Origin of the sequence: Sphingobium chungbukense (assembly GCF_001005725.1) — a bacterium.
GTDB classification, from domain to species: domain Bacteria; phylum Pseudomonadota; class Alphaproteobacteria; order Sphingomonadales; family Sphingomonadaceae; genus Sphingobium; species Sphingobium chungbukense.
This window is the reverse complement of the sequence record NZ_LBIC01000010.1, coordinates 108,664-221,761: the sequence shown is the minus strand read 5'-3', so window position 1 is coordinate 221,761 and position 113,098 is coordinate 108,664. Positions and strand designations below refer to the sequence as shown.

Below are 113,098 nucleotides of genomic sequence, written 5' to 3'. Positions count from 1 at the left end.
GACGGGGCGTCGCTTGCCGATCGCGCTGCGCAGGTCTGCCATCGCGCCCTCGATCCGCGCCATCAATGCCGTATTGCGCGACGCGAGCACGGCTTCGACGGGCTCGAATTCGTCGAGATAGGCCGATAGCGCGAGATCGGCTGCGGCCTTCCGGTCGCCCGCGGCATAGGCGCGGAGGCTGGCATCGAGCCGTGCCCGCGCGGCGAGCAGCGAACCCGACGGCGCCGCGGCGAGCGCCTCGGGGTGGCGGCGGAGATGGGCTGTCAGCGCCGCGGCCCTGTCCTCGCCGAGTTCGGCCGCGAGTGCGGCGGGGGTCATTGCGGTGAGCGCCGCCAGATCGGGCAGCTCGGCCCGCAGACCGGCGTCGTCCCGCCAGCGCTCCGCGCCATCGGCGGCGGTCGCGGGATAGGCGAGGCTCCCGACATGGAAGGCCAGCGCCCAGCGATCGCCGTCGGGCAGCGCGGCGTAGCCCGCCATCGACGTGCCTTCGAGTCCCTGGGTGATGACCTGATACAGGCCGAACAGGCTGCGCTGGTCGGCGCGCGCCGCATCGGTGAAGGCGATCGGCGGCGGATCGAGGCCGGCGGCGAGCGGGCCTTTGCCGTCGCCGGCCGCACCATGGCATGATGCGCAGTTTTGCGCATAAAGCGCGGCGCCGCGCGCGAGGTCCGGCGGCGCTGAGGGCGCGAGCGGCACCGGATAGGCGGCGAGCAGCGCCTTGGCGAGATCGCGCGCCTGCGCGGCGACCGCCGCTACGTCTGACTTTGCGCCGATGGCGCGGCGGAGCGCTGCGGCGCGCCCGACAAGCGCGGGACGAGCATCGCTCGGCGGCAGGGCCGCGACGCGCTTTTCGACCTCGGCGGCGAACTCGACCATTTCGGCATATTCGGGAGCGCTGACGATTTTTCCGTCGGCGACCGCCCCGGCATAGTCGACCGCGATATAATCGAGCAGCCGCCAGCTCGTCTGCACCGCCGCGCTGTCGGCGCGCGCGGGCACAGCCTGGAGGATCATGAGCAAGAGCAGAAGCAGCCCGCCGAGGCGCAGGCGTTTTCCCTTCTGGCGCCGATGGCGGGCACCGCCGGAGGAAAGGGTCGTCGTCATGGGTCTGGCTCCGCCTGCTTCGGGAGTGGACCGGGGCGGCGCGATACCGCCCCGGCCTGCGATCGTCAGTGTTTCGCGAACAGGGCCTGCCGCCCGGCGCCGAACGCCACGACCGAATAGCGATCGGGCTTGCGGCCCGGGGCTTCCATGCCGGGAGTGCCGAGCGGCATGCCCGCGACCGCTATGCCCTTCATCCCTTTCGGGCGCGCCGCGAGGAAGCGCTTGATGTCAGCGGCGGGCGCATGTCCCTCGACGACGGCGCCGTCGATGATCGTGGTATGGCAGGATCGCAGCGCGTCGGGCACGCCCGAACGCTTGACCAGCACGGCGCGCGCCGGATTGTCGACCAGCTTGTATTTGCGGCCAAGTTGCCCCGCGACCTGCTTCGCCCAGACCCCGCAGCAACCGCAGCCTGGGTCGCGATGCACGGTCATTTCGCCGGCGGCCTGCGCGGCGGCGGGCGTCGTCACGGTCACCGCGAGCGCGGCAAAGACGAGACGGAGTTTCTTCGATGTCATGAGATATTCCTTCCTGTGTTGTTCAGAACCAGCTGCGCAGGCCGACAAGGAGATTCCATCCGCCGGCCTTCTCTCCGGCTGCGCGGGCGTAATCGGCGGTGCCGCCAAAGGCGCGTTCGTAGGTCACGCCGACATAGGGCGCGAATTCGGGCACGATCTGGTAGCGCAGCCGCAGCCCCGCCTCGGCCGAGGTCAGCCCCGCTCCGAGCCCCAGTTCGGGGACATCCTGCGCCGACAGTTCGAACTCGACGGTCGGTTGCAGGATCAGTTTCTGGGTGATGCGCTGGTCATATTCGGCCTCGAAGCGCGCGGTGACTTCGCCCTTGTCCGAGAGGAAAAGCGCGCCGTCGACTTCGAACCAGTAGGGCGCGAGCCCCTGGATGCCGAGCACGGCATGCGTCCGCTCGGGCCCCGCGCGGAAATCGTGGCGGACACCGGCCTGGAGATTGAACCAGGGATCGAGCGCGCGGCTGTAGAGCGCCTGGACCTCGACATCCTCGGGGCCGCCCTCGTTGAAGCGGCCCTCGCCTTCCGACTTCAGCCATACCCGGTCGAGATCGCCGCCGTACCAGAGCTGCGCATCCCAGGCGTAACCTTCATTCCCCTTGCGAAAGGCGGTTTCGAGCTTGTCGATGAGGATCTGCCCCGCGGTGAGCGCACCATTCTCCTTGAGGAGGAGGCGCCGCGACCGCGCCATTTCCTCCGCGCCGTAAAAGGCGTCGGCGGCATGCGCGGGGCCGCTTCGCGCCGCGGCCGACGGACCCGCAACGGGCGGGTCGGACCTTTCGTCGCCCGGCATCGCGTGACCGGCGTGCGGATCGTCAGGGGCGGGCATGTCATGCCCCGTATGCGGATCGCCCGGGGGCGGCATGACGTGCCCGGCGTGCGGATCGATTGCTGGCGGCGTTTCGGGAGCGGCCTCGCTATGCCCCGCATGTCCGGCACGTCCGGTCTCCTGCGCGGCGAGCGCCGGAACCGGAAGTGCGGCGAGCATCAGGATCGAAAGATATTTCATGCGCCTTCTCCTCCATGCGGCCGAACGGTGACGACGCGGAACATCCCCGCGTGCATGTGAAGCAGCAGATGGCAGTGGAAGGCCCAGTCGCCCGGGGCATCGGCGGTCAGGTCGAAACTCGCCTTGCCGCCGGGAAGCACATTGATCGTGTGCTTGAGCGGCTGGCGCCCGGTGTGACCATTCACCACCTCGAAGAAATGGCCGTGCAGGTGGATCGGGTGCGTCATCATCGTGTGATTGATCAGCGTGATGCGCGCGCGCTCGTTGCGCTCGAAGCGGATCGGCTCGACACCGTCGCTGAACTTCTTGCCGTCGAACGACCACATGAAGCGTTCCATGTTGCCGGTCAGGTGGATTTCGATCGTCCGCGCGGGCGGGCGCGGATCGGGATTGGGCGTCAGCGACACCAGGTCGCGATAGGTGAGCACCTTGTGCCCGACATTGTCGAGGCCGACCCCGGGGTCGCCGGTGCGGTCGACCGGAGAGAAGGCGATCGCATCGACTCCGACCCCGACCGCGACGCTGTCAGGAACCTTCGACTTGTCGCGCATGCTCATCGCGCCATGATCCATCGCCGCAGCACCCGCCGCGGCGCCATGCGCGCCATGGTCCATGCCGCCCATGCCCATATCCTTCATGGTCAGCGTCGGTCGCTCGCGTAAGGGCGGCACCGCCGCGACCATACCCGGGCGCGGTGCCAGCGTTGCGCGGCCCATGCCCGACCGGTCGATCGATTCGGCGACGAAAGTGTAGGCCCGGTCCTCGTCGGGGCGGACGATGACATCATAGGTTTCGGCGGTCCCGATCTGGAATTCGTCGACCGCCACCGGCCGGACATTCTGCCCGTCGGTCCCGACGACGCTCATCTTGAGCCCCGGGATGCGGATGTTGAAGATCGACATCGACGAGGCATTGATGATGCGCAGCCGAACGCGCTCGCCGGGACGAAACAGGCCCGTCCAATTCTCCTGCGGGCCGTGGCCGTTGATCAGATAGGTGTAGGTCGTCGCCGATATGTCGGCGATGTCGGCGGGGTCCATCCGCATCTTGCCCCATTTGAGTCGTTCGGACGCGCTCATCGTCTCGCCGGGACCGCCCGCGATCAGGCCGGACAGCGTCTGTTTCTGGCGGTTGAAATAGCCGCCTTCCTGCTTGAGCTTGTTGAACAGCTGGTGCGGGTCGAGGAAGGTCCAGTCGGACAGCACGACGACATGCTCACGGTCATAGCCGATCGGGTCGGCGCCCGCGGGGTCGATCACGATCGGCCCATAATGGCCGAGCTGTTCCTGCAAGCCCGAGTGGCTGTGATACCAATAGGTCCCGCTTTGTTTGACCGGGAATTCATAGGTGAAGAGCGAACGTGCCTTGATCCCGGGAAAGCTGATCCCGGGAACCCCGTCCATCTGGAAGGGCAGGATCAGTCCGTGCCAGTGGATCGAGGTTTCCTCGTCGAGGGTGTTTTCGACATGGAGGCGCACATTCTGGCCCTCGCGGAGCCGGACCAGCGGCGCCGGCAATACGCCGTTGAGCGTGATTGCCCGGCCTGCGCGGCCGCCGACGGTGAAGCGGCTGTGCGCGATCTTGAGGTGGATATCCTCGCCGGTCAGCGTCGGGAGGGTGGAAAGGGTGCCGGGGGTTCCGCTTTGCGCCCAGGCAGGAAACAGCCCCGCGATCGAGAGGCCCGCGGCGCCGACGGCGCCGGCGCGGAGCAGCATCCGCCGTTCCATTGTGTGTGTCATGTCTGTCTGTCCTTTGCACGGCATCGCAAAGGGTACCGCCAAGGAGGCGGCAACCGTGCCGTTTTCATTCGGGAGAAGTAGTCCGGGGCGGCATATGCCGCCCCGGAACCGGCGCTATTTCGCTTTGGGGGCGCCGTCGGCCTTCGCGACCATGGCCGCGTGCATCTTCTTGCAGCGCTCCATCATGTCGGCGTCGGGCTTCATCTTGCCGTCCGCCATCATCGCGTCATGCGCCGGCATCGGCTTGTCCATCGGCGCCGAAGCGCCGTGGCCGGCATGAGGATCGGTCGCTTGGGCGGCCGCAGGGGTTGCGACCGTCAGGGCGGTCGCCATCAAAAACATGTTCATCGTCAAAACTCCGAAAAAATAGTGTGGGACTATGTCTCGGAGTGTTTGCGGGGAGGCCGGGGTTCAGCTTCGGGGGTCAGGCCCGAAAGCTCGTGAAGGGCGAGGCCGATGGCCTTTGCCGCGGCATCCGGATACGGCCGGTCGCCGAGGACCGGCAAGAACGGCAAGAAGCAAACCGATGCACAGACGTTGACGCAGGCTGCGGGCGCGCAGGGCTTTTCGCTGCGGCTCTTCTCGGGACAGCTCGACGCCGACCCCATCGACGCGCAGCTCGTCATCTGGTCCATGGCCGCGGCGTTCGACGTCGCCAGCGGCGACACGAACAAGGCAAGCGCGACGAGCAGCGAAGCGATCAGCCGCGTCATGGCTTCGCATCCGCGACTATGACGGCGCGGACATGCGGCAGGGATGGAAAATTATGCCTGGTCTTGCTCATCGCTCTTGTCCGTGCGCCCGGGCCAAGCCTTCCGGCTTGACCCCGCGCATCTATTGATACGCATGCCAAGGCGCCATCCCTCATGTTCGCCGCAGCGGCTCGCATTTTTCGGGCGCCGATCATCTCAGTGCCCGCGCACGCGCGAACCGGCGACCGGCCGCCGCGCGAGCTGCTCGCCAGCCGTGCCGAAGCGTCGCGGCGCGCGCGGCTCGACCGCCGCGGGCGCGCCATCGCCCTCCGCCAGCCCCTCGATAATCGGGCAATCGGGGCGGTCGTCGCCGTGGCAATGATCGGCCAGCGTCTCGAGGGTGCGAACCATGGCTTCGATCTCGGCCATTTTTTCCCGGAGCCGTTCGATATGCTCCAGCGCGAACGCCTTGACGTCGGCGCTGGCGCGGCTCCGGTCGGACCATAGCCCGAGCAGTCCGCCGATCTGCTCGACGGTGAAACCGAGATCGCGCGCGCGGCGAACGAAGCGCAGCCGGTGCACGTCGGCCTCGTCATAATCGCGGTACCCCGAGTCATGGCGCGCGGCCTTGGGGATGAGGCCCGTTTGCTCATAATATCGGATCATCTTGGTCGAGACGCCCGACATTCTGGAAGCCTGGCCGATATTCATGCTGGCGTTCCTCCCGTGCTTCTGTCGGACGCGATCACAGGCCGGAAGGCCTTGAGACGCAGCGCATTGCTTAGCACGAAGACGCTCGACAGCGCCATCGCGCCCGCCGCGAAGATCGGCGAAAGCAGCGTGCCGTTCAGCGGATAGAGCGCGCCCGCGGCGACCGGGATCAGCGCGGCATTATAGCCGAACGCCCAGAACAGATTCTCCTGGATGTTGCGGATGGTCGCCTTCGACAGCGCGATCGCGTTGACCACGCCGCGCAGGTCACCCGACATCAGCACGACGTCGGCGGATTCGATCGCGACATCGGTGCCGGTGCCGATCGCGAGGCCGACATCGGCCTCGGCGAGCGCGGGTGCGTCGTTGATGCCGTCGCCGACGAAGGCGACCTTGCGCCCGCCCGCGCGCAGCCGGTGGAGCGCATCGACCTTTCCGCCCGGAAGCACTTCGCCCACCACTTCGTCGATCCCGAGCGTGCGCGCGACGGCATCGGCGGTCGCCTGATTGTCGCCGGTGATCATTGCGACCTTCAGACCGAGATTGTGGAGCGCGCGGATCGCCTCCGGCGTCGTATCCTTGATCGGGTCGGCGACCGCGATCACTGCCGCGAGCTTGCCATCGATCGCAGCGTAGAGCGGCGACCGGCCAAGCGCGCCGAGTTCGGCCGCCTTCGCAGCGAAGGCCGATACATCATGCCCGAGCTTCGTCATGAAGCGGTCGGCGCCGACCTCGACATCATGCTCGCCGACCCGCGCCGACACGCCATAACCGGGCGTAGCCTCGAACGTGGTGGGCGATGCCAGGATCAGGTTCCGCGCCTTCGCCGCCGCGACGATCGCTTCGGCGATCGGATGCTCGGACCGGGTCTCGACGCTCGCGACGAGTGCCAGCACCTCATCATATTCGAATTCGCTCGCTGGTTCGAGGTCGGTCAGTTCGGGGCGGCCCTTGGTGAGGGTGCCGGTCTTGTCGAGCGCCACGACGCGAACATCGCGCAGCGTTTGCAGGGCCTCGCCCTTGCGGAACAGCACACCGAGTTCGGCGGCGCGCCCGGTGCCGACCATGATCGACGTCGGCGTGGCGAGCCCCATCGCGCACGGGCAAGCGATGATCAGTACCGCGACGGCGTTGATCAGCGCGAAGGTCAGCGCCGGGTCGGGCCCGAAGACGAGCCAGATCAGGAAGGTCAGCGCGGCGATTCCCATCACCGCGGGGACGAACCAGGCGGTCACCTTGTCGACCATCGCCTGGATGGGGAGCTTCGAACCCTGCGCCTGCTCGACCATCCGGATAATCTGCGCGAGCAATGTGTCGGCACCGACCTTGGTCGCGCGGAAGGTAAAGGCACCGGTCGTGTTGATCGTGCCGCCGACAACCTCGGCGCCCGCAGCCTTGGCGACCGGCACGGGCTCGCCGGTGATCATCGCTTCATCGACCCAGGACTGGCCGTCGACGACCTCGCCATCGACCGGTACGCGCTCGCCGGGACGCACGTCGACGATATCCCCGCTGACGACGTCGGCGAGCGCGACGTCGACAACCGCCCCGTCGCGTATGACGCGTGCGGTCTTGGCCTGCAATCCGATAAGCCGCTTGATCGCTTCGGACGTCCGCCCCTTGGCCTTGGCTTCCAGATAGCGGCCGAGCAGGATCAGCGCGACGATTACCGCCGCCGCTTCATAATAGACATTGGCGGTGCCGGGAGGAAGCACGCCGGGGGTGAAGGTCGCAACGAGCGAGTAACCCCAGGCGGCGCTGGTTCCGAGTGCGACGAGCGAGTTCATGTCGGGCGTCCCGCGCAGGATCGCGGGAATGCCCTTCCGGAAAAAGCGCAGGCCGGGACCGAACAGCACCAGCGTCGTCAGCGCGAACTGGATCAGCCAGCTCGTCTGCATGCCAATCGTGGCCATGACAAAATCATGCACGGCCGGCACGAGGTGCGATCCCATTTCGAGCAGAAACACCGGCAGCGCCAGCACCGCGGCAAGTTGCAGCGAGCGACGAAGGCCCGTGAGTTCGGCCTCGCGCGCCGCGGCCTCGCGGTCGGGCGCGGCGGCATCGGCTTCGAGCCGGCGCGGCGTATAGCCGGCGCGGCGGATCGCGGCTTCGAGATCCGCCGGCGCGACAAGCCCGCTGCGATACCGGATGCTGGCGCGTTCGGTCGCGAGATTGACGCTTGCGGCGGCAACGCCGGGAACCGCCCTCAGCGCCTTTTCGACATGGCCGACGCACGAGGCGCAGGTCATGCCCTCGACCCCGAGCTCGACCTCGATTTCGGGCACCGCATAACCGGCCTCTTCGATTGCCTGCACCACCGCCAGCGGATCGGGCGTGCCCGCAAAGGTCACATCGGCGCGTTCGGTCGCGAGATTGACGCTGACGCCGGCGACCGCGGGGAGCTTGCCGATCGCCTTTTCGATATGCCCGACGCATGAGGCGCAGGTCATCCCGGCGACCGCAACGCTCAGTTTCTCTTGCTCCGCGGCGGGCGCATCGCCACCCGTGCTCTGTTTCAACTCCATCACATCGGACATCGAAAATTCTCCGGTTTCATTCGTTGAGACAGAATGTGGGGTTTCCAACGATGGGAAGGTCAAGCGGTAAAAAACGCGCGTCCGACCCATTGACCTTGCCATCGTTGGAAACCCCATATCCGGATCATCAGCAGAAACCGGAGGTTCCAAGATGATCCAATTCGACATTCCCGGCATGACGTGCGGCGGTTGCGCGCGGTCGGTCACGAAGGCCATCCACAGCATCGATGCCGACGCCCGCGTGGTGCCCGATATTCCGGCGCGCCGGGTTACGATCGAGAGCAGCCACGACCGCGCCAAATTCGTCGAGGCGATCCGCGCGGCCGGCTATGATATGCAGCCGGCATAAGTGAGAAAGGTCCGGGTCACCTCGGGGTGGCCCGGGCAATGGCCCCGGCCTAAAGATCGCCCGCGCTGAAATAGGCTCGCAGCCGCTGCATGAGCGGGGGATCCAGCCGGATGTAGCATCGGCGTCCGTCGACCGGGTCGGGGATGCGCGAGACAAGCCCGGCGTCGCACAGTTTCTGGATCAGCCGAAGCGCACTGCTCATCGGCAATCCGGCCGTCACGCACACGGCGCTGATCGAAAGCGGCTTGCGCTCGCATTCGTGAATGAAGAGATCGATCAGCATTTCCCATGCCGGCTCTCCGAAGAGATCGTGCGCCCCGACCAACTGCTTGCGAAGCGTACGCCGGCGAAGGAGCCGTTTTGCATTGTCGCGGGCATGTTCGGTATCCCGATCCATCATGACGAATGTCGACGTGCCCGATCCGCGCGCTGTGCCGGCAATCAGGACGCGTATCGTTCAACGCCGCCGGAGCGCCGGCAGCCGGCAGACGCCAATTGGAAAGGCCGGGTCATTTTCTCGCGAGAATCGATTTCATCTGGTCGATTTCCGCCGTCTGCGACCGGATGATCTCACCGCACAATTTGAGGATCTCGGCATCGGACAGCGAGGCCTGCTCGCACATCAGGATGGCACCCGAATGATGCGGAATCATCGAGCGCAGAAAGGCGGTATCGTCGATCGTCGTCTGGGTCCGGATGAGTCCGAAGCTCCCGAAGAAGGCGACCGCCGATCCGAGGAGCAGCAGCATATTGAGACGCCTGGACGGAAACATGTCGGGCATCGCGACGATCATCATCACCACCATCGGCGATGCCATCATGAGCGTCATGTAGAGCATGTTGAGATTATTGTAGAAGCTCGAGAGGCGGTCGATCATCACGAACATGACCAGGGGCTCTGTTGCAAAAATCGTGAAGCTTGAGCATGCTTGGCGGAGATTGGACGGACGGAACGATGACGGATTTCAAGTGGCGCCATTTCCAGGGTGATGTGATCCTGTGGGCGGTGCGCTGGTATTGTCGCTATCCGATCAGCTATCGCGACCTTGAGGAAATGCTGGCGGAACGCGGCATTTCGGTCGACCATACGACGATCTATCGCTGGGTCCAGTGCTACGCCCCGGAGATGGAGAAGCGGCTGCGCTGGTTCTGGCGGCGTGGCTTTGATCCGAGCTGGCGCCTGGATGAAACCTACGTCAAGGTGCGGGGCAAGTGGACCTACCTGTACCGGGCAGTCGACAAGCGGGGCGACACGATCGATTTCTACCTGTCGCCGACCCGCAGCGCCAAGGCAGCGAAGCGGTTCCTGGGCAAGGCCCTGCGAGGCCTGAAGCACTGGGAAAAGCCTGCCACGCTCAATACCGACAAAGCGCCGAGCTATGGTGCAGCGATCACCGAATTGAAGCGCGAAGGAAAGCTGGACCGGGAGACGGCCCACCGGCAGGTGAAGTATCTCAATAACGTGATCGAGGCCGATCACGGAAAGCTCAAGATACTGATCAAGCCGGTGCGCGGTTTCAAATCGATCCCCACGGCCTATGCCACGATCAAGGGATTCGAAGTCATGCGAGCCCTGCGCAAAGGACAGGCTCGCCCCTGGTGCCTGCAGCCCGGCATCAGGGGCGAGGTGCGCCTTGTGGAGAGAGCTTTTGGCATTGGGCCCTCGGCGCTGACGGAGGCCATGGGCATGCTCAACCACCATTTCGCAGCAGCCGCCGCGAGCGCACCATGGCTGGCCTGGCCGCTGCCCGCGCGCGGGGACGCAAGGGTGGCCGCAAGTTCGCCCTCTCCAAGGCCCAGGTGCGGCTCGCTCAGGCTGCTATGGCCCAACGCGACACGTCCGTTTCCGACCTCTGCAAGGAACTCGGGATCGAGCGCGTCACTCTCTACCGCTATGTCGGTCCCAACGGGGAACTCCGGGATTACGGTCAGCGCGTGCTTGCTGCCAAAACGCGATGATGATGACGGGAGCCCCGATCAAACTTACCCAAGCGGACGCCGCAGACGTTGCAGACCTGTACAACCGTTGCAGCGACTATTTCCTGTTGCAGGACGGGGCCGCGCCCACGCTGGACGATGCTCGCGAGCTTTTCTCCGATGTGCCGCCCGAAAAGAGCGCCCACAATCAAGCTGTCCTGGGATGGAAGGGGCCTGGCGGCCTATATGCAATCGCGGCCATCCTCCGCGATTATCCGCGTGATGGCACATGGTATCTCGGCTTCATGATCGTAGATGCCGCACAGCGTGGTCGTGGCGTCGGACGCTCAATTTACTCGACGGTCGAAAGCTGGGCCGCTGCGAGAGGTGCCACAGAGATTCGGTTGGCCGTGCTGGAAGCGAATGAAGCGGCAGAGCGATTTTGGCGTTCTCTCGGCTTCATTGAGTATCGGCGCGTTGGGCCAGACACCTTCAAAATGCGTAGCCATCGCCGGATAGAACTGAGCCGTCGCCTTTCTGGCGCGACCGTAGAAGGCAGCAACAAGTAAGATCTCGCGCCGGCTATCTGGGCGAGCTTGGCGTAGGATTCCGCCCCCTCCCGCAAACGCCCCCTCTTTGCCCTTTGCCATCTTCTCGGCTTCCGGTTCGTGCCCCGTCTGCGCGACATCGCCGACCGGAAACTCGGCTCGATCGCCGCGCCTTCGACCTACAAAGGCATCGAAAGCCTCATGGGCCGCACGATCAAGACGGCGGCGATCGAAGCCGATTGGGATGACATCGTCAGGATCGTCGCCTCCATTAAGGAAGGAGCCGTTGCGCCCTCCGCGATCCTGCGCAAGCTGGCCGCCTACAAGCGCCAGAACAGGCTGGATTTTGCGCTGGCCGAACTCGGCCGCATCGAGCGGACGTTATTTGCGCTCGACTGGCTTGAACAGCCCGACGTGCGTCGCGCCTGCCAGGCCGGCCTCAATAAAGGCGAAGCACGTCATACCCTTGCCGCCGCGATCTACACCAACCGACAGGGGCGGTTCACCGATCGCTCGATCGAGAATCAGGAATATCGGGCATCGGGCCTCAATCTGCTGATCGCGGCGATTTCTTACTGGAACACCGTCTATATGGACAGGGCCGCCCAGCATCTCCAATCATCCGGCGGCACCTTCGATGATGCGCTGCTTGCCCATCTCTCGCCGATGGGCTGGGTGCATATCAGTTTGACCGGCGACTATCTGTGGCAAAGGGCAAACCGGCTCTCCCCTGGCGAGTTCCGCACCCTCAACGATCCCATGGCCCGCCTCAAACTCGTGGCATAGCCAGTGTTCTCATTATGTCCGCCAAATCGTTGTCTGGCGCACAAACCTTGAGGTGACGCCTATTTGGCGAGCAGGGTTCTACCTCGATCGTTGGTCAATCGGATTGCCGCCCTCCCATATCGGCGCCCGTAGGGCGGCACCACATAAAAGGGGCAGGAAAGCCTGCGAATAGCATCTGCTGGCATCGTACCGGATTTGTTCGCCCTTAGCGTGCAGATACGTCACTTTCGTGTAGTCACCCCTAGCGGTCGTTTGACATAGCCTCATAGTATCGCATAGGAAAAAAAGAAATCACTATAGGACACGTTCCGCATGTCGGAGCGCATAGCGCCGGCGGAGAGGCGCCGATACGGCGACATTCCGGTTGGCAAGAAAAGGCGAGGCGCTTCGTTGCCGTGACTATCAACTCAACCTCCGTCCGGCGCTCGTGATGGCGCCAGCCCTGAACCACCATCTCACCGTTCATCGGGGTACCTACAAGGACAGCGTCCGGCAGATGGCAGCCACGCGCGCGATGCTGGAGGCGGGCGGCGTGGAGTGGGCTGGGGTGTTCATGGCTACGCCGGCTAATCTCCGGCAATTGGAGGCGGAGGGTTTCGCGGTCGCCGACCTTGATGCACGAGCCAATGACCTTATCCTGGCCGTTCGGGCCGAAGATGGGCCTGGGGCGCAGCGAGCCCTGACGCGAGCCGAGGCCAGCCTGTTCGCTGTCAATCAACAGGAAGTCGGCGCATCCGGCACGGCCGCGAAGGATCTCAGGACGGCATTGCGTGAGGATCCGGCTGCCAATGTTGCGCTGATCTCCGTTCCGGGTCCCTATGCGGCGCTCGAGGCGCACAAGGCCTTGTCGGCTGGGCTACATGTGGTGCTGTTCAGCGATGGCGTCTCGCTTGCCGAGGAGCGCCAGCTCAAGGAGCGCGGGCAGGCACTTGGTCTGATCGTCATGGGGCCGAGCGCAGGAACTGCCCAGCTCCGCGGTGTCGGCTTGGGGTTCGCCAATCATGTCCGATCGGGGCCCGTCGGCATCGTTGCGGCATCCGGAACGGGCACTCAGGAACTCATGTGCCTTCTCGACCAGATGGGGATCGGGACGTCGAGCGCCATCGGCGTCGGCGGCAATGACCTGACCGCCGAGATCGGGGGTCTGTCGGCCGCCATGGCCCTCGATGCGTTCGAGGATGACGAGGCGACCACCGCGATCGCTCTCGTCTCGAAGCACGCGGATCCGGACCTGGCGGCGTCGCTTCTCGATCGAGCGCGCAAGCCGATCGTGGCCGTCCTCCTGGGAATGCAGGATACGCCCCTGCTGTCCCATGACCGGGTCTATACGACGTTTGAGCAGGCAGCGGTCGCGCTTGCCGATCTGCTTGGAGCAGCGCTCTCAGAGCTGGCCGATGGCGAATTGATGGCGCAGGTCGAGGGGGCGATCACTCGATTGTCTGACCATCGCACCCGTCTGGTTGGATTGTTCAGCGGCGGCACGCTCTGCGAAGAGGCGGCCTTCATCGCGTCGCGTTACCTGACGCCGATCGAGCACAGGCAGGCGGAGCTATCGGATCGGCAGGCCCATGTGTTTCTCGATCTGGGGGACGAGGAGCACACCCGAGGGCGGCCTCATCCGATGATCGATGTTGCCGCCCGCTCGGCGCTGTTGCTCGAGCAGGCCCGCGATCGTTCGGTCGCTGTCGTCCTGTTCGACGTCGTGATCGGCGAAGGAGCGCATCCGGACCCCGCAAGTATATTGGCGCCCGCTGCCGCCAGGATCGTCGAATCCGGGGCCATGGTCGTGGTTCGTATCGTCGGCACGCCGGCGGATCCGCAGGACGTGATGAAACAGCGCCGTCAGTTGGAACTCGCGGGATGCATTATCGCGCCGAGCAACGCGCGTGCGGCCTATATCGCGACTGCCATCGTCCTTCGCAATCCAGCCGTCGCGTTCCAGACGCGCGCCGCGATTTCCTGACCCCATCCTTCAAACGGACCCTATCACCATGTCCCCAGCCTCCCCCCAATCGCCCGCATCCACTCCGCGCGTGGCACTCACCACTTATTCGACCAAGCCGCGCGGAGGCGTGGTGCATACGCTGGAGCTGGCTGAGTCGTTGCAGGCGCAAGGTGTCGATGTAACGGTGGTGGCGATGGGGGAGGCCGGTTCGCTGTTTCGGGAGGTTAGCGTTCCGGTCGAATATATCCGGCCGCCCGAGGTGAAGGATACGCTCGAAGCGCGGGTGTTCAGCTGGATCGATACGTTGGAGCGCGGTCTGGAGCAGATGCGCGACCGCTTCGACATCGTTCACAGCCAGGACTGTATCTCCGCGCGCGCGGCCGCCCGAATTCGCGACGCCGGCGCTCCCTTCCGGCTGGTCCGCACGGTGCATCATGTCGATGATTTCACGACCGAAGCCCTGATCGAATGCCAGCGCCAAGCGATCCTCGAGCCAGACCATGTGCTGGTGGTGAGCAAGCTCTGGCAGGATAATTTGCGGGTCGACTATGGCGTGGAGGCGGATATCGTCACGAACGGAGTCTGGCCGGACAATTTTCGCTGCAAGCTCGATGCTGACCGGCAGAGGGAGTTGCGGCGAAAGGTGGGGGCAGAGGATCGTTTCCTGTTCCTCACCATCGGCGGCATTGAGCCTCGCAAGGGCAGCATGTTTCTCGTCGAGGCGTTGGCAAAACTTAAGGCGAGCCGTCGGGTCGCACCCGTGCTCGCGATCATCGGGGGGCATAGCTTTCAGGACTATTCCGCCTATCGCGAAGAGGTGATTGCGGCTTTGCCGGGGCTCGGACTTGAGCTCGAGCGCGATGTTGTCCAGTTGCGGACGGTGGCCCAGACCGAGCTGGTCGAATGGCTGGCCGTCGCTGACAGTTTCGTCTTCCCTTCGGTGAACGAGGGCTGGGGGCTGGTGATCATGGAGGCGGCCAGCGCGGGGTTGCCCGTCGTGGCATCGGACATTGAAGTGTTTCGCGAATTCCTGACCGATGGCGAGAATGCGCTGCTCACCCGAGCCGGTGATAGCGATGCACTCGCAAGCGGTATGGCGCGCATGATGGATGAGCCCGATATGCGCAACCGGCTCGGCGCTGCGGGGGCGTCGCTGGTGGCCGGCTATGGGTGGGACCGGACCGCGCGTCAGCATATTGAGCACTATGAGGCGATATGGAGCGCGATGCAGGCAGGATCGCCGCGGAGTCTTCCCGAAAGCGCGGAGCTCTGAAGAGGGCCCTATGAGTTTCGGGTACGGACGTCGCGCGTGAGGTTTATGCCGCCCAGGATTGGGCGGCGATGCCCAGACCGGTCATCAGCGCCGCTCCTGACCGGTGTCCCACCTGGCACACGATCTTTGCAGCGCGATTGAAGCGTTCGCTGCGTTCCGCACTCGACGAGGAGGAGATAATGAGCGCGTGGATCGGCGCTATGCTTTGACCCCGCGCCGCCCACCGCAGGAAAGCCCGGCTAAGGTCGGAGGTTTCGGCGCGCTCCGCGATCGGGGTGAGCACGGCCTGTGGCACGCCGCTCCATCGGGCGAATAGCAGGAGGCCCGCGAGCACGTCATCTCCCGATGGCGTCAAGCCGATCCCGCGACCTTGGAGAATCAGAGCGGCGCCGGCGATGTCTTCGTTGTCGATAGCGGCCAGGACCGGCTCCCAACACGTTGCGAGATCCTCGGGCGGCCCCGCCATGTCGGCCCATTGTACGAGGAGGGGCGCTGCGGCGCGTAATTGCTCAGCGGTAGGGATCGCCGGGGTGTAGGGAGCAGCCGAGGCGATATCGACCGTTCCTCCGGGATAGTGCAGGCGTGTGGCTGTCAGCCATACTTCCCCGGCCTCCGCTGCGAGCTCGGGCACCTGCTCGGCGATCAAATGGATCGGACCCGGCCAGATAAGCGGCCCGGCGGCCGCGAAGATCTGATCGCGAATGCGCGCGTAAAAGCCGCTAGTAAACCGCCCGATGATCCTGCCTCGTAACGGATCTACGGCGGCTTGGTGGCGCAGCTCGCTCAACGCCTGGCCCTCGTGGATCGCGCGGACCAAGGTCGGCACTCAGGCGGTCCTCTCGTCCAGTTCAAGGGTGGCCTGGACGAAGCAGGCAAGAGGAGCGCGCGCCAAGCCCGCGCCGATCTGGCCGATGCCGTCGGTTGCGTGCACGATTCCCGTGCTGATGACGGGCGTGATCGAAAGTTCCGCGATACGGCGCACATCGAGCCCCATCGGGGCTCGTCGATCCCCTAGATAGGGCATTCGGAAGCGTTCGCTCTCACCGGCGCTGATGCATCGCATGTCCTCAGTGATCTCGAGGGCTGCTGCTGGGCCGCCGACGAATGTCGCGGCTGCGGGTGTGTTCCCGGCGACCGCTGCGCCGAGCCCGATGAGTTCGAGCACCGCGCTGTCGCCGATATCGGGTGCGGCCACGTCCGGGCCAAAGCCTGGCCGGAACAGCGCGCTCTTGATCGGTTGCGCCTCGCTGACGACCCAGGGCTGGTTGCCGAGCTTGATCCCGAAGCCGGTACCATTTCGAGCCATCGTGGTCACGATGCTGGCACCTTCGACCTGCGCAGCCGCGTCCACCAGCGTTTTTGCTGCTGCCATTGCCATCGTCAGTGTCGTCAGTGGATTGCCGGAGAGGAAATCGGCGGCGACCGCCGTCAAGGGGTGGCTCGACCGCACCAGAGCCGGCAGGAGATCGCGCAGCAGGAGATTGGTGGTGGCTTGGATGCGCATGTGCACATCGTCGGCCATGGTGACGCCCTGTGCCGCTAGAGAGAGGATGTCGATTCCTCCGTGCCGGGCCAGCGCATGGGCCAGCACGGGCGCGACGGCGTCGCGTATCAGGTTCAGGCGTTCGATCGCCGCGTCGTTGTTGACGCCGAACCACGGGGCATCGCCGGCACCCTGATTGATGCTGGAGAAGGCGGTCGTGCCGCCGGTCGGATTCTCGACGACATAGACAGGAGCGGAAGGACCCAGGATCGTGGCCATTGGTACGACCGTCCGGTGCTCGTTCGCCGGCTTGAACGTGACTTCTCCCGAGCTGGCAAGCATCGCTGCCGCCTCGACGTCATCGGCCCAGCCTTCGGAGACGATCGCCGCTGTCGCCGAACGCCGCAGCGGATCGATCATGTCGTCCCATGTGATCGGCGGGCCGCAATGCAAGAGGCTGCGTTCGTCCAGTCCTTCGATGACGTCGCCCGCGCGTTCCACTGTCCTGACGATCGGACTGGCGTTAAGGCGGTTGAGAACCCGTGCGTTTGCCGCATCGATGCGGGCAGCCTTGGGTCCCAGCAATCGGGTGAGCGCGGCAACCAGCTGCTCATCGCCGCCGGCCGGGATGCGCCAGTCGACATCGGTGACAGGGGTGTGTTGATTGCGCAGTGCATCTGCGAAGAGGGGGAGCCCGACGTTGATCACGCGAACTTCATTCGGCAGGCGGATTGCGGGAGCCTGGTCTGGTCTTGTCATTACTCGGGCGTCTTACGAATGGGCGCGGCTATGCGCGCGGAACCACGATTCCGCTTATAATAGCCTCCGCCATCCAAATAAAAAGCAGCAAGCCTGGTGGGGCTTGCTGCTCCAGAACGTATGAACGCTGAGTGGGATCAGACCGTCCAGGTCGAGAATACCAGCGCGCGATCGCGCCACGCCTGGATGTTGATGTCGAGGACGTCGAGCGGATTGATCGGGATGACGCCCGGGATCAGATCGTCCTCGCGCATGCCGTAGAGCGCGCCCATGGCGAAGCGGCAGGCATAGATCTTCGCGCCTTCGTCCATCAGCGTCTTGAGCTGGCGATTATACTGGAGATTGCCGGGGAAAGCTTCGGTGCCGACCGCCGGATAGCCGCGCGTCGCCGCCGCCATCAGCACGCCGGGGCCGTAGAGCACGAACGACAGCTCGAAACCCTTCCGCTGCAGGCGCGTGGCCGTCAGCATGTTCACGAAGCCGACCGAGCCTTCGAACGGCACGGTGTGCATGAAGACCACGGCCTTATCGCCTTCGTTGGCCTTCAGGTCCGGAAAGACCTTCTCCTCGACGTTGAAGAGGACGTCGCCTTCCTTGGCAGCAGGAATCGTAACTGTTTTCGGCATTGGGCTCTCCTTACGAAAGTGGTTCGGGCATTGCCCGAAGGGGGCAATTCAGCGGCTTATTTCCTGGGGGCTTGGCCCTGTCCGTTGATCTTCACGAACGGATGTGGCGGACGCGGGCGAGGGCTTGCCTTTGGCCATGCCCGACGATGACTGCCTGGCATCGCGTGGATCAGGCTCTCCCGGAGACCGTTCGGCAGCATCTTGTAGGTCGGCACGAAAATGTAGCGCCAGAACCGGTCCTTCAGCGTGCGCGGCTTGCCATAGACGGTGACACCGTTCTTCCGGCCGATGCGCTGCTGTGCATCGGCCAGGAGATATTGCTGCGAGTTGGTGCGCAGCCACTGCGTGAATGACATGCTTACCTCCGGAAATTCTGCTGCACGGCGAGAGCGGCCATCTGGATCGGCTCGTTGAGCGCGCCGATGGCGGGCGAATAGACATTCTCCATGGTCGCCAGATCGTCGATCGTGATGCCGGCCCGAACCGCGACCGCGAGGAAGTCGGCCCGCTCCTTCACGCCTTCGCCGCCCACGATCTGCGCGCCGATCAGGCAGCGGCTGTCCGGGTCCGCGAGCAGCTTCACCGTGATTGGCTTCACGCCCGGATAGTAGCGCGCTCGGGTGATTCCTTTGGCGGTGCCGGCGACATAATTCATGCCCACTGCGCTGGCGGTGGTCTCGCCGAAGGACACGCCGCCGATCATCCATTCGCCGGCGAGCATCGCCCAGGGCACATAGACCGGCTGATATTCGCGGACGGCGCCGGCGGCGTTGATGCCGGCGGTCTTGCCCTGGGCATAGGCATGGCTACCGGAGAGCCCCTGCAGCGGCACGCCGGACACGCCGTGGGGAATCTCCGTGCAGTCGCCTGCGGCATAGACGTCAGGGGCAGAGGTCTGCATCCGGGCATCGACCACGATGCCACCAGTGCCGCCCAGCGCGATCCCGGCGGCACGCGCCAGATCGCTGTTGGGCACCTTGCGGGTGCCGATGATCGCCAGTTCAGCCTCGATACGGCCAGCCGTGGTCTCGACATAGGAAAGGGTGCCGTTGCCGCCGAACGCGGTCACCTGCTCGCCCCAGAGCGTGGTGACGCCCGCTTCCGCCCAGCCGGCGCGAACCGGATCGACGATATCCGGATCGACGACTTCCGCCATCGGCCAGGGGCCGGGATCGACCACCGTCACCTTGATGCCGCGATGGACCAGGGCAGTGACCATCTCGACTGCGATCAGGCCGCATTCGACCACGACCGCCGACTTCACGGTGTCGAGGAACGAGTCCCATTCCCGAGCGCGCTGGATGTTCTTGACCCGGTAGATGCCCTTCAGGTCGCCGCCGGGGAGATTGGGATCGCGGTAATTCCAGCCGGTGGCGAGGACCAGCTTGTCGTACCGAACTTCACCTTCGCCCTGGACCTTGATCACATGGCGCTTGGTATCGATGCTCTCGACCGTGGTCTCATAGTGAACGTCGATACCCTGGTCTTTATACTGCTGCTTGGTGGCGAGGAACAGGCGATCGAACGACTCGATTTCCTTGCCGTGGACGAAAGGAATGCCGCAAGGACTGTAAGCGACATCCTCGAATTGGGTGTAAACGACCATTTCGGCTGAAGGATCGACACCTAACGCTGCACCCGCAGCACCCAAACCCGCAGCACCACCACCAATTACAACAATTTTCATACCGCGATCCTCGCCTCGGCCTATGCCATATATCGTATAAGGAATGAATTTTTCCGATGGTAGATATGGCGCCAAATCGCGTCAAGCGGAATGCAACGGATCGGAGGCGCCGGGGCAGCGCGGCCGGCGCCTGGGATCTTGCCCGATCGCCTTGGATCCAGGGCAAATTGCGGGAAGATCCGGGTCCCGAATAGGCATCGCCAACGGAGTGGCCCGTCGGCCTTCCGCCGCTTTTCGGACTGGCGTTGAGGCGCCGCAGTCCCGGGCGAGCAATTTGGGACGTCTATCCGCCGAAGAAGACGCTTTCTCCGAAAGTCCGCGTCTTTCTCGACTTCATGGGCGAGCACCTGCGCGCACTTGCCTGACGGGCGGGGACTCCGCGTGCCCACTCATCATGACGATCCCCCCCCTCCGCGGTCGGCTAAGGGGAGGGACCAATTCTAGAAGCTGTATCCCACACCTAGAAAGGCCGCGTGGCGCATTCCGCCTTCCGACAATTCTCCCGAATATGCGACGGAGAGGCCGATGCCCGAGCTTCGCTTCATCGTTACGCCCAGATCGACCGACAGGATGTCCTTGCCGGCGGCCTGCGAGCGAATGTCGAACGGCAGCTCGGGCTCGCCGGCGAAATTCGCAACGCCTGTCACGGCTTCGTCCCCGACCTCACGCTGATACAGCAGGCGCGCGTGAGCCGAAGTCGTGCTCCTGCTATCGGCGGCCGTCCATGTCCGCCGCAGGTCGGCGCCGCCGCCAATGCGTACGCTGTGGTATTTTTGGATTTCGGCATCCAGGGCGACGGGTACCGCGCGCTCGCCGATGCTGTATCCGTTCAGCCCGACATAATCGATGACCGGCGCCAGCAGACGAACCTGCGCCTCGCCCTTCACCGGCAATCGATAGGCATGTCCGGCATGGAGCGAGAACGCGTCGTTGTCGAAATGGGCACGTCCCGGGGCTTCCAGTCCGGCGATGTCGCGGACGGTGGCAGCATAATGATAATCAGTGGCTTCCCCTTGGTGTTTACGCGGCTGTTTCGCTCGAGGACGCCCGGCGGCTATGCGGTCACGATCTTCCGGTTCGATCGCGCGCTGGAGCATGCGACGCCGATCCTCACATTCGCCGCGCCGACATTCGCGCGTTCCTTCGCTATCTTCCGTGGGCAATTCTATTTTGGGCTTGGAACGGAAACCGGAAAGGATGTGAAGCTGTCCGAGGCCGCGGGGACGGTGCTTCGGACTCCTCGCGTCCACTGATCGCCCGCGAAGCGCTCCGGTCTGGACATTCCGCCGAAGACAGCAAGTCGCCAGGTCGATAGAACGGCCTTGGTTCTGTAACGGGCGCATCCCTATGTTCATGAGACAGCTCACCTACCTGGTGGCGTTGGATAAACATCGTCACTTCGGGCGGGCCGCTGAAAATTGCCATGTGTCGCAGCCGGCCCTCTCGAACGGCATAAGCGAGCTGGAGCGAGAACTCGGCCTCGTGATCGTGAAGCGCAACCGGACGTTTCAGGGCATCACGCCGGAGGGCGAGCGCGTGATCGCCTGGGCGCGCAAGGTCCTCGCGTCGCTCGAGGGGCTTCGGCAAGAAGCCGAACTCGTTCGAAACATCCCGGGAGGACATCTCGCAATCGGCGCGATTCCTTCGGCGATCCATCCGGTCACGCTGCTCAGCGCGGAATGCCGGGACATCATCAATAGCCTGACCTTGGATATCCAGTCCTTGAGTACGCAGGACATCCTTCGCAAGCTCAGGGAGCAGGACATCCATCTTGGCCTGACTTACGACAGAGCCGTGGTCGACGAGGCGTTCGACGTCATGCCGCTTTTCACCGAGCGTTACGTGCTCGTGGCAGACGAGCAGGCGACGCTTCCACGCGAGCTGAGCTGGACGGATGTTGCGGGCTATCCGCTGTGCCTGTTGAGCCAGGACATGCAGAACCGCCGGATCCTGGACGAAATGTTCCGGCAGGCAGGCGCGACGCCGAACGCGGTCATTGAGACGAACGCCATCCCGATCCTGCTGGCCGAAGCCCAGTCGGGCCGCGCCTTCAGCATCATGCCGCTCAGCGCGCTGCCGGCGCTCTACGCGGTGCGCCTCCGCGTCCACACGATCATGCCCGAGCATTCGGCCGACGTCTGTCTGGTTCGGCTGAAGCGTGAGCCCCAGCCCCCGCTTTGCGACGCGGTCTGGCGGCTCGCGGCGAACATGGATTTTCAGAAGATCCTGGACAGGCCGCTCGCCGACCTTCTTTGATAGCTGCTGCTTATCAGAAGATTTGAACAGTGAATTAGCGCTGGGCGCCGCGATATGAGAGCCGCGCCGACAGCCATGCGAGCGCGGCTTCTCGAAACGTGCTCGCACTTGGGAAACGGCCCCTAAAGCTGAAGCCCGAGCCGTGGGAGCCGAAACAGTGCCAGCCTATAGTGATTTGCAGCCGCCGCGCAGCGTGCGGATATGGGAGGTTTTCTTCGCCTTCCAGGGATCGATTGTCAGCGTGATCGCCTGGAGGGTCGCCATATTGACCATGCTCGCCTGCGGCATCGTCTATTGGACCCGGCACAACCATGTGAACCCGATCGCCAATTTCGGCCCCGAGCCCTTCACCTTCATCGGCATCTCGATTTCTGTCTTCATGAGCTTTCGGAACAGCGCCTGCTACGATCGATGGTGGGAGGCCCGCAAGCAATGGGGCCGGCTGATCGTGTCCGCGCGTTCGCTGGCGCGAGAATTGAGAGGGGTCGTTCCCGCACCGGACAGGGACCGAATATTGCTGGGGGTCTGCGCCTATGCGAGATCGCTGCGGGCGCGCCTGAGAGGGCTGGACGAGGCTCGGGCCGCCAGCGAATGGATCGGCCAGGATACGGATGTCTTGGCCTTGCCGAACCCCACGAACCAGATACTCGATCGGATCGGTGAGCATTGCTCCCGCCTGGCCGTGCAGGGAATCGTCAGCGAATGGCGCTATATGCTGCTCGAAAACCGGCTTACCGAACTGTGCGACGTGCAGGCTTCATGCGAGCGCATCCGCAACACGCCGCTGCCTTTCGCGTACACGCTCCTGATCCATCGGACGACCTACCTCTTCTGCTGTTTGCTGCCCTTCGGGCTTGCGACACATCTCGGGTGGGGGACGCCGATACTCGTGACGGTGGTCAGCTACACGTTCTTCGGCATCGACGCGATTGGAGATGCGATTGAGGATCCTTTCGGCGAGACGGCGAACGACCTTCCGCTCGACGACATCGTGAAGACCATCGAGCGCGAGTTGAGCCCGACCGTCACGGCTGTCTAAACGCATTGCGCGCGCTGAATCTTGCCTGCTCCTGACGATCCAGGCGCGGCACGTCGCATCCGATTTTCGCTCACCTTGATAATCTCCGTTTATCAATAGTTCTGAGCAAACGATTGGATGCGCGCAGGCCATGAGCGCAGCTTTCGGGGGTCATCAACATGTGACGTCCCGAGAGGAGACCCTCAATGGCCAAGGTACTTTGCGTCCTCTATCCTGATCCCACGACTGGCTATCCGCCCAAATATGCGCGTGACGACCTGCCGGTGATCAATTCCTATCCCAACGGGCAGACCCTGCCCACGCCGCGCGGTGAGCTGGGCTTCAAGCCCGGCGAGCTGGTGGGCTGCGTATCGGGCGAACTTGGCTTGCGTCCCTGGCTGGAGGCCAACGGCCACACGCTGGTCATCACCAGCGACAAGGAGGGACCGAATTCCGAGTTCGACCGCCATCTGGTCGATGCGGATGTCGTCATATCGCAGCCTTTCTGGCCCGCCTATCTGACGCCGGAGCGCATCGCCAAGGCGAAGAAGCTGAAGCTCGCGCTGACCGCCGGCATCGGCTCCGATCACGTCGATCTGAAAGCAGCCGCCGAGCACGGCATCACGGTCGCCGAAGAGACCTTTTCCAACAGCATCAGCGTCGCCGAACATGTCGTGATGATGGTGCTCTCGCTCGTCCGCAACTACCTCCCGTCGCATGAGATCGCCAGGGAGGGCGGCTGGAACATCGCCGACTGTGTCGCTCGCAGCTATGATGTCGAGGGCATGCAGTTTGGCACGCTGGCCGCGGGCCGCATCGGCCTTGCCGTGCTGCGCCGCCTGAAGCCGTTCGACGTGAAGCTGCATTACTATGATCCGCACCGTCTCTCGGCGGATCTGGAAGCGGAGCTGGGCCTTACCTATCACGACACGCCGCAGTCGCTCATCAAGGTCTGCGACATCGTGAACCTGCAGATGCCGCTCTATCCCTCGACCCAAGGCATGTTCAACGACGAGATGTTCGCGCAGATGAAGCGCGGGGCCTATCTCATCAACACCGCGCGAGGCGCGCTGTGCGATCGTGATGCTGTCGTTCGCGCCCTCGAGAGTGGTCAGCTCGCGGGCTATGCCGGGGACGTATGGTTCCCCCAGCCGGCACCGGCCGATCATCCGTGGCGCACAATGCCCAACAACGGCATGACACCGCATATCTCCGGATCGTCGCTCTCGGCCCAGGCCCGCTATGCCGCCGGCACGCTCGAAATCCTGCAGGATTTCTTCGAGGGGCGCCCGATCCGCCGCGAATATCTCATCGTCGATGCGGGCAACCTCGCCGGCACCGGCGCCAATTCCTACAAGCTCACCTGATTGGTCCCAAGGCGGGGCGGCGCCATATTCCGCCGCCCCGCTTGCCCTTGCCGACCCGCTCATCCGGCGGGTTGGCACGGGATTCCCAGCCCAGCGATGATGAGGAATGTGCGGTGCTCGAAGTCGCCCCCCAATTCGATCCTCCCTACTTCACTAGCGATACGTTCGACCGGGCGGCGGCCCTGCGCACCGACCAGGCGCGTATTGAGACGCTTTTGACCGCCCCGGAAGCTCGTTTCATTGCACTTTGGCGCCGCAAATATCTGACATACGTGGAAAGCGGCCCCGATCGTGTTGTGCGGATCGCGCGCCTCGACCTTCGCGACCTCGGCATGGGCATCGCGTCGCTCCTCGATCATTATACGGTCTTACTCGGCTTCGACGGTGGTCACCCGTTGTTCGGGATCGACCTCAGTCCGTTGGACGGGCTTCCACCCTCGCTGCTCTCCGGGAACCGGACGCTGGTCGAATTCCGTCCCTATGAATTCCTGCTGTCTGCGGATGACGCTGCCTTCACCGCCCAGTTTCATGCGATGGCGAATTGGCGCGCGGCTAATCGCTTCTGCGGCCGGTGCGGTGCTCCGAGCGAGCCGGATGAAGCTGGCTATCGTCTGCTGTGCATCAACGGCCACATGCAGTTTCCGCGCACCGATCCCGTCACCGTGATCCTGATCTGTCACGGCGAGCATGCCCTTCTCGCACGGGGAACGACATTTCCCAACAAGCGGCTGTTCTCGGCATTGTCGGGATTTGTCGAGGCAGGAGAAACCGCCGAACAGACGGCCAAACGCGAAGCTTTCGAGGAAGTCGGCGTGCGGGCCCGCGCGCTTCGCTATCATTCGAGTCAGCCCTGGCCGTTTCCCGGGCTCATCATGATGGGCTTCTTTCTCGAAACGACGACGACCGACCTCACACTCGATGTGGAGGAGATCGCCGAAGCGCGCTGGTTCACGCGCGACGAAATCGCCCGGCATGAGGCGCTCGGCTTCGATCCTCCCAGCCCCAACATGCTGGCCGGCCGCTTGCTCCAGCATTGGGTTGGCCACGGCACAGGCCTCTAAATCGGGCCGGATGAGCAGACAGAGTGCCCCAACTTTGCTTCATGGGGTGGTGCCGCGTCCACTCCGCGGGCTACTTCATCTCCCCTTTGATGACTTTTTCGCCGATTTCGAGCGACTTAGCTGCGGCAAGGACCGGGTATTAAGCCATCGTTGGATTCAGGCATAATGTTCGATTGGCGCGCGACCGTAGAAATATTGCTCAAGCTGGATCTCCAGCTCGGCCAGAAGGCTGATTGGAAGGTCAGCCGTTCTCGGTGTGCTTTCCATGATTTCCCCGTTGAAGCCGACGTTCGGGAAAACCAAGGTTCGCCGCAAAGCGCTCACCGGGCTGTCGTTGGCGGTCGTGCAGCCAACCATGAACCATTCGGCGTCAATGCCTCGCTCGGCGAGAAGCTCGATGATTTTTCCCTCGACCTGAACAAGAAGGAGAAGCAGTGACTTATATTTGAGATCGTAATAGTCAAAAACGGGTCTCAATAGATCAATCTGGAGGCAATCGAGAAGTTTTCCATGAATACCCTCGAACGTCGTGAATGAGTGTTCGCCAGGAATAAAATATTCCCCATCGCCAGGTAATGCGCGAAAATTGAAGTAGAGAAATCCATTATCAATATCGACCGATGCCCGATCGTCGCACTCCTTAGCTGACAAAAAATGCCAACTCAGTGAAACTAATCGCTTGGAATAGTCTATTCTCGGCAACTCCTCTCCGTTATCCTTCACACCATCTCTCCTTGAGAAACGCCTTTTTAATATTCGTAGATGTCACAATTCGGCTTGGAAAGGCACTAAGTGCGAGAAGGGTGCGCGGCTGAGCTGGGCAGGGCGATGCGGGGCCTTCGAGATGGCACCCAAGGATTGATCTTTTTGATCTGGTTGAGAGACCAGCATCGCTATCGCTTTGTGCATTGCGCGGGGCGGCTATCATTGGTTGCCGTCGGGGAAGCGAAACTTCGGATGGCTATCGCGCGGGCTCGAGCAAGATGTGCGAGCGGCTTGGGCTTCGCCTGAAGCCCAAGCCGCCGGGTAATGGTCAAAGCTTTCCGTAGATCGGGAACCGCTCACAGAGAGTACGGACGCGCTCGCGGACGCTGCCTTCCACTTCCGTATCGCCTCGCTCGCCCTTATCGCGAAGGCCATCGAGGACATCCGCGACCATATTCCCAATCTCGCGGAACTCGGTTACGCCAAAGCCGCGAGCGGTGCCCGCTGGTGAGCCGACGCGAATGCCGCTGGTCTTGACCGGAGGCAGCGGGTCGAACGGGATGCCATTCTTGTTGCAGGTGATAGCCGAGCGTTCGAGAGCTTCGTCGGCATCCTTGCCGGTGATTCCGAGCGGCGTCAGGTCGACGAGCGCGAGGTGGGTATCCGTGCCGCCGGAGACGAGATTGGCGCCGCGTTCCTTCAGTGTGGCGGCCAGCACCTGCGAATTTTCGAGCACCGCGGCGGCATAAGTCTTGAATTCGGGCTGGAGTGCTTCGCCGAAAGCGACCGCCTTCGCGGCGATGACGTGCATCAGCGGGCCGCCTTGCAGCCCAGGGAACACCGCGGAGTTGATCTTTTTGGCGATCGCCTCATCGTCGGTAAAGATCGCGCCGCCACGAGGGCCGCGCAGCGTCTTGTGGGTAGTCGTGGTGACGACATGAGCATGGCCGAAAGGCGTCGGATGCACGCCGCCTGCAACGAGGCCGGCGAAGTGGGCCATATCGACCATGAAGAAGGCGCCGACTTCGTCCGCGATGGCCCGAAGCCTCGCGAAGTCAATGATGCGCGGATAGGCCGAGCCGCCAGCGATGATGACCCTGGGCTTGTGCTCCTTGGCAAGCCGTTCGACCTGATCGAAGTCGATCAGATGCGATTCCCGATCCACGCCATAGGAGACGGCATTGAACCACTTGCCGCTCTGGGCCGCCTTGGCGCCATGCGTCAGGTGGCCGCCGGCATCGAGGCTGAGGCCCATGATCGTATCGCCGGGCTGGGCAAGCGCGAGGAGCACGGCGCCGTTCGCCTGGGCGCCCGAATGTGGCTGGACGTTGGCGAACGCACACCCGAATATCTGCTTGGCGCGGTCGATCGCGAGCTGCTCGACTTCGTCCGATGGGTGGCAGCCCTGATAATAGCGCTTGCCCGGATAACCCTCCGCATATTTGTTGGTGAAGACGCTGCCCTGCGCCTCCAGCACGGCGTTGGAAACGATGTTCTCCGAGGCGATCAACTCGATCTGGTGGCGTTCGCGTTCAAGTTCCTGGCGTACACCCGCAAATACGGCCGGGTCTGCATCAGCGAGCGAACGGGTAAAATAGCGCTGGTCGGGGATATAGGTGGATCTGATACTCATGGATTTCCTCGGAAGAGCAGGCGCGGAAGCGCAACCGGGTGGTGCCGATATTGGCGGGGACGTCGACGATTGCCTGGCATCAGACGATCGCTTTCGTGGCGAGGGAGGGTTGGGCCATCAATCCGACCAGCAGGGCGAGGCCATCTTTCAGGGTGTCGTGATTGGGTGCCGACCCGAGCGAGACGCGCACGGCCTCGACGCGTTCCAGCGTGACCGAGAAGGTCGCGCCTGGCACAACAGCGACGCCACTGCGCTCGGCATGGTCGGCGAACTCAAGCGCATGCCAGTGGGGCGGCATGCGCAGCCAGAGATGATGCCCGTGCGGGTCGGCCGCGTAAGAATCGGGGTCGAGAATTGTTGCCGCCAGGCGTTGTCGTTCGACGTTTTCCGCCCGGATCGCCGCAACGATCTCGGCCAGCGTGCCGTCCCGTATCCACCGGGAGGCAAGCGCTGACAGCAAAGGGGAAGCCATCAGCGTGGTGGTCCTGAGCGTCTTGGCGAGCCGGCTGGCGTGATCTTCGCTTGGTGCAACGACATAGGCAACGCGCAGCGATGGCGTCGCACATTTGGAGAGGGTGCTCACATGCCAGGTGATGTCGCCGGCGAGCTTGGCGAACGCGGGTAATATCTCGTCTCTGAGGGGCGTGTAGGGATCGTCTTCGATGATCCCTACATCGTGTCGGCGCGCGATATTCGCGAGCTTTTCGCGACGCTCAACGGACAGAGTAGCCGTGGTCGGGCTGTCGATGGTGGGTACCACATAAAGAGCCGATGGCCTTTGACTGCGGCAGACCTCCTCGAACGCCTCGGGAATGATTCCGCCTTCATCCATAGAGACGGGCGCGGCGATCAGGCCATTCTGAGCGATCACCGACTTCAGGCCGGGATAGGTGAGCGTGCCGGTCGCGATGATGCTACCCGTGTGCAACAGTGTCTCGCAGATGGCGAAGAGGGCGCTTTGAGCTCCGCCTGCGACCAGGAGCCGTTCTATGGAGACGCTTCCGAGGCGCGGGGCGAGCCAGGCCGCCGCCGCGAGCCGATGGCGCACATTGCCGTTGCTTTCCTGATATTGGAGATAGTCGAGGCCGCGCGGGCTGGCGAGGACGCTGCCAAAGCCGCTCTTGATGGCCTTCTGCATGTCGATGGTCGAAGGCGGGGGCGGCACGTTCATGCTGAGGTCGACCAGCGCTAGGCCTGCGCGGCGCGCCGGCTGCCAATCCTTGGCGTCGTCTGCGCGGACATAGGTGCCACGCCCCGCCCATGCGTCCACCAATCCGCGGCGCCGCGCCTCATTGAAGGCGCGGGTGACGGTGGTGAGATCGACGCGCAATGTGCTGGCGATGCTTCTTTGCGGCGGAAGCCGGTCGCCTGTCCGGATCCGACCGGACCGGATGTCCGCCTCCAAGGCTTCGACAATGCCTAGATATTTCATCCGGGCGTTATCCGCGATCCTGGGATGCCAGATGGTCATCTCAACCGCTCCGGGCACGGACCGCCGCGCAGGCCAAAGGTGATCGGCGCCATTGATGAAGATGGAACTGCAAGACGCTGTCTACTCAGCGCGCTTTGCGGATGGCGAGGATCGCCTCCGCGAAATCGTCGATCCTGGAGGTAGGCAGACCGGCGACGTTGATCCGGCCGTCCTCGACAATGTAGATTCCGAACGCCGACCGTGCGTGTTCGATCTGCGCCGGCGACAGCGTCAGCAGTGAGAACATCCCGAAACCATGCGCCAGATAGCCGAATTCATCGGTCCCGGATGCCTGGCGAAAGGCTTTGGCGAGGTGGAGGCGCTTGCCGTTCATATCCTCGCGGATTGCTTCCAGCTCGCTGTGCCAGTCGGTCAGCAGCGCATCGTCCTCCAAAATGGTGCGGACGATCGCGGCCCCATGATCGGGTGGCATCGAATAGAGGGTGCGCGCATGGACTGTCATGCGCGCGGTCGCGATCTCCGCTTCGCGTGGGTTGCGGGCCAGCACCATCGCGCAGCCGACGCGCTCGGAATAGAGTCCGAAATTCTTCGAGCACGACGATGCGGCGAGCAGTTCGGGAAGCTGTTCGGCCAGGATGCGCAGCCCGAGCGCGTCCTCGTCGAGCCCGCGCCCGAAGCCCTGATAGGCGATATCGACGAAGGGGATCAGGTCGCGTTCGAGCAGCAGGCCGGCGAGGGTGCGCCATTGGGCCTCATCGAGATCCGCGCCGCTCGGATTGTGGCAGCAGCCGTGCAGCAGCACGATATCGCCGGGCGCCGCGCTGCGCAGGCGCTCGCACAGCGCATCGAACCGAAGTTCTGATCGCTCCCGGTCATAATAAGGGTAATAGGCCGTCTTCAGCCCGACCGCGGCAAAGATAGCCTCATGATTGAGCCAGGTCGGATCGGGCAGCCAGACGGTCGCCTCGGGTCGAACTGCCGCGAGGAACTGCGCCAGGACGCGCAAGGCGCCGGTTCCACCCGGGGCCTGCAGGGAAGCGACCCGTCCTGAGTCGGTCGCGGTACCGAACACCAGGTCGATCATCGCCGCGGCAAACTGGCGGTCGCCGCGCGCGCCGACATAGCGCTTGGTCGTGCGGGTATCGAGCAGTCGATGCTCCGCCGCCTTCACGCTACGCATGATGGGCGTCGCGCCAGCTTCATCCTTGTAGATGCCGATGCCGAGGTCGATCCTGCCCGGGCGGGGGTCGGCGGCGAACAGACCGCCGAGCGCCAGGATAGGATCGGCCGGGGGCGGCTGCAACGCCGCCAATAGAGCTTGGGACATGGGGAGCCTTCTTATGCGGCGATGTCGGCAGGATTGGAGAGCGCGATGGCTGCCAGACGCAGGCGCTCCACCAACTCGTCCGCTTCCGGGATCGAGAGGGTGAGCGGGGGCAGGAGTCGCAGGACATCGTTGCCGGCGGCGACGCCGAGGACGCCTTTGACACGCAGCGTCTGCAGGACGTCGCGGACCGGGCGGCGACATTTGAGGCCGAGCAGCAGCCCTTCGCCGCGCGCGTCCTCGAACAACTCGGGGTGTTCGGCGACAAACGCCTCGAGCCGCGCGCGAAGATGCTCGCCGGTGCCGCGAACGGAATCGAGGAAACCCGGCTCAAGCATGATATCGAGCACTTCGCTCGCGACTACCATGGCGAGGGGATTTCCGCCGAATGTGCTGCCGTGCGTGCCCGGCGTCATGCCGGCGGCCGCCGCTTCCGTCGCCAGGCAGGCGGCAACAGGGAAACCGTTGCCGAGTCCCTTGGCGCTGGCGAGGATGTCGGGAGCGATGTCTGATGCCTGATAGGCGAACAGATGCCCCGCGCGGCCGACTCCCGTCTGGACCTCGTCGAGGACCAGCAGGAGGCCATGCCGGTCGCATAGCGCGCGAATATGGGCGAGCGCGCCCTCCGGCAGCGATCGCACGCCGCTCTCGCCCTGGACCGGCTCGATGAGGACGCCAGCCGTCTCGGGGCCGATGGCGGCTTCAAGGGCATCGAGGTCGCCGAACGACACCTGGTCGAAGCCCTCGACAGGCGCGCCGAAGCCTTCCAGATATTTCGGCTGGCCTCCTGCCGCGACCGTCGCGAGCGTTCGGCCATGAAAGGCGCCCTCGAAGGTGATCAGGCGCCAGCGTTCGGGCCGGCCGTTGACGTGATGGTAGCGACGCGCCGTCTTGATCGCGGTTTCGACGGCTTCCGCTCCCGAATTGCTGAAGAAGACGCGATCGGCGAAGGTGGCGGTACACAGCTTTTCGGCGAGTTGCTCTTGCTCGGGGATGCGGACCGCATTCGAGACATGCCAGAGCCGTTCGGCCTGCCGCTTCAGCACATCGACCAACCGCGGGTGCGAATGGCCGAGACCGGTCACAGCGATGCCGGTCGCGCAGTCTAGATAGCGCTTCCCGTCGGTGCCGAAGAGCCACGCGCCTTCGCCGCGTTCGAACGCGACGTCCGCACGCGCGAAGCAAGGATATAGCGGGTCCGTCATTCCGTTTCCTTTCCGCCAGCGATCTGCCGGTACGCGAAGGTTAGCCATTCCAGCGCGGCGGCGAGGTCGGTTGTCTCCACGGTCGCGCCCGCCCAGAAGCGGAAGCCCGGAGGCGCGGTGCGATAGGCGCCGATGTCGAATGCGATTCCTTCCTGGTCGAGGAACGTCACGATCGAGGCGGCGGTGCGCGCCTGCAGCTCCGTATCGGAGGCAAGCGCCGGGTCGACGATCTTGAGGCAGATCGAGCTGGGCGAGCGGATCTCCGGTCGTTCGGCGAGGAAACCACACCAGGGATTGCGGGCCACCCATTCGGCGATGCAGGCGGCATTGGCTTCGCAGCGTCGGATCAGCTCCGGTAGGCCTCCGATCGACTGCGCCCAGCGCAGGCCATCGATCGCATCCTCGACCGCGAGCAGCGAGGGCGTGTTGATCGTGCTGCCCTGGAAGAAGGACTCGTTGACCTTGCCGCCCTGCTTCATGCGGAACAGCTTGGGCATGGGCCATGCCGGATCGTAGCTTTCGAGGCGCTCGATCGCGCGCGGCCCCATCACGATGATGCCGTGCGCGCCCTCGCCGCCGAGAATCTTCTGCCAGGACCAGGTCGTCACATCGAGCTTGTCCCACGGCAAATCCATCGCGAACGCCGCCGAGGTCGCGTCGCAGATGGTGAGCCCTGCACGATCGTCGGGGATCCAGTCGCCGTTGGGCACGCGCACGCCGGAGGTCGTGCCGTTCCAGGTGAAGACGATGTCCCGCTGCGGATCCCATTGGCCGAGATCGGGCAACTCACCGTAAGGCGCCACGAAGGACCGGCAATCGGAGAGCTTGAGCTGCTTGATGGCATCTGTCACCCAGTCCTGGCCGAAGCTCTCCCAGGCTGCGACGTCGACGCCGCGCGGTCCGAGCAGGCTCCACATCGCCATTTCGACGGCTCCGGTGTCCGAGCCCGGCGTGATTGCGATCCGGTGGGTGTCGGGAATGCCGAGCACGGCGCGGGTGAGGTCGATCGCCTCGCGTAGCTTCGCGAGGCCCGGCTTCGAGCGGTGCGATCGTCCGGTGAGCGCATCATCGAGCGCGTTCAGTGTCCAGCCGGGACGCTTCGCACAGGGGCCGGACGAGAAATGGGGTTTTGCGGGGCGGGTCGCCGGGGCGGTCGCAGTCATGATGAACATCTCCTCGCGGGATCAGGGTGCGGTGAAGCCGAGGGCTGCCTCGGAAGCGGCGTTCAACCTGCGTCCGAGGGTTTCGGCATAGTTGGCAAGATCAAGGATTGGCCGTGTCGCCACGCCGCACTCCGCGGCGGCGCGGGCGACGGCGGGTGCGATGCGAACGATCAGTCTTGGATCGAACGGGGATGGGATGAGCGGCGCTTCCCCGAGGCTTGCGGGATCGTCGAGCGTCTCGCGAGTAAGCGCGGCCAGGGCGTGGACGGCTGCGAGTTCCATCTCCTCGGTAATCGCGGTGGCGCCGCAATCGAGCGCACCACGGAAGATATGGGGGAAGCAGAGGACGTTGTTGACCTGGTTGGGAAAGTCGGAACGGCCCGTGCAGATCATCGCGTCGGTCCGGACGCCCTTCACGACGTCGGGCATGATTTCCGGAACCGGATTGGCGAGGGCCATGATCAGGGGATCGCGCGCCATACGCGCCACCATGTCGGGCTTGAGGACGCCGCCGGCAGAAAGGCCGAGAAAAATGTCCGCGCCGTCGATGGCTTCGCTGAGCGTCCGCAGGTCCGTTTCACGCGCATGGGCGCGCTTCCAGGGATCCATCAGCGCAGGGCGGCCAGCATAGACGACACCCATCAGGTCGGTGACGATGATGTTTTCCCGGCGGGCGCCGAGCGCGATCAGCAGGTCCAGGCAGGCGAGCGCCGCCGCACCGGCACCGGAGGTCACGATTCTGGCCGTTTCGATGATCTTGCCGGCGCGGCCGAGCGCATTCAGCACCGCCGCGGCGACGATGATGGCGGTGCCGTGCTGGTCGTCATGGAAGACCGGAATCGTCATGCGCTCGCGCAGGCGTCGTTCCACCTCGAAGCATTCCGGCGCCTTGATGTCTTCCAGGTTGATCCCGCCAAACGTCGGCTCGAGTGCCGCGATGACAGCGACGATCTCGTCCACGGTGCGCGCCGATATTTCCAGGTCGAAGACGTCGATGTCCGCGAACTTCTTGAAGAGGACGGCCTTGCCTTCCATCACCGGCTTGGAGGCGAGGGGGCCGATGCTTCCAAGACCCAGCACTGCCGTTCCATTGGAGATCACGGCCACGAGATTGTTGCGCCCCGTCAGGTGAACTGCCTGCGCTTCGTCTGCGTGGATCGCGAGGCATGCCGCAGCGACACCCGGCGAATAGGCGAAGGAAAGATCGTCGAGGCCATCAAGCGGCTTGGTCGGCTGGATCTGGAGCTTACCCGGGCGGGGAAAGCGGTGATAGTCGAGCGCCCCGGCGAGTAGGGTTTCTGAGAGCGCATCGTCACGATCGAAGGCAGCAAGAGTATTGTTCGTCGTCTGGGGCATGGAATCCACCTCCTGGGGGCGATGCAGCCAAAGGCCGCATCGCCGGTTCTGTTCGTTTCAAGGTGCGTCCAGTTGCCCCCAGTGGACGTGGTTCGAGATGTGTCAGTCCTTTGCTCTGGCGCGCTCGATGCTCATGTGTGTCGGCATCATGTTGGTGTTGGCGTTGTGCATGACCCACAGCGAACCGGCGACGATGATCGCGATCAACATGCCCGTGAGCACGAAGATCACCGTATTGTTGCGCTGCTCTGGCGCGGTGCCGAGGTGCAGGAAGAGGATGAGCTGCACGAGCAACTGAGCCACGGCCAGCCCGACGATCGTCGGGAAGATGCGATCGTGCGGGATCATCCCGCTCATCACCGCTCCGAAGGACAGGCCGGTGAGGACCAGACAGATACCGAAGCCGGCGAGGTAGGAAGTGAAGGTTCCGTGAGCCGCCTCACGGTGCGCGATGCGCGTGGGAGAGTGGGCCATCAGAGAACTCCGTGCAGGTAGACGAAGGTGAAGACGCAGATCCAGATCAGGTCTAGGAAGTGCCAGAACAGGCTGAGGCAGGCGAGGCGGCGGCGGACCACCGCGTCGAGCCCGAAGCGCCGGGTCTGATCGATCATCACCGCGAGCCAGATCAGGCCGGAGGTGACGTGCAGCCCATGGGTTCCGACCAACGTGAAATAGGCCGACAGGAACGCGCTGCGCCCTGGTCCCGCGCCCTCGGCGACGAGGTGCGCGAACTCGTTGATCTCCATGCCGATGAACGCGGCGCCGAACAGGAAGGTGATCGCCAGCCAGCGGATCACCTTGCGGGTCCGCGCGGCGTTCATGTTCAGATTGGCCATGCCGAAGGTGAAGCTGCTGATCAGCAGCAACACCGTCTCGGCGCCGACATAGGGCAGGTCGAACAACTCGCGACCGGTCGGGCCGCCAGCATAGCTTTCTGCCAGCACGCCGAAGGTGGCGAACAGACTGCAGAAGATGAGGCAGTCGCTCATCAGGTAGATCCAGAAACCGAGCACGGTCGTGGATCCGCTGTCGTGCCCATGGTCGTGGTCGCGCGGGTGGTGCCCACCGGACACTGCGGGAGAGTGCATGTTCATGGTTATGCGGCCTCCTTCATCGAGGCGTGCCAGGCGCCTTCGATGCGGGCGACCTCGTCCGCGGGGACCCAATAGTCTGTGTCGCGGTCATAGGTGCGCAGGATGAAAGTGATGATGGTCGCGACGAGGCTTGCTCCGGCGATCAGCCACATGTGCCAAACAAGCGCGAAGCACAGGATGAAACTCCAGACCGAGATAAGGAAGCCGGCTCCCGTGTTTTTCGGCATGTGGATGTCCTCGTAGCGGCGCACTTCGACACGGCCTTTTTCCTTGTTCTCCCAATGCTGCTCGAGCGAGGTGATCTCGGGTACATGAGCGAAGTTGTAGAAGGGCACGGGCGAGGGGCGCGACCATTCGAGGCTGCGCGCGTCCCAGGGATCGCCGGTCACGTCGCGGTTCTGTTCGCGGTCGCGGATGCTGACATAGAGCTGGATCAGGATCGCGAGGATGCCGAGGCCGACGATGATGGCGCCGACGAGCGCGACCTGCAGCCAAGGCTGCCACTCCGGCATGTCGTAATGGTTCATGCGGCGCGTCATGCCCATGAAGCCGAGGACATAGAGCGGCGTGAAGGCGAGCCAGTAGCCGATCAGCCAGCACCAGAAGCTGACCTTCCCCCAGAATTCGTTCAGCGTGAAGCCGAACACCTTGGGGAACCAGAAGCTCATGCCGGCAAGGCAGCCATAGACCACGCCGCCGATGATGACGTTATGGAAGTGCGCGACCAGGAACAGCGAGTTGTGCAGCACGAAGTCCGCGCCGGGCACGGCGAGCAGCACGCCGGTCATCCCGCCGACCGCGAAAGTGACCATGAAGCCAATCGTCCACAGCGTCGCCGAGTGGAAGCGGATGCGGCCGCGATACATGGTGAACAGCCAGTTGAAGAGCTTCACGCCGGTCGGGATCGAGATGATCGTCGTCATGATGCCGAAAAAGGCATTGACGTTGGCGCCTGAGCCCATGGTGAAGAAGTGGTGCAGCCAGACCATGAAGCTGAGCACGCCGATTGACGAGGTGGCGTAGACCATCGACTTGTAGCCGAACAACGGCTTGCCAGAGAAAGTGGCGATGACTTCGGAATAGACGCCGAAGCAGGGCAGGATCAGGACATAGACTTCCGGGTGGCCCCAGATCCAAATCAGGTTGATGTACATCATCGCATTCCCACCAAGCTCGTTGGTGAAGAAATGCATGCCGAGGTAACGGTCGGCTGCGAGCATCGCGAGCGTGGCGGTGAGCACCGGGAAGATCGCGACGATCAGGATGTTGGTGATGAGCGCGGTCCAGCAGAAGACTGGCATCTTCATCAGGTTCATGCCCGGCGCGCGCATCTTGAAGATGGTCGCGACGAAGTTGACGCCGGCCAATGTCGTTCCAAGGCCCGATATCTGGAGCGACCATATGAAATAGTCGACGCCTGTGGTTGGACTATATCCCAGCTCCGATAGCGGTGGATAAGCAACCCAGCCGGTGGCGGCGAAATCACCCACCCACATCGAGATCATGACGAGTATCGCGCCCATCGCCGACAGCCAGAAGCCCAGCGAGTTGACGAACGGGAACGCGACGTCGCGGGCGCCGAGTTGCAGCGGCACGACGACGTTCATGAGGCCGAGGATGAAGGGCGTCGCCACGAAGAAGATCATGATCACGCCGTGGGCGGTGAAGATCTGGTCGTAATGGTGCGGCGGCAGATAGCCTTCGGCGCCGCCTGCGGCCATCGCCTGCTGGGTGCGCATCATGATCGCGTCGGCGAAGCCGCGCAGCAGCATGACGAGGCCGAGGATGAAATACATCACGCCGATCTTCTTGTGATCGACCGAGGTGATCCATTCCTTCCAGAGATAGCCCCAGAGGCGATAACGGGTGAGAAGGGCGAGGACCACGAGGCCCCCCAGTGCGACGACGACGCCCGTCCCCATGATGATAGGCTCATGGAGCGGGATCGCGTCCAGGCTCAGCTTTCCGAGCATGGCAATTACTCCGCAGACTTGGCGCGCTGCGGGCCGCACATCGGCCCCTCGACCATGGCCATCTTGGCCATGTCGTGGGTCGGATGCGTCATCGCAGGCATATATTGGTTCACGATGTCGTCGAACAGCTTCGGATCGACGCGGGCGTAGGTGGTGGGCGCATTCTTGATGCTGGGCTTGGCAAGCTCGGTGTAGCTCGCCTTGTCGAGAACCAGCTGCGAATGCTGCACCTTGCGAACCCAGGCGTCGAAGGTCGCGCGGTCGGTAGCGACGGCCTTGAAGTGCATGTCCGAGAAGCCGGAACCGCTATAGGCGGAGGAGCGACCGGGATAGATGCCGGGCTGGTCCGCGATCAGGTGAAGTTGCGTTTGCATCCCGCCCATCGCGTAGACCTGACTGCCCAGGTGCGGGATGAAGAAGCTGTTCATAATCGAATCAGCGGTGAGCTTGAAGTTGATCGGCGTGCCGGCAGGGATCGGCAGCTCGTTCACCGTGGCGATCCCATAGTCGGGGTAGATGAAGAGCCACTTCCAGTTGAGCGCGACGACCTCGACCCGGACCGGAGGAACTTTGGATTCCAGTGGCTGATAGGGATCGAGCTTGTGCGTCGTCTGCCAGATCATCACTGCGAGGAACAGGACGATGAGGCAGGGGATCGTCCAGATGACGAACTCGATCCCGTTGGAGTGCGCCCATTTCGGCGCATAGGTCGCGTTGGTGTTGGAGGCGCGATAGCGCCAGGCGAACACCAGGGTCAGGATGATGACCGGAATCACTACCGCGAGCATGATGCCGAGGGCGATCAGGATCAGGCTGCGCTCTTGGAGCCCGATATCGCCCTTGGGAAACAGCAGCGCATAGTCGTCGCACCCGGCAAGCAGGAAGAGCGCTGCGAGGGGCGCGAGCGTTCGCGCCGATGACAAAAGTCGGTTCATGCTCAGAGCTCCCCACTGGGAGCGCCGGCATCCGGCACAAGGCCCATCCGCCAGGCAAGATGCCCGGCGCCGGGCATGAAAATCCCAACCGTCAACGCTGCGCTCCTTTCGATCACGCCTTTTCGTTCGGGGCGCGTCGAACCGTCCCGCTACGCAGGTACGGCAGATCCGACTCGGCAAAGACGAGTGCGCTCCTTGTGTATGCCTAATAGCCATACGATATGGCTTGCATCAACCCCTACTTAGTGCAATTTTATGGGCGGCCACCATGCTGCAACGGTTAATTCTGTCAGAAGAAGGCCGAAATCAGGCAGCCATACACTGCGTAGCCCAGCTTGGGTTTGAAGCATACACGTTGTTCATAGCCATACATTGAAGGAAGCGCTCATGACCGATCTGACCCCCAAGACCGTCCTCGCGGGCGCGCTCAAGAGCATGCCGCTGGTCGCTGTGCTGCGCTGGATCACGCCGGATGAGGCAGAGCCGGTGGGCGAGGTTCTGGTCGAGGCCGGGTTCAAACTGATCGAAGTGCCGCTTAATTCGCCCGACCCCTACGAAAGCATTCGCCGCCTCACGCGCCGCTTCGGCAGCGACGCTCTGATCGGTGCCGGCACGGTCCTGAACCCGCTGGATGTGAAGAAGGTGCAGGATGCGGGCGGCGGCCTCATCGTGATGCCGCACGCCGACCTCGAGGTGGTGCGCGCGGCGCACTGGGCCGGCCTTGTCTGCTTCCCGGGCGTCGCGACGCCGACCGAGGCATTCGCCTCGCTTGCGGCGGGCGCAGATGGTCTGAAGGTTTTTCCTGCGGACACCTTCCCTCCTGCCGCGCTCAAGGCATGGCGCGCGGTCTTCGCGAAGGAGATTCCGCTTTTCCCGACCGGCGGCATCGAGCCGGAGACGATGGCCGACTATGTCGCGGCCGGCGCGAGCGGGTTCGGGACTGGCGGCAAGCTCTATGCGCCGGGACGGAGCCTCGATGAGGTGCGCGAGCGCGCGCATGCCTATGTGGCTGCCTGGCGTGCCACACAGGCCGGATAGGAGATCGACGATGGATGGAAGTGCGAGAGTCCTCCCGGTCGATGGGCGTTCCGCCCTGCCTTCGGGTAGTATTCCAGCCCTGGCGACGCCGCTCCACGCGGACGGCAGTCTGGACTGGGAGTCGTTCCGATCGTTGATCGACTGGCATATCGAGGAGGGGACGGACGCCCTTGTTGTCATGGGATCGACCGGCGAGGCCGCGACCATGACGATGGACGAGCATATGGCCGTCATCCGCGCGGCGGTCGTCCATGCCGCAGGCCGTATCCCGATCATCGGCGGGGTTGGCTCCAACGCGACTGCGGCGGCGATCGAGCTGGCGGAAGCCGCGAAGGAGGCTGGCGTCGACGCCGCGCTTTCCGTCGTGCCTTATTACAACAAGCCGACGCAAGACGGACTATACGCGCATTTCCGTGCCATTGCCGAGGCGGTCGATCTTCCGTTCATTCTCTATAACGTGCCCGGCCGCACCATCACCGACCTTGCCGACGAGACGGTGTTGAGGCTGGCCGAGATCCCCAATATCGCCGGTCTCAAAGATGCGACCGGCGATATTGGCCGCGGCATCGCGCTGCTCAGGCGTGTTCCCGAGACATTCGTGATCTACAGCGGCGATGATGAAACCGCTGCGGCTCTGATGCTGCACGGCGCGCATGGCAATATCTCGGTCACGGCCAATGTCATTCCGGCGACCATGCGCAGGCTCTGCGCAGCAGCGCGCATCGGCGATGCTGCAACCGTGCGTTGGATCAGCCGCGTGATCGCGCCGCTCAACAAGGCGCTGTTCGTCGAATCCAATCCCATTCCCGTCAAATGGGCGCTGGGCGAGCTGGGCCGCCTCTCGCCGCACCACCGCCTGCCGCTCACGCCGCTCAGCATCGCGAACCGCGCCCATGTCGGGGCGGCGCTCCGTCTTGCGATCGAGGGAATGGAGGAGGAAGCGCTGGACTATGTCGTATGACGGCTGACGAGCCCATCGGGCCGCTGGACGGCACTAGTTTTGGCGAACCGGCCTGTCGGTTTCGGATGCGGACGGTCGTCTTCGATCTCGACGGCACGCTTGCCGACACGGCGCCGGATCTCACCGATGCGGTCAACGTCATGCTGCGCGCACTCGGGCGACGGGCGCTGACGGTCGGTGACGTCCGCGCGATGCTCGGCGATGGTCTTGGGATGCTGACCCGGCGGGCGTTGGGAATGACCGGCCCGATCAGCGAGGCGATCTTCGATGAAGGGTTCGCGCTATTCGTCGCTCATTACGAGGTGCATTTTGCCGATCGCAGTCGGCCCTGGCCGGGCGTGGACAGGGCGCTCTCGATACTCGAGGCCGATGGCGTTCGCCTCGCCATCTGCACCAACAAGCTCGAATATCTGACCCATCCGTTCCTTGCGGCGATGGGGTGGGAGGGCCGGTTCGCCCCCGTGATCTGCGGCGATATGCTTCCCGTGCGCAAGCCCGACCCCGCGCCCTTGCTGGAAGCCATTCGCCAGGCGGGTGGAGGTTCGGCGGCCTTCGTCGGCGACACGAAGGTCGATCTGATGACCGCGCGCGCGGCCGGCGTGCCCTGTCTCCTGATGAACATGGAGGAGGGAGGCCAGGCTTTAGCGGACGCGGCGCCAGCACAGGTGCTCAAGGCCTTTTCGGATTTGCCCGATGCGCTGGCAGCGCTCTGAGGCCGCCGGTGCCATACCAATGGACAGACAGCCGCCATGTACACGGTAGCGAACCCACCGTTCGACCCTATCGCCTTCCACACGGGAATCTACCGCGGCGAGATCTTCAAGTTCGAACGCCTCGCCGCAGCATCCACCTTGATTGCCTTCACGCGCGAGCTGCTTGAGGCGGAGCTTCACCCGTTCGAGCCGCCGCTTATCCATCGTCATTTCGATCAGGCCGGTCAGGTAGAGATGCTCGCCCGATGCGAAAAGGCCTTCAGCGGCTCGCGCGAGGTCCGCGATCTATGGCGCGACCTGTTCGAGGCGGCGGGTTGCGCTCCGGATCGCCTCGCGCGCGACCGTCTCCACCTGCGATTCCAGCCCCATCATGACGCACCGGTCGAAGCGCCCCGCGAGCGCACCACGGCGACGATCGCGTTCCATCGCGACACATGGGGCTCGAACCTCTATGCACAGACCAACTGGTGGGCGCCGGTCTATCCGATCACCGCCGGCCGCACCTTCGCCTTCTTCCCGGAACTCTGGGATCGGCCGGTCCGCAACACGAGCGCGGATTTCGACCTGAAGGCGGTGCTGGAGCGTTCTCACGCGCTCGGCCGCAACGCGGTCGATGCCGACCAGGCGATCCCTCATCTCGCGGAGGAGATGTTGGGTTGGAAAGCCGCTCCTGTCGTCATCGAGCCTGGCACCGTGATCGCCTTTTCCAGTGCCCATGCCCATGCGGGCGTGGGCAACAGGACCGGCTTGACGCGGATCTCGCTTGAAACCCGCACGATCTGGATCGACGACCTGCTGGCGGGCAGGGGAGCGCCCAATGTCGATGGCCATGCCCGCTGGCAGTCTCCCGGACTGTTTCGGCGCGTCAGCGACGACATGCCGCTCCATCACCTTCTCGGATGCGATCCGGTCATGCGGTTCGACGGCGCTCGGCCGCCAGCGATTTCCATGAAAGACACCGACATATGATCCAGGCCGCAATGGGCTCCCCGTCCGATCATGGGCGCGAACGACTGCTGCGCCTTCTGGCCTTGGCGACGTTCATCATTTTCTTCCAGGCCTATATGGTCGCGCCGATCATCCCGACGCTGTCGGTTCGATTTCATGCGCCGGTAGCGGCGACAGGGCTGATCGTCCCCGCCTACCTGATCCCTTACGGGATCGCGACGCTCGCTTACGGCCTGCTCGCGGACCGGATCGGAATCCACAAGGTGATGTATGCGTCGCTCGCCGCGTTCGCGGTCCTGACGATCGCGACCGCATCGGCGCGGTCGATCGAGCAGCTGGCGTTGTGGCGGCTGCTCACGGGCATCGGCGCGAGCGGGGTCGTACCGCTGGCTCTGGCGCTGGTCGGTCGGCTCTATCCCTATGAGCAGCGCGGAAGGGCACTGGGGTGGATATTCGGCGCGATGGCGGGCGGCATGGCGTTCGGGGCACCGCTCGGGGCGTTGGTGGTGCCGGCGCTCGGTTGGCAGGGGCTGTTCCTGCTGGTGGGGCTTGCCGGGGTGGCGATCCTGTTCGTCCTCTGGCCGAGCCGTCCGTTGATTGCCGGCGCCGCGCAGCCGGTGATGGGGGGTCTTGGCGATGTGCTGCGTGGTTACAAGGCGCTGGTCGGCACAGCGCGCGGAAGCCGTACCTATGGCTATGTCTTCCTCAACTCGATGTTCCATTCCGGCGTTTTCACCTGGCTCGGCGTCTATCTGGAGCAGCATTACGCGATCAGTCCCACGACGGTCGGGCTTGCGCTGCTCGGTTATGGCATTCCCGGTTTCCTTTTCGGTCCCGCCATCGGGCGGGCGGCCGACCGGTGGGGGCGCGCGCGCCTGATTCCGATCGGGCTGCTCGCGGGCGGGTTAGCGGTCGCACTGTTGCTGGCGGAGCCGCCGCTGATCGCCGTGCCGTTGGTGACGATGTTGCTGTCGCTTGGCTATGATATGACGCAGCCCTTGTTCGGCGGGATCGTGACGGCGCTCGGAGGTCCTCGTGCCGGTCAGGCGATGGGTCTCAACGTCTTCACGCTCTTTATCGGTTTCGGTCTCGGGAGCCTGTTGTTCGGCGCGCTTATTCCGGCCGGCTTCAATCTTGCCTTCGGCTTGTTCCTGGCGGTCGAGCTCATCATCGGGCTGTTGGCATTCCCCGCATTTCGGTCGGAAGTTGCGCTTGGCCGATAAGGATGGCGGTTATGATGCCGCCATTAAAGCGGCACCAGTGACACTTTACCGCCGGGTAAAGTGTCATAGCCGACAAATGGGGACTCCGGGTGAATTGGGGGATTCACTTTTCGTTCCGCTTGTGCATGATTCTGGACATGCTCCAAACCCGCTTCACGACCGAAAGTGACGCACGGCCGCTCGACATGCCGGGCCTCGTCGAGTTGCTCTCGCAAAGTTCGTCGCGGCCGCGCTACGCATATATGATCCTCGACCTTATCGCGAAGATTGCCGGGCCCAATGGCAGTGCCGGACCACTCGTTGTTCACGGCGGAAGTGCCACGCCCATTCGCGAGTGGTTGTGCGATGCGCTCGCTCCCATGGGCAGCAGCTATCCTCGCCGCCTGGCTCTGGCCGCGCGCGTGCGCGAGGAGATGGAGACGGCGGGCATCCTTCCGCAGGATCCGGTAGAAGCGGAAAGGATCGTTGACGTCGAGGTACGGGAACGAGTGCGGGCTTCCGGAAAGACCAATGTGAGCCGGGCGGTGTCGGACCTCGTCCGGGCGGGTATTCTGCGCCGCCACTATCAAGGCTATCGGGTCGATCATCACAATCGCGGCGCTCAGCGCCAAGCGGTCTACACGCTCTCGCCGCTGGCGCAGAAGCTGCTGCAGGTAAACCGCCCAGCAGGAATGGCATCGCCGCGCCAGGGTTCGCTGGGCTTCTAATTTTGCCTGCACAGGCGATGCACGTTTGGTATTATCCTTGAGAAGGCGCCGCCCATTTGGTGCTCCGATTGCCTGGGCGATGTTGCAGCGCTAGGTTTAGCGCGAACTAGGCTCCCCATGTGATGGAACCGATATGGGTCAACTCACGCCAGTCGAAGCCGCCAACTGGATGGCATTATATCTCGCGACGGGGATCTGCTGCGTAATGGCGTTTGCGCTCTCAAGCGGGATGGTGCTGTGCGCGGTTTACCGCGAGCGTAGCTGGGTTGCGGTGACGTCCTTGAAGGCGGCAGTTCTGTTCGTCCCGCGAACCTGGTGGCGTTGGCAGAAACTCTATTTGACCTCTATGCCCGTGACTCTCGCGATCGTCATCCTGTTCGCTGGCTCGATGAACTGGCGCTAGAGTCCGAACCCGCGCAGGGCCATCGATGCGATGCGGCCATGCTCGAGATCAAGCGGTGACACGCAGACCAGCGGACCGAGCTGTTCCATTCTCGGGTGTGTGACGGCCTTCGAGAGGAGGTAGGCCTCGTCATCCGATCCCATCGCTTCGATCACGAGCTGTCGGATTTCGCCCGTGGATCTCGACCGGGCTTCGAGAAGGAAATCAGGTCGGCAGGGGCCGATCGGCGTCAGCATGTCGAACACGGGCTTCTCGATCGCAAGGTCGATGCCATAGCTGTCGAATGCTGCGCGGAGCTTGATCAGGTCGCGCAGCACAGCGCGTTCGAATTCGGAATCAACGGGAATGAACCGCCGGCCCGACAGGATCGGCTGCGCATAGGCCCGAAGTGGCGCGTATCCATGCGCCTCGGGATATTGCCCGGCCACGATAAGGACCAGATAGGGGCCTTTAATGATGTTGCCGCGCACCGAAGGCGATTGCACACGGTTGGCGATCACGACCGGCTCGGCACCGGCGACCTCGATTGTCGCACCGCGGAACTGCTGCGCGAAAAGGGCCAGGAATGCCTGAGGTGCATGGCCCCGCGGCCAGCGGCGGGCAATCTCGCGGAGGCTGGCATAGACCCGTTTGCTGTGGAGCGCCTGTGCATGGGTCCAGAAGGCTCGGCCGAGCTCGATCCCTGGCGCGATTTCGACCTTTGCCGCCGTGGCCGACAATATCCGGAATTCATCGCTGATCGAATGATCCATATGGTCTTCGCTCAGCGGCGGGCACCGGTTGAGGCCGGAGATTGAGAGCAAACGCCAGAGCAGTCGCGCGAGGCGAGGGACGGAGCCCTGGCGCGTCCGGTCATCGCTGCTGTCCTCTTCCGGCATCTGGGCCAGCTTCTCCGGCGCTGGGCGCAGCACCTCGAAATAGCCCATCGGCGGTTCTGCAGGTGTGCTGTGCGATCGAACCTCGCTCAATCGGTTGGTCGCCTGCTCGCGGCAGAAAGGGCAGCTTGGATGATGTTCGGGGCGGCTGGCACTGGTGAGCCGGCGAAGATAATAGGTTTCCGCCTCCGACAGGAATGCCGGTGTCAGGATCGGAGGTGGCTCGTCCGGTCCGAGGCAATCGCATGCGAGCCATTTCTCGCCGATACGGGCCTGCTGGACGAGCATGATGCCGGCCTCTTCGTCTCCGCGGCTGCCAAGACCGACATACCAGCGAACCAGAGCTTCGCGCACCGGAAGTGGGAGGGGGATGCGGCCGGATCCGAGCCCGTTGGTGTGGCGCGCAATCAACCACATGGGCAGGGCTCAGGAGAGGCCGGAACACGTCCTTCGCGGTCCGGCGGCCGGATTGACAACCTTGGATGGCATGCACTCCACTTATCCCGTCCTGGATTTGGGAGGTGCTTATGCGGGCAGGTTTGATCGCGGTCGCGGTGGTAGCGACCAGTTGGGCGGGTAACGGAGAAGCTGCCGGGCCGACCCGGCTCGCGCGCAGCGTCGAGTTGATCTCGATGGGCGGTTCTTCCGCACCGAGAGAAGCGACGAGCGTCGAGGACAGCGCCCCGCCGGTATCGGGGACGCCGGATCGAGCGATACCACCGGACTTTCGCGTTCATGATCTCAGCCGGCGCTGGGTCGAATTTCAGATGGCCGACAGCTTCAGGGCACTGCCGGAGAATGGAGGGGATTCCGGCGATGCGCCGCTCTCTGCCGCGCCGATCGACGGTACGGTTCCCGCAATGACCGCGATTCCCGTGCCTCTGTGGATGCGTGGCGGCGCCATGGTTTCCGCTGCCGCGCCGCGCTTCGTTCCGGGCTGCGCGGCTGTGCCTTATAGGCCCACCGGCTTCCTCGAGCCCGACGCAGAAGATCGGCGGGCCGGATATTATGCTCTGATGAGCAACATTGCGTGCGAGCATGGCATCCCGGTCGGTCTGTTCGATGCGATGATCATTCGGGAAAGCCGCTATCGGGCCAACGTCTTCTCGCCAAGGAACGCCTTCGGGTTGACCCAATTGATGGCGGGCACAGCGGCCGGGCTGGGAGTGAACCGCTACCAGGTGGAGGAAAATCTTTGGGGCGGAGCGAAATATCTGCGCCAGCAACTCGACCATTTCGGCCAGTACCACCTTGCGCTGGCAGCCTATAATGCGGGGCCTGGCAGGGTTCGGAACGGCCTTGTGCCGCAGATCTCCCAGACGCGCGACTATGTCGACAATGTGCTGTTCAACTGGTCGCGATTGAGCGGATTTCAGCGGCGCGCGATCGTCCTGCCGCAGGTCGCGACACCTCCTCGGGGACCGGCGCGCCCGACAGGGCGGATGGCTACCGTGTCGGCGTTCTAGGACTGGATGGCCGCCGGCCGACGATATTCTGGCGATAGCCTGACCGCGCCTAAATCTGGAATTCATCGCCGTCGGTGATCCTGGCGCGTCGCTCGCGGATTTTCACGACTTCCTCCGCCACGCGCTTCACGACGGCCTTCTGCAAGGGCACGCCCCAGTCTCGTTTTACTTCGGAGCCGTCGATGCCGTTGATCTCGTCGAGGGCCTCGATGATCTTGCGCGGCAGGCCGACGAACATTTCGCAGAGCATGGCGATGACCGTGGCATAACGGTCCTTTTCGGGCGGTTCAAAGCCTTTGAAGGTTTCGATGCAGATGTAGGCCTGCAGGATGTTGGTGCCGAGCGCGCGAAGGATCTTCTCAAGCTCCGGCTGCGTCATGATCGACCGCTTGTTCGGGTCGCTATGAAGGAGGAGGCCAAGCCGGGATTTGTTGATGCCTGTCAGGAGCGCAAGCTTACGCTGGGCGGTGTCTCGCGCCGCCATGGTTTGCAGGATCAGGGGTATATAGTCCCGCTCGAGCTCGTCTCCTTCGACGGCCTCCACGAATCACTCCCCCACCTTGGCAAGAGATGACATTTCAATCTCCCAGTGCCGAACGGATTGGGAGAGACAATCATAGGCGATTCGGCAATGCAAGCCCGGTCTGCACCAGACAGGATCATGATGCGGTCGCTAAGACATTGTAGAGAAAGCCGCTTAATTCCACCCGCCGTTTGTGAATCCATTCTGCCCGCTCGAGACCGATTCGTGAGAATCGAGCTTTTCCATGACGCGCGCGGTCTTTTGTTCGACCACATAATCGAACAAGAGCAACGATATAGCGTCAGCGACAGTTAGTTCTGAATCCAGGCGCCTGCTAAGCAAATTCTTCACTTCATCAAGGCCCTGAGCGCTGGTCTTTGAGATATTGAGGGTCAAGCGAATGCTCCCGCCTGATGGGATGGAGTGAAGATGCTCCTTTAGTGTCCCGGAATCATGGCCACTGATCTTTGGACCCCGCGAGCTTCTATGATCAATCAAACTCGAAAGGGTTTGATGCCGTAGGGTTTCGTTTGAATGCAGACGGATACTTTCGGAGGTCAGCCGAAATAGGGGCTCGGAGATGTCGAGGGTAACGTCTCGTGAGTCTGCGGCGCCCATAGTGCCCACGTCCTGCAATTGCGATCCATAACAAGCCCGATCGAAAGCCTGGTCCTGCTACTGCGGTTATGAACCGAGAAGGCATTAATATCCGACAAATTTGCGTCCGACTCAATCAGGATTGCGGTGTGTCCCCAATTGCGGGGCGGCATGCCCCGTGATCACGGTCGTTCTGCCCTTCCTGTACGGGCGCAACACCCCCTTTTTCGGGGCACCGCGCCCCGGTTGCAGCAACGAAAAAGGAGAATCACGAAAAAAGATCGCCGCTTTGACGGGAGTTGAACAGCGCCCCGTTGCGAGCGCTGGGGACGTCCGACCACCCTTTGCTTGGGCGCGGATCCGTCGCGTCTCATGTGAAGGAAACCCCACCATGCAGTCAGTCCTCAAAAAGAGTGGGCGCACGGAGCTGGCGATCATCGCCATCGTCGCGCTCGTGTTCGCCTTCTTCTGGTTCGCGGGCCCGGCCTTCGCCGGCACCGACAACACCTTCGATACCGCGCTCACCAAGTTCACCGACTTCCTCGAGGGATCGGGCGGAAAGATCATCACGGTGCTGTCCCTCGCCGGCGGCATCGTGGCCTTGGCATCGGGCCGCTTCTCCATGGGGCAGATCGCCATCCCGGTCGGGGTCGGTGTCGGCGCCGGAACCGGCATTCCGATCGTCACGTCCACGGTGACGGCGACGATCTGAGCAATCCCGCGATCGGACGAAGTAGCAGCTTCGGCCGATCCAAGGAGAGGGTGGTGCAATGGCGGACAAATACGTCATCCCAACTCATCTGGATGATCCCGAGCTGATCGGGCTGTGGACCCTGGATGAGTTCCTGGCGATGGTCATTCCCTTCGCATGGGGGATCCTGTCTCAGCATATCCTCATTGGCGTAGCGCTTTCGGGTGCGGGCTGGTGGGGTCTCAGAAAAGCTAAGGCGGGCCGGGCCATGTCGTGGCTGCTCCATCTGGCCTATTGGCATCTTCCGGCCGGCTTCACCGGCTTGAGAGCCACGCCACCCTCGTACCTTCGGTTGATGGCGGGCTGAGATGGAACTTTCCTATAGCCATTCGCACAGCCAGCGCGTGCTCCGACAGCGGAATATCCTGGCGGTCGTCGCAGCCGCACTTTCCGCGCTTTCCATATTGCTGCTCACCTTCACGGTGTCGCGCGATCGGGAAGTCGTGTTGCAACCGATCCTGCGCTCGCCCATCACGGTGAGCTCGGCGGGAGTGAGCCGCGAATATCTCGAGATGGTGACGCGCGATACGGTCGTGCTCACACTCAATCGCAGCCCGCAGAATCTCGAATACTGGATGAACTCGGTACTCGATATCGCCGCCCCCGAAGCCCAGGGCAGGATCAAGGGCGATCTGCTCAAGATCGTGAATGAGCAGCGCGGGTCGTCGATCTCCCAGTTTTTCACCATCGAGAAGATGGAACTCGACACCAAGGGTCTTCACTCGGAGGTCTCCGGCAATCTGCACACCGTGGTCGGCAACAAGGTTGTTTCGAACGAGAGCCGGACCTTTCGCTACGATTGGAAATATTCCGGCCTGTCCCTGAAGCTGATCGGCTTCGGCATGGTGACGGCTGAAAAGGGGAAGGGAGAGTGATGTCGGTCTATGTCATCGGCTGTGCCGCCACGGGCACGGCTTTCCTCTCGCGCATCCAGTGCCATGTGAGCCGCGGTCTGGGCGCGGGACTGATCGCCGCGGCTGTCTTTCTCGCGGCGGGGCCCGCCTGGGCGGACCAGACGCTCATGGCATCCGACAGCAGCCAAGTGGATTGCACGGCTTCCGCAAAGGATCTCACGCGCATCAGCCTTGTCGAGGATGAGTTCGCGTCGGTGTCGAAAATCTCGACCGGCAATCCGACGGACGATTTTTCCGTCGTCAACGAGCCCGTCCGAGGCGACATCTACCTTTCGGTCCCGGACGGGTTCACGAAGCCGGCACTGTCGTTCTTCGCCACCAGCAAGCGCGGCTACGTCTACAAATTCGTGTGTCGGATCAGCGGGGATCAGGCTGCTCAGGTTTTCGTGTCGAACCCCGCGATCGCGAATGAACGCGCCGCGGAGAATGCCCCCGCCGAAAGGCCGGGCCCGCAGGACGCTGCGATCGACCTGGTGCAGGCCATGTATTCGAACGGCGTCGTCGACGGATACGAGATGCGCCAGCGCGCTTTGCGGCCCGTCTATGTAGGCACCCTCAAGGTGCAGATGATCGCGGAATACCGGGGAGCGGAACTCAACGGCAAGGTTCTGCGGATCGAGAACAAGGGCCCCGCCGACGTCGAGCTGACCGAAGCTACGGTCGCGCCCGCGAGCGCGCTGGCCGTGTCGATCGCCGAGCGCAAGCTCGCACCGGGCAGGGTCACGACTGCCTACCTCGTTTCCCGGAACACAAGGTGAGGACATGGCCCTTTTCGATATCCTGAAGCGTAAGCGTCCCGCCCTCGATGGTGGCTCGGACGAAGATGTCTCCCCCTTGTCCGGCGACCTGGCCGGTAATGAAGCGGTCCGGCGCAAGCAGCGGCTGCTTCTGGCGGGTGCGGCGGGCACAGGGCTGATCCTGTCGTCGTTCTGGATATTCGGCGGCGAGGACAAGGGCGCCAAGTCCGGTGAGGATGGTGTGTCGGAGGTCACGGTTTCCACCAAGGATCTGGTGAACCGGAATCTCTCCCAGCAGGAGTGGATGGCGCTCTCCGAGAACCGCTTCCAGTCAACGGAAAACCAGCTGAAATCGATCGACGGCCAAAATCAAAGGCTCGAGACGTTGGCCGCGCAGGTCGAGGCGCTCAAAGGCCAGAACCAGGCGATGCAGGCCGATGGCCAGCGCGTGCTCTCCGCTTATCAGGCGGAGAACGAACAGCTCCGACGACAGATCAACGAGCGCCAGACTGCGCCGGCCCCGGCGCCCGGCCCAGCAGCTCTCTATGGCGCCAATGGACCTCAAGCCTATCAGCGGCCGGAAGGGGCCGCAGGGACGCCCGGCCGCGCGGGCATCGGCGGGGCGAGCGAAGTGAAGCTCGTCAACTTCTCGACCGCCGAGACGGGCAACGCGACGCGCGTGGCCAAGGGCAACACGACCTATACGGACAGCGTCAATTACCTGCCGCCCAATAGCTTCGCGCGCGCCAAGGTGATCGTCGGGGTCGATGCCAGCGCCGGGGTCAACAGCCAGACCGATCCGCTGCCTGTCGTGCTGCGCGTCACCGGCCCGGCCCGGTCGGTCTACCAGAATGGCCGGCTGCTCACGACGAAGATCGAGGGGTGCCTGGTCAACGGCGCGGCGCGCGGGGATCTGTCCAGCGAGAAGGTCTATGTGAAGCTGCAGAAGATGACCTGTCCGCAGCCCGGCGGCCGCTATGCGGTGTCCGAGGTAAAGGGCTTCCTCGCCTTTGGTGGCAAGACAGGCGTTCGCGGCCGGGTCGTTTCCCGCGAAGGATCGCTTGTCACCCAGGCGTTCATCGCCGGACTGGCCGGGGGTTTTGGCCGGGGGTTCTCGGCCAACGCAAACAGCGTGTTCCAGGGCACCAACATCGCCACCAACGGCCAGCGTTCCAAGCTCTCGACCGGAGACATTCTCGAAGGCGGTTTCGGGGAGGGCGTCGCCCAATCCGGCGACATGGTATCGAAATATCTGATCGAGCGGGCCGAGCAATACCAGCCGGTGATCGAAATGCCGACCGGCATCGACGTCGAAATCGTCTTCCTGGAGGGTGTCTATGTTCGCAATTGATCGTGTTCGCTCGCTTACGAGGCGCTCGCGTCTCCTCGTCGCTGCTGTCGCTGGCCTGAGCCTGGCGGGTATCGCGCTCGCGGCCGACACGGATAGTCCAGAGGACCGGGTCAGGGCGTTGCTGAAAGCGCGGCTGCCAAAGACGCCCGTGACCGCGATGGACTGCGGGAAGGTCGCGGGGCTGTGCGAGGTCACGGCCGGCGCGAACCTGTTCTATGTCGATACGAGCGCGCGCTATCTCGTCATAGGCCGGATTTATGACATGCAGACCCGGCAGGATCTGACCGCTGCCCGGTTGCTCGAGATGAACCCCGACATGCTGGTGGGGTCGGCTGCCCGGGCGAACGCCATGGCAGAGGAAGGAGATGCGGAGGGCGCGACGCGCCTGGCCGCCGCGCCGACACGGGTTGAGCGTCCGGTTGCGCCTGCGAAGCCTCGCACGCTGTCTCTCTCAAGCTTGCCGCAAGACGGTGCGATCGTGTGGGGCAATCCCGCTGGTCGAACCGTCACGGTCTTCACCGACTTCCGCTGCAGCTACTGCCGCGCTCTCACTGGGGTTCTCAAGGAGATGAACCTGCGAGTGGTCGAGCGTCCGATCTCCGTCCTGGGGAGTCGCGATGTCGCCGATCGGGTTTATTGCGCCAAGGATCGTGAAGCGGCACTTCATGCGGCCTATGCCGGGGAGCCGATCAAGGCTGGCCCGGCCTGCAACACATCGGGCCTCGATGCGAATGAAGCATTCGCGCAGCGCAACGGGCTGAACGGCACACCAGTGATCGTTCGCAGCGATGGAGCCGTGCTCGAAGGGTATCGGCCGCGCGCCTTCCTCGAGAAGTGGCTGCAGGAGGCGCAGTCGTGATGGATACGCTTCCTCAGCGCCGACGCCTCTGGCTGACTTCTTCGCTCGGCTTGTGTGGTCTGCTGGGTCTCAGCGGATGCGCGGCGCTTGGCGGCAACATCCGGGGCGACTTTTCCTGTGCAGCGCCCGACGGCATCTGTGCGCCGAGTTCGACGATCGACGACCGGGCACTTGCCATAATCTCCGCGGAGGGCGTGGAGGGCGAGGCCCTGCCGACGGCGGGCACCCCACGTTCGTCGTCCGGTCGAGGCGACCGGACCGTTGCGGCACCGACAGCCCGGATGGCCGCCGCCGATACCTCGCGCACGAGCGAGAAGGTCCTGCGGATCGTATTCCAGCCCTATATCGACGAACGGGGGCGCCTCCACGAGGCAAGTGCCGTCCATGCCGTCGTTGCGACCGGGGAATGGCAGCAGGCGCTCCAGCAGCCGGTTGTGGCAGGCGCGCCGCCCGTTTTGGGGCTGCGTGGGTCGCCCGAGACTCTTGCCGATGCGGTTGATCGATCCGATCCGCCGGGCGCGGCCTTCGTATCCAGCGATCCGGATGCGCCCGATCCGGCGGCTGTGGCGGCAGCCCGCGCGCGGAAGCGGGACCCTATCGAGGCGATCAGGGCGGACGTCGCTGCACGCCTCACCCCCAAGGCAGGCAGTGCGCCTGCCGCTGCGACGGCGGATGGAGCAGCCCATCCTTCGTCCGCGGCCGTCTCGCCGGCGCCTCCATCCCCCGTGGGTGCGCCGGCGAGCGATGGTTCCGGCGTGCTCCCCGGGGCCGAGAAGCCGCAGGCTGGTGCCTCGGCAGCGGGCGTTCAGGCTGTCGAGCGCGTGAAGGCTGATCCCGTCTATCGGGGGATTGCTGGTTCGGTTGCGCGAGGCGCGCGCGATGCGGCTGCACAGAATGGCGCCGCGCCGGTTGCGCCCGCTCCAACGGTTCGTGCGCCGAATTTCCCGGCGACCGTGCAGGAGGACAATTAAGATGGCGGGCAAAGCCGGTTTGATCGAGAGCCTCCTGTCCGGTATTCTTGGCGACAGTGCTCGCCCTGATGCCGGCCGGCCTGAGCTCGGCGTGCCCATGCTGGCGGACTGGCTGCCGTATCGCAGCTTCGATGCCAAGACGGGTATCTTCTACAACAGCGCGTCTCGAGGTTTCGTCATCGAGGCGGCCCCACTCATCGGCGCAGACGAGCGGACCGGCGAGATCCTCACCCAGTTTCTCTCCGAGGCGATTCCCGCGCCCGGTTGTCTTCAGTTTCATCAATGGATGAGCCCTCGGGTTTCCGAGCGCCTCTCCCGCTGGTACCTTCCGCGCTATTCCGCCCGGGGCGTCTATGAGCGGATGGCCAAGCATCGGATCGATTTCCTGACCGATGGCGTGTGGCGTTCTCTGTCGGCCGATGCGCCCTTCTCCTTGCGCAATCACCGTGTCGCGATCTCCTATTCGACGCCGGAATCCTCAAGCGTCTCGGTCGAGGAGATCGTCGCGGTGATGGACGGGCTCATTTCGGCGCTTGCCTCGATCAACGTGTCCGCGCGCAAGATGGACCCGACCGACCTGATCGGGTGGGTGGACGACATCACATCACCAACGACGGCCGCGGGCGAGGACGTGGTCAACTACAACCCGCTCGATCCCATCGCGGACCAGGCGGTTCGCCGCGATGTCGAGCTGCACATTGAGCCGGATCGGATGCTGCTGAGGACCGAGCGCTTCCGGCCGACCGGCGCTACGATCGATGACGCGCCGGAGATCGGTGAGATCCTGCCGGATGTCTTCGATGTTCGCTCCTTCTCGGTCCGCAACTTGCCGACGCGATGGGCCCCTTGGGATGTCGCGCGCCTCATCGGTGACATGTTTACCGACAAGCTGCGCATGCCTTGCCCAGTCGCGACCAATCTGTGCGTCGAATTTCCCGATCCGCTGGCGGCGACCAACAAGGCCAGCTTCAAGTTCATGCGGACCACCAGCCTCGCGGATTCCAAGTCCGCCCGCTTCCTTCCGCAACTGCGAGAACAGTCGCAGGAGTGGCGCTATGTGAACGATGAGTTGCGCCAGGGGCGCAAGCTGGTGCGCGTATTCTTCTCGGTCACGTCCTTTTCGCCCAAGGGGAAGGGAGACGCGAACGAGCGCGTGCTGAAATCAGTGTATCGGGCGGCGGGCTGGGACCTGCTCGACGATCGCTACCTGCAGGTGATGGGCCTGCTGTGCGCCATGCCGATGACGATGGCGAACGGGCTTGCGCGTGATCTCGAGCGCATGAAGCGGATGCGGACGCTGTTGACGACGACCGCCGCGAATCTCGCGCCCATCCAGGGCGAATATCTGGGCGGCCAGGTGCCGCACCTCATGCTGATCGGCCGCCGCGGGCAGCCCTTCTTCTGGAGTCCGTTCGAGAATGCGGCGGGCAACCATAATGTTGCGGTCTTCGGCAAATCGGGTTCAGGCAAGTCGGTGACGCTCCAGGAACTCTGCGCGTCCCTGTGCGGCGCCGGCGCGCGGGTCGTCGTGATCGATGACGGCCGCTCCTTTGAACATTCGGCCAAGCTGCAGGGCGGCGCTTTCGTCGAGTTCACCATGGCGTCGGGCTTCTGCCTCAATCCGTTCAGCATGATCGACGAGGAGCTCGCCCAGGCCGACGAGGACTATCTTCTCGACTGCATGGCGATGCTCAAGGCCATCGTGAACCAGATGTCGCGGCATATCGACCGGCTCAACGATACCGAGCGCGGCCTCATCGACGGCGCGGTCAATAGCGTCTGGGAGGCAAAGGGACGGAAGGGGTCGATCGACGACGTGATCGCAGCCCTCGATGCGACCGGCAACGGGTTGGGGCAGGATCTCGGTATTGCGATGTGCCCCTTTTCGTCGGGCGGCACCTATGGCCGCTTCTTCCAGGGCGAGGTGTCCTTCGAGCTTTCCGCCCAGCTTACGGTCTTCGAACTCTCCGACCTGTCCTCGCGCGAGGAACTGCGCAGCGTCGTGCTGACGGCGATCATGTTCATGTCGCAGCAGATGATGCGCAAGGTCGACCGCGCGATCCCAAAAGCACTGCTTCTTGATGAGGCGTGGCAGATGCTGCGCGGCGGCGCGATGGCCGATTTCATCGAGACCTATGCGCGCACCTGCCGCAAATATGGCGCTTCGCTGGTCACCGCGACGCAGTCGCTCAATGACTATTATAAATCCGCAGGTTCGATCGCCGCGCTGGAGAACTCGGACTGGTTCGTCATTCTCCAGCAGAAGCCGGAGACGATCGCGGATTTCAAGAAGCACGATCGCTTCGAGATGGACGACTACACGGATGCCTTGCTGCGGTCGCTCAAGATCAATGGCCGGGAATATTCCGATATTCTGATCAAGGGGCCCGAAACCCTGGCGGTCGGTCGGCTCGTCCTCGATCCGTTTTCCGCCACGGTCTATTCGTCGAGCCCGGCCGTTTACGCGGCGGTCGAGAGCCTTGTCGCCCAAGGTCTCAGTATGAACGAGGCGATCGAGCGGCTCGCGTATCCCGACAGCCCGGAAAAATGGGTGAGCAATCTCGTCCAGACGGACGAGGTCGCGGTCGCGGCGGAGTAGCGCGGATGGCGACCAATCCGGATCGAGGGACGGACCGCCAATACGCCGGATTCACGCGGCGCGAGTGGCAGCGTTCGCTCCACTTCCTTCTGCACGGTTGCGGCTTTGTCGGTTCGACATTGCTGATCACCTGGGGCCTTTTCGTCCTCTTCTTCCTCGCCATCGGCGGCTTCTCGTTCGACGGCTTCGTTCACCAGCTGAACAATTTCACGAGCCGCTATGTCGCCGCCGAGCCTACGCGGACCGGCGCTTTTCTCGACATGTTCGCGGCCGCGCACATGGTCCTGTCCACCGCCGTCATCGCTCTTCGCGCGACCCGCATCCTGCCCCCGCGCCAAGTCGAGGGAGATTCCCGTCATGGCTGAACAACCTCAACTCGACCTCTCCCTTCCTCCCTCGACGCCTGAAGTCCGTGGAGCGAAGCGCAGAGTTGGCTTTGGCGGACTCACGAGGGTCCAGATCGGCATGTCGCTGCTGCTAATCGCGGCCGTCATCTGGGGCATGTGGGTAACCCGGGCGCTGACCCAGTCGAAGCCGGACCACATTGTCTCGGCGCGGCTCTCCTCGCTTGTCGGGGACTATGTAGAGGCGCAGCGCTTTTCCGGTTCGCCGCCCGACCGAGTACGGGCCGAGATGGAAGCGTTCATGTCGTCGCTCGACAAGGAGCTGCAGCGCAGGAGCCAGGACGGCCAAATCGTCCTCGTCGGCGAGGCGGTGCTCACCAAGAACGTCCCGGACATCACGGACAGCCTGAAGAAGGCGGTCTTCGCATCCGGCGTGCCCGAGCCCAAGCGTATGTCGGTCGAAGATCTCCAGCGTCTGCAGGAGCTTTCTGCCGCGCAGTCCGCCGTGACAGGCTCGCGCCAAGCACCATCGGCAACGCCGGGTGCGACCATCGACCCGATGGCCGGCATCCCCGGTGCAGGGTCGCAGTTACTGGCAGCTCCGGCGCAACAAATGCCGCCGCAAGTGCCCGGTGCATCGGTTTCGACTTTCGGAGGCCCCAATGGCAACGGCGGCCAGTGAGCGCCCGCCCGGGCGCTGGCGCCCGCGCAAACGATTGTGGGGCGCGCTGGCGGTGGGCATCATGGGCACGCTCGGGCTGAGTGCGATCAGCACCTGGCGCGACGAACACTTGCTCCTGGTGAACGCGACGGACTCGCTCCCGAATTGGGCGTTCCTCATTCACCGCAAGCAGCGCCCGGCTCGGGGGGACTTCGTGTTCTTCGATCCACCGCAGAGCCGCCTCGTGCGTCGCCATTTTGGTGCGAAGCCCAAGATGTTCGGGAAAGTCGTCTACGGCATGCCCGGAGACATGGTCGCTCATCAGGGCGCGGTCGTCACGATCAACGGTAAGCCGGTCGGCCGCATGAAGCCGCAAACCCGGTATGGCGAGCCGCTCACGGTCGGCGCCGTCGGCGTGATTCCGGCGGATTGCTACTATGCAGGTTCACCGCATCCCGATGGCTTCGACAGCCGCTACGCCGAAATCGGCTTTGTTTGTGCGCGGCAGATCATTGGTGTCGGGGAGGCCATCCTGTGAAGAAGGTCCTTGCTGGCACCGCGGGTGCGGCGCTCCTGATTGCCGGGGTGGTGGTGGGCATTCCGGTGCGCACGGAGGCGCGGGATTACGGGCAGACGGGGCAGGCATTTCCGGTGATCGAGCCGGACCTGCTTGCGACGATCGAGACGCGGCTCAAGCGTGCCGAGGCCAGCGGCGAACTCGCCCGGACGAATGAGATGTTCGCGAAGCGGGCAGAGGCGAAAGTGCGTCGTCCGACACCGGTTGCAGGCATCACGCCGGCCCGCAGGGCGCGCGAATGGGATTTTGATCCGAGCGTCCGGGTTGAGCAGGACATTCGCGACCAGAAGGGAAACCTCATCGCTGCCGCCGGTCAGTCGATCAATCCGCTCGATTTCGTCAAGATCAGGCAGGATCTTGTCTTCATCGACGGCGACGATGACGAGCAGATTGCCTGGGCCACCGCACGATACACCGACCTCAACGCCAAGATTATCTTCGTCAGCGGCTCGCCGATCGAGGCGATGACGAACCGGAAAAGGCGCTTCTATTTCGACCAGGAGGGTAAGCTCACCTCCAAATTCGGCATCGAGCATACGCCTGCGGTCGTTCGGCAAGCGGGCCGCGTGATGCGGGTGTCCGAGCAGGTACTGAAGACGGGGAGGGCTGGCTGATGCCGTTATGGCTCGACCTGCTGCGCACGCCCATGGCCGCGCCCGAAACGCCGAAATTGAGACGGATGCGTTTCATCTGGCAGGGCCTATGCCTGACTACCGCGACCGGCGCCGGATTGTTTGGACCGATCCACCGGGCGGTGGGCAGAAGGGCCTCGATCGCGATGGCGGTCCTCGTCTTCGCCTGCGTCTTCTGGACGGTGTTCTATCTCATGAGGAAACAGCGCGCGGATCGCGCATTCCTCGAAGCCTTGGTGGAAATCGAATGATGCGCTGGCTTCGCTCGATCGTGGGTGCGTTTGCGCTCGTTCTGGTGGCCATGACCTTCGCGCCCCGCGCCGAGGCGGCGCCGACCTGCAATGGCAAGTTCGTGAACCCAATCACTGACGTGTGCTGGTCGTGCCTTTTTCCGCTCTCGGTCGGCGGGCTCAAGATCTGGCCGAGTGGTCGGCCGGACCCCGGCAACCCTGCATCGCCGATTTGCGCTTGTGCCGATCCACTCCCTCGCATCGGCATCTCCGTCGGCTTCTGGGAGCCGGCGCGCCTTGCTGACGTCACCATGAAGCCCTGGTGCTTCCCCAATCTGGGCGGCATCCGGATCGCGCCGGGCTTCGACATAGGCCAGGGCTATCTGGCCGGCCCGTCGATGGTTGGCGGGCGATCCCAGAGCACGGCCAAGTGGCACGTCCATTGGTATGTCTATCCTCTATTGTACTGGATGGAGATCCTGACCGATTTCGTCTGCTTCGAGCAGGCCTCGTTCGACATCGCCTATATGACCGAGGTCGATCCGCTGTGGCAGGACGACTCCCTGGCCGCGCTCATCAACCCCGAGGCGATCGTCTTCGCAAACCCGATCGCTCAGGCAGCGTGCGCGGGCGACTGCATCGCCGGCACTGTCAACCTGCCTCTCGACCCGCTTTTCTGGTGTGCCGGCTGCCAGGGCTCCATGTATCCGCTGAACGGCAACATCCCGTCCTCGATCGGGCATGTGCAATCGTCGCGGCTCGCGGTCTCGCGCTTCGCCTACAAGATGCACCGCGAGGCCCTTGCATGGGGCACGATGGGTTCGAAGGGGCTCTGCGGCAAGTATCTCATGCCGATCATGCGAAAGCAGCAATATCGCTTCCAGATGGTCAACCCGATCCCGACCGTGAGTGGGCGCTTCGCGTGCTCGGCGATCGGTGCCTCGACCATGCCGCCCGACGCGGGCCGCGCCTATCCCGCCGGCGGCGAGGACATGGGGTACCTCGTCTGGCGCAAGCGCAACTGCTGCGTTTTCTAGGAGATCCACGATGCGCCTTCTTCCCCTGGGCATCCTGGCCCTCCTTGGAACTGCGGGAGTCTCAGCTCTCCTCGCCCAGACCGTCGATGGCGTCGATGTCCAGGCTGTGAAGAAGCGCGCTGCTGACCTCGCGGCCGAAGCGCAGGCGTTTGTCGACCAGGTGAAGGACCGCGGCGATCAGTTCCGGGAAGATGCGGCCGCGACACGCGCGGCCGGAACGGAAAATATGCGGCGGGTCGCGGCACGGGATCTTCCCAAGGGCCCGGCGGGGCCGGTCGATTTCGACGAAATCGTTCAAGGCGCGTCGCAGAACGTGAGTGCCAATGGCGGCGAAGCCCCCCAGTTCATCGCTTTTGCGAGCCTGTCCATGCCGGACGATGCCCTCAAGCAGCTCGTGCGCGACACGGCCGCCGCCGGCGGCGTGGTGGTCTTTCGCGGATTCCCCAACAACTCGGCCAAGGAGTTCGTGGCGCGGTTGAGCAAGGTGGTGGACAAGGGGCAGCTCGCCAGCATTGGGATCGATCCGCGGCTGTTCCGCGCCTTCGAGGTGCAAGCCGTGCCGACCTATGTGACGGTCTCCTCGGATTTCGATCTGTGCGCAGGCTTCTCCTGCGCAACCAAGGTGCCGCCCTATGACCGCATGATTGGTAATGTGACGGTCGAATATGCGCTGAGCACGTTCGCCGAGGGCAATGGCCCCGGTGCCCGGGTGGCGGCGGTGGCGCTTTCAAACATGAAACGGGCAAACCAATGATCCTGCGCCGCATCATGGGTGCGCTCTGTGCGCTGCTGCTCGTCACCGAGCCTGTCGGCGCGCAGACCATGACCATCGACCAGGCCCGGGAAGAAGGCAAGACGATGGCGCAGGAGAAGCGGAACGACTCCTCGCTGGTGCCGTCGAGCGATGCGCAGGCGGCGGCCGTGCCGGGCTACTCGGGGACTAGCCAGCCGCAGAGCACCTATTTCGATGATCCAGACAGGCTGGTTTCCGACGCGCAGGCGACGAAGTCGGGGAATGAAAGCTATCGGGTATCGACCGACGCTGATCACGTCCGACCGACCTTCAGCAACGCCGACATTTTGGCAACAACCAATCGGGCCACGACGGTCGAGAACGATCCGACGACCTATCTTGAGGGCGAGGAGATTTCGAGTGGCGCGGGCTCCTGCACGCCCTTGCCCCCAGGGTCGAGCGGCATGGGCTACTACGAGGCGACCTGCAACCAGGGCACTAAACTCGAAGATCAGCCGCGGTCCTGCTCGATCACGATGGTTCCAGAGACCACGACCACCGACGCCTACAAGTTCTTTGTCGTCCCGACTGGAGCTTATGGTACCCCCTTTGCGCGTTATGACCAGATGGTGCCGCATCTTGCTGATGGCACCTGCAAGCCTACAGGCGTCGTCATGCAGGCATGCGCTGCGCACCGGATTTACGGCGTCGACACGAACAAGTTCTGTGACGATTACAACGCAACCGAGTATGTCTGCTCAAAGAACCTGACCGACCTTTCGTGGCTGCCGAGCCCGATCACCGGCCAGGGATGGCACGCCAGGACGACCCAAACTGAGGTCACTGTGAAGCGGGTCGATGGCTGCACCGGTCTCGCTGGCGACACGATGTGTTCGGCTGATCCGGCGGGCGAAGTTTGCACGGAAGGTTTGGAGACGCGGATCATCGATGGGGTGCCCGTGACTCAGCCCTGCTGGGCGTGGAAGCGGGATTTCTCATGCAAGGTCATGACCGCGGGTAACGATTGCGGCGATCTCGAGGCCAACGCTTCCTGCACCTATGTTCGTGATGATTGTCTGGACGATCCCCAGGATGGGGCATGCAAGGTAACGGAGAAGGTCTATCGCTGTCCGACGCCGGCGAGTGATGTGCCCACCGACAACCAATATATTTGCGGCGACGATGTCTATTGCGTGAACGGCGACTGCGAACCGATCGTTCGTGAAGCGTCAACCGAGTTCCGGGACGCGCTGGTGGGTCTGCATGCGCTGGATCAGGCCGGGAAGGAGTTCGACGAAACCAACTATCGCGTTTTCTCGGGCGACCGCGAAACCTGCCATAAACCCGTTTTTGGGCTCATCAATTGCTGTGCGGGCAAGGTCTCGGGTGCCGTTCCGATCGCAGCCGGCGCGGCGGCGCTGGCGGGTGGCCCGGCGGCCATCGCTGCCTTCGCCACGCCTTTCCTCGTCCTCTTCGCGTGCAGCCAGGACGAGATGAAGCTGGACATCAAGGACCGCATGGGTCTCTGCCACAATCTTGGCAGCTATTGCTCGTCGAGCTTCCTGGGCATCTGCTCAACCAAGCGCACTGCTTATTGCTGCTTCGAAAGCAAGCTCTCGCGTGTCCTTCAGGAACAAGGCCGCCCCCAGCTCGGCAAGAGTTGGGGAAGTGCGAAAAAGGAACAGTGTCAAGGGTTCACCATCGACGAGTTCGCGCGGCTCGATTTGTCGGTGATGGATTTCACCGAAGTCTACTCGGACTTCATGGACGCAGCGAAACTGCCTGACGAAGTCCAGACCATGACCGACATCCAAGGCAAGATTCAATCCTACTACGATCTCCATGGAAAGTGACGTGGGCCTGATGAATCTCGCGCTGGGGGAGGCCGCGACGCGGCCCGAAATCAGGGAGAAAGAGCATGCCGATGCCGATATTTGAGTTGCCCGCCATCGTGACGGCATTTCTCGCGCAGCCCGTCGTGAGCCTGCCTCCGCGACCGGCGCCGGCATCGTGCGTTTCGCGGCATCCAGACACGGTGGCGGACTGCTGCCTCCATTTTACGGGTTGGGACGTCGGCAACGACCGCTTGCGTCCCGACTCTTCCGCGCAGGTTTCCAATGATCGAGTGGGGAGGGCGCACCATGCCGATCTTCGGTAAGGTTTCGATCCTGGCCGTCGCCTTGGCGGGGGCTGTGTGGGTGCCGCCGCTTATGGCGCAGGATGCCTCGTCGGCGCGGAACGATGCAATCGAGCAAGACAGGTCCGACCCATTCTATTGTGGCGAGCGCAGGCTCGGACAATGGTTCTATTGCGCGACACCCAAGCCGGAGGAGGCACCCTCGCCACCGGAGCGCCCGAAGGAGGAGAGGGCCACCGATCGGATCGCTGCGATCACCAGGCAGCTCGATGAACTGAAGGCACTCGCCATCCTCGATCCGACTGAGACGAACGTCATCAACTACATCCGCTTCCAGCGCGAGCAACTCGATCGGGCGTCGACCTTCTCGGATACCTGGCAGCGCGCCCTCTGGCAGAACCCGGATCTGGACTACACGCTGCAGCGCCCCGTTTCGACAGTCGGCAAACGCCTATGGCTCGACAATCGGCAGGCCGACCGGGACGCGGTTCTGACGAACCTCGGCCAGCGCTACGGCCTTTTCTATTTCTATGCGCAGAGCTGCGGTGCATGCGAAGTGTTCGCCCCAATCCTGCGCTCGGTAACGGATAGCCATAGGATGACGGTGATGGCCGTCTCTATGGATGGTGGCCCCAGCAGGGATTTCCCGAATTACGTCGTCGACTCCGGCCAACGGGCGCGGATGGGGGTCCCTGGTAACGAGACGCCGGCGCTGGTGTTGTTCGACACCCAGACCAAGCGGACGATTCCGGTCGGCTACGGCGTGCTCAGCGCCGACGAAATCATGGACCGCATTTTCATGCTGACCAACACCAAGGTCGGGAGCGATTACTGATGGCACGGCTTGGAAGGATGGGCGCGCTGCGCCGTAAGTTTGGCGCGGGCATGGCGCTGGTGGCTGCCTCCCATTTCGCGGTGGTGGGTGTTGCGCGCGCGGATGTCGCATCGGAGATGAACGGCTTCTTCAACGACGCCGGATCGGCGGCCAACGTGACCGGCCCGACGGCCTTTCAGGGCCAGTCTGCGGGCTATTACTCGCTGGGCAATGTCTGGACGCGCTTCCCGCAGAAGAGCGTTTCACCGTTCAATCTGCAGCTTCCCAGCGCTCGGGCTGGCTGCGGCGGCATAGACCTGTTCTCCGGCAGTTTTTCCTTCATCAACGCCTCCGAGATCGTGGCGATGCTGAAGGCGACGGCCAACAATGCCCTGGGTTTCGCGTTCAAGCTCGCGATCGATTCCGTTTCGCCCGAAATCGGGAAGGTGATGGACGAGTTCAGCCAGAAGGCGCAGCTCCTGAACCAGATGAACATCTCGAGCTGTGAGACCGCGCAGGCTCTCGTCGGGGGGATTTGGCCGCAGATGGAGACGACGCGCTCCACGATCTGCGAAGCGGTCGGCAACAGCCAGGGCATCTTTTCCGACTGGGCGGCATCTCGGCAAGGCTGCAACAATGGCAATCGGCGTGACAGCACGATTGCCGGGAACACCGATGCCAGCATGAAGGACCAGCTCGTCGGTGAGCCGCACAATTACACCTGGGAGGCGCTGAAGAAGTCCGCCAAGTTCGGAGCATTCGACCAGTCCTTCTCGGAATATATCATGACGCTGGTGGGCACGGTCGTGACCACGCCCTCCAGCGATCCAAGCGTCGGCGGCAAGGTCGCGATGTTCGGTCCCGCTGAGGAAGCGGTGGTGACGGCGTTGCTCGACGGAACCGCCGACGCACCGCCGGTCAAAATCCTGAAATGCAATGACGAGAATTGCTACGATGTCGGAGAGCAGACCTTGAGCGTGCCGGCATCCTCGGCGCTGCGGCCGCGGATCGCAGCGATGATCAGGTCGATGAGCGACAAGATCCGTTCCGATACGCCGCTCAATGCCGCCGAAAAGCAGCTTTTGAACCTTGCGACGGTGCCGCTCTACAAGATCCTCGCGGTCCAGGCTTATGCACATTACGCGCTGACGGACGGTGAGATCGAGACACTCTCCGAGATCGTGGCGGTCGACCTGCTGGCGGCGATGCTCGACAACATGCTCGACCGGGTAGAACAGGCGCAAACGCACTATCAGACGTTCGATCAGGCGACAGCCGCGCAGTGGAAGCAGCAGATCGCGGCCACGCGGCAGAAGTTTGCCCAACGCGACGTGAAGCTCTCCAACAAGCTGCAGGTAACGATGCAGATCATCAACCGCAGCGTCATGCTGGAATCGACGCTCCAGAATTCGATGACGCCGGGGATGGCTGCCGCGCTCAATTTTTCGCGCGGCCTCAATGCTCAGGGGCTCAATTAAGCGCGGGGGAGCAGGCCGATGCTTGAGGTTTTCACGGTCGGAGGCGGGGAATATCTCGTAAATATCTTCAATGCGGTGGCGGCCTGGTCGGGGGGCGGGGGCTATCGTTCGCTCATCCGCGTCGTCATGGTGATGGGTCTGATCTATTCGCTGCTCGTGGTGGCCTTCACGCTCAACTACAAGGTGTGGCTGAACTGGTTCCTGCAGGCGACCGCAGTCTACCTCTGCCTCATGGTTCCGACAGTGAGCATAAAGGTCACGGACCGGATCAATCCAAGCCTCGCGCCGGCAACGGTCGATAACGTCCCGATCGGCCTGGGCGTCCTTGCGAGCTTTACGACGCAGGTTGGCGATTGGCTGACGCGAACGGCTGAGACGGTTTTCGTCATGCCGAGCGAACTCAACTATTCGAGCAACGGGATGATCTATGGCGCGCGGCTGTTCGACGCGACCCGCAATTTCGTCATTCGCGATGCCGAGTTTTCCACTAACCTGGAAAACCATTTCAAGAACTGCCTGTTCGGCGACGTGATGCTCTATCAGAAGTCGCTCACCGATCTGGCTAAGGCCACCGATCTCTGGGCTGCGGTCGGGCCTGGCTCGGAGGCGCGATCCCAACAGTGGCTCGAGCGTCAAGGCGACGGGACGGTCAACAGCTTCATAGTCACCTGTCGGCAAGCCTACCAGACGCTCGATGCCCAATGGGGACCGATGATCGAGGCCAACACCCCACTTTGGGGCAAGGAGGCTTATCCCAAGCTCAGCAACGCGCTTGCGGCAGATAAGCTCAAGCATGACGTGCCGATCGTCAGCGCGGCGTTTACGGGTTCAAGCGGCAGCTTCGCCGAAGTGATGCGCCAGAACACGGCGATCAATGCTTTCATGCAGGCGCGCAACTCGATGTCGGGCGGAACCGGAGCCGCGGCGATCGACACGTTCGCGCAGACCCGCGCCGACATCCAGGCGCGCAACACCTATAATTCGATCGCCCAGCAGGCGATGGCTTGGGTGCCGATCCTGAACATCGTTCTGACCGTGGTCTTCTTCGCGATGTTTCCGATCATTTTCCCACTGTTTCTTATGCCTCAGACCGGCATCAGCTCGCTCAAAGGCTATGCGACCGGCTTCTTTTATCTCGCCGCATGGGGTCCGCTTTATGTGATCCTTCACATGATCTGCATGACGCGCGCGACGTCGGCGGCCGCCAGCGTGGCGGAGGGCGGGGTTTCGCTCGGAAGCTATGCAGGGATAGGTGCCGTCAATAGCGAGACGGCGACGATCGCCGGCTTCATGCTGATGAGCGTGCCGTTTCTTGCCGCCGGCCTTGCGCGGGGCGCGATGTCGATTGCTGGCCAGTCTATGTCGATGCTGGCGCCCGCGCAAAACGCCGCGGAAGCGGCTGCGCTCGAGCAGACCACGGGAAACTATTCCTATGGAAACGTAAGCTGGGCAAATTCGACATCGAACATGCGCCAGGCCGATCAGTGGACCACTGCGCCCAGCTATATGGGCGGGGCATCGAGTTTCGGTTGGCGGCAGGACAATGGCGCGCTCGTGACGGGCTTCGGCAACGGTCAGGAAGTGTTCGATACGTCGGGTGCGATTTCCCGACTAGGCTTTACGCCGACGATGACCACCGGCTCGGTGGCGGAATGGCGCGAGATGGCGAGCGAAGCGCATCGCCAGGCGCAGGCCTATGAGAATGCTGCTGCCGAAGTGCTGACCGCGACCCATGCCAACCGCAGTGCCTTCGGCACTTCGACGGAGCGGTCGTCCGGTTGGGATTCAAGCAGCGGCCGACAGGCGAACACGTCGGTCGAGCAGTTCGACAGGAGGACCGGCAGTAGCTCGGAGGGCCTGGAAGAGCGCGACACGATATCACAGGGCCAGCGCATTGGACAAAGCCACGACCGCCAGGCGCAGACCACCGATCAAATTTCGGGGACTATCGCGGCCGGGGCGGGCGGACGTCAGGGGATGGGCGCGAATTCTGGTCGTGGAGGAGGTCTTGGCCGTCCGCCCAGCATTGGGGGTAGCATTTCGAAGTCGGGCAGCCAGACAGATTCACTGCGTCATACGACCGACGACACCCGCGGCAGCGACAGCGCCAACACGTCGTCGAGCGGTGTGCGGGATGAACATGCGAACGGCACCGGTGCGTCGATGTCCGATGGGACCTATTCGCGCAGCGGCGGCTTCAGCCGGGCATCGGCTACGTCCTCCTCATCGGCAAGCACGGAGGATTCGCTGGCGCTCGCGAAGTCCTATTCGGAAACCGCGCGCCGCCTCGAAGAGCTCTCGCAGCAGTTGTCGCGCGACGCCAGCTATGCCGAGACGCACGGCATGCAACTCAGTGAGAATCTGAGCCAGGATCTTGCTCAATGGTATCGCCGCCAGCAGGTCGAGAATCCGGGGCTCGATGCACCCGAGCTTTGGGCGACCGATCTTTCCGATCAGCAGCGGCTCGTGCGCCAGGAGATGATCACGCGCTGGATGCACGATAAGCAGGACGGCATCCGCGCGGAGATTGCTGGCCGGTTGCGCGATCCGGACCTTGTTGATGTGGGCCAGCCGAGTGTCGCGAGTGCTGCGGATGTAAGGGCGTCCTACCGGCCGCATCGGCCCGGGCACCTGCCCGCTGGTCCCACCGACGGTGGAGATGTAGGCGCCGCTGCGATCATCGAGGCGGGTAAGGCAGAGTTGAGCAACGACCGTACGGCGGGGCAGATTATGCGTGGCCAGCGAGTCCAAGGTTCTGTCGATCTGGAACAGGAAGTGAACCGCGATCATGATCGCGGCTTCTTCCAGGATCCTAAGCTTCGTGAATAGGACTAGAGGATATAGAATATTGCCCCGACAAAGCTCGCCATAAGCGCATAGGCGAGAGCATAACCGATCAGACCGCCTCGGGTCGGGTTTCCCTGTTCGTCGGTGATCATTTCGATTTCAGGGATATCCTCCTCAACAATCGCGTAGATAGGACTGCCGGACAAATCCTTCGTTCGATTGTAGGTGTCGAGGTCGAATTTTACGATCCGCATTGCGAACTCCGATTGGCATCTAGATATCCGGTTCCGGTTTTGTTCGCAAGCGGCCTTTCACTTTGTCGGTCCCTATTTGTGCCGCGGGTAGTGTGCCTTTAAGAAGGTGAGCGATGGAGAGCGGGGATGAAATTGAGGGTTCTGGTTTGTGCTGCCATGGTCATGGCGACCGCCGGCATCGCTGGGCATGTGTCGGCGAAAGAACCGCAACAGACAGAGCAGGAATGCTCGAGAAGGGCCCAGGCGGCCGCCGAGCAGCTTCGAGGTATAGCGCGCGCAATCGAAGCCGAGGTCGATTATGCCGAAACGCATGGTGGTGCTTTCTCGCCGGAACTCACGCAAGAATTCGTCCGATGGTATCAGGCTGAGAGTAGCAAGGCGGGGAGCGGCTTGCCTGAGCTTGGGAGATCGGATGCCAGTTCTGACGAGGGTCGGCGGCGGCAGGCCGCGGTCGATCGTTTCGTCAACGAAAGGGCGGCTCGTCGGAAAGCCGAGATGGACGCGATTCACAAAAGGGCCGCAGTGGGTTGCCCTCCGGCCGTTCCATTGCGCTCTGCTAACTAGCCATCGCTACGAAGCGAGGATACCAATCCCGGCGTTGCCCTTCATGCAGGACTGGTCAGGCTAGGGACGAGCGATGTCGTATCAAGCGATATTAGCAAGTTTACAGAAAAATGATAAACTGACATAACCTCGCTATGGACGCCCGACGCAACCCTTTCGCTCCTGGCGCTGGCACTCGCCCTCCTGAACTGGCCGGCCGAGATGCGCTGCTCGAACGCAATGCGGTCGCTCTCGACCGAATCCGGATGGGCCGGGCAGCGCGCCCCTGCGTTCTCTATGGCCTTCGCGGCGTCGGCAAGACCGTGCTGCTGACGGCGATGAGGAACGCCGCTGAAGGGGAGGGCATGGCCATCGTCGCTATCGAGGCACCGGAGAATCGGTCGCTCCCCGGCATTCTCGTACCGGCGCTGCGCGCTACGTTGCTCAGGCTCGATCGCATGAAGCAAGCGTCGGAAGGCGTAAAGCGTGCACTTCGCGCCCTGGCCGGTTTCGCGAAGCTCAAGGTGAAATATGACGATCTCGAGGTGGGTCTGGACTTCGATGTCGAACCCGGCCTCGCAGATAGCGGCGATCTCGAAGCAGATCTTGCCGATTTGATTGTCGCGATCGGCGAAGCTGCCAAGGAGAAGGGCTCCGCGGTCGTCCTGGTCGTCGACGAGCTGCAATATGTCCCGGAAGAACAACTGGCGGCTTTGATCAGCGCCCTTCATCGGGCCAGCCAGAAGCAGCTTCCCGTCACGATGATCGCGGCGGGGTTGCCACAGCTTGTCGGCCAGATGGGACAGGCCAAGTCATACGCAGAGCGGCTTTTCGAGTTCGTAGCGGTCGGTCCGCTCGATGATATGGCAGCCCGCGACGCCATTCGGCTTCCGGTCGAGCGTGAGGGGGAGGCCATCGATGATGCGGCGCTGGATGCGATCCTCGAACAGACCCAGGGCTATCCGTACTTTCTCCAGGAGTGGGGGAAGCATAGTTGGGATGTTGCCGACGCTTCACCGATCACGGGCAACGATGTCGCGGTGGCAACACGCAGTGCTCTTGCCGAACTGGATGCCAGCTTTTTCCGTGTGCGGTTCGATCGCCTGACGCCAGCGGAGAAGCGCTATTTGCGTGCAATGGCGACGCTTGGTGCCGGACCTCACCGATCGGGAGACGTCGCCGAAGCGCTAGGCGTGAAGGTTTCGAGCGTAGCGCCCACGCGGAACAGCCTGATTTCCAAAGGCATGCTCTACAGTCCCGCGCATGGTGATACCGCGTTCACCGTTCCATTGTTCGATGCGTTCATGCGCAGGGTCATGCCGGAGGGATAAGGGCGTTCCCGAACATTGAATTATATGATACCGATATATCAATAGTATATCATTGTTGGAACTTTCGAGGATTGATCGACCTTGGAATTTATGGCATAGATATACTGTGAAGGTAGTTCGAACCGATAAATTGAGGTCGTTGCTCGATGCGTGGGAGCCGCATACTGTGGCGACCAGTCCGCATCTGAAAGCGCTCGGCTTCACCGCGCAAGACGTGCAGAATTACACCGCCTCGCATTGGCTGGTTTCCCTGGGCCGTGGCGCATTCAAGCGCCCGATGGAAACCGTGACTTGGCAGGGCGCGCTCTACAGCGTCCAGTCGCAACTCAAATTACCAGTCCATGTGGGTGCGCTAACAGCGCTCGAGATGACCGGCAACAGCCACTATCTGCGGTTCGGAGAGAGCAAAGCCTATCTCTTTTCTCCGCTGCGCGTGGTTCTGCCGGCATGGTTTCAGACGCACTGGGGGGATGAGGTCCGGCATATGCAGAGCAAGCTCTTGCCGAACGAGTTCGGGCTCACCGAGCAGCGATCCCCGGAAGGCTATCCGTTGACGACTGCCACGCCAGAGCGCGCCATATTGGAGTTGCTCCACCTTGCGCCCAAGGAATTCGATCTCGTCGAGGCCGGCCAAATCGTCGAAGGCATGACATCGCTTCGGCCCAAGCTCATGCAACCCCTGCTTGAAACCTGCGCGTCGGTGAAGGTCCGGCGGCTGTTCCTCTACCTTGCGGAGCGGGTCAACCTTCCCGTCATGCGGCATCTGAACGTGGAGAAAATAGACCTTGGCAAGGGGGACCGTAGCTTGGTGAGGATGGGGCGCTATGTCCCGAAATATGGGCTTCTCCTGCCCAAGGAGCTCGTTTCGAATGGCGGTTGAGCAATATCGGGACCAGGTTCGTCTCTTGTTGGATGTGCTGCCGCTGGTCATGATCGAGCCGGTTTTTGCGCTGAAGGGCGGCACGGCGATCAACCTGTTCGAATGGGATCTCCCGCGGCTGTCGGTCGACATCGACTTGACTTATCTTCCTGTCCAGGATCGCACCACATCCCTCGGCGCGATCAGTGAGGCGCTTGCTCGGATCAAAGCGGAAATTGAACGGCGCCTCCCTCCAACCCGCGTAACCCAGACGCGACAGGGCCAAGAAGGCATGGAGGTCAAGCTCAACTGCCAGCGCGGCAAGACCCAGATCAAGGTCGAGGTGAACCCCACACTGCGCGGCCATCTCCTTCCTCTCCGCGATCTACCATGCTCCGGCCGCGTGCAGGAGAGATTTGAAGCATTCGTCGAAGCACGATGCCTTTCGCATGGCGAGCTTTTTGGCGGCAAGATCTGCGCCGCACTCGATCGGCAGCATCCGCGCGACTTGTTCGACGTGAAGCGGCTGCTGGACGGCGAAGGACTCGTTGACGAGGTCCGCTACGGTTTCATCGCCGGTTTGGTAAGTCATGGACGTCCGGTCGCTGAACTTATCCAGCCGAAGCGCAAGGACCAAGGTGCGACCTTCAAGGCGCAATTCGAGGGAATGCCCTTCGAGCCGTTCAGTTATGAAGATCATGTTGCCACGCTCGATCGTCTGGTCGCCGCGGTTGGTGCTGTGCTGGACGACAAGGATCGGCGTTTCCTCGAAAGCTTCGAGGCGGGCGATCCGGAGTGGAGCGATTTCCCACTGCCGGCGATCCGCGAATTACCGGCCCCACAATTTAAGTTGATGAACATCCGCAGATTTAGAGAGGCTCAACTGCAGAGGCACCAAGCTGGCCTTGCGATATTACATGAGGTGCTCTTCAAATAGGCGAGGCTAGAGGAGTTCTCGGTTGGGTTTTGCGCTTCACTGATGGATTGAATACCGACCGCTCGCACTGCCTAGCGAAGGGTGGTTCCAGCTTCCTTAATACATAATCTTAGTGCCAAAAATGGATGACGAGCGGCGCGAGCAACGCGGTCAGCACGCCGTTCAACGCGATTCCAAGCGCTGCGAACGCGGCTGGGAGGCTCCCCAATGACGCGACCTGAGCCGCAGCCACGCCACTCCCGGCGACACCGGCGGCGAACCCATGAGCGCGATCGTCATTGATCCGCAGGTGCATCAACAATCGCCGTCCGATGATGGCTGCAACGATGCCGCCGATGATCGCAAAGGCTGCCGTCAGGGCGGGGATGCCTCCGATCTGTCCGGACACGGCCATGGCGATCGGCGTGGTGACACCCTTGGGCGCCATGGACAACGCGACCGTGCGGGTGCCGCCAAGCAGCCAGACAAGGGCGACTCCACCAACAATCGAGGCGATCGATCCCGCGATCAGCGCGAGGGAGACGCCTGGCAGGGTGGCCCTGACATGGCGGATGTTGCGGGCCAGTGGTGCGGCCAGCGCGACCGTCGCCGGGCCGAGAAGGAAATTGATGAACTGGGCGCCGGCAAAATAGGTCTGATACCAAGACTCTCCGATCAGAACCCATGGGCCCACTGGCGCAGGCCGATGGACATGATGCGCCAAGGCTGATCGACGAGCTTGTTCCAGGCGAAGCAGCAGTGGTCGACGATGTCATCGTAGGATTTGAAGATGCGGTTCGACAGCCAGTTGTCGCGCATGAACTGCCACACGTTTTCGACCGGGTTGAGCTCCGGGCACCTTGGCGGCAGCGGCATCAGCGTGATGTTGGCAGGCACGACCAGTTCGGCCGATCCGTGCCATCCGGCCTGATCGAGCAGAAGGACCGCATGCGCCCCCGGCGCGACGTGGAAGGCGATTTCCTCAAGATGCATGCTCATCGCCTCACTGTTGCACTTGGGCATGACGATGCCGGCGGCCTTTCCTTCAGCGGGACAGATCGCGCCGAACAGCCATGCCGAGGATCGTCGCTGGTCCTTGGGCGCTGAAGGCCGCGTACCACGCCTGGCCCATCGCCGAGTGAGCTTGGTCTGCTGGCCGATCCGGGCTTCATCCTGCCACCACAGTTCTATGCGCGTCCCTTTGGGGAGGGTCTTGCGGATTTGCGCCACACGGGCGCCGAACTCTTTTTAAAAACGGCAATGTCGTCAGGCTGCTGGCCCCGGTGATGGGGCCGGGCCGTGAGCTTGCGGTACCCCATGGTCCGCAACTCGTGGCCCAGGGCCTGCTTGCTGATCGATACCTCGAACTCGTCCCACAGCCACTGTACCAGATCGATGATCCGCCAGCGCACCACCCCATGCACGGCGGCGATCGGTCCGGTCTCGATCACCTTTGCCAGCGCGTGACGATGACCATCATGAAGAATGGTCCTGGGTCCCGGAGCCTTGCGCGTCGCCAGACCAGCGACGCCGCCTTCGTTGTAGCGCACGACCCAGTCGCGGATGATCTGCAGCGTCACTCCGGCAATCCCGGCTGCCTCGCTCCGGCTGCCGCCGTCCAGGATCCTCGCAATCGCCAGAAGCCGCCGAACCTGCCCCGCGTCCTTGCTGTTCCGCGCAAAGGCGCGAACCTCCACCGAACTCAAGTCCTCCCGCAGCCTGATCGGCGCCGCCATCGCAAACCTCCAACAGTTTGCCATGGTGAATCATGCCAAGCGCCCGACCAAAACCCCCCGTGAGTCAGATTCCACAGGTTTTGGTATGATATGTCGTCCGGGTCATGAGCAGGATCCCGGCGACCAGCAGGATCGCGATCAGCACGGGATTGGCAAAGGCGGTATCGCGACAAGCGCGCTGCACCCGTTGCGCCGCAGTATAAGCCCCCAGCGTCAGCACGATCCACAGGAGAGGCGAAAGGGACATCGGCGTCCATACCGCCAGAACTTCACGGGTCATGACTGGATTCCCTCCGGTCCTGCCAATGGGGCAGGGAGCTCATGTCCGGCGTTGCGGCAGGCGGCGTGGTGCATGAACAGGGCAGTGACGGCGAGGCTCAGCACCGTCGATCCGACCAATCCGCCTAGAATGGCGAGCCACTGGGCACGCAGCAAATCCGTTTCAGCGATGATGCCGACGCCGGCCGGAACGAACATCAACCCCATATTGGCGATCAGCCGGTCGGAAAGAATGTCGAGAGACGAAGGCGCGACGATCGACCGATCATTGGAGTGCCCGTTCCGAAGAAGAAAGGCGGTCAGCAGGACCATACCGATCACCGGACCGGGTATCGGCAGGCGAAGCAGGATTCGAATTGCCTCGCCCGCCAACTCGCAGCCCAGCAGGATCAGGAACGAAGGGATCATCGCGCCGCCGCGTCGAGCATGAGTGGAAGTCCGGCATCCGCTGCCGCCAAAGCGCCGAGCGCCGACCAGTCGAGGGCCGCCCAGCCGCGGGCCACCAGCGCGACCAGCCGGTCATGAACGAGGCTGGCAGTCGGCATCGGGACGCCCGCGACTTCCGCCTCGGCCAATGCGAGGCGCAAATCCTTGACGGCGAGCGGTGCCGTCATGCCCGGCGGGCTGTACCGCTCCTCGACGATCTTGCCGCCATAGGTTTTGTGGACCTTGCCATCGAACAGCGATCCGGTCAGCACGGCGAAAGCCCGATGCGGGTCCACGCCCGCCTTGCGCAGCAGTGCGATCACCTCGCCCATGCCCTGCAGGGTCTGCGCGGTCAGCACATTGCCGGCCAGCTTCATCAGATTGGCGGCCGCTGCATTCTCGCCCAGATCGAAGACCTGCTGCCCCAGGCGCGCCAACAGCGGTGTGACGCGCGCGACCGTCGCGGCTTCACCGGAGGCAAGCACGAACAGCTTGCGGGCGGCGGCGAGATCGGGGTTGCCGAGCACGGGCGCGGCGACATAGCCCTGACCGGAATGGGCATGGTCTTCCGCCATGCGTCGCGAAAGACCGGGGCTGATCGTGCTCATCGAAATGTGCACGGCATCGGTCTTGAGCACGTCGATCAGGCCGTCTCTCGCGAAGACCAGGTTCGACACGATCTCGTCGTTCGGCAACGAGGTGATGACCACGTCCGCGTCCGCCAGGTCGCACAGTTCGGCAGCGGCGCGGGCGCCGGCCGCGACCAGTGCGGAGCAACGCTGGGCGTCGCGGTCATGGACGATAAGGTCGAGGCCATCGGCCAGCAGGTTGTGGGCGATCGCGCTGCCCATATGACCCAGTCCGATCACGGACACGGTCGATATTCTTGCAGAATCGGGAATATTGGCATCGGGGGCGGGAAGGGTGGCGGTGGTTGTCATGATGCTATCCAATCCAGTGAATGCTTGGATTGTGCGTCAAATTGCCGTCCTGAAAAATCGCCGGAACGGGAAACGACTTTTGCAGGAATGGGAAAAATGAGAGGAGAAGGCCGCAACTTCAGGGGATGAAGGCGATGGACTATCTGGCAGCTATGCGCGCATTCGTGCGAGCGGTTGATCTTGGCAGCTTCTCACGCGCGGCGGAGGAGCAGAACCTCAAGGTATCGACCGTTTCACGTTATGTGAGCTATCTGGAGCATGATCTCGGCGCCGCCTTGCTCAACCGGTCGACCCGGTCGCTGCATCTGACGGAAGCTGGCACGGCCTTCTTCGAGCGCGCTGTTGCGATCCTTGCGGACGTGGAGGATGCGCGTCAGGCGACCACGGCCCTTAACGCGCGTCCGCAGGGTCTCCTGCGCGTGGCCTTACCGGGGGCCTTCGGGCGGCATCACGTCATTCCCCATATGGCAGAGTTCCACCGGCTGTATCCCGATATCCGGCTGGATCTCCATCTGTCCGAGGAGACGGTCGACCTGATCGCAACGGGCATGGACTTCGGCATCCGCATCGGCGCGCTCGCCGACTCAACGCTGGTCGCCCGCAAGCTGGCGCGGCATCGGCGTGTGATCGTCGCCAGTCCCGATTATCTGGACTGTACCGGTGTTCCCGCCTCGCCATCCGATGTTGCCGATCATGCTTGCCTGCTCTTCGCCTTGCAGGCGCGCGATGCGTGGTTCTTCGCCAGCGCAAATGAAGCGGATGCCGTTCAGACGGAAGTGAGGGTCGCCGGCGCATTCCGGTCCGACGATTCCGACGCCATGCTGCGCGCCGCGATCGACGGCCTGGGTCTGGCGTTGCTGCCAACCTGGCTGACGATCGACGCCGTGGAAGCCGGCGCTCTTCATGCCGTGCTGACGGATTGGGATTGGGCGATCCGCCCAGGGCCAGAACGCGCGATATGGGGGATTTACCCGCCCAAGAAGACCTTGTCGCCCAAGGTGCGCGCTTTTCTCAATTTCATGGCTGCAAAGCTCGAAGGCCTACCGTGAGAGCGTGCTGCGCTTCTCGCTTGTCTTGTGCGTGTTTCCCCGAACTGGGTTGTCTGATCGATTGGGATCGAAATCCGCTTAATCAGAAACACAAGTGTACGCCTCCCGGCGCATTAAAGGTAGAAATATACGCATCCTGCGCCCAGGTCCGATTAATGAGGGAAAGCGATTTTTCACCGTCAATCTTATGCCGATAAATGGCCTGCTTAGACAGATACTGGTCACAAGCGGCGACCATGGGTACGAAAATATTTTGCAAACCATTCGCAATGACCAATAGCGTGCGAACCTGCCATGGGCGATCCGCGATGCATGGTGCGGCGCCGTTTGAGCCGCATTCGGCGTCGAGCTGAACGAGATCGACAATAGTGAACGACGCGTCCAACCGGGCCTAGCGGAGCGACGAGAAGGAGAATCGGGTGCAACCCAGTCGCGGTCGTATCTATGCAATGCTGACGCTGGTCATGCTGTTGTGGGCGGGAAACTCGATTGCGGCGCGCGCCGTCCATAGCGAGATTCCGCCCTTCACGCTTGCCTTCTGCCGCTGGTCGGGGGCGCTCATGGTCCTGCTTCCGTTCGCTTGGCCCAAGATCGTGGCGGACCAGCCAGCGATTCTGCGGAACTGGGGCAAGATCCTGTTATTGGGCGCGGTGGGTGTGGGGTGCTTCAACGCCTTTCTCTATTCCGGCCTGCGCTACACGACGGCAACCAATGGCCTGCTCATTCAGGCTGCCATTCCTGCACTGGTGCTGCTGTTCGATTTCGCCTTATTTCGCGTTCGGCCGCGCGTCTTCCAGATCATCGGCGTGCTGATCGCCTCTGCCGGGGTTGTGGTGATCGTGTTTCGCGGCAATCCTGCGGCCCTCGCGACACTGAGCTTCGGTCGGGGCGATGCCCTGGTGCTGTGCGGGGTGGTGGCATGGTCGCTCTATACCGCGTTGCTGCGCATACGCCCGGTCATCGATCCGCTGAGCTTCCTCGCTCTGACGTTCCTCGTCGGCGTAATCGCCATGCTGCCATTCGCGCTTCACGAGTGGCAGACCGAGGCGGTGATCCTGACGCACAAGTCGATCGGCGGCATCGCCTATGTTGCGATCCTGCCCTCGGTCGTCGCCTACTTCCTATACAACATGGCGGTGGGTGAGATCGGCGCAGGCATGGCGGGGCAGACGATCAGCCTGCAGCCGCTTTTCGGCGCCTTGCTCGCGGTGCCGCTCCTGGGCGAAGCTCTACAGGGGTATCATGTGGCCGGCATGCTGCTGATCCTGGTCGGAATCGCCGTGCCCATCGCCGTGCCGTCGATCAAGCGCGGCGAGGCCGACTAGCGCGCGGACGGGATGTACCGTCATAGGGTGGCTTTCGATCGAACGGCCGTCGCAGTGGCCAGTAGCAAAGGATGACGGCGAGCGGCACGGACAGGGCGACCCAGGATAACGCCCTCCATGTGAGTGTCTGGCCGAGCAAAGCGGCCAACAGGCCGAAAGCGCTTAGGCTATCGGACCAACGCTGCGTGCGGTCAGATTACCTATTTGAAGCCCCTCCCCGCGCGATTTCTCACTTACCATAATGAGAGGTTATGGTAAGTATAGAAGCGTGATATCAGCAGGGAAGGGGCAAAATGCCGATCGCGAAGAAGCCGTGGGAAGCACGCGGCACAGATGTGCCGCGCTTTGTGCCGCATAGTTGCAATACCCCGCGCGCGGGCACGTAACAAGCGATGTCCGAGAAACCCACCAACGGTTCCAATGCGGAAATCATCGTCGTCAAGACCGCGGAGGCGGCGTTGCCGAAGCGCCCGCGTAGCACGGACGTCGAAACCATCGACATGCGGCTTTTGCGAACGATCGGCGGCATCGTGCCAATCGATCTGCCTCCGATCAGCCAGCTGGGGCTCGAGACAACGCTGGCGGCTATGGCCGACGCGACGAAGGCGGCGATCGCCGCCGATCTTGATTGCTGGCGCGATTGGTGCGGCGAGGAAAGCCGGACACCGCTGCCGGCCGATCCCGAAGATATGGTGCGCTATGTGAATGCCCTCGACGCCAGGGGCAAGAAGCCCGCGACTCTCGCGCGGCGCATCGCGAGCCTCGGCTCCGTGCACCGCATGATGGGGTTGGCCAGCGAAAGCGCCCCTACCGATGCGCCGATGGTGCGCGCGGCGCTCAAAGCCGTTCGCCGGCGCCAGGGCGTTAGACAGCGCCAGGCCGCGCCTTTGCGACTGGGCAAGGCATTGGATGCCCACGTCACCAAGGGCTTCACCCTTGCCGCGCTACTCGACGCCTGTGGAGCCGATTTGCAGGGGCTACGCGACGCCGCCCTGCTCTCACTGGGCTATGACGCAGGCTTGCGCGTCAGCGAACTCACAGTGGTGGAAAGTCTGCACATCGATCCGCAGGAGGATGGCTCGGCGACATTGTTCATCCCCTTCTCCAAGACTGACCAGGATGGCGAAGGCGCCTGGGCATGGCTCTCGGTCGAAACCATGCGACGGGTTCATGCCTGGGATGATGCAAGTGGCATCCAAGAAGGACCGCTGTTTCGCAGGGTCGGTGTCGATCGGCGGCGCGCGCGACAAGCCGAGCCGGAGACCGCTCTGGCGCGAACGACCTATTCCATCGGAGCAGCCCCGCTCACCCGGCAGGGCGTCAACGGCATTTACCGCCGTGTGGCACTCGCTGCCTATGAAAAGGGACTGGTCACGCTGCCGGTGGGCAAGCTGCAGGACGCGATCCAAGCCCTGTCCACTCATTCCCTACGCGTTGGCCTCACGCAGGATCTGTTTGCCGCAGGCGAAGATGGTGTCGGCATCGCCCAGGCGCTGCGCTGGAGTTCCCCGGCCACCGCGTTGCGCTACGGCCGAAAGCTCGCCGTTCGCAGCAACGTCGCAGCGCGCGTCCTTTCCAAGGTTCGTGGTTGAGGATGGCCGACCTTGGACTACACCTTGGTGTAGGAGGGCCACATGGCCGCATTATTCGACAAAGCGCTACACAAAGACATCCCATGCCATTGAGTATGCTTTATAGCCATACAATGAAGCGCCCACATCGACTCGGATGAGGGTGAAAGCCAAGTAAGGGATCCGGGGTGTCGTCAGTGGGTGATTTGCTGTTCGCTGCGACCGAATGGTTGCGCACGACGGCGCTAGTCGATCTGTCACTCTGGCTATCGGATACCCCGATCAGCATCTTCGTTCGCGACCATTTCTACATCATCCCGGCATTGCAGACCGCGCATATCCTGTCGATCGCTACTGCATTCGGATCGGCGATTATGGTCAACGCACATATCCTGAGAATCGGCCCGCTCTATGGGACATTGCCGGGCACAATAGATCGCTTCATGCCTTGGCTATGGGCAGGACTGGCCATGCTCATTTTGAGCGGCATTGGCTTGGTAATCGGCGATCCTCCTCGTGAACTGCTAAATGCGGTTTTTTGGATCAAGATGACCCTCGTGTTCGGCATCATTCTTTTGAGCGCAGCGGTTCAACTGAGGGCGTTGCGCAAGATTGATGCTGTGGTTCGTCTGGGAGCAGTATTTGTGATCCTGCTCTGGTGCGCGACGATAATCGCAGGTCGCTGGATCTATTATGTGCCTGTTTGAGAGGATGCGGTGAATCTCCAACCCATTTGGCATACGCTCGAAGCGTCCCGGCTCGGCCAGTATCTGGCTTCTTCGGATTGGGCATTCCCAACGCTCGAAACAGTGCATGTGATTGCTTTGGTAGCGATGCTGGGTACGATCCTTGTGCTCGATCTACGGTTGCTCGGCGTTGCGTCACGGTCGGTCGCGGTGACGGCGGTAACGCGCGCAACGTTGCTTTTTGCCGTCCCGGCATTCGGTCTCGTCACGCTGAGCGGCGTGCTGCTGTTCATGAGCAAGGCCCCGATCTACATGATCAACGTCTATTTCCTCGCGAAGCTGGTGCTATTGGGACTGGCTGGCATCAATGTCGCGATATTCCACCTGCTCACCTGGCGCGGTATCGCCGTTTGGGACACTGTTGCTGTTAGCCCAATGTCTGCGAAGCTTGCGGGCGCGTTCTCGCTCGTCTTCTGGATCGGCACCGTCTTTTGCAGCCGGATGATCGGTTTCACGCTCGGCCTCTATGAATGAGGAGCGAAATGCACTTCATTTTCCTCACCGTCTATTCGCAATTATCGAGTATTATTCCAGAATCCGGAATTTAATATTTCGGCTCCAGCATCTTCTGACTGCAGATCGAAACATGTATTAAATCTAATATAGCTGACGTTTGCATAGTGATCTTCAGTTTTTTACAATTGTAGAGGTGATTTAAATTAAAAAATATCAATCCGATATCGGATCTAAAGTAGTAAAAGTTTCATGAATGAAATCATTCACAGTGACCTTTTAAGAAATTATTTTGACGATTTAATATATATATTCGTCCTATGGCGTAAACTATAATTATAGGCAGCGGCCAGATAATTGGTTACTGAGATCAGTGTAAACGTTTCCATCGGGAAAAGTATATTCACTTCAAGGAAAGGATCGCAATGACCAAGCGTGTGTTGCTTCTTCTCGCCGATGGCTTCGAGCCGCTTGAGGCAGCGGGATTTACCGATGTTCTAGGCTGGGCCAATATTGATGGAGAGGAACCGATCGAGCTCGTCTCAGCAGGGTTGCGCTCCCCACTCAAGGCAACTTTTGGCTTTTCTGTTATTCCTCAGGCATTGGTAGGTGAGCTCGATCTAGATTCTTTCGACGCAGTAGCGGTTCCTGGCGGGTTTGAAGGCGCTGGCTTTTATGAAGACGCGCTATCTCAGCGGTTCAGCGACATTATCCGAAGGTTCTCAGATAAGCAGCAGCCAGTAGCATCCGTATGCGTGGCATCTCTGTCACTTGGCGCCGCAGGCGTGCTGAAAGGCCGGCGCGCTACCATCTATCACCAGATTGGCGGTAAAAGGCGAGCACAACTCGAGCATTATGGCGCGAAGTTCGTAGATGAGGCAGTTGTTGTCGACGGCATGCTTATTACTTCTACAGGACCCGGCACCGCGATTGAAGTTGCCTTCGAATTGCTGACGGTACTGACTTCACAAGAAAACTCTAACCACATTCGTAAGCTCATGCGAATTCCGGAGCCTGCTGCGTCGTGGCGTGGCATGCCTCAGGTGTCCACTATCTAATTTTACGGATTTCAGGGCTCTCGAAGAAAGGAGTCTGTGACGGACTATAGGGCGCTGCAGAGCAGTACGCGGCTGCATCGCCTAGGCATGGGCTGTTTCGCATAAATCAGACCGGCAATCTTAATGATGCTTATGTGTACCTGTCACTTTAGGAGGCTTAAGGGATTAGAGACGTCCGAAGCACCGTACCGGCCGCTTCGGATAGTCTTACGCTCTTCCCGGTTTCCGTCCCGAGGCCAAAATAGAATTGCCTGCGAAACACCGCGAAGGAACGCGCGAACGTCGGCGCGGCGAAGGTGAGGATCGGCGTCGCGTGCTCGAGCGCGCGATCGAACCGGAAGATCGTGACCGCATAGCCTCCCTCCGATTTCGATTTGGCGGTCAGGCAGTAGAGCCGATTCTTGTGCACGAGGATGTCCCAAGGGATCTGGTCGTCCGGTAGCGGCAGGCGCCGGGTCTGCTCGAGCGAAGTTGCTGCATAGACGCCAAAGGGAAGCCATTGGTGGTCGTTGTGTTGCCAGCCGCCAATATAGACCGTCTGATCGTCAATTCGCGCCCAGCGTCGCACGAGGGGGATCTTGTCCGACGCCCCTGCCTGAAGATCAGGAAAGAGCGGAACGCTGCTGCCGAAGATGATCGGCATGAATCCCTCTTGCGCGGGGTCAAACTGGAACAGCGACGCGACCGTCTGCACGCCCGTTTCCCCAACCGGGCGCATCGGTGCGGTGGCGCTTGCATAGAGCGCATCGCCGAGTTCGAAGAGCGACCAAAGGCGCCCGAAATACCCTTTCCCGACCAATCTTTCGAGCGGCGCCGCTCCCGTAACCTGCCCATCCCGGCTGACCGGTCCGGGAAGCAACGCAGCGGGCTTCCAGTTCGCGCCGTCATCGCCTGAGATCCAAGCGTCGATCGGCTGACCATAAGAACCGCCCGCCGCGATCAGGTGCCCGTGGAAACGTTGCACGCTGTAGATGTGGAGGCCGCGCGGGACGTTGCGCACCTTCGTCCAGTGCCGATCGGTACGACGATACATGTTGCCGAACGACCAGTCATCCCGGCTGTCATGGCCGGGAATGAGGAGGACATGACCGTCGGGATAATATTGGGCGATCTGCTCCTCATCGACCGAGAACTCGGTGTGGAAGCGCTTGCCGTCATAGGAGACGACAGGCACGGGCCCAGCATTGGGGGACGGATCGAAATTGGAACTGTTGCCGGCACCGAGAAACAACCGACCGTCGAACACCTGCATCGTCCAGATGTTTCGTGGATAGGGCGCCTCGGGCCAGCGCTCCTCGAAGGGCGAGCCGACGACGACTGGGGTTACCGCCCGCTGGGCATAAGCTGTCTCGGCGGGCGCGATCGTTCCGGTGATCAGCGCCGCCGCGAAGAGGAGAGCTGGCCGCATCGGTTAAAACTTCGCCTCGACGCCCAGGAAGAAGAAGCGGCCGACATTGTCGTAGCGCACCGCGCTACCATTGATGCCCCCTCCGAGATAGGTGGATGCAGTAAAAGGCGGTTCGACGTCGAGCAGATTATTGATACCGGCCCGGAAGGTATAAGTGCGGCCGAGCTTATAGCCTAGGGTGAGGTCGGTATAGACGCGAGCGCTCACCGTCGGCAGGTCATAGGTCTCCTTGCTCGCCTGCGGATCGATCATCGACTTGCTGATGAATTGATTTTCGATACGGGCCGAGACGCGACCAATCTGGTATTCGGCAAATTGCCGTGCGAGCCAGCGCGGATTGCTGAAGCGTCCATCCTGGATCACCAACGTGTTCGGATCGTTGGGGTCGGTTTGGAGTTCGAGCTGAAGCAGTAACGTCGCCGTCCCGCCGATGCGCAGCGTTCCCGGACCGACCTGGCGCGCATAGTCCAGGGCGAAGTCGATACCTTGGGTTTCCTGACGCGCCACGTTCAGGAGCGAGCTGTTGATTGCAATCAGGCTGCCGTCCGTGTCGATCTTGATCGACTTGCAGAAGATATTGTCGATCGTCTTCGCATCGACACAACGGGTCGCGATCGCATCGGCTGCGAAGGACGTCACAGCATCGGCGAGCTTGATATGGAAATAGTCGATCGAGGCATTGAGGGGCCCGAAATTCACGGCACCGCCGACGCTGAAGCTGTTCGAGGTCTCGGCTTTCAGGTCCGGATTGCCGCCGCTCGTCACGGTTGTTCCAACGAAGGTGTCGCGGAAGTTTGCCGGGACGCCGAGCGCGGCGCAATTGGCGCGACGGTTGGTCGTCTCGCCGAGCCGCGGCGCATCGCAGGGATCGACGAAGTTGACGATCGATATCGATCTGGGTCCGTAGAGCTCGACGAGGTTGGGCGCGCGAACCGAACGCGCCCAGGATGCCCGCAGTCGGACCTGGCGGATCGGCGCCCATGTGCCGGCGGCATTCCAGGTCGTGGTCCGACCGATCGAACTATAGTCTGAAATGCGAAGCGCGCCTTCCGCCTCGAGCGACCCCAACAAACGGTGATCGCGCAGGATCGGGACGCGCAGCTCGCCATAGCCTTCATTGACCGTGAAGCCCTTGTCGATCGGCTGGCGCGGCACGGCCAGGCCTATGAAGTCGATCGCATGGGAGAGCGACAGGCCGTCATCGTGCGTGACGAGCTTCTCGCGTCGATGCTCGCCCCCCACCGCGAAGGCGAGCGGGCCGGCAGGCAGGTCGAACAGTGTGCCTGTGATCTGGCCCGACACCACCTCCTGCACGTTCTTGATCGTCTGGAGTCGGTCGCGAACGAAATAGTCGCGCTGGGCCTGGGTGAGGTCATCGCGTGCGAAGATATTGAACGGAACGCATCCTGCCGCGCGGGCTGCTGCGTTGCGACACATGGGTTTTCCATCGGGTCCGGCAATTGCATCGACGGAATAGAGGAAATTCTGTCCGATCAGCATGTTCTTGAAGGTGAAATTGTCGTTATATTCGCCCCGCTGATAGGACACGCGCCAGTCGAAGCGATCGACCAGCTTGCCTTCCAGGCCCGCGACGATCGTCCAGCTATGGCGATCGTGGATGTTGTCGAGGTCGCCTAACTCTTTCATCGCCCGGCGAACGGGCAGCTTCTGGAGCTTGTTCGCATCCATCAGCGCGCCGACCGACGCGGGCAGGAATATGTTGTCGCGTGCGATCTGCGGACCGCCCAGTCCGTTGAACCAGATGGTCCGCTCGTCGAACCGGTAATATTGCTCGAGGCTCTTCGAATAGGTCTTGGAGAATTCTCCCTCCAGGAAAGCCGAGACCCCTGGGGTAATCTCGTAGCTCAGGTCGCTGCGCAGAGAGATCACTTCGGACGGCGAACGAAGCTCGATCCAGTCCGCATAGCTCGCACCCGTATCGCCAATCACCGAACCGAGCGAACCCGGCCGGACAATCTTGCCGCCGAGCGGCTGCAGCCCGTTCGCGCCATAAACATAGGTCTTCCCACCGACGAACATATTGGCGTCATAGGTGACGTAGGTGTCGTTGAGATTGACCAGGGTGATCTGGTTCGGAATACCGTCGTTCGGCCCGGTGTTGGCCGGGTTGGCGTCGGTGGCGACACGATACTGGCCGAAATCGCGCTGCCTCGAACGCAGCCGGCCGCTCGTCGTATAGGCGGCACCGAAATTGATGAAGCCGCGCCCGTCGGCGAAGTGGGTTCCGCCATAGAAACCGAGCGCCGCATTGTTCGCCCCGCCATGCTGGCTCATGCCGCCGCGCGCGGACAATTCCACGCCCTCGGTGTTGCGCTTGGTGATGATGTTGACGACGCCGCTGACCGCGTCTGCGCCATAGACCGCCGATGCGCCGCCGGTGATAATCTCGACACGCTCGATCATCGACGGCGGGATGGTGTTGATGTCGACCGCGGAGGAACTGCTTGACCCCGAGACCCTCCGCCGGCCGTTCACGAGGGTGAGGCTGCGATTGGTCCCGAGTCCGCGAAGGTTGACGAACGCCGCGCCCGCGTCACCGCTGCGGAATGTGTTGGCGTTACCAAGGCCGACACCGAACGCCGGGAATTCCTGTAACAGGTCGGCGAGGTTGACCGCAGCTGAGTTGGCGAGATCGGCAGATCCCACCACGGTGATCGGCACGGGCGTGTCGTTCCTCGGCCGGGCGATCCGCGAACCGGTCACGACGATGTCTTCGGCCGGCTCCCCGCCTTCGGCCGCGGCCGGATCGACCGATTGTGCCGTCAGCCTCGGCGCGGCGCTCGGCGAGCGGCTTGAGATCGTCAGTGCCGCTCGCGGCCGGATCACGATCGAAAAGCTGTTCTTGCCGACCTTGCGGAACGAAGCGGATGTCCCCTCCAGCAAGGCGGCAAGCACCTGCTCGGGCGATCCGCGTCCCTTGAAGCCGCGGCTGGAGATTCCTTGCACCGTGTCCGTCCGATAGAGGAGGTTGAGGCCGCTCTGCTGGCGAAACGCAGCGAGCGCGCCATCGAGCGATTGTGGTGCGATCTCATAGGTTCTTCGCTCCGCCTGTTGGGCGTACGCGCTCGGAACCAGGGCAACGGCCGATAGGGCGACAAGCATTCCCCCGGACATCAAGCGCGCGGCGTTTCTGGCCAGCATTGGTTTCTCCCTCAAACCCTGGGCCGGCAAGCACGTTTGCTGGCCGTTCAGAGGGGAGACCTCGACCAATTCGGTTTGTGCTGTAGTGCAGCAGAATAAATTTCGACGGCAGCCACGCTGCCTAGGTGGCGGACCTTGGAGCTTGGCAGTTACCCCCCGATCCGCCAGCCTCCGGCCGCCTCGCGTCTGACATGGGCACCAGTGATCGCCTCGACCGCCTTGAGGAAGGCGGTGGTGTCATGCGCCTCGAAGCCACCAGACAGCGGAATGCGACGCAAGGTCGGATCGGCGAGCACGATCGGCTCGCGCGAATAGCGATTGAACTGGGCGATCGCCTGCTCGAGACTGTCACCGTCCAGCTCGATCCGGCCGCGCATCCAGTCCGGCGAGGGGCGCGTACCCAGATCGCGTTCCTCGACCCTTCCCTCGGCGTTGATCAGGAGCGTTTTTCCGGCGTTGAGCGATTGCTCGAGATTGCCCTGCGCAGCGCGCACGCCGACCCGACCGCGATAGACGCTGACGCGCTGGCCATCGACCATCTGGGTGACGCTGTACCTTGTGCCGAGCGCCCGGACCGCGACGCCCTTCGAGCTGACGGTGAAGTTGCGCCACCATTCATGCTGGACATCGACAAAGGCGGAGCCGTGCTGAAGCTCGATGCTCCGACCAAAGAGGCTGTAGTGAACCTGGACGACGCTTCGGGCGTCGAGATAGAGCGAGGAGCCGTCATCGAGGCGGACGAACTCGATGCGCCCATTGCTCGCCGCATAGCGGTAGTCGTGCTTTTGGCTCTGAACCCCGATCGCGCCGCCGACGGTGATGCAGAGCGCCAATCCCAGCGCCAGCGATCGCGCTGGCAGCTTGCGTTCCTGGCCGAGAAGAACACGTCGCGTCTTAGCATCCGCGCGGCTGAGTGTCGGCGACGACCATGCACCATCGACCGCGTCATAGGCCACGGCATTGCGTTCATCAGCAGCCAGCCAGGCGAGAAACTCCGTCTCGCATCCCTGATCCTCGCGGAGACGCAACAGCCAGTCGGCCGCCTGCTCAAGCCGGTGGGTCTCGACGGGCGCGGCGCTAGAGGTTGGCATCGGTTTCGCGCTGATCTTCTGCAAGCCGTACGATCGCTTTTGTCAGATGGTACCGGACGGTGGCGATCGTTACATCGAGTTGTTCGGCGATCACGGCATAGGACAGTTCATCTATCCGATGAAGGATGAAGACGCTCCGCGTGAGTGGTGGCAGGGTCGCGAGGATCGCTGCGATGTGTCGCAGTTCGTCCCGCGCCTCTGCTTCCTGCGCGTGATTACGCCAGTCTGGGATCGGGTCCGCGCCGACGCTGTCGAGCGATGCGAAAGCAAAAGGACGCCATCGCCGGTTACGCGCCAGGTTGAAGGCTGCGGTGTAGAGAAGCGCTTTCGCGTTCGTGACGACTCTGCCCTTGCAGTAGCGAAGGAGTCGAAGGAAACCTTCCTGGGCGAGATCCTCGGCCTCGCCCTGCGCGTAGCGATGGCGCAGGGCGCGAACCAGCCGGCGGCTCTCCGACCGGTAGAGATCTTCTATGGCGTCGTGCGTCAGCTCCTTCATGGCGCCGAAAGCTCCCGTCGCGGGCAGCCAGCAGAATCGGGCCCCAACGATGCGGCGGTTTCGACGCTCAAGGTTACGCGCTGGTTACATGGATAATTCGGAGTGATCCAGCCAGTGAACCAAGAGCGGCGTGATCTAGAGGGGCGGTGGAGGCGTGGCGGTTATCGAAGAGGAACTCATCTGCGCCAGCAAACGTCCGAGATCCTCACGCTTGGTCATCAGGTCCGCCAGCGTATAACGATCCAGCACGCCGAGAAATGCGGATAGCGCCTCTTTCAGGACACCGGTCAGTCCACAGGCCGGCGCGATCACGCAGCTCCCGCAATCGACCAGGTCGAAGCCGTCCTCGGTGTGGCGGACCAGCGCGCCGATATTGATCTCTTCAGGAGCCTTACCGAGTCGGATGCCCCCAAAGCGTCCGCGCACGGTCTCGACATAGCCCGAGCGCGCCAACTCATTGACGACCTTCATCAGGTGATTCTGCGAGATGTCATAAGCCCGAGCGACCTCCGCGATCGAACACAGGCGTTCGGGGCGCGCCGCCAGATGGAGCAGCACGCGCATCGAATAATCCGTGAACAGCGTCAGCTTCATGCGTGCTCCAGCCAGGCCGGAAATCGGCTCGCGTTTAATTAGGTATTCTCATTGCATGTTTCAGAGCCAAGGGATAGATGCATCCCAGATACATGATTGGAGCGTGAGTCGTGGACGGCGTCTCAGGGATCGACGAAGCAGGGCTGGAAAGGCTGATCGAGGCCTTCTACGAGCGTGTTCGCGCCGACGCCGCGCTTGGCCCGATCTTCAATGATGCGATCGGCGATTGGCCCGAACATCTCAACAAGCTCGCTGCTTTCTGGTCGTCGGTGATGCTGACCAGCGGCCGTTACAAGGGGCAGCCCCTACCCGCCCACAGGAAGCACCAGCATCGTCTAACACCCGCGCTGTTCGAACGCTGGCTGGCGATATGGGCCGAGACCACTGACGAATTGATGGCCCCGGACGCCGCGGTCGCGCTGCAGGCCAAGGCCGCGCGCATCGCAGAGAGCCTCCAGCTCGCCTTGTTTTTCCGGCTGGATTCCCGGCCGATTTCCCGGCCCGCCCCAGCGACGGACCATCTCCACAGGAGTGTCCTGCCATGACCGACATCCCGCTCGTCGATCTCACCGTGCATCACAAACCGCGAGATTTCCGCGATCATATCGCGCTGGGCTTCACCAAGGTGTTGCGCTGGTGCGCCGACACTTTCTTTGCCAAACGCTATGGCCATCGCGCCATCGTGCTGGAGACGGTCGCCGCGGTGCCCGGCATGGTTGGCGCCACGATCAACCATCTCAAGTGCCTGCGCCGCATGTGCGACGACAAGGGCTGGATCCGCACCCTCATGGAGGAAGCGGAGAATGAGCGTATGCACCTCATGACCTTTATCGAGATCGCCAAGCCCACCCTGTTCGAGCGGCTGGTCGTCCTCGGCGTCCAGTGGGTGTTCTACCTCGCCTTCTTCGCGCTCTATCTGGTCAGCCCTCGGACGGCCCACCGCATCGTCGGCTATTTCGAGGAAGAGGCGGTGATCAGCTACACGCATTATCTCAAGGAAATCGACGAGGGGCGGAGCCCGAACGTGCCGGCGCCGGCAATCGCGCGGCATTATTGGAAGCTGCCTGCCGACGCCACCCTGCGCGACGTGGTGCTGGTGGTGCGCGCCGACGAAGCGCATCACCGCGACGTGAACCACGGTTTCGCGAGCGAACTGGCCGGCGTCGAGAGTGTCACCGCCCTCGCCCCCTACCCCGCGCACGCGGACGATATCCGGCAGGCGGCCTGACATGGCCACCCAGCCCTATCGATCCACCCCGATCTTCGATGAGGACACGCTGCCGGCCGCTCTGCGCGGCCAGCACAACACCAAGGCAGGTGTATGGGGCATGGTTCGGGTGATCGAGGGGCATGTGCGGCTGACCTATCTCAATCCGCCGTCCGAGATCGAGCTGACGCCTGAGGCACCTGGCCTGCTGCTGCCCGAACAGCCGCATTTCGTGACGCCGCTCGGGCCGATGAAGATGCGGGTCGATTTCTACGATCAGCCGCCCGCGGGCTGACCTCTTCCATTCAAACCTCGTAACAGGAGATGTTGATGTCGCAGACCATCAACGAGCGCACGATCGCGCTCGTGAAAGCCACCGTTCCCGCGCTCGAAGCCAGCGGCCTCGAGATTGTCCGCGAGATGTATTCGCGCATGTTCCAGAATCCGGAGATTCGCGACCTGTTCAACCAGTCGCATCAGGACGCCGCCGGTGCCCAGCCCCGGGCGCTGACGGCGGCGATCCTCGCTTATGCCAGCAATATCGACAATCTCGCCGCGCTCGCACCTGCCGTCGAACGGATCGCGCAGAAGCATGTCGGGCTTCAGATCCTGCCCGAACATTATCCCCATGTTGGCGAAGCGTTGCTCAGCGCGATCAAGGCGGTGCTGGGCGATGCCGCGACGGACGAGATCCTCGGCGCCTGGGGTGAGGCCTATTGGTTCCTCGCCAAGGTGCTGATGGCACGCGAAGCCCGCGTCTATGACGAACAGAAGGCGGCCGAGGGGGGCTGGAACGGCTGGCGCGACTTCCGCGTCGAGGACGTGATCAGAGAGAGCAGCGTGATCAGTTCGTTCATCCTGCGCCCGGTCGACGGCGGCGCGGTCATTCGTCACAAGCCGGGGCAGTATCTGACCTTCTGGTTCGATATTCCGGGGCACGCGCCCGCCAAGCGCAACTATTCCATCTCGAATGCGGCGAACGGCGAAACCTATCGCATCTCCGTCAAGCGCGAACCACACGGCCTCGCCTCTGGCTGGCTGCACGACCATGCGAAGCCCGGCACGATCCTGAAGGTCTCGCCCCCGGCGGGCGAGTTCTTCCTCGCCGAACTTCCCCAGCGGCCGGTCGTGCTGCTGTCGGGAGGCGTCGGCCTTACGCCGATGGTCGCGATGCTAGAGACGGTTGCCGAGCGGCACCCCGGGGTCGCCGCCCATTATATCCATGGCACCCACGATCGCGACACCCATGCAATGCGCGATCATGTGCGCGGGCTTGCCAAGCATAGGCCTTCGATCAAGGTGACCGACTTCCATCAGACGCCGCTGGCGGACGAACAGGCCGGCAGGGACTATGACCTGGCAGGGCTCATCACTGACGATTGGCTGATTGCCAACACGCCGGTCACGGAGGCCGATTATTATATCTGCGGACCGCGACCGTTCCTCCGGGCAGCGGTGTCGGCATTGTCTCTTGCCGGCGTGCCTTCCGATCGCATCCACTATGAGTTCTTCGGGCCGGCCGACGAACTGCTCGCGGCCTGATCGCAGAGGCGAGGATGGACGACATCGTCATTGCCCGCGCGCTGCACGTCGTGGCGATCCTCATGTGGATCGGCGGAGTCGCGTTCGTGACCTGCGTGGTGATGCCGTCCATCCGGGAGCATCACGAGCCCAAGGACAGGCTCGCTGCATTTCATCGCATCGAGGACCGCTTCGCCGGACAGGCGCGCTTCTGGGTACTCCTCGCTGGCGCCAGCGGTTTCTGGATGGTTTATCGCGCCGGACTGTGGGATCGGTTTATCGATCCCCATTTCTGGTGGATGCATGCCATGGTCGGTATCTGGGCGGTATTCGCCGCGATGCTGTTCATCATCGAGCCCTTGTTCCTGCATCGACGCATGGCGACCTCGGACAAACCGGCGGATTTTGCGCGGATGGAGGGAATGCACCGCGTCCTTCTGATGCTGTCGCTCATCACAGTGCTTGGCGCCGTCGCAGGGAGTCATGGGCTATTCTGACCGCCCCCTAGTTCGGCAACGTGTTGACTAGATAGAAACGCGACCGGTCGTGAGCAGTGACGCGAACGCAATCAAAATCGTTCGCGTCCCCGCCGCGGTGCGATACAGGGCGGCGCAGGAAAGAGGTGAGCACATGGATGTCATGCATCTGGCGCGATGGGAGGCGTCGAGGGTCTATGCGGTCGGGGACATTCATGGCCGTCTTGATTTGCTTGATGCAATCGAGGGCATGATCGCCGCCGATATCGCTGCTTCATGTACCGACGAGCCCCTCATTTGTTATCTTGGGGACTATATTGATCGCGGGCCTCACTCAGCCCAGGTCATCGACAGGCTTTGCATCCTTTCGCGCGATGGCGCGAAGCGCGTCTTTCTCAAGGGCAACCATGAAGATCGCATGCTGGATTTCCTCGATGCACCAGCGACGAATGGTCCGTCTTGGCTGAAGTTTGGCGGTCGGGAGGCTTTGGAGAGCTATGGCATTGCTGTGTCCGTGGAGCCTGGCGACAGTGACTGGACCAACCTGCGTGACCGCCTCGACGGCGTGCTGCCGGATACCCATCGTGATTTTCTCACTTCCCTCGATCTTGGCATCCACTGGCAAGGCTATTTCCTGGTCCACGCGGGATTGAACCCCGAGAGGGCTGTCTCCGACCAGATGGAGCGAGATCTCATGTGGATCCGGGAGCCTTTTCTGAGCAGCGAAGAAGACTGGGGCTTCAAGGTGGTGCATGGACACGTCATCACCGAGGAGCCCGTATTTCGAACGAACCGCATCGGTATCGATACCGGCGCTTATCAGTCTGGTCGCCTGACCTGCCTTGTTCTTGAGGGAGGGGCACAGCGGGTCATCCAGACCGGTTGAGCCATTGCGCTCCACGAGCGCAGGGCTTTGGTCATTAGGCTGCTTCCGATAGGGAAGACTCGTGGCGCGAGAGCGCATCAAGCTGAACCCGCAACCCGGAGACGAGGTGATCCACCAGGCCACGGACGCGCGCCGAGGTGCGATCCCCTTCTCGGTGAAGGACGTGGACCGGGAGGGCCGGAGGCTCGAACTCCGTCAGCACGGCTCTCAGGGCGCCGGCGCGGAGCTGGTGCGCAACCTGATCGGAACAGGCCTGCGTCAAGCCGAAGCCAGCCTCGGCCGCGGCAATCCCGCTCTCGTGCGAATTCACGAAGAGCCGGGGATGTACGCGCCTGGTGAAGGCTTCACCCTCTCGCCCGAACTGCCAGTTCAGCCCGGCGCCAAGCGCCGTGATTCCGATCGTCTCATGATCGTCGAGGTCCTCAGGACGCTGGGGAATACCCCGCGTCTCCAGATAGGACGGCGCTCCGCAGACAATGCGACGCATCGTGCCGATACGGATGGCGCGGAGGCTCGAGTCCGCCAGCTGACCGATACGAACAGCTATATCCTGGTTCTCCTCGGCGAGCTGGACGACGCGATCGACATAGAGCGTCGCGATCTCCATCCCCGGATGTCGGCGCAGGAATTCGACCAGCAGGTCCGACACGAAAAGCCGGCCGAACAGGATCGATGCCGTGACATTGACGCGTCCCTGCAATTCACCGTGGATGCCTCGTGCCGCGTCACCCGCATCATCAACCGCCGCCAGGATCCGGCGAGAATCTTCGACATAACGGGTTCCTGCCTCCGTAAGACGGACGCTGCGGGTCGTGCGCGAGATAAGCTTGACGTTCAGCCGCGCCTCCAGTTCAGAGACGATCCTGGTGATCGCTGGGGCTGATAGGCCGAGCTGTCGACCAGCCGCCGAGAAACTCCCGTGTTCCGCGATGGCGACAATGACCTGCATGGCGCGCAGCGTGTCCATTATTCAGAATTCCGGAAGAATCATTTCATCAGACCATATATTCTCGATTTCACTGAAATACATCAAATTCCAATGCGAACCCGAGGACATCGGCGGGAATAGCGGGATAGGACAGGCTGCGAGCAGATGATCGCATGCTGTCCCTTCGCGACTAACTGCCCTCGCCAGATCGGCTGAAGGTTTCGCGAGATCACCTGATCCCGCACGCCCCGTTCGCAAGGAAAGGCCCATCTATGACAGATTCTCGTACCGTCCGCGCGGCAGCCGTTCAGATCGCCCCCGATCTCGACACGGCGACCGGCACGCTCGACCGCGTGCTCGCAGCGATCACGGACGCCGCCTCGAAGGGAGCCGAGATCATCGTGTTCCCGGAGACCTTCCTGCCCTGGTACCCGTATTTCTCGATCGTCCACGGCCCGGCCCTGATCGCCAATGAGCATATGCGCCTCTACAAGAACGCGGTCGTGGCACCAGGCCCCGTGACCGAGGCCCTCTCAGCGGCGGCGCGGCGTCACCACATCGTTATCTCGATCGGTATCAACGAGCGCGATCATGGGACGATCTACAACAGCCTGCTGATCTTCGACGCGGATGGGACCCTGCAGCTCAAGCATCGCAAACTCTCGCCAGCCTATCACGAGCGCATGATCTGGGGTGTGGGAGACGGATCGACGTTGAAGGTGGTCGACACCGCGGTCGGCCGGGTCGGCGGTCTGATCTGCTGGGAGCATTACAATCCGCTCGCACGCTATGCGCTGATGGCCCAGCACGAGGACATCCATGTGTCGATGTTCCCAGGCGCGCTGTTCGGCCCGACCTTCGCCGACCAGACCGAGGTGCAGATCCGCAACCACGCACTGGAGAGCGGATGCTTCGTCGTCAATGCGACAGGGTGGCTGACCGAAGAGCAGATCGTGAAGATTTCGGGCGAACATGGCGCTGCGGACATGATCCGCGGTGGCAGCATCACCGCGATCATCGATCCCGAGGGCCGGCATGTCGTACCGCCGCTGACGTCCGGCGAGGGCATTCTGATCGCCGACCTCGACCTCGACCTCAATCTCAATCGCAAGCGCGTGATGGACTCGGTAGGCCATTTCTCGCGTCCCGAGTTGCTGCGCCTGCTGATGACCAATCCCGCGACCTCGGCGGCCGTATCCGCGCAGGATCTTACGCCTGAGCAGATCACCAAGGCGCTCAAGCTGGGCGCCGCAGACGCAACCAGTGCCACTCCCGCCCAGGCCGACGCCTGATCATGCGGGTTCGCGCGCACCATGCCGTCCCCCCAGGCGTGGTGCGCGCGCCTCGTGATAGCGCAACAGGCATGGCCGTGGAGGCGAGCTGACCATGCGCAACAGTTTTACGCATGACGGACGCATGCTCTCCTACACGATCGAGGGTAGTGGTCCGGTACTGCTGTTCCTACATGGACTTGGCGGCAATGCCGAGAATTGGGTGCTCCAACGGGCGGCCTTCGCGCGGACTCATCAGGTCGTTGCGCTGGACCTGCCAGGTCATGGTCGTTCACAAGGCCGTGACGTGCCTTTCACGCGATATTGGGAATCGATCGAAGGCATTTGCGATCATCTCGGCGTGACGCAATTATCGCTATGCGGTCTCTCAAAAGGCGCGAGAGCGGGCCTCATGTTCGCCGCCCGCCAGCCGGAGCGCGTTGAGCGTATCGCCGTCGTCAATGCGTTTGTCCATCTGACGCCAGCCGACCGGCAGGCCAGGCTCGCGCTGTACGATGTGCTCATAGGGCCAGCCGGAGAACAAGCCTGGGCGAAACGGCTCCTCTCCGCGATGAGTGTGAGCGGACATCCCACGATCGTCCGGGGATTCCTGAAATCGCTCGACAGCATCGATCCGCACCATATCCGCGCGCGGTTCCAGGAGCTGATCGACTACGATCAGCGCCCGGAACTGGCTGGGATCCGTTGTCCGGTATTGCTCGTGCGCGGCGAGAAGGACGACTTCGTGCCTCCCTATTGCGTGGACGAGATGCATCGGCTTCTCACCAATTCCTCGATAGCACGACTGCCGGATTGCGGCCATCTCCCCTATCTTGAGGATCCAGCCGCATTCAACGCACTGCTCAGACACTTTCTTTCCGGGGAGCGCCGCGACACCGGCGCATAGCAAACATACCAACCGAGGAGACCATCCCATGGACATCAGGCGCCTGAAGCCGGGGCGACGCATGAGCCAAGCCGTCATCCATAACGGTGTCGTCTATCTGGCAGGACAGATAGGCGCTCCTGGAGAGGATGTGGCCACCCAGACACAGGCAGTCCTTGCGCAGATCGATGAACTGCTCGCCGAGGCAGGGACGGATCGCTCGCGGCTTCTGCAGGCAACGATCTGGCTCGCCGATATCGCGGATTATGACACGATGAACCGGATCTGGGAGGCGTGGATCGGCGAGGCTCCCACCCCAGCACGCGCGACAGCGCAAGCGTGTCTTGCGCGCGCTGACTGGAAGATCGAGGTCATCGTCACAGCAGCTCTTCGTTGAGCAACCTTCAGCACAGCACGGGCGCAGTCGTCGACGCCACTTCGAGAGCGGCGCCGACGACGTTTGGGGACCGCATGTTCAGGTCGCTTCCTCCGTTCCACGCCTGGTCTTCCGCAATCATCGCCGCACTGATTGGCTTCGGTGCCAGCATCGCGCTGGTCGTACAGGCGATGCGGACGTTAGGAGCATCGGTCGAGCAGACCGGCTCCGCGGTCACTGCGATTTGTCTAGGAATTGCGATCGTCGGCGCGGCGCTTTCCATCCGGCTGCGGATGCCGATCGTGCTGGCGTGGTCGACACCAGGCGCCGCGTTACTCGCGGCAACATCGTCCGGTCAGCACTGGTCGGTCGCGATCGGCGCCTTCCTGGTCAGCGGCTTGCTGATGGTCTGTCTCGGGACGGTGCCCGCACTTGGCAGGATGGCGGAACGCATTCCGGCATCGGTTGCATCCGCCATGCTGGCCGGTGTGCTGCTCCCCTTCTGCCTGCGGCTGTTCAAGATTGGCGGAACCGACCCTCTGCTGGTGACGGTCATCGTCGTCGTCTATCTTGCCGCGCGCCAGCGGATTCCTCTCTATGCGCTGCTGCTCGTCCTGATAGCGGGCGCCCTTCTCCCTGCGGTCCGAGGCGACATCGCGCCTTTGCCCGCCGGAGCCACTTTCGGAACATTGTCGCCTACCATCCCCCATTTCGATATTCGGGCGACCATCGGCATCGCCATTCCATTGTTCCTGGTTACGCTCGTATCGCAGAACCTTCCAGGGCTGGTGGTATTGCGAACAGCTGGCTTCCGACCGAAACTAGGGCTCCTGCTGGTCGCGACCGGACTCGCCTCGCTTGTGGGCGCTCCATTCGGCGCCTATTCCATCAACCTCGCAGCGATCACGGCGGCGATCTGTACGAGCGAGGAAGCACATCCCGATCGTTCGCGCCGATGGACGGTCGGCGTTCTATATGGCGGTTGCTATCTCGTCCTGGCTTTGTTCGCCCCGCTGCTCGTCCGTTTCTTCCTCGCACTTCCGCACGACGTCATCGCGGCTCTGACCGGGGTCGCTCTGATTCCTGCCTTGGTCGGCGCACTTGAAACCGCACTAGCGGCGAAGGATGAACGTGATGCCGCTGTCGTCACCTTCCTCGCCACCGGGTCGGGCCTAGCGCTGTTCGGGCTTGGATCCGCTTTTTGGGGATTGGTGTGCGGTTTCGCGGCCTTGGCCGCCAAGGCTATATTGCGGCGCGATGCCAAAGCGTGACCCAGCCTGCGGCGGCAAAGCCGCCGCAGGCGTCCAGATCGAGCTTTAAACTTTCGTGTCGCGGAACAGGCCGACGAGGAGTTCCACGAGCCGATTGAGATTCTCCTGGCTCGTACGCCAACTCGAGAAACTGAGCCTGAACGCCGGACGTCCCTCCCAGCGGGTCATGCCGAACCAGGCAACGCCGGACTCCTGAGCGGCGCGGCAGATATGCTGGGTGCAGTCGTCATCGCCCGCGCGCACCAGCACCTGGTTCAGGACCACCTCGTTCAGTATCTCATAGCCTTCGGCGCGGAGCCTCTGCGCGACATGCTGGGCTTGGGAGATGTTGCGATCGACAAGTTCACGAAGGCCATCGCGGCCGAGCGTCCGCAATGCCGCCCAAATCGGGATGCCGCGGGCACGCCGCGAGAATTCAAGGGTCAGATTCTGCTGTGCGGAAGCAGACGCCGGCGCGTAGACCGCCTCGGAGGACATGGCCGTCGCCATGTCGCTGGCCTCGCGGCAGATGGCGAAAGCGCCATCATAGGGCGTGTTCAACCACTTGTGGCCATCCGCCGTCCAGCTGTCCGCTTCCTCCACGCCGTCGCACAGCGCTCGCGAGGACGACGCCCGCGCCCATAGCCCGAACGCTCCATCCACATGCACCCACGCCCCCCGAGCCTGCGCCATCGGGATGAGTTTGGCGAAATGATCGAAGCTGCCGGTGTTCACCTCGCCTGCCTGGAGGCAGAGGATGGTCAGATCATCTGCATCAGGCACCTGCTCGACGATCGCTCGCCCCGCATCGTCGACCGGCAGCCGGATGAGATTGTCGAGGCCGAAACCCAGGATTCGAAGCGCCTTGATGACAGCCACATGTGCAGTCTCCGGCAGCATTACTTTCACGTCAGGTGCGCCCTTGGCGCCGTGGCGATCCCAGTTCCAGCCGGCCCGCGCGAGCACCGATCGGCGTGCAGCCGCGAGACAGGCGATGGTGCACGCAGTGGCGCTTGTGCCGAAACCGACACCGGCGGTTCGAGGAAGATCGAGTGCTTCCAATATCCAGCGCGCCGCCTGGGTCTCGATCGCATCGGAAACCGGAGAGCTGTCGAACGTTGACGCGCGCTGATCCCAGGCGAGCACCATCCGCTCGGCAGCGGCAGCAGCCGGGAGCACGCCGCCTATCACATAACCGAAATAGTTCGGGCCTGTGCTCGCCGATGTCGCGGGTGAGCCGACCTCGTCGAGAAGCCTCAGCGTGTCCTCCGCCGTCATCCCGCTCTGTGGGAAATCCTCCTTGAAAGCGGAAAGCACGCCCAACGCCTCCCGTGCCGGCCAGGCGCGACGGCCGGCGATGGTCGCTGTATAGGCACGCGCCCGTTCGTCGGCATCCCGCAACAGGTGGATTTCGTCGCTATCGGAGGTGGCCGCAGAGCCATTCAACTGATCCAACACATACTCCATTGATTCCAAGTGATTCGGGTCGCCAGAGGCGACCCGATCTGCACGTTCCTTCAGGTCGACGCTAGTGAGAGCAGCGCCTTCGTCAATGTTCCATCGGCCGTCTCAAAGCCATCCAGGACATCGAAGTGATTCTTGCCCGGTATCTCCAGTGGGGCCCCCTTGTTTCCCTTCGCTGCCCACGCCTTGAGGAAGTCGTTGGACTGGATGCCGAAGGCCGTCGTTTCCGCGCCGCCCCAGGCTGCGATCAGCGGTGTGGCGCATTCCCTTACGATCCGGATCGGACTGATGTTCAGGATTTCCTGACCGCTCAGGCGGAGCGCAGGCTGGAGCCAGCTATGGGCGAATGGCGCCATGTCAAAAAGACCCGAGATCGATAGGCCTCCTTTGACGACGTCGGGCGCGAGCCCATAGTCCCCGACCCAATCGGTCAGGAGCAGCATTCCGGTGATATGCCCGCCCGCCGAATGACCGCCCACGAAGATTTGATCCGGGTCGCCGTCGAAACGATCGGCGTTTCGAGCGATCCAGGCAACGGCTGCCCTCGCCTGGCGGACGATCTCGGTGATGGTGACCGTGGGGCACAGGGCGTAGTTGACGTTGGCGACCACGAAACCAGCGGCGGCCGGCCCCATGGCTATGACGTCGAACAGGTCCGCCGGGTTGGAGCGCCACCAGCCACCGTGAAAGAAGAGGAATATTGGTCGCTTGCCAGGTTTCTGGGCCGGGAACAGGTTGAGCGACTCCGCGACAGTCGGGCCGTAGGATAGCCGCATCTGTGGCTTCAGCGCTTCCCGGGAGGCTGCGCTGCCATCGACATAATAGGTCAGATATTTCTCGATGTTTGGCACCACCCTCTCGACGTCGTATTGATCATCGAGTTCGGTTTGTGTCGCATAGCCGCCATAAATGCCCGTCATCTTCATCTCCTCTCCTGGTTCGCGGGAATTTTCTTCCTCTGCGAGATTATTGGTTCAGCTAGAATTTCCTTGTCACTTCCCGTCAGCCATCGATGACCGCCTGCTTCTTGAAGACGTCCTCCATCGCGCTCGCCAGTTGCAGCAATTCTTGCGAACCCTCACCAGAGAAGCTGCTTCCATGCATCACGGCCAGTGTCTTTGGCCCCAGTTCGGCAAGCGCTTCGAGCTGACCTCGGCTGCTCGGATTGAAGTTTGTCGAATGGGCGAAGAGGCTTTGCTCGGCGCGCAGCAGGAACTGGTGCGCCCGATCGGCGAGTCCGCTGTCGATGACAGGCGCCGGGTCACCCGAATCGGTGAACAGATCGGAGACGAACAGCGTTCGATCGCTTTCTTCGAAAAGCATCGCCGAATCCCAGCCGTGCGGCAAATGCGGAGTGGGTATCAGCCGGAAGCGCTTGGTCCCGGTTTCCAGAGTCGCATCCTTGCCGAGAACGGCCGGCGACCGAATGGCGAAATCGTTGAGGCTGGTCGCGGCGCACAGCGGCCCGGTGAAGGCCACCGCATCCGGCGCCGCTTCGAGCCAGTCGTTGAGCGCGCCGCATTCGTCGGACTCGAAATGGCTGAAGCCGATATGGCGGATCTTCTGGACATCGACGACACTGGCCGCTGCCTCGCTAAGCTCGGCGAAGCAGCTGCGCAGGCCGGCATGATAGAGAACAGGCTCATCGTCGCGAATGACGAAATGACTGTAGGAGAGCCTGGTCGTCGGATTGAAGGTAGTGATCCGGAAGACGTCCGGTGCGATCTCGGTAACTGAAGCCATGCCGTCCTCTCCTTGGTGCCTGGGAGCGCCTCTTCATGCTTCGCTGCTCCCGGTGGTCCTTCTCGCCGCAGGTCTCATGGTCGCCGATGTCGCGACAATCCGGGCGAAGATGGGTTCTATTTCGCCGTTCCAACAAGGCCTTGCTTGTCTCAGATTTATTTTCGCAACACAGCATATCGCGCAGATAATCTGCACGATATGCTGTGAATCACAAGTATCCCGGCCCACCTTTCGGAGACTAATGGTAATCCAGATTAGATGAGATCGAGCTTCGCAATTCTGGGAATATAGACAAGGACATTTTCGCGAAACTGTTTCGCAAAATTGCGAGAGATTTTGTCTATCTCTGGTCCATTTCAACCCCGAACTGATGTAGTGTCATTGACACAAGTCAAAATCGCGCCGGGGACCTAGCAGCTGGCACGAGGACCCTCATATCGGGGAGGAGCGCATGTCAGCAATGGCCGCGAGGAGCGAGACTGAGACCGACAAGATGCCCTTCATCATTGGGCTGGGAGGTTCAGCTGCTCCGACATCGTCGACCGAACAGGCGCTGTCCTTGGCGTTGCGCGCTGCCGAGAGACGCGGAGCCAGGACAAAGCTGCATGGCGGGAACGCGATCGCCTCTCTGCCGCACTATCTCACGCCCGGCAGCAAATCGTCTGCGCTCGCCCGCGAATTGGTGGCAGATTTCCGAAGGGCGGATGGGCTGATCATCGCCAGCCCAGGATATCACGGCACGATCTCCGCCATCGTCAAGAACGCGCTCGAATATTTCGAAGACACCTCGAAGGACGACAGGATCTATCTGGACGGTGTTCCGGTCGGACTGATCGCGACAGCCTATGGCTGGCAGGCGACCGGCGGTACGCTCGTGACCCTACGGTCGATCGTTCACGCCCTGCGCGGATTTCCGACGCCGCTGGGAGCAGCGATCAACACGTCCGACCAACCCTTCAAAGACGGCGAATGCCTCGATGTCTCCGCAGCAAGGCAACTGACGCTGGTCGGCGATCAGGTGTTCGAATTCGCGCGGATGAAGCTCGCGATTTGATTTCGTGAAAGGTCGCAAATGCGCGAACGAATTTCGTAATTTCGCAGTTAGATTGTCGTTCAATTAAACGAAGTATGACTTATGTATGCATACAGATAGCCCGCGATATGATCCACTGAATCACCGTCGCGGCAAGATAAAAAAGAAGAACGCTGCATGTATATACACATGCACGAGAGAGGATTTACCGATGCAACGATCGATAGGTCGTCATTCGACATTTGCAAGCTGCATTTCCGGCGCAGCGTTTCATTTCGCGCAGGGAAATCTGAGTCTAGTCATCCATCAACCCTCTTGGTGATGATGTGAGTGCTTTCTCGATGACATCTGAACAATCAAGTCCTCCTGATTCAATCTCTCCGCGCTGGATCAAGCGTCCGGAGGGGTCCAACTGGGGTGATTTCGGCCCCAACGATCAGAGGGGAAGGCTGAACCTCCTGACGCCGGCCAAGGTGCTGGAGGGTATCGCCGAGGTGAAGGTCGGCCAATCCTTCTGCCTCAGCCTGCCGCTGGATCTTCCTGGCGGGAACGTGTTGAACGCGCGTCGTCATCCGCCCGTCTTGCGACCGACGATCCGAAACGGCCGGTTCAACGTTAATTATGCGCTGAGACAGGACTCGCCGCAGCTCACCGACGTCATGAGCGACGACGCGGTTTTGCTCTACACGCAATATTCAACCCAATGGGACGGTTTGGCCCATGTCGGCCAGCTTTTCGATGCCGATGGCGATGGCCTGCCCGAGCCGCTTTACTATAACGGCTATCGCGCCGGGATAGATGTCGAGGCTCCGGTCGGCGAAGCGAGTCCGTACGTGACGGTCCCTGAATCTCATGCTCGTGCACTGGGCATCGAGAAGATGGCGGAAACCGGGGTTCAGGGTCGAGGCGTGATGATCGACCTCCACGCTCATTTCGGCCGGGAGCACCGTCTGGTCGGCTTGGACGATCTGGAAGCCGTGATGGCCAGCGATGGCGTCTCGGTGGAGCCGGGCGACATGGTGTGCCTCCACACGGGCTTCGCCGAGATGCTGATCGAAATGGGTGGCGAGCCCGATCCCCATAAGCTCGAGCATTCCTGCTGCGTTCTCGACGGGCGGGATGATCGCCTGCTCGATTGGATTTCGTCGAGTGGCCTCAGCGTCCTGGTGGCGGACAATTATGCGGTTGAAGCCCACCCTGCGGGAGCGTGTGACGCGCCGGAACATTCCGCGGTACCGCTGCACGAACTCTGTCTGTTCAAGCTTGGCATTCATCTCGGCGAGTTGTGGCATCTGACGCCGCTCGCCAACTGGCTGCGCGAGCACCACCGTTCGCGGTTCCTGCTGACGGCGCCGCCGCTTCGGTTGCCCGGTGCGATCGGTTCACCGACCACTCCTGTTGCGACGGTGTAGACATGACCCATCTGAAGATCGAGCGGATCGACACGACCCGCCTGGACATCGACCTCAAGCAGCCGATCACGATGTCGTTCGGCGTCGTAAGGTCGATCAACGTAATCCTTGTTCGAATGCGCGATCAGGACGGCCTCGAGGGACTCGGCGAAGCGACGGTGCTCGGAGGCCCATTCTGGGGCGGCGAAAGCGCTGAGGCGGTCCAGGCGACGATCGAAGCCTATCTCAAGCCGCTGCTGCTCGGTACCAAGGTGCAAGGCATCGGCGCCCTCAGCCAAAACCTGACCAGGTTCGTCCGAGGCAATGCTGCGGCTCGCAATGCGGTGGAAACGGCCGCGCTCGATTTGATCGGTCGGCGTTCGGGCCGCTCTGCATCGGAGATTCTTGGTGGCGCGGTGCGCAGCACCATCCCGGTTGCCTGGACGCTGTCCACCGGTTCGGCCGAAGGCGATATCGAGGAGGGAGAGCGCGCTTACGCCGAGCAGGGACATCGCAGGTTCAAGCTCAAGATCCGCAGATCCTCGTCTAACGAAGATGTCGCGCGCTCGATCCGGATTATCGAAGCGTTTCGAGGCCGGGCGGCGGTCATTGCCGACGTGAACCAGGGTTGGGACGAGGTTGCTGCCAACCGCTATCTGCCCAGGCTGCAGGAAGCCGGCCTGGAAGGGATCGAGCAACCCTTGCCTGCCGGCGATATCGATGCCGCCGCGCGTCTCAGCCAGCGATACGGGATCGAGATCATCGCCGACGAAGCCTTGACCGGTCCCGACAGCGCGTTTCGCATTGCCGCGAAGCGGGCAGCGACTTCGTTCGGCCTCAAGCCGAACCGCGATGGCGGACCAACGGCTACGCAGGCCATCGCGGCGATTGCCGCGGCATCGGGGCTTGGCATCTATGGCGGGACGATGCTCGAAACCTCACTGGGGACGATCGCCTCCGCGCACCTCTACGCGACGATCGACGAGCTGCGGCTCGGTTCGGAATTGTTCGGGCCGCTCCGGATCGTCGAGGACATCGCGAGCGAACCGTTCAAGCTTGTCGATGGCGAGCTGATCGTACCGAGCGGACCGGGCCTGGGCTTTTCCCTCGACGAAGATCGCGTGGCGTTCCTCGCAAGGAAGGCGAACGAGTGAATCGAATGGTCGCAAGCACCGGTTCCTGAGTTGTCGAACCGGCGCCAGCGAAAGCCGTAATAATATTTTCTAGGAGAGCATCAATGATTAACCAGCGCGTGAAGGAAGTCGTGGAGGATCTGGAGAAAACGGTTCTCGACTTCATGGCCAAACACAAGATCAACCATGACGAGTATCGCGTGGCGACGAAGTATCTCGTCGACAGCATCAAGGGCGGCGAGGAAACTCTGATGCCCGATATCTTTCTCGAGGCGCGGGCCACCGATATCAGCAACGAGGATCGCGCTGGCAGCCCCGAAGGAATCGAGGGTCCCTTCTATCTTCCTGGCGCACCGGTGCTCAGCGCGCCCTATGTCCTCCCCCAGCGAAAGGATGAGCCGGGCATCGTGATGTTCTTCCGCGGCCGCATCACCAATATAGAAGGCGAGCCGCTCGGCAATGTCGAGCTCGACTTCTGGCACGCGGACGCGAACGGAGAATATTCCAACATCCATCCTGGAATCCCCGACTGGAATCTGCGCGGGCGCATCCGGTCCGAGAAGGATGGTTCCTACGAGGTCCGGACGATACTGCCTCCGCCCTATGAAATTCCCAAGAACGGTCCCACCGGCCGCCTGGTGAACGCGCTCGGGCGTCATTATTTCCGTCCGGCGCACATGCACGTGATGCTGCGCCAGCCCGGATATGAGGATCTGATCTCGCAGCTCTATTTCGAAGGCGGCGAGTATATCGACAACGATCTCGCCAGCGCGGTTCGCGACAATCTGATCATCAAGCTGACACACCATGAAGGTGCGAAGGACATCGAGAAGCGCGGGCTGAACGCTCCCTTCTACGAGGGTCAGTACGACTTCGTCCTTCGTCCGCTCCAGGCGGGCTGATCACGATGCCCATGGCCGGCACGTGAAATGATCTCATGTGCCGGGTGCTGCCGAGGCGATGGCTCAGTTCGGATACGACCGAAGCATAACGAGAAGCCCGCGTCTTTCTGACTAGGAGAGGTAATTTGAAATTTATCGCGAAACACAAGCTGTGGTCCGAGGAGCAAAAGGCCGCGGCGGAAGACGTGCTGAAGCGGATCGAAGCAGAAGGCATCGAAATCATTCGCCTGGCATGGGCCGACCAATATGGCCTGGTACGCAGCAAGGGGCTCTCCGTCGACGCGCTGCGCTCGGCTTTCGCCTCCGGCTCGGAGTGCACGGTTGCGCCCTTCCTGGTCGACACCGGCGCCTCCTTCTTCCAAAATCCATTTGGCAAGAACATCTTCACGGGGACCGATCTCGACGGCGTCGCCAATATGGTGACCGTGCCCGACCCCACGACCTTCAAGATCCTGCCCTGGGCCGAGAAGACGGGTTGGCTGCTGTCCGATCTCTACCTGCGCGACGGAAGGCCCTTCCCGCTGTGTCCACGCAACTTCCTGAGGGCCGCGGTCGCCAAGCTCGCCGATGCGGGATACACGCTGAACGCCGGCCTGGAAGTCGAATTCTACCTCACCCGGATCGTCGATCCGTCGCTCGAGCCCGGCACGCTGGGCGGCATAGGCGTTCAGTCCACGCCGCCAGTCGTTCGCGTCATCGGCAAGGGATATTCCCTGCTTCTCGAAAGCCAGTTCGACGAGGCTGACGGGATTCTCTCCGAAATCCGGCGGAACCTGCTCAAGCTCGGTTTGCCGCTCCGCTCCGTCGAGAATGAATTCGCGCCCAGCCAATATGAGATCACTTTCGATGTGATGTCGGGGATCGAGTTCGCCGACACCATGATCCTGTTCCGCAATGCCGTGAAGCAGATCGCGCGCCGTCACGGTTACCTCGCGAGCTTCATGTGCTGGCCGGGCATTCCGGACCTCTTTCCCTCAGGCTGGCATCTCCACCAGTCGCTCGCCGACAAGGCGAAAGGCGAAAATCTGTTTATCCCGGAGGAAGGCCAGGCCATTTCCGAGATCGGCAAGGCCTGGGCTGGCGGGATCCTCGCGCACGCCAAGGCAGCGTCCAGTTTCACGACACCGACGATCAACGGCTATAGGCGCCGACGCCCCAATTCGCTGGCACCCGATCGTCTGAGCTGGGCGGTGGATAACCGCGCCGCCATGCTCCGCGTGATCACGAATCCCGGCGATTCCGCCAGCCGGATCGAGAACCGCGTCGGTGAGCCGGCGGCCAATCCCTATCTCTATCTCGCCTCGCAGATCCACGCCGGCCTCGACGGGATCAGCCGCAAGCTCGATCCCGGCGCGATGCAGGAGAATCCCTACTCGGCCGATGTCGAGGTCCTGCCGACGAACCTGTCGGCGGCGCTCGATGCGTTCGAGCAATCGCAGCTCTACAAAGAGGCCTTCGGCGAAATCTTCGCGGAATATTGGCTGGCACTTCGTCGCCATGAATGGGGCCGTTTCGCAGCCGCCGAAGACGAGACCGAGACCTATTCCCACGGCGTCACCGCCTGGGAGCATCGCGAATATTTCGAACTATTGTGAGAGTAAAGCAATGAAACGGTATGCGTTGATCTGGTGTTCGCCAGTACCGAAGGCCGAGCCGATGAAGCAGCGGTTCTTCGACGCGTTCGGAGGTCCAGGAGATCAGTGGAATGTCCTCGTCCCTTCCGATGAGGACTTCCTCGCCCGGGCCGCGGACCACGACGGATATGTGATCAGCGGCAGCCTCAAGTCCGTCGTCGATGATGCAGGCACAGCCTTCGTCGACAACGTTCTTGGCTTGATCCGGAACGTACACGACAGCTCCGTGGCTCCCATCGTCGGCGTATGTTTCGGATCACAGGCCATCGCAGCCGCGCTCGGCGGCCAGGTCGGCAAGAATCCGAGCGGGATCTTCAAGCTCGGCGTCGATCGGTTGAGCTGGTCCTTGGCTGGCGGCTCTGAGCACTGGCCGGAAACCTCTTCTGCGCCGGTGATCGTCCAGAGCCACGGCGAATGTGTCCTCAAGCTTCCGAAGGGAAGCACACGCCTTGCGTCATCGTCGACGATCGAGAACGAGGTCTTTCTGGTCGCGGATCGGATCCTTGGTATCCAGGGTCATCCCGAGGTCGACAATCACGGACTCCAGAACGGGTTCATGCCGGTCCATCGTCCGCTCTTCGACGATGCGTCATGGGAGGCGATCGAGCGCCAAGCGCGTCAGCCTCTCCACTCGGTCCCCCTGATCTCGCTGGCACGCCGTCTGCTCGCCGACGGAACACTCTCGCAATCGCCCGCAACAGAAACCCGGCTCGCGTCGCTCGGCACGAGCTGAGCGACCGGCCATCCCGGCATCGACGGAGAATTTTATGAGCACCGTTACCAACCTCACCCGAGAGGACAGCGAATTCGATCGCCTTGTCCAGGACGATCGGGTGCATCGCAGCGTCTATGTGGAGCCCGAGATCTTTGCCCGCGAGATGGATAATATCTTCGCCGGTACCTGGGTCTATCTGTTGCACGAGAGCGAACTTCCCAATGTCGGGGACTACCGCCAGGCGTGGATCGGAACGCGGGAGGTTTTCGTCACCCGCGGCGAGGATCGCGAGATCAACGTCCTCTCCAACCGGTGCTCGCACCGCGGCGCTGTCATTTGCCGGGAATTCCGCGGCAACGCGACGAGCTTCACCTGCCCCTATCATGGCTGGCGCTATGACGCGCGCGGCACCCTGTTCGGGATTCCCGGCAAGAATGCCTATGGACCCACGTTCAAGTCGCGCGGGATGAACCTGGCGCGGCCCGCCCAGGTCGCGATCTACAAGGGCCTGGTCTTCGCCACCCTCAATCCGAACGCGGTGACGATCGTCGAACACCTCGGCAACGCCGCCAGCTTCATCGACCAATGGCTCGACCATCAGGGCGGGTGGGAAAATCTCGTCGTCTCGGGCGCGCAGCGCTTCAAGGTCAACTGCAACTGGAAGATGGTCTACGACAATGCCGGCGACGGCTATCATGTGCCCTTCTCTCACCAGTCGCTGCTGGTGATGACCAAGGAGCGGTACGGCGGCGGCGACATGACCTATTTCGCCGATGCCGACCGGTCGAACATGCCGCTGCATGCGCTCGACAATGGTCATTCCATCGTCGACCAGCGACCGGAAATGTATGCGACCAGCGCCTGGGACCAGCAACGTCCCCAGCCCGGCCGCGAGCCGTTCGAGGCACATGTCACCCAGACGGTCGGCGCCAATGAGGCGAAGGCGGTGCTGGAAAGCGCCGTCGGTGCGGGCATGAACCTCTGCATTTTCCCGAACCTGCTCTTCATCGGCAACCAGATCCAGGTTCTGCAGCCGGTCCGGGTCGATCAGACCTATGTGCTGTTCAACGCGACCCGCCGCCGCGACGGCGACGAGCAGCTCAACGCCATCCGCCTGCGCACCCAGGAGGATTTCCCGATCCTCGGCGAGATGGACGATGCGGACAATTTCGAGGAGTGCCAGCGCGGCCTGACCTTCAACCCCGAAGACGAATGGGTCGATATCAGCCGTCATTTCGAGACGGACAAAGACATCGACGGCGAGGACGGCATCGTCACCGCTCCCGTCACCTCCGAACTGCACATGAGGAACTATTACGCCCAGTGGAAGCGCCTGATGAAGGCGCATCCGATTCTGCGCGTCAGCAAGGAAAAGGAAGCCCGATGACCCTCGCGAAACAGGCCGCCCAAGGCAGCACGGACGCAGGTGCCACCGTGTACAAATATGATCCCCCGTCGCTCTACGTCACCGACGCCTTTTACGACTGGCTCGTCGACGTGTCGCTCGACCTCGACGCGTCCAAGTTCCGCGGGGAGGTGGTATCGGCGGATATCCAAGGCGAGATTGAGCAGCTCCTGGCAGCAGAGGCGCGGCTGCTCGACCAGAAGGCATTCTCGACCTGGCTCGACCTTTACCACGATGAATGCGCCTATTGGATTCCCTCCGAGTGGCCGGCGCCGGACCCGCGCAAGACCGTGACGCTCGAATTCCACGACCTGCGACGCCTGCTCGACCGTGCCGCACGGCTCGAGACCGGACTTGCCTACTCGCAATACCCCGCCTCGCGCACCTCGCGTGTCCTGAGCGGGGTCGAGATCTGGGCGTCGGAAGGTCGGAGTGACGAATGGCGCGTGCGGTGCAATTTCGCGCTCAGCGAATTCCGTAACGGCTTCAATCGCGTTCTGGCCGGTTGGAACGGGTTCGTCATCCGCAGGACGGACGATGGCCTGAGGGTGGTGCTCAAACAGATCAACCTGATCGATTGCGACCGCCCCCAGGGCAACAACTCGTTCTTCCTCTGAAGGCCGCAAACGATGAAGCTTGCTCGCACCCTCACTATCTCGGAGGTATCGACCCAGGGCTCGGACGCGGTTCAGATCAGCCTGACACGCCAGGATGGCACTCGGCCGGAGCTCGAGTTCCGTCCCGGACAATATCTCACCGTCGCCGCGGAGCTTGGCGGCGAGGAACATTGGCGGTGCTACTCGATCACCAGTCCAGCCGAGGACAGACAGTCGATCAGCGTACTCGTCCGCCGGGTCGCGGGGGGCAGGGTTTCCAACTGGCTCTGCGATCACGCTAAGGCGGGAGGACAGCTGCGTGTCCTTCCGCCAGCAGGACGGTTCACGCTTGTACGGCCGGGGACTCCGGTGCTGCTCCTGGCAGGCGGCAGCGGTATTGCACCGATCTTCTCCCTCGCGCGCCAAGCTTTGTCCGAGGGTGCGCCGCGTGTCCGGCTGTTCTACGCCAATCGCGATCGGGCCACGCTGATGCTGGCAGACGCCCTCAGGGATCTTGAAAGCCAGGCGGACGGGCGCCTTGAGATCCGCTACTGGTTCGACAGCGAAGACGGATTGCCGACCGAGCTCGACTTCCATGCTGAAACGGACAGGCTCGAGCAGGCCGACGTGTATCTGTGCGGGCCGGAACCGTTCATGCGCGGCGCCCGATCGGCGCTGATCGCGAATGGCCATCCGGAAGAGCTTCTTCATCAGGAGAGCTATGCCGCGGAGGATCAGGTCGACGACGATACCACCGGGCTTTCGGCCAAGTTGACGGTGCGGTTGAAGGGCGAAGTCCACGCGGTCGATGTCAAGCCAGGCCAGCCGCTTCTGTCCGCCATGCTCGCCGCGGGTCTCCATGTTCCGCATTCCTGCAAGGTAGGGGAATGCGCGTCCTGCATGTGCCGGATCGTCTCTGGCGCCGTTGAGATGACCGAGAATTCCGTCCTCGACGAAGACGACGTGGCTGACGGCTGGATCCTCGCGTGCTCGAGCCGTCCCACGAGCGATGAATTGACCGTCAGCTTCTCATGAGCAGCACATCTTACATTGAGTGAACCGGAGAGTTGCCTAGCGATTTCGATTACAAAAAAGGAGGGGATAATGAAAAAACTAAGAAATATCAGTGTCACTTTTGGGCTCTTAGCGAGCGCTACCGTTCCAACTGCCGCCTTTGCGAGTGAGGACGGATCCGTTGCGTACCCGCTCGGTGTGAATACCATTATGGCTGGCGCAATGCCCGAGAAGGGGGACACCTGGTTTCAGGACTATCTGGCATATTATAATGCCGGAAAGTTCACCGACAGAAACGGGAACGATGCTGTCCCGGATTTCAAGGCGGACGTCGTGGTCAACGCGATGCGCGTCGTTCACAAATGGGATGCGCAGATTGGGCCATTCGAGGTCATGTCGGGCATTGTTTTGCCAGTCGTTCACCAAACGATACGGACACCGCTGGGCAGAGATCGCGACCTAGGTCTCGCCTATGTGGAAATCCAGCCGATCTATCTGGCTTATACGAGCCCAGACAAGAAGTTCATGGGATATGCCGGCGTCGACGTCTACTTTCCCAACAATAACAAAGTTTCATATAATTATCATTCGTTCAATCCGACCGCCTACATGACATGGTTCCCAACGCCGAAGCTCGAATTATCGGCCGCCGTGGGCGTTGAGCTGCACTCGAAGCTCAAAAGCAGCGATTACACATCCGGAAACCTGTTCTACTCCGACTGGGGAATCAACTATAAGGTTTTGGACAAGGTTCCGGGCTTCTCCGCTGGTGTCGGGGGCTATGTCGTAACCCAGCTGACCGATGACAAGCTCAATGGTGTCCGACTCCCCGACGGCAATCGACAACGCGGGTTCGGAATTGGCCCACAGATTGCCTACGGCACTTCCCGCGCCGCGTTCGGCCTCAAATGGCAGCATGAGTTCGGAACTGAAAACCGGCCCGAAGGCGACAAGTTCTGGCTCCAGCTAATGATCCCGCTGAAACGATGATCCTCGCCCTCTCCCTGTTCACCACGAGACGATCGCATCGGAGCGTGCCCATGGCGGCGCTGAGAGGTGCTGCCATGAAAGCCGCGGAAAACATGGCGACCCGTGGCCGGACCGATGCACACTCGCCTCCTGCCCCGTCGGGAGAGGAAAGATGACGAAATTGAATGCGACCATCGGATCAGACCTGGGCGATGCGCCGCCATGGGATCTGATCCGCGCTTTCCTGCTGCTCAACCGCTATGGCGACTATGAGACCGCCGCAGAGAAGGAACGAGTCGATGACTCGACGCTTCGCCGGCGCATTCGCGCGCTCGAGCAGAGGCTGGGGCGAGCGCTTTTCGTCCGTGACGGCGGGAACTGGCAGGTTGCGCCCGACCTTCAGCCGCTGCTCGACGCAGCGATCCGGATGGAGGAAGCGGCCCGGAGTTTCTCGAAAGATCCTGGCTTCGATGGAGGCGTGATCCGGATCTCGGTGCTCGAATCCTTCGCCAATCTCTTCTGCCCGGTATTCGTCGAGTTTCGCGAGCGCTACCCGCAGATCCAGCTCAACATCACGACCGAAGGCTATTTCGTGGATCTCGAGCAGGAGCGCGTCGACATCGCGATCCGGCTAGCGCGTCCGATCCGGAACGGCAGCGCGCTTCGAATCCGCAAACTCGGCGACGTGCCGGTCAATGCCTATGCCAGCCGGGACTATCTTGACCGCGACAACGGCGCTCGCCGGGAACCAGAGTTCGCAAGGCACCAGTTGCTCGCGATCAACACCCAGTTTTCCCAGCTCGATCACGAATTCCCCTATGCGGAGCTATCCTCCGAGATGCTCGGCGTGCGCGGCGAAGTCGTCATGTCTTCGGACAATTTCTCCGTCCTGACCCGCCTTTGCCAATTGGGCCACGGTGTCGCCGTCCTCCCAACCTGGTACGCGAAGAATGTGCCGGAACTGGAGGCATTGCCCACCGCAAGCCCGGCGGCCGCGAGCGAATTGTGGATGGTGAGCCGGCTCGATCTACGCGCTGGCTGGCAAAAGGATCTCGCTGTCATGCTGCAGAAGGAACTGCGGGCGTGGTCCTCATGATTCTGAAAATCCGGAGCACAAGATGATCGACAACTTCGTCTACAATGCGCATCCCGGCCGAGTGCTTTTCGGCACCGGCACCCTGGACCGTTTGCCGGAGGAGGTCGAACGGCTTGGGATCGAGCGGGCGCTTGTGCTCGCCACGCCGCATCAACGCGGGGTCGCCGAGGATCTTTCGCGCATGATCGGTACCCGTGCCGCAGGCGTCTTCGCCGACGCGACCATGCACACGCCGGTGGAGGTGACCGATCGCGCGCTTCGCGAAGTTCAAAATCGCGGGATCGACGGGCTGGTCGCGGTCGGCGGTGGCTCCACCACGGGCCTTGCCAAGGCGATCGCCCTGCGAACAGATCTGCCGCAGATCGTCGTACCGACCACCTATGCCGGCTCCGAAATGACGCCGATCCTGGGTGAAACCCAAAATGGGGCCAAGACGACTCAGTCGAGTCCGAAGGTGCTGCCGGAGGTGGTGATCTACGATGTTGACCTGACGCTCAACCTCCCCTTCGACCTGACGGTCACGTCGGGCATGAACGCCATCGCGCACGCGGCCGAGGCACTCTACGCGAAGGAGCGCAACCCGATCATCTCGCTGCTCGCGGAAGAAGGCATCGCGGCGCTTTGGCGGGCCCTCCCCGCCCTGCGTGCGCATCCGACGGATCTTGGGGCCCGATCAGAGGCCCTCTACGGCGCGTGGTTGTGCGGCATCTGTCTCGGTTCGGTCGGCATGGCGCTGCACCACAAGCTCTGCCACACACTCGGGGGCTCGTTCGACCTACCTCACGCCGAAACCCATACGGCATTGCTCCCTCACGCACTGCGCTACAACGCCCCCGATGCCCCCGAGGCGATGTCCCGCCTCTCCCGCGCTCTGGGCACCGACAACCCGTCTCGGAGCCTTTTCAATCTGGCAGCCGACCTCGGCGCGACCATGGCCCTGCGCGATCTCGGAATGCCGGAGGATGGCATCGAGCGCGCGACCGACCTCGCCTTGCAAAATCCCTACTGGAACCCCCGCCCGCTCGAACGCGACGCGCTGCGTGACCTTATCGCGGCGGCATGGGCGGGCGAATGCCCGGCCTGAACAGGTCCAACTCACCACCGCACGGCAACATTTGATTTTGATCGAAGAGAAGTGAAAAATGGCAAATAAGCTCTACTCTGATCCAGCGGCCGCGCTGGACGGCCTGCTGTTTGACGGCATGACGCTCATGTCGGGCGGCTTCGGCCTCAGCGGCAATCCGGAAAGCCTGATTCCCGAGATCCGCACGGCCGGGGTGAAGGACCTCACCGTCATTTCGAACAATGCCGGCGCGGACGGCTTTGGCCTGTGGATGCTGCTGGAAAGCCGGCAGATCAGGAAAATGATCTCTTCCTATGTGGGCGAGAACAAGCTGTTCGAGCAGCAATATCTCTCGGGTGAGCTGGAGCTGGAGCTGAACCCGCAGGGCACGCTGGCCGAGCGTATCCGGGCCGGGGGCGCGGGTATCCCGGCCTTCTTCACCCGCACCGGCGTCGGCACCATCGTTGCTGACGGCAAGCCGACCGAAATCTTCGAGGGCGAGGAATATGTCCGCGAGACCTGGTTGCGCGCCGATCTCGCCATCATCAAGGCGTGGAAGGCCGATCCGGCCGGCAACCTCATGTTCCGCAAGACCGCGCGCAACTTCAATCCGAACATGGCGAC

General features: G+C 62.6%; 113 protein-coding genes and 4 pseudogenes (2 of these 117 running past the window's edge). 72 read left to right on the top strand and 45 right to left on the bottom strand.

Annotation, left to right across the window (positions count from 1 at the left end; translation table 11 throughout):
- The 5 genes from YP76_RS21005 to YP76_RS20985 all read right to left on the bottom strand — a co-directional run.
- On the bottom strand, positions 1-1,104 hold the 5' portion of the coding sequence (locus tag YP76_RS21005; RefSeq protein ID WP_008832884.1) for a cytochrome c/FTR1 family iron permease. Its footprint begins 867 nt before the window's first position; 1,104 of the gene's 1,971 nt are visible here — the first part of the coding sequence; its start codon is at positions 1,102-1,104; its stop codon lies off the left edge, out of view.
- Between the two features lie 65 nt (positions 1,105-1,169).
- Positions 1,170-1,622 carry a DUF411 domain-containing protein gene (locus YP76_RS21000; RefSeq protein WP_019054723.1) on the bottom strand — a complete coding sequence of 151 codons (453 nt, stop codon included), beginning with the start codon at positions 1,620-1,622 and terminating at the stop codon, positions 1,170-1,172.
- A gap of 22 nt (positions 1,623-1,644) precedes the next feature.
- Positions 1,645-2,637, bottom strand: a complete 993-nt coding sequence (locus YP76_RS20995; protein WP_019054722.1) for a copper resistance protein B — start codon at positions 2,635-2,637, stop codon at positions 1,645-1,647.
- Complete coding sequence (locus YP76_RS20990) at positions 2,634-4,376, bottom strand: copper resistance system multicopper oxidase (protein ID WP_026150028.1); 1,743 nt, start codon at positions 4,374-4,376, stop codon at positions 2,634-2,636. Before YP76_RS20990 ends, YP76_RS20995 begins: the two co-directional genes overlap by 4 nt.
- A gap of 114 nt (positions 4,377-4,490) precedes the next feature.
- On the bottom strand, positions 4,491-4,709 hold the full coding sequence (locus tag YP76_RS20985) for a hypothetical protein (RefSeq protein ID WP_232307673.1): 219 nt from the start codon (positions 4,707-4,709) through the stop codon (positions 4,491-4,493).
- 123 nt (positions 4,710-4,832) lie between these two features.
- On the opposite strand from YP76_RS20985, the gene YP76_RS20980 reads away from it, so the two are divergent.
- On the top strand, positions 4,833-5,111 hold the full coding sequence (locus YP76_RS20980) for a hypothetical protein (protein ID WP_046765535.1): 279 nt from the start codon (positions 4,833-4,835) through the stop codon (positions 5,109-5,111).
- Between the two features lie 173 nt (positions 5,112-5,284).
- Here YP76_RS20980 and cueR read toward each other — a convergent pair whose 3' ends face one another.
- Together cueR and YP76_RS20970 are read right to left on the bottom strand one after the other, a co-directional pair.
- Positions 5,285-5,779, bottom strand: a complete 495-nt coding sequence (cueR, locus tag YP76_RS20975; protein WP_019054720.1) for a Cu(I)-responsive transcriptional regulator — start codon at positions 5,777-5,779, stop codon at positions 5,285-5,287.
- Positions 5,776-8,316, bottom strand: coding sequence for a heavy metal translocating P-type ATPase (locus YP76_RS20970; protein WP_008831364.1), 2,541 nt, complete (start codon positions 8,314-8,316; stop codon positions 5,776-5,778). Before YP76_RS20970 ends, cueR begins: the two co-directional genes overlap by 4 nt.
- 151 nt (positions 8,317-8,467) lie before the next feature.
- Between YP76_RS20970 and YP76_RS20965 the strand changes: the two genes are divergently transcribed.
- Positions 8,468-8,665: a heavy-metal-associated domain-containing protein gene (locus YP76_RS20965; RefSeq protein ID WP_008831365.1), complete on the top strand. Its 198-nt coding sequence runs from the start codon at positions 8,468-8,470 to the stop codon at positions 8,663-8,665.
- A gap of 49 nt (positions 8,666-8,714) precedes the next feature.
- Here the strand turns inward: YP76_RS20965 and YP76_RS20960 are convergent, their stop codons facing one another.
- Together YP76_RS20960 and YP76_RS20955 are read right to left on the bottom strand one after the other, a co-directional pair.
- Positions 8,715-9,065: a MarR family transcriptional regulator gene (locus tag YP76_RS20960; RefSeq protein WP_008831366.1), complete on the bottom strand. Its 351-nt coding sequence runs from the start codon at positions 9,063-9,065 to the stop codon at positions 8,715-8,717.
- A 109-nt stretch (positions 9,066-9,174) separates the two neighbouring features.
- Positions 9,175-9,552 (bottom strand): DUF305 domain-containing protein, encoded by a 378-nt coding sequence (locus tag YP76_RS20955; RefSeq protein WP_008831367.1) that lies wholly within the window; start codon positions 9,550-9,552, stop codon positions 9,175-9,177.
- A gap of 68 nt (positions 9,553-9,620) precedes the next feature.
- Between YP76_RS20955 and YP76_RS20950 the strand changes: the two are divergent.
- The 6 genes and pseudogenes from YP76_RS20950 to YP76_RS20935 form a co-directional block, all read left to right on the top strand.
- Positions 9,621-10,385, top strand: a pseudogene (locus YP76_RS20950) (IS6 family transposase); the annotation flags it as partial.
- A pseudogene (locus tag YP76_RS27270) lies at positions 10,370-10,624 on the top strand (recombinase family protein); the annotation flags it as partial. The pseudogenes YP76_RS20950 and YP76_RS27270, both read left to right, overlap by 16 nt.
- Positions 10,621-11,151 (top strand): GNAT family N-acetyltransferase, encoded by a 531-nt coding sequence (locus tag YP76_RS29110; protein WP_007686150.1) that lies wholly within the window; start codon positions 10,621-10,623, stop codon positions 11,149-11,151. The pseudogene YP76_RS27270 and the gene YP76_RS29110, both read left to right, overlap by 4 nt.
- Positions 11,152-11,214: 63 nt before the next feature.
- Positions 11,215-11,916, top strand: a pseudogene (locus YP76_RS20945) (Tn3 family transposase); the annotation flags it as partial.
- A 430-nt stretch (positions 11,917-12,346) separates the two neighbouring features.
- The gene (locus YP76_RS20940) at positions 12,347-13,879 is read left to right on the top strand and encodes a hypothetical protein (protein ID WP_046765573.1); all 1,533 of its coding nucleotides are present in this window, start codon (positions 12,347-12,349) and stop codon (positions 13,877-13,879) included.
- 70 nt (positions 13,880-13,949) lie between these two features.
- Complete coding sequence (locus YP76_RS20935) at positions 13,950-15,134, top strand: MSMEG_0565 family glycosyltransferase (RefSeq protein WP_052757533.1); 1,185 nt, start codon at positions 13,950-13,952, stop codon at positions 15,132-15,134.
- 43 nt (positions 15,135-15,177) lie between these two features.
- Here the strand turns inward: YP76_RS20935 and YP76_RS20930 are convergent, their stop codons facing one another.
- The 6 genes from YP76_RS20930 to YP76_RS20905 form a co-directional block, all read right to left on the bottom strand.
- The gene (locus tag YP76_RS20930) at positions 15,178-15,960 is read right to left on the bottom strand and encodes an oxamate carbamoyltransferase subunit AllH family protein (protein WP_046765532.1); all 783 of its coding nucleotides are present in this window, start codon (positions 15,958-15,960) and stop codon (positions 15,178-15,180) included.
- Positions 15,961-17,325, bottom strand: coding sequence for a YlbE family protein (locus YP76_RS20925; protein ID WP_198147569.1), 1,365 nt, complete (start codon positions 17,323-17,325; stop codon positions 15,961-15,963). It abuts the gene before it with no gap.
- Positions 17,326-17,513: 188 nt separating this feature from the next.
- A complete protein-coding gene (locus YP76_RS20920) occupies positions 17,514-18,002 on the bottom strand; it encodes an MSMEG_0572/Sll0783 family nitrogen starvation response protein (RefSeq protein WP_046765530.1) in 489 nt (162 codons plus the stop codon).
- Between the two features lie 56 nt (positions 18,003-18,058).
- Positions 18,059-18,358 (bottom strand): hypothetical protein, encoded by a 300-nt coding sequence (locus YP76_RS20915; RefSeq protein ID WP_046765529.1) that lies wholly within the window; start codon positions 18,356-18,358, stop codon positions 18,059-18,061.
- Between the two features lie 2 nt (positions 18,359-18,360).
- Positions 18,361-19,689, bottom strand: coding sequence for an FAD-dependent oxidoreductase (locus YP76_RS20910; RefSeq protein ID WP_084733300.1), 1,329 nt, complete (start codon positions 19,687-19,689; stop codon positions 18,361-18,363).
- A gap of 440 nt (positions 19,690-20,129) precedes the next feature.
- Entirely contained in the window at positions 20,130-20,786 is a 657-nt protein-coding gene (locus YP76_RS20905) for an autotransporter outer membrane beta-barrel domain-containing protein (RefSeq protein ID WP_157035848.1), read from the bottom strand.
- Positions 20,787-21,042: 256 nt separating this feature from the next.
- Here YP76_RS20905 and YP76_RS20895 point away from each other — a divergent pair, with 256 nt between their 5' ends.
- From YP76_RS20895 to nudC, 4 genes are all read left to right on the top strand, one after another.
- On the top strand, positions 21,043-21,945 hold the full coding sequence (locus YP76_RS20895; RefSeq protein WP_198147568.1) for a LysR family transcriptional regulator: 903 nt from the start codon (positions 21,043-21,045) through the stop codon (positions 21,943-21,945).
- Positions 21,946-22,102: 157 nt separating this feature from the next.
- Positions 22,103-22,984, top strand: a complete 882-nt coding sequence (locus tag YP76_RS20890; protein ID WP_198147567.1) for a bestrophin family protein — start codon at positions 22,103-22,105, stop codon at positions 22,982-22,984.
- A 185-nt stretch (positions 22,985-23,169) separates the two neighbouring features.
- Positions 23,170-24,330 (top strand): NAD-dependent formate dehydrogenase, encoded by a 1,161-nt coding sequence (locus YP76_RS20885; RefSeq protein WP_046765524.1) that lies wholly within the window; start codon positions 23,170-23,172, stop codon positions 24,328-24,330.
- 113 nt (positions 24,331-24,443) lie between these two features.
- Positions 24,444-25,391, top strand: a complete 948-nt coding sequence (gene nudC, locus YP76_RS20880) for an NAD(+) diphosphatase (RefSeq protein WP_046765523.1) — start codon at positions 24,444-24,446, stop codon at positions 25,389-25,391.
- A 156-nt stretch (positions 25,392-25,547) separates the two neighbouring features.
- Here the strand turns inward: nudC and YP76_RS20875 are convergent, their stop codons facing one another.
- The 11 genes and pseudogenes from YP76_RS20875 to cyoA form a co-directional block, all read right to left on the bottom strand.
- Positions 25,548-26,114: a hypothetical protein gene (locus YP76_RS20875; protein WP_046765522.1), complete on the bottom strand. Its 567-nt coding sequence runs from the start codon at positions 26,112-26,114 to the stop codon at positions 25,548-25,550.
- 310 nt (positions 26,115-26,424) lie between these two features.
- On the bottom strand, positions 26,425-27,729 hold the full coding sequence (gene glyA / locus YP76_RS20870) for a serine hydroxymethyltransferase (RefSeq protein WP_046765521.1): 1,305 nt from the start codon (positions 27,727-27,729) through the stop codon (positions 26,425-26,427).
- Between the two features lie 79 nt (positions 27,730-27,808).
- Entirely contained in the window at positions 27,809-29,200 is a 1,392-nt protein-coding gene (locus YP76_RS20865) for an aminotransferase-like domain-containing protein (RefSeq protein ID WP_232307672.1), read from the bottom strand.
- An 85-nt stretch (positions 29,201-29,285) separates the two neighbouring features.
- Complete coding sequence (locus YP76_RS20860) at positions 29,286-30,488, bottom strand: amino acid aminotransferase (RefSeq protein WP_046765520.1); 1,203 nt, start codon at positions 30,486-30,488, stop codon at positions 29,286-29,288.
- Positions 30,489-30,499: 11 nt separating this feature from the next.
- On the bottom strand, positions 30,500-31,690 hold the full coding sequence (locus tag YP76_RS20855) for an aspartate aminotransferase family protein (RefSeq protein ID WP_046765519.1): 1,191 nt from the start codon (positions 31,688-31,690) through the stop codon (positions 30,500-30,502).
- Positions 31,687-32,853, bottom strand: a complete 1,167-nt coding sequence (locus tag YP76_RS20850; protein WP_046765570.1) for a phosphoserine transaminase — start codon at positions 32,851-32,853, stop codon at positions 31,687-31,689. Before YP76_RS20850 ends, YP76_RS20855 begins: the two co-directional genes overlap by 4 nt.
- Before the next feature lie 66 nt (positions 32,854-32,919).
- Positions 32,920-34,209: pseudogene (locus YP76_RS20845) on the bottom strand (malic enzyme-like NAD(P)-binding protein); the annotation flags it as partial.
- Between the two features lie 102 nt (positions 34,210-34,311).
- On the bottom strand, positions 34,312-34,683 hold the full coding sequence (gene cyoD, locus YP76_RS20840) for a cytochrome o ubiquinol oxidase subunit IV (protein ID WP_046765518.1): 372 nt from the start codon (positions 34,681-34,683) through the stop codon (positions 34,312-34,314).
- On the bottom strand, positions 34,683-35,303 hold the full coding sequence (gene cyoC, locus YP76_RS20835) for a cytochrome o ubiquinol oxidase subunit III (RefSeq protein WP_046765517.1): 621 nt from the start codon (positions 35,301-35,303) through the stop codon (positions 34,683-34,685). The genes cyoD and cyoC overlap by 1 nt, the downstream gene beginning before the upstream one ends.
- A gap of 2 nt (positions 35,304-35,305) precedes the next feature.
- Positions 35,306-37,276: a cytochrome o ubiquinol oxidase subunit I gene (gene cyoB / locus YP76_RS20830; RefSeq protein ID WP_046765516.1), complete on the bottom strand. Its 1,971-nt coding sequence runs from the start codon at positions 37,274-37,276 to the stop codon at positions 35,306-35,308.
- A gap of 5 nt (positions 37,277-37,281) precedes the next feature.
- A complete protein-coding gene (gene cyoA, locus YP76_RS20825; protein ID WP_046765515.1) occupies positions 37,282-38,211 on the bottom strand; it encodes a ubiquinol oxidase subunit II in 930 nt (309 codons plus the stop codon).
- A gap of 387 nt (positions 38,212-38,598) precedes the next feature.
- Between cyoA and YP76_RS20820 the strand changes: the two genes are divergently transcribed.
- The 7 genes from YP76_RS20820 (at position 38,599) to YP76_RS20790 (ending at position 44,204) form a co-directional block, all read left to right on the top strand.
- Positions 38,599-39,249: a 2-dehydro-3-deoxy-6-phosphogalactonate aldolase gene (locus YP76_RS20820; protein WP_046765568.1), complete on the top strand. Its 651-nt coding sequence runs from the start codon at positions 38,599-38,601 to the stop codon at positions 39,247-39,249.
- Between the two features lie 10 nt (positions 39,250-39,259).
- A complete protein-coding gene (gene dapA / locus YP76_RS20815; protein WP_046765514.1) occupies positions 39,260-40,210 on the top strand; it encodes a 4-hydroxy-tetrahydrodipicolinate synthase in 951 nt (316 codons plus the stop codon).
- A gap of 65 nt (positions 40,211-40,275) precedes the next feature.
- Positions 40,276-40,923 (top strand): HAD-IA family hydrolase, encoded by a 648-nt coding sequence (locus YP76_RS20810; protein WP_052757538.1) that lies wholly within the window; start codon positions 40,276-40,278, stop codon positions 40,921-40,923.
- A 36-nt stretch (positions 40,924-40,959) separates the two neighbouring features.
- Positions 40,960-41,892: a hypothetical protein gene (locus YP76_RS20805; RefSeq protein ID WP_046765512.1), complete on the top strand. Its 933-nt coding sequence runs from the start codon at positions 40,960-40,962 to the stop codon at positions 41,890-41,892.
- A complete protein-coding gene (locus YP76_RS20800; RefSeq protein WP_046765511.1) occupies positions 41,889-43,094 on the top strand; it encodes an MFS transporter in 1,206 nt (401 codons plus the stop codon). The genes YP76_RS20805 and YP76_RS20800 overlap by 4 nt, the downstream gene beginning before the upstream one ends.
- A 137-nt stretch (positions 43,095-43,231) precedes the next feature.
- Positions 43,232-43,801, top strand: coding sequence for a hypothetical protein (locus YP76_RS20795; RefSeq protein WP_198147566.1), 570 nt, complete (start codon positions 43,232-43,234; stop codon positions 43,799-43,801).
- Between the two features lie 133 nt (positions 43,802-43,934).
- Complete coding sequence (locus YP76_RS20790) at positions 43,935-44,204, top strand: hypothetical protein (RefSeq protein ID WP_046765510.1); 270 nt, start codon at positions 43,935-43,937, stop codon at positions 44,202-44,204.
- On the opposite strand, the gene YP76_RS20785 is transcribed toward YP76_RS20790, so the two are convergent.
- Positions 44,201-45,496 carry a hypothetical protein gene (locus YP76_RS20785; protein ID WP_046765509.1) on the bottom strand — a complete coding sequence of 432 codons (1,296 nt, stop codon included), beginning with the start codon at positions 45,494-45,496 and terminating at the stop codon, positions 44,201-44,203. The genes YP76_RS20790 and YP76_RS20785 overlap by 4 nt on opposite strands.
- A gap of 110 nt (positions 45,497-45,606) precedes the next feature.
- Between YP76_RS20785 and YP76_RS20780 the strand changes: the two genes are divergently transcribed.
- Positions 45,607-46,545: a lytic transglycosylase domain-containing protein gene (locus YP76_RS20780; protein ID WP_046765508.1), complete on the top strand. Its 939-nt coding sequence runs from the start codon at positions 45,607-45,609 to the stop codon at positions 46,543-46,545.
- Between the two features lie 49 nt (positions 46,546-46,594).
- Here the strand turns inward: YP76_RS20780 and YP76_RS20775 are convergent, their stop codons facing one another.
- Together YP76_RS20775 and YP76_RS28835 are read right to left on the bottom strand one after the other, a co-directional pair.
- Positions 46,595-47,089: a hypothetical protein gene (locus YP76_RS20775; protein ID WP_046765507.1), complete on the bottom strand. Its 495-nt coding sequence runs from the start codon at positions 47,087-47,089 to the stop codon at positions 46,595-46,597.
- A gap of 153 nt (positions 47,090-47,242) precedes the next feature.
- Positions 47,243-47,464: a hypothetical protein gene (locus YP76_RS28835; RefSeq protein WP_232307671.1), complete on the bottom strand. Its 222-nt coding sequence runs from the start codon at positions 47,462-47,464 to the stop codon at positions 47,243-47,245.
- A 592-nt stretch (positions 47,465-48,056) separates the two neighbouring features.
- Between YP76_RS28835 and YP76_RS20765 the strand changes: the two genes are divergently transcribed.
- The 19 genes from YP76_RS20765 to YP76_RS20675 all read left to right on the top strand — a co-directional run bounded on the left by YP76_RS20765 (position 48,057) and on the right by YP76_RS20675 (position 67,319).
- Positions 48,057-48,377: a TrbC/VirB2 family protein gene (locus YP76_RS20765; protein WP_046765506.1), complete on the top strand. Its 321-nt coding sequence runs from the start codon at positions 48,057-48,059 to the stop codon at positions 48,375-48,377.
- 58 nt (positions 48,378-48,435) lie between these two features.
- Positions 48,436-48,723 (top strand): type IV conjugative transfer system protein TraL, encoded by a 288-nt coding sequence (traL, locus tag YP76_RS20760; protein WP_046765505.1) that lies wholly within the window; start codon positions 48,436-48,438, stop codon positions 48,721-48,723.
- Position 48,724: 1 nt separating this feature from the next.
- Positions 48,725-49,291 carry a type IV conjugative transfer system protein TraE gene (locus YP76_RS20755; protein WP_046765504.1) on the top strand — a complete coding sequence of 189 codons (567 nt, stop codon included), beginning with the start codon at positions 48,725-48,727 and terminating at the stop codon, positions 49,289-49,291.
- On the top strand, positions 49,291-50,088 hold the full coding sequence (locus tag YP76_RS20750) for a type-F conjugative transfer system secretin TraK (RefSeq protein ID WP_046765503.1): 798 nt from the start codon (positions 49,291-49,293) through the stop codon (positions 50,086-50,088). The genes YP76_RS20755 and YP76_RS20750 overlap by 1 nt, the downstream gene beginning before the upstream one ends.
- A gap of 4 nt (positions 50,089-50,092) precedes the next feature.
- Positions 50,093-51,418 (top strand): TraB/VirB10 family protein, encoded by a 1,326-nt coding sequence (locus YP76_RS20745; RefSeq protein ID WP_046765502.1) that lies wholly within the window; start codon positions 50,093-50,095, stop codon positions 51,416-51,418.
- On the top strand, positions 51,405-52,277 hold the full coding sequence (locus YP76_RS20740) for a DsbC family protein (protein WP_046765501.1): 873 nt from the start codon (positions 51,405-51,407) through the stop codon (positions 52,275-52,277). Before YP76_RS20745 ends, YP76_RS20740 begins: the two co-directional genes overlap by 14 nt.
- On the top strand, positions 52,277-53,248 hold the full coding sequence (locus YP76_RS20735) for a TraV family lipoprotein (protein WP_046765500.1): 972 nt from the start codon (positions 52,277-52,279) through the stop codon (positions 53,246-53,248). Before YP76_RS20740 ends, YP76_RS20735 begins: the two co-directional genes overlap by 1 nt.
- Before the next feature lies 1 nt (position 53,249).
- A complete protein-coding gene (gene traC, locus YP76_RS20730) occupies positions 53,250-55,847 on the top strand; it encodes a type IV secretion system protein TraC (RefSeq protein WP_046765499.1) in 2,598 nt (865 codons plus the stop codon).
- Positions 55,848-55,852: 5 nt separating this feature from the next.
- Positions 55,853-56,212, top strand: coding sequence for a hypothetical protein (locus tag YP76_RS20725; protein WP_046765498.1), 360 nt, complete (start codon positions 55,853-55,855; stop codon positions 56,210-56,212).
- Complete coding sequence (locus YP76_RS20720) at positions 56,205-56,873, top strand: type-F conjugative transfer system protein TrbI (protein ID WP_046765497.1); 669 nt, start codon at positions 56,205-56,207, stop codon at positions 56,871-56,873. Before YP76_RS20725 ends, YP76_RS20720 begins: the two co-directional genes overlap by 8 nt.
- Positions 56,854-57,390 carry a S26 family signal peptidase gene (locus tag YP76_RS20715; protein WP_046765496.1) on the top strand — a complete coding sequence of 179 codons (537 nt, stop codon included), beginning with the start codon at positions 56,854-56,856 and terminating at the stop codon, positions 57,388-57,390. The genes YP76_RS20720 and YP76_RS20715 overlap by 20 nt, the downstream gene beginning before the upstream one ends.
- Positions 57,387-58,043: a type-F conjugative transfer system protein TraW gene (traW, locus tag YP76_RS20710; RefSeq protein WP_046765495.1), complete on the top strand. Its 657-nt coding sequence runs from the start codon at positions 57,387-57,389 to the stop codon at positions 58,041-58,043. Before YP76_RS20715 ends, traW begins: the two co-directional genes overlap by 4 nt.
- Positions 58,043-58,312 carry a hypothetical protein gene (locus YP76_RS20705; protein ID WP_046765494.1) on the top strand — a complete coding sequence of 90 codons (270 nt, stop codon included), beginning with the start codon at positions 58,043-58,045 and terminating at the stop codon, positions 58,310-58,312. Before traW ends, YP76_RS20705 begins: the two co-directional genes overlap by 1 nt.
- Positions 58,309-59,328: a conjugal transfer pilus assembly protein TraU gene (gene traU / locus YP76_RS20700; RefSeq protein ID WP_046765493.1), complete on the top strand. Its 1,020-nt coding sequence runs from the start codon at positions 58,309-58,311 to the stop codon at positions 59,326-59,328. Before YP76_RS20705 ends, traU begins: the two co-directional genes overlap by 4 nt.
- 10 nt (positions 59,329-59,338) lie before the next feature.
- Complete coding sequence (gene trbC, locus YP76_RS20695) at positions 59,339-60,082, top strand: type-F conjugative transfer system pilin assembly protein TrbC (RefSeq protein WP_046765492.1); 744 nt, start codon at positions 59,339-59,341, stop codon at positions 60,080-60,082.
- The gene (locus YP76_RS20690; RefSeq protein ID WP_046765491.1) at positions 60,079-61,914 is read left to right on the top strand and encodes a conjugal transfer protein TraN; all 1,836 of its coding nucleotides are present in this window, start codon (positions 60,079-60,081) and stop codon (positions 61,912-61,914) included. Before trbC ends, YP76_RS20690 begins: the two co-directional genes overlap by 4 nt.
- Before the next feature lie 357 nt (positions 61,915-62,271).
- Positions 62,272-63,033: a conjugal transfer protein TraF gene (locus tag YP76_RS20685; protein WP_046765565.1), complete on the top strand. Its 762-nt coding sequence runs from the start codon at positions 62,272-62,274 to the stop codon at positions 63,031-63,033.
- Positions 63,033-64,490 (top strand): conjugal transfer protein TraH, encoded by a 1,458-nt coding sequence (locus tag YP76_RS20680; RefSeq protein ID WP_198147565.1) that lies wholly within the window; start codon positions 63,033-63,035, stop codon positions 64,488-64,490. The genes YP76_RS20685 and YP76_RS20680 overlap by 1 nt, the downstream gene beginning before the upstream one ends.
- Before the next feature lie 18 nt (positions 64,491-64,508).
- Complete coding sequence (locus YP76_RS20675; RefSeq protein WP_046765490.1) at positions 64,509-67,319, top strand: conjugal transfer protein TraG N-terminal domain-containing protein; 2,811 nt, start codon at positions 64,509-64,511, stop codon at positions 67,317-67,319.
- Positions 67,320-67,321: 2 nt separating this feature from the next.
- Here the strand turns inward: YP76_RS20675 and YP76_RS20670 are convergent, their stop codons facing one another.
- On the bottom strand, positions 67,322-67,531 hold the full coding sequence (locus YP76_RS20670; protein ID WP_046765489.1) for a hypothetical protein: 210 nt from the start codon (positions 67,529-67,531) through the stop codon (positions 67,322-67,324).
- A 126-nt stretch (positions 67,532-67,657) separates the two neighbouring features.
- On the opposite strand from YP76_RS20670, the gene YP76_RS20665 reads away from it, so the two are divergent.
- The 4 genes from YP76_RS20665 (at position 67,658) to YP76_RS20650 (ending at position 71,201) form a co-directional block, all read left to right on the top strand.
- Positions 67,658-68,095 carry a hypothetical protein gene (locus YP76_RS20665; protein ID WP_046765488.1) on the top strand — a complete coding sequence of 146 codons (438 nt, stop codon included), beginning with the start codon at positions 67,658-67,660 and terminating at the stop codon, positions 68,093-68,095.
- Between the two features lie 134 nt (positions 68,096-68,229).
- On the top strand, positions 68,230-69,405 hold the full coding sequence (locus YP76_RS20660) for an AAA family ATPase (RefSeq protein ID WP_046765487.1): 1,176 nt from the start codon (positions 68,230-68,232) through the stop codon (positions 69,403-69,405).
- A 106-nt stretch (positions 69,406-69,511) separates the two neighbouring features.
- Positions 69,512-70,285, top strand: coding sequence for a type IV toxin-antitoxin system AbiEi family antitoxin (locus YP76_RS20655; protein WP_046765486.1), 774 nt, complete (start codon positions 69,512-69,514; stop codon positions 70,283-70,285).
- Positions 70,275-71,201, top strand: coding sequence for a nucleotidyl transferase AbiEii/AbiGii toxin family protein (locus YP76_RS20650; protein WP_046765485.1), 927 nt, complete (start codon positions 70,275-70,277; stop codon positions 71,199-71,201). The genes YP76_RS20655 and YP76_RS20650 overlap by 11 nt, the downstream gene beginning before the upstream one ends.
- A 109-nt stretch (positions 71,202-71,310) precedes the next feature.
- On the opposite strand, the gene YP76_RS20645 is transcribed toward YP76_RS20650, so the two are convergent.
- The 5 genes from YP76_RS20645 to YP76_RS20620 all read right to left on the bottom strand — a co-directional run bounded on the left by YP76_RS20645 (position 71,311) and on the right by YP76_RS20620 (position 74,562).
- The gene (locus YP76_RS20645; RefSeq protein WP_046765484.1) at positions 71,311-71,874 is read right to left on the bottom strand and encodes an LrgB family protein; all 564 of its coding nucleotides are present in this window, start codon (positions 71,872-71,874) and stop codon (positions 71,311-71,313) included.
- Positions 71,856-72,916, bottom strand: a protein-coding gene (locus tag YP76_RS27260; protein ID WP_157035846.1) for an IS630 family transposase whose coding sequence is annotated in 2 segments (ribosomal slippage) — positions 71,856-72,409 and positions 72,409-72,916 — 1,062 coding nt in all. Because the reading frame shifts where the segments join, the coding sequence is not laid out codon by codon here. Before YP76_RS27260 ends, YP76_RS20645 begins: the two co-directional genes overlap by 19 nt.
- A 64-nt stretch (positions 72,917-72,980) precedes the next feature.
- Positions 72,981-73,196: an LrgB family protein gene (locus YP76_RS20630; RefSeq protein ID WP_046765482.1), complete on the bottom strand. Its 216-nt coding sequence runs from the start codon at positions 73,194-73,196 to the stop codon at positions 72,981-72,983.
- Entirely contained in the window at positions 73,193-73,603 is a 411-nt protein-coding gene (locus YP76_RS20625; protein WP_046765481.1) for a CidA/LrgA family protein, read from the bottom strand. The genes YP76_RS20630 and YP76_RS20625 overlap by 4 nt, the downstream gene beginning before the upstream one ends.
- The gene (locus YP76_RS20620) at positions 73,600-74,562 is read right to left on the bottom strand and encodes an NAD(P)-dependent oxidoreductase (RefSeq protein ID WP_052757531.1); all 963 of its coding nucleotides are present in this window, start codon (positions 74,560-74,562) and stop codon (positions 73,600-73,602) included. Before YP76_RS20620 ends, YP76_RS20625 begins: the two co-directional genes overlap by 4 nt.
- 134 nt (positions 74,563-74,696) lie before the next feature.
- Between YP76_RS20620 and YP76_RS20615 the strand changes: the two genes are divergently transcribed.
- Entirely contained in the window at positions 74,697-75,611 is a 915-nt protein-coding gene (locus tag YP76_RS20615; RefSeq protein ID WP_046765561.1) for a LysR family transcriptional regulator, read from the top strand.
- 82 nt (positions 75,612-75,693) lie between these two features.
- Here the strand turns inward: YP76_RS20615 and YP76_RS27945 are convergent, their stop codons facing one another.
- On the bottom strand, positions 75,694-75,996 hold the full coding sequence (locus YP76_RS27945; protein WP_157035845.1) for a hypothetical protein: 303 nt from the start codon (positions 75,994-75,996) through the stop codon (positions 75,694-75,696).
- Between the two features lie 34 nt (positions 75,997-76,030).
- Here YP76_RS27945 and YP76_RS20610 point away from each other — a divergent pair, with 34 nt between their 5' ends.
- The 5 genes from YP76_RS20610 to YP76_RS20590 all read left to right on the top strand — a co-directional run bounded on the left by YP76_RS20610 (position 76,031) and on the right by YP76_RS20590 (position 80,764).
- Positions 76,031-76,936 carry a DMT family transporter gene (locus YP76_RS20610; protein ID WP_232307668.1) on the top strand — a complete coding sequence of 302 codons (906 nt, stop codon included), beginning with the start codon at positions 76,031-76,033 and terminating at the stop codon, positions 76,934-76,936.
- 392 nt (positions 76,937-77,328) lie between these two features.
- Complete coding sequence (locus tag YP76_RS20605) at positions 77,329-78,528, top strand: tyrosine-type recombinase/integrase (protein ID WP_046765479.1); 1,200 nt, start codon at positions 77,329-77,331, stop codon at positions 78,526-78,528.
- Between the two features lie 176 nt (positions 78,529-78,704).
- On the top strand, positions 78,705-79,214 hold the full coding sequence (locus tag YP76_RS20600) for a hypothetical protein (RefSeq protein ID WP_052757530.1): 510 nt from the start codon (positions 78,705-78,707) through the stop codon (positions 79,212-79,214).
- Positions 79,215-79,223: 9 nt separating this feature from the next.
- Positions 79,224-79,727, top strand: a complete 504-nt coding sequence (locus YP76_RS20595) for a DUF6644 family protein (protein ID WP_046765478.1) — start codon at positions 79,224-79,226, stop codon at positions 79,725-79,727.
- A 404-nt stretch (positions 79,728-80,131) separates the two neighbouring features.
- The gene (locus tag YP76_RS20590) at positions 80,132-80,764 is read left to right on the top strand and encodes a DJ-1/PfpI family protein (RefSeq protein ID WP_046765477.1); all 633 of its coding nucleotides are present in this window, start codon (positions 80,132-80,134) and stop codon (positions 80,762-80,764) included.
- Between the two features lie 157 nt (positions 80,765-80,921).
- On the opposite strand, the gene YP76_RS20585 is transcribed toward YP76_RS20590, so the two are convergent.
- The 5 genes from YP76_RS20585 to YP76_RS20565 all read right to left on the bottom strand — a co-directional run bounded on the left by YP76_RS20585 (position 80,922) and on the right by YP76_RS20565 (position 87,515).
- A complete protein-coding gene (locus tag YP76_RS20585) occupies positions 80,922-82,172 on the bottom strand; it encodes a hypothetical protein (RefSeq protein ID WP_046765476.1) in 1,251 nt (416 codons plus the stop codon).
- Between the two features lie 3 nt (positions 82,173-82,175).
- Positions 82,176-85,295, bottom strand: a complete 3,120-nt coding sequence (locus tag YP76_RS20580) for a TonB-dependent receptor (RefSeq protein ID WP_232307667.1) — start codon at positions 85,293-85,295, stop codon at positions 82,176-82,178.
- A 188-nt stretch (positions 85,296-85,483) separates the two neighbouring features.
- Positions 85,484-86,425 (bottom strand): FecR family protein, encoded by a 942-nt coding sequence (locus YP76_RS20575; RefSeq protein WP_046765474.1) that lies wholly within the window; start codon positions 86,423-86,425, stop codon positions 85,484-85,486.
- A complete protein-coding gene (locus tag YP76_RS20570; RefSeq protein ID WP_046765473.1) occupies positions 86,412-86,921 on the bottom strand; it encodes an RNA polymerase sigma factor in 510 nt (169 codons plus the stop codon). Before YP76_RS20570 ends, YP76_RS20575 begins: the two co-directional genes overlap by 14 nt.
- Before the next feature lie 135 nt (positions 86,922-87,056).
- Positions 87,057-87,515: an Rrf2 family transcriptional regulator gene (locus YP76_RS20565; protein WP_046765472.1), complete on the bottom strand. Its 459-nt coding sequence runs from the start codon at positions 87,513-87,515 to the stop codon at positions 87,057-87,059.
- A 110-nt stretch (positions 87,516-87,625) separates the two neighbouring features.
- On the opposite strand from YP76_RS20565, the gene YP76_RS20560 reads away from it, so the two are divergent.
- From YP76_RS20560 to YP76_RS20535, 6 genes are read left to right on the top strand one after another with little or no spacing between them, the layout of a single operon-like run.
- On the top strand, positions 87,626-88,060 hold the full coding sequence (locus tag YP76_RS20560; RefSeq protein WP_046765471.1) for a group III truncated hemoglobin: 435 nt from the start codon (positions 87,626-87,628) through the stop codon (positions 88,058-88,060).
- The gene (locus YP76_RS20555; protein WP_046765470.1) at positions 88,057-88,743 is read left to right on the top strand and encodes an alternative oxidase; all 687 of its coding nucleotides are present in this window, start codon (positions 88,057-88,059) and stop codon (positions 88,741-88,743) included. The genes YP76_RS20560 and YP76_RS20555 overlap by 4 nt, the downstream gene beginning before the upstream one ends.
- Position 88,744: 1 nt before the next feature.
- Positions 88,745-89,017, top strand: a complete 273-nt coding sequence (locus YP76_RS20550; RefSeq protein WP_046765469.1) for a DUF1971 domain-containing protein — start codon at positions 88,745-88,747, stop codon at positions 89,015-89,017.
- Between the two features lie 35 nt (positions 89,018-89,052).
- Positions 89,053-90,264, top strand: coding sequence for an NO-inducible flavohemoprotein (gene hmpA / locus YP76_RS20545; RefSeq protein ID WP_046765468.1), 1,212 nt, complete (start codon positions 89,053-89,055; stop codon positions 90,262-90,264).
- A gap of 14 nt (positions 90,265-90,278) precedes the next feature.
- Positions 90,279-90,740 (top strand): hypothetical protein, encoded by a 462-nt coding sequence (locus YP76_RS20540; protein ID WP_046765467.1) that lies wholly within the window; start codon positions 90,279-90,281, stop codon positions 90,738-90,740.
- Positions 90,741-90,789: 49 nt separating this feature from the next.
- Positions 90,790-91,605, top strand: a complete 816-nt coding sequence (locus YP76_RS20535; protein WP_157035844.1) for a metallophosphoesterase family protein — start codon at positions 90,790-90,792, stop codon at positions 91,603-91,605.
- 34 nt (positions 91,606-91,639) lie between these two features.
- Here YP76_RS20535 and YP76_RS20530 read toward each other — a convergent pair whose 3' ends face one another.
- Entirely contained in the window at positions 91,640-92,572 is a 933-nt protein-coding gene (locus YP76_RS20530; RefSeq protein ID WP_046765465.1) for a LysR family transcriptional regulator, read from the bottom strand.
- A gap of 233 nt (positions 92,573-92,805) precedes the next feature.
- On the opposite strand from YP76_RS20530, the gene YP76_RS20525 reads away from it, so the two are divergent.
- From YP76_RS20525 to YP76_RS20510, 4 genes are all read left to right on the top strand, one after another.
- Complete coding sequence (locus YP76_RS20525; RefSeq protein ID WP_046765464.1) at positions 92,806-93,825, top strand: nitrilase-related carbon-nitrogen hydrolase; 1,020 nt, start codon at positions 92,806-92,808, stop codon at positions 93,823-93,825.
- 124 nt (positions 93,826-93,949) lie between these two features.
- Entirely contained in the window at positions 93,950-94,711 is a 762-nt protein-coding gene (locus YP76_RS20520) for an alpha/beta fold hydrolase (RefSeq protein ID WP_198147564.1), read from the top strand.
- A gap of 28 nt (positions 94,712-94,739) precedes the next feature.
- Positions 94,740-95,087 (top strand): RidA family protein, encoded by a 348-nt coding sequence (locus tag YP76_RS20515; protein WP_046765462.1) that lies wholly within the window; start codon positions 94,740-94,742, stop codon positions 95,085-95,087.
- Between the two features lie 74 nt (positions 95,088-95,161).
- The gene (locus YP76_RS20510; RefSeq protein WP_046765559.1) at positions 95,162-96,337 is read left to right on the top strand and encodes a benzoate/H(+) symporter BenE family transporter; all 1,176 of its coding nucleotides are present in this window, start codon (positions 95,162-95,164) and stop codon (positions 96,335-96,337) included.
- Between the two features lie 45 nt (positions 96,338-96,382).
- On the opposite strand, the gene YP76_RS20505 is transcribed toward YP76_RS20510, so the two are convergent.
- From YP76_RS20505 to YP76_RS20495, 3 genes are all read right to left on the bottom strand, one after another.
- Positions 96,383-97,783 carry a pyridoxal phosphate-dependent decarboxylase family protein gene (locus YP76_RS20505; RefSeq protein ID WP_046765461.1) on the bottom strand — a complete coding sequence of 467 codons (1,401 nt, stop codon included), beginning with the start codon at positions 97,781-97,783 and terminating at the stop codon, positions 96,383-96,385.
- A 50-nt stretch (positions 97,784-97,833) separates the two neighbouring features.
- A complete protein-coding gene (locus YP76_RS20500; protein ID WP_046765558.1) occupies positions 97,834-98,700 on the bottom strand; it encodes an alpha/beta hydrolase in 867 nt (288 codons plus the stop codon).
- A gap of 82 nt (positions 98,701-98,782) precedes the next feature.
- Positions 98,783-99,523, bottom strand: coding sequence for an oxygen-binding di-iron domain-containing protein (locus YP76_RS20495; protein WP_046765460.1), 741 nt, complete (start codon positions 99,521-99,523; stop codon positions 98,783-98,785).
- Positions 99,524-99,974: 451 nt separating this feature from the next.
- Here YP76_RS20495 and YP76_RS20490 point away from each other — a divergent pair, with 451 nt between their 5' ends.
- The 13 genes from YP76_RS20490 to YP76_RS20430 form a co-directional block, all read left to right on the top strand.
- The gene (locus YP76_RS20490) at positions 99,975-100,577 is read left to right on the top strand and encodes an NADPH-dependent FMN reductase (RefSeq protein WP_232307666.1); all 603 of its coding nucleotides are present in this window, start codon (positions 99,975-99,977) and stop codon (positions 100,575-100,577) included.
- A 452-nt stretch (positions 100,578-101,029) separates the two neighbouring features.
- Positions 101,030-101,968 carry a cyclase family protein gene (locus tag YP76_RS20485; protein ID WP_198147562.1) on the top strand — a complete coding sequence of 313 codons (939 nt, stop codon included), beginning with the start codon at positions 101,030-101,032 and terminating at the stop codon, positions 101,966-101,968.
- Positions 101,969-101,970: 2 nt separating this feature from the next.
- The gene (locus YP76_RS20480; RefSeq protein WP_046765457.1) at positions 101,971-103,101 is read left to right on the top strand and encodes a muconate/chloromuconate family cycloisomerase; all 1,131 of its coding nucleotides are present in this window, start codon (positions 101,971-101,973) and stop codon (positions 103,099-103,101) included.
- Positions 103,102-103,184: 83 nt separating this feature from the next.
- Complete coding sequence (locus tag YP76_RS20475) at positions 103,185-103,982, top strand: dioxygenase family protein (protein ID WP_052757528.1); 798 nt, start codon at positions 103,185-103,187, stop codon at positions 103,980-103,982.
- A 125-nt stretch (positions 103,983-104,107) separates the two neighbouring features.
- Positions 104,108-105,577: a glutamine synthetase family protein gene (locus YP76_RS20470; RefSeq protein ID WP_046765456.1), complete on the top strand. Its 1,470-nt coding sequence runs from the start codon at positions 104,108-104,110 to the stop codon at positions 105,575-105,577.
- 10 nt (positions 105,578-105,587) lie between these two features.
- Positions 105,588-106,349: a type 1 glutamine amidotransferase gene (locus tag YP76_RS20465; RefSeq protein ID WP_046765455.1), complete on the top strand. Its 762-nt coding sequence runs from the start codon at positions 105,588-105,590 to the stop codon at positions 106,347-106,349.
- 34 nt (positions 106,350-106,383) lie between these two features.
- A complete protein-coding gene (locus tag YP76_RS20460; RefSeq protein ID WP_046765454.1) occupies positions 106,384-107,718 on the top strand; it encodes an aromatic ring-hydroxylating oxygenase subunit alpha in 1,335 nt (444 codons plus the stop codon).
- Positions 107,715-108,353: an aromatic-ring-hydroxylating dioxygenase subunit beta gene (locus tag YP76_RS20455; RefSeq protein WP_052757526.1), complete on the top strand. Its 639-nt coding sequence runs from the start codon at positions 107,715-107,717 to the stop codon at positions 108,351-108,353. Before YP76_RS20460 ends, YP76_RS20455 begins: the two co-directional genes overlap by 4 nt.
- 12 nt (positions 108,354-108,365) lie before the next feature.
- Positions 108,366-109,367 (top strand): ferredoxin--NADP reductase, encoded by a 1,002-nt coding sequence (locus YP76_RS20450; protein WP_046765453.1) that lies wholly within the window; start codon positions 108,366-108,368, stop codon positions 109,365-109,367.
- Between the two features lie 69 nt (positions 109,368-109,436).
- Complete coding sequence (locus tag YP76_RS20445; RefSeq protein WP_084733294.1) at positions 109,437-110,336, top strand: SphA family protein; 900 nt, start codon at positions 109,437-109,439, stop codon at positions 110,334-110,336.
- 151 nt (positions 110,337-110,487) lie between these two features.
- Positions 110,488-111,411: a LysR family transcriptional regulator gene (locus YP76_RS20440; protein ID WP_046765451.1), complete on the top strand. Its 924-nt coding sequence runs from the start codon at positions 110,488-110,490 to the stop codon at positions 111,409-111,411.
- 22 nt (positions 111,412-111,433) lie between these two features.
- Positions 111,434-112,495 carry a maleylacetate reductase gene (locus YP76_RS20435; RefSeq protein ID WP_046765450.1) on the top strand — a complete coding sequence of 354 codons (1,062 nt, stop codon included), beginning with the start codon at positions 111,434-111,436 and terminating at the stop codon, positions 112,493-112,495.
- Between the two features lie 58 nt (positions 112,496-112,553).
- Positions 112,554-113,098 carry the 5' portion of a CoA transferase subunit A gene (locus YP76_RS20430; RefSeq protein ID WP_046765449.1) on the top strand. Its footprint extends 166 nt past the window's final position, so the window shows 545 of its 711 coding nt (coding positions 1-545); the start codon lies at positions 112,554-112,556; its stop codon lies beyond the right edge, outside the window.

What these genes read in the sequence shown, in the direction of transcription:
- YP76_RS20575 (WP_046765474.1), bottom strand. Translation starts at nt 86,425, where the DNA reads ATGCCAACCTCTAGCGCCGCGCCCGTCGAGACCCACCGGCTTGAGCAG.
- YP76_RS20995 (WP_019054722.1), bottom strand. Translation starts at nt 2,637, where the DNA reads ATGAAATATCTTTCGATCCTGATGCTCGCCGCACTTCCGGTTCCGGCG.
- YP76_RS20735 (WP_046765500.1), top strand. Translation starts at nt 52,277, where the DNA reads ATGGATACGCTTCCTCAGCGCCGACGCCTCTGGCTGACTTCTTCGCTC.
- YP76_RS20910 (WP_084733300.1), bottom strand. Translation starts at nt 19,689, where the DNA reads ATGAAAATTGTTGTAATTGGTGGTGGTGCTGCGGGTTTGGGTGCTGCG.
- YP76_RS20445 (WP_084733294.1), top strand. Translation starts at nt 109,437, where the DNA reads ATGAAAAAACTAAGAAATATCAGTGTCACTTTTGGGCTCTTAGCGAGC.
- YP76_RS20670 (WP_046765489.1), bottom strand. Translation starts at nt 67,531, where the DNA reads ATGCGGATCGTAAAATTCGACCTCGACACCTACAATCGAACGAAGGAT.
- YP76_RS20690 (WP_046765491.1), top strand. Translation starts at nt 60,079, where the DNA reads ATGATCCTGCGCCGCATCATGGGTGCGCTCTGTGCGCTGCTGCTCGTC.
- YP76_RS20785 (WP_046765509.1), bottom strand. Translation starts at nt 45,496, where the DNA reads ATGTGGTTGATTGCGCGCCACACCAACGGGCTCGGATCCGGCCGCATC.
- YP76_RS29110 (WP_007686150.1), top strand. Translation starts at nt 10,621, where the DNA reads ATGATGATGACGGGAGCCCCGATCAAACTTACCCAAGCGGACGCCGCA.
- YP76_RS20820 (WP_046765568.1), top strand. Translation starts at nt 38,599, where the DNA reads ATGACCGATCTGACCCCCAAGACCGTCCTCGCGGGCGCGCTCAAGAGC.
- YP76_RS20585 (WP_046765476.1), bottom strand. Translation starts at nt 82,172, where the DNA reads ATGCGGCCAGCTCTCCTCTTCGCGGCGGCGCTGATCACCGGAACGATC.
- YP76_RS20745 (WP_046765502.1), top strand. Translation starts at nt 50,093, where the DNA reads ATGGCCCTTTTCGATATCCTGAAGCGTAAGCGTCCCGCCCTCGATGGT.
- YP76_RS20960 (WP_008831366.1), bottom strand. Translation starts at nt 9,065, where the DNA reads ATGATGGATCGGGATACCGAACATGCCCGCGACAATGCAAAACGGCTC.
- YP76_RS20465 (WP_046765455.1), top strand. Translation starts at nt 105,588, where the DNA reads ATGAAACGGTATGCGTTGATCTGGTGTTCGCCAGTACCGAAGGCCGAG.
- YP76_RS20765 (WP_046765506.1), top strand. Translation starts at nt 48,057, where the DNA reads ATGCAGTCAGTCCTCAAAAAGAGTGGGCGCACGGAGCTGGCGATCATC.
- YP76_RS20565 (WP_046765472.1), bottom strand. Translation starts at nt 87,515, where the DNA reads ATGAAGCTGACGCTGTTCACGGATTATTCGATGCGCGTGCTGCTCCAT.
- traU (WP_046765493.1), top strand. Translation starts at nt 58,309, where the DNA reads ATGATGCGCTGGCTTCGCTCGATCGTGGGTGCGTTTGCGCTCGTTCTG.
- YP76_RS20685 (WP_046765565.1), top strand. Translation starts at nt 62,272, where the DNA reads ATGGCGCAGGATGCCTCGTCGGCGCGGAACGATGCAATCGAGCAAGAC.
- YP76_RS20720 (WP_046765497.1), top strand. Translation starts at nt 56,205, where the DNA reads ATGGCTGAACAACCTCAACTCGACCTCTCCCTTCCTCCCTCGACGCCT.
- YP76_RS20540 (WP_046765467.1), top strand. Translation starts at nt 90,279, where the DNA reads ATGGACGACATCGTCATTGCCCGCGCGCTGCACGTCGTGGCGATCCTC.
- YP76_RS20520 (WP_198147564.1), top strand. Translation starts at nt 93,950, where the DNA reads ATGCTCTCCTACACGATCGAGGGTAGTGGTCCGGTACTGCTGTTCCTA.
- YP76_RS20510 (WP_046765559.1), top strand. Translation starts at nt 95,162, where the DNA reads ATGTTCAGGTCGCTTCCTCCGTTCCACGCCTGGTCTTCCGCAATCATC.
- cyoA (WP_046765515.1), bottom strand. Translation starts at nt 38,211, where the DNA reads ATGAACCGACTTTTGTCATCGGCGCGAACGCTCGCGCCCCTCGCAGCG.
- YP76_RS20480 (WP_046765457.1), top strand. Translation starts at nt 101,971, where the DNA reads ATGACCCATCTGAAGATCGAGCGGATCGACACGACCCGCCTGGACATC.
- YP76_RS20940 (WP_046765573.1), top strand. Translation starts at nt 12,347, where the DNA reads ATGGCGCCAGCCCTGAACCACCATCTCACCGTTCATCGGGGTACCTAC.
- YP76_RS20505 (WP_046765461.1), bottom strand. Translation starts at nt 97,783, where the DNA reads ATGGAGTATGTGTTGGATCAGTTGAATGGCTCTGCGGCCACCTCCGAT.
- YP76_RS20665 (WP_046765488.1), top strand. Translation starts at nt 67,658, where the DNA reads ATGAAATTGAGGGTTCTGGTTTGTGCTGCCATGGTCATGGCGACCGCC.
- YP76_RS20790 (WP_046765510.1), top strand. Translation starts at nt 43,935, where the DNA reads ATGGGTCAACTCACGCCAGTCGAAGCCGCCAACTGGATGGCATTATAT.
- YP76_RS20660 (WP_046765487.1), top strand. Translation starts at nt 68,230, where the DNA reads ATGGACGCCCGACGCAACCCTTTCGCTCCTGGCGCTGGCACTCGCCCT.
- traL (WP_046765505.1), top strand. Translation starts at nt 48,436, where the DNA reads ATGGCGGACAAATACGTCATCCCAACTCATCTGGATGATCCCGAGCTG.
- YP76_RS20895 (WP_198147568.1), top strand. Translation starts at nt 21,043, where the DNA reads ATGAGACAGCTCACCTACCTGGTGGCGTTGGATAAACATCGTCACTTC.
- YP76_RS20920 (WP_046765530.1), bottom strand. Translation starts at nt 18,002, where the DNA reads ATGCCGAAAACAGTTACGATTCCTGCTGCCAAGGAAGGCGACGTCCTC.
- cyoC (WP_046765517.1), bottom strand. Translation starts at nt 35,303, where the DNA reads ATGAACATGCACTCTCCCGCAGTGTCCGGTGGGCACCACCCGCGCGAC.
- YP76_RS20455 (WP_052757526.1), top strand. Translation starts at nt 107,715, where the DNA reads ATGACCCTCGCGAAACAGGCCGCCCAAGGCAGCACGGACGCAGGTGCC.
- YP76_RS20605 (WP_046765479.1), top strand. Translation starts at nt 77,329, where the DNA reads ATGTCCGAGAAACCCACCAACGGTTCCAATGCGGAAATCATCGTCGTC.
- YP76_RS20630 (WP_046765482.1), bottom strand. Translation starts at nt 73,196, where the DNA reads ATGACCCGTGAAGTTCTGGCGGTATGGACGCCGATGTCCCTTTCGCCT.
- YP76_RS20990 (WP_026150028.1), bottom strand. Translation starts at nt 4,376, where the DNA reads ATGACACACACAATGGAACGGCGGATGCTGCTCCGCGCCGGCGCCGTC.
- cyoB (WP_046765516.1), bottom strand. Translation starts at nt 37,276, where the DNA reads ATGCTCGGAAAGCTGAGCCTGGACGCGATCCCGCTCCATGAGCCTATC.
- YP76_RS20620 (WP_052757531.1), bottom strand. Translation starts at nt 74,562, where the DNA reads ATGACAACCACCGCCACCCTTCCCGCCCCCGATGCCAATATTCCCGAT.
- YP76_RS20740 (WP_046765501.1), top strand. Translation starts at nt 51,405, where the DNA reads ATGTTCGCAATTGATCGTGTTCGCTCGCTTACGAGGCGCTCGCGTCTC.
- dapA (WP_046765514.1), top strand. Translation starts at nt 39,260, where the DNA reads ATGGATGGAAGTGCGAGAGTCCTCCCGGTCGATGGGCGTTCCGCCCTG.
- YP76_RS20725 (WP_046765498.1), top strand. Translation starts at nt 55,853, where the DNA reads ATGGCGACCAATCCGGATCGAGGGACGGACCGCCAATACGCCGGATTC.
- YP76_RS20490 (WP_232307666.1), top strand. Translation starts at nt 99,975, where the DNA reads ATGTCAGCAATGGCCGCGAGGAGCGAGACTGAGACCGACAAGATGCCC.
- YP76_RS20965 (WP_008831365.1), top strand. Translation starts at nt 8,468, where the DNA reads ATGATCCAATTCGACATTCCCGGCATGACGTGCGGCGGTTGCGCGCGG.
- YP76_RS20525 (WP_046765464.1), top strand. Translation starts at nt 92,806, where the DNA reads ATGACAGATTCTCGTACCGTCCGCGCGGCAGCCGTTCAGATCGCCCCC.
- YP76_RS20970 (WP_008831364.1), bottom strand. Translation starts at nt 8,316, where the DNA reads ATGTCCGATGTGATGGAGTTGAAACAGAGCACGGGTGGCGATGCGCCC.
- YP76_RS20780 (WP_046765508.1), top strand. Translation starts at nt 45,607, where the DNA reads ATGCGGGCAGGTTTGATCGCGGTCGCGGTGGTAGCGACCAGTTGGGCG.
- YP76_RS20985 (WP_232307673.1), bottom strand. Translation starts at nt 4,709, where the DNA reads ATGGCGACCGCCCTGACGGTCGCAACCCCTGCGGCCGCCCAAGCGACC.
- YP76_RS20555 (WP_046765470.1), top strand. Translation starts at nt 88,057, where the DNA reads ATGACCGACATCCCGCTCGTCGATCTCACCGTGCATCACAAACCGCGA.
- YP76_RS20850 (WP_046765570.1), bottom strand. Translation starts at nt 32,853, where the DNA reads ATGACTGCGACCGCCCCGGCGACCCGCCCCGCAAAACCCCATTTCTCG.
- YP76_RS20590 (WP_046765477.1), top strand. Translation starts at nt 80,132, where the DNA reads ATGACCAAGCGTGTGTTGCTTCTTCTCGCCGATGGCTTCGAGCCGCTT.
- YP76_RS20675 (WP_046765490.1), top strand. Translation starts at nt 64,509, where the DNA reads ATGCTTGAGGTTTTCACGGTCGGAGGCGGGGAATATCTCGTAAATATC.
- cyoD (WP_046765518.1), bottom strand. Translation starts at nt 34,683, where the DNA reads ATGGCCCACTCTCCCACGCGCATCGCGCACCGTGAGGCGGCTCACGGA.
- trbC (WP_046765492.1), top strand. Translation starts at nt 59,339, where the DNA reads ATGCGCCTTCTTCCCCTGGGCATCCTGGCCCTCCTTGGAACTGCGGGA.
- YP76_RS20715 (WP_046765496.1), top strand. Translation starts at nt 56,854, where the DNA reads ATGGCAACGGCGGCCAGTGAGCGCCCGCCCGGGCGCTGGCGCCCGCGC.
- YP76_RS20615 (WP_046765561.1), top strand. Translation starts at nt 74,697, where the DNA reads ATGGACTATCTGGCAGCTATGCGCGCATTCGTGCGAGCGGTTGATCTT.
- YP76_RS20915 (WP_046765529.1), bottom strand. Translation starts at nt 18,358, where the DNA reads ATGTCATTCACGCAGTGGCTGCGCACCAACTCGCAGCAATATCTCCTG.
- YP76_RS20750 (WP_046765503.1), top strand. Translation starts at nt 49,291, where the DNA reads ATGTCGGTCTATGTCATCGGCTGTGCCGCCACGGGCACGGCTTTCCTC.
- YP76_RS20905 (WP_157035848.1), bottom strand. Translation starts at nt 20,786, where the DNA reads ATGCTCCAGCGCGCGATCGAACCGGAAGATCGTGACCGCATAGCCGCC.
- YP76_RS20705 (WP_046765494.1), top strand. Translation starts at nt 58,043, where the DNA reads ATGCCGTTATGGCTCGACCTGCTGCGCACGCCCATGGCCGCGCCCGAA.
- hmpA (WP_046765468.1), top strand. Translation starts at nt 89,053, where the DNA reads ATGTCGCAGACCATCAACGAGCGCACGATCGCGCTCGTGAAAGCCACC.
- YP76_RS20955 (WP_008831367.1), bottom strand. Translation starts at nt 9,552, where the DNA reads ATGTTCGTGATGATCGACCGCCTCTCGAGCTTCTACAATAATCTCAAC.
- YP76_RS20805 (WP_046765512.1), top strand. Translation starts at nt 40,960, where the DNA reads ATGTACACGGTAGCGAACCCACCGTTCGACCCTATCGCCTTCCACACG.
- YP76_RS20980 (WP_046765535.1), top strand. Translation starts at nt 4,833, where the DNA reads ATGGCCTTTGCCGCGGCATCCGGATACGGCCGGTCGCCGAGGACCGGC.
- traC (WP_046765499.1), top strand. Translation starts at nt 53,250, where the DNA reads ATGGCGGGCAAAGCCGGTTTGATCGAGAGCCTCCTGTCCGGTATTCTT.
- YP76_RS20855 (WP_046765519.1), bottom strand. Translation starts at nt 31,690, where the DNA reads ATGACGGACCCGCTATATCCTTGCTTCGCGCGTGCGGACGTCGCGTTC.
- YP76_RS20495 (WP_046765460.1), bottom strand. Translation starts at nt 99,523, where the DNA reads ATGGCTTCAGTTACCGAGATCGCACCGGACGTCTTCCGGATCACTACC.
- YP76_RS20500 (WP_046765558.1), bottom strand. Translation starts at nt 98,700, where the DNA reads ATGACGGGCATTTATGGCGGCTATGCGACACAAACCGAACTCGATGAT.
- YP76_RS20650 (WP_046765485.1), top strand. Translation starts at nt 70,275, where the DNA reads ATGGCGGTTGAGCAATATCGGGACCAGGTTCGTCTCTTGTTGGATGTG.
- YP76_RS20795 (WP_198147566.1), top strand. Translation starts at nt 43,232, where the DNA reads ATGCTCCAAACCCGCTTCACGACCGAAAGTGACGCACGGCCGCTCGAC.
- YP76_RS20625 (WP_046765481.1), bottom strand. Translation starts at nt 73,603, where the DNA reads ATGATCCCTTCGTTCCTGATCCTGCTGGGCTGCGAGTTGGCGGGCGAG.
- YP76_RS21000 (WP_019054723.1), bottom strand. Translation starts at nt 1,622, where the DNA reads ATGACATCGAAGAAACTCCGTCTCGTCTTTGCCGCGCTCGCGGTGACC.
- YP76_RS20810 (WP_052757538.1), top strand. Translation starts at nt 40,276, where the DNA reads ATGCGGACGGTCGTCTTCGATCTCGACGGCACGCTTGCCGACACGGCG.
- YP76_RS20435 (WP_046765450.1), top strand. Translation starts at nt 111,434, where the DNA reads ATGATCGACAACTTCGTCTACAATGCGCATCCCGGCCGAGTGCTTTTC.
- YP76_RS20450 (WP_046765453.1), top strand. Translation starts at nt 108,366, where the DNA reads ATGAAGCTTGCTCGCACCCTCACTATCTCGGAGGTATCGACCCAGGGC.
- YP76_RS20800 (WP_046765511.1), top strand. Translation starts at nt 41,889, where the DNA reads ATGATCCAGGCCGCAATGGGCTCCCCGTCCGATCATGGGCGCGAACGA.
- YP76_RS20550 (WP_046765469.1), top strand. Translation starts at nt 88,745, where the DNA reads ATGGCCACCCAGCCCTATCGATCCACCCCGATCTTCGATGAGGACACG.
- YP76_RS20515 (WP_046765462.1), top strand. Translation starts at nt 94,740, where the DNA reads ATGGACATCAGGCGCCTGAAGCCGGGGCGACGCATGAGCCAAGCCGTC.
- YP76_RS20530 (WP_046765465.1), bottom strand. Translation starts at nt 92,572, where the DNA reads ATGGACACGCTGCGCGCCATGCAGGTCATTGTCGCCATCGCGGAACAC.
- YP76_RS20440 (WP_046765451.1), top strand. Translation starts at nt 110,488, where the DNA reads ATGACGAAATTGAATGCGACCATCGGATCAGACCTGGGCGATGCGCCG.
- YP76_RS20580 (WP_232307667.1), bottom strand. Translation starts at nt 85,295, where the DNA reads ATGCTTGTCGCCCTATCGGCCGTTGCCCTGGTTCCGAGCGCGTACGCC.
- YP76_RS20680 (WP_198147565.1), top strand. Translation starts at nt 63,033, where the DNA reads ATGGCACGGCTTGGAAGGATGGGCGCGCTGCGCCGTAAGTTTGGCGCG.
- YP76_RS20755 (WP_046765504.1), top strand. Translation starts at nt 48,725, where the DNA reads ATGGAACTTTCCTATAGCCATTCGCACAGCCAGCGCGTGCTCCGACAG.
- YP76_RS20570 (WP_046765473.1), bottom strand. Translation starts at nt 86,921, where the DNA reads ATGAAGGAGCTGACGCACGACGCCATAGAAGATCTCTACCGGTCGGAG.
- cueR (WP_019054720.1), bottom strand. Translation starts at nt 5,779, where the DNA reads ATGAATATCGGCCAGGCTTCCAGAATGTCGGGCGTCTCGACCAAGATG.
- YP76_RS20475 (WP_052757528.1), top strand. Translation starts at nt 103,185, where the DNA reads ATGATTAACCAGCGCGTGAAGGAAGTCGTGGAGGATCTGGAGAAAACG.
- YP76_RS20860 (WP_046765520.1), bottom strand. Translation starts at nt 30,488, where the DNA reads ATGTCCCAAGCTCTATTGGCGGCGTTGCAGCCGCCCCCGGCCGATCCT.
- YP76_RS20885 (WP_046765524.1), top strand. Translation starts at nt 23,170, where the DNA reads ATGGCCAAGGTACTTTGCGTCCTCTATCCTGATCCCACGACTGGCTAT.
- glyA (WP_046765521.1), bottom strand. Translation starts at nt 27,729, where the DNA reads ATGAGTATCAGATCCACCTATATCCCCGACCAGCGCTATTTTACCCGT.
- YP76_RS20865 (WP_232307672.1), bottom strand. Translation starts at nt 29,200, where the DNA reads ATGACCATCTGGCATCCCAGGATCGCGGATAACGCCCGGATGAAATAT.
- YP76_RS20460 (WP_046765454.1), top strand. Translation starts at nt 106,384, where the DNA reads ATGAGCACCGTTACCAACCTCACCCGAGAGGACAGCGAATTCGATCGC.